Origin of the sequence: Kitasatospora sp. NPDC101183 (genome assembly GCF_044767945.1) — a bacterium.
In the GTDB taxonomy this organism is placed as follows: domain Bacteria; phylum Actinomycetota; class Actinomycetes; order Streptomycetales; family Streptomycetaceae; genus Kitasatospora.
The window spans coordinates 222,821-318,468 of the sequence record NZ_JBIWOW010000009.1; the positions used below are offsets into that span (position 1 = coordinate 222,821).

Consider the following 95,648-nt stretch of genomic DNA (forward strand, 5'->3'; position numbering starts at 1 on the left):
CGGCCGTCGTCCCGCCGCTGCCGAGGCCCAGGCCCCGGCTGCGGTCGAGGCTCCGGCTGCAGAGAACACCGGAACGGAGGCCTGACCCCAATGCTGATCCCCCGCAGGGTCAAGCACCGCAAGCAGCACCACCCGAAGCGCCGCGGCGCTGCGAAGGGTGGCACCGAGCTGGCGTTCGGCCAGTACGGCATCCAGGCCGTGACCCCGGCCTACGTGACGAACCGACAGATCGAGTCCGCTCGTATCGCGATCACCCGTCACATCCGTCGTGGTGGCAAGGTCTGGATCAACATCTACCCGGACCGCCCGCTCACCAAGAAGCCGGCCGAGACCCGCATGGGTTCCGGTAAGGGTTCGCCGGAGTGGTGGATCGCGAACGTGCACCCGGGTCGGGTCATGTTCGAGCTGTCGTACCCGAACGAGAAGACTGCGCGCGAGGCGCTCACGCGTGCCGCGCACAAGCTTCCGATGAAGTGCCGGATCGTCCGGCGCGAGGACGGTGAAAGCTGATGTCGGCCGCTACCAAGGCTGCTGAGCTTCGTCAGCTGGACAACGAGGCCCTCGTTGCCAAGCTTCGCGAGGCCAAGGAGGAGCTGTTCAACCTCCGCTTCCAGGCGGCGACCGGGCAGCTCGACAACCACGGCCGGCTCAAGCTGGTCCGTAAGGACATCGCGCGGATCTACACCCTGATGCGCGAGCGCGAGCTGGGCATCGAGACGGTGGAGAACGCCTGATGACTGAGAACACCAACGAGACGCGCAGCTTCCGCAAGACCCGTGAGGGTCTCGTCGTCAGCGACAAGATGGACAAGACCGTCGTCGTCGCCGTCGAGGACCGCGTCAAGCACGCGCTGTACGGCAAGGTCATCCGCCGTACCAACAAGCTGAAGGCGCACGACGAGCAGAACGCGTGCGGTATCGGCGACCGTGTCCTCCTCATGGAGACCCGGCCGCTGTCCGCGACGAAGCGCTGGCGCGTCGTCGAGATCCTCGAGAAGGCCAAGTAACGAAGTTGATGCGGTACGGCCGTATGTGCACCAGGCTCCTTGCGAGCGCCGGTGTGAGCAGCGGCCGGCCCGTCAGCTCTCGTTGACGATCAGGAGAAAGCTGTGATCCAGCAGGAGTCGCGACTGCGCGTCGCCGACAACACGGGCGCGAAGGAAATCCTTTGCATCCGCGTTCTCGGTGGCTCCGGTCGCCGCTACGCCGGTATCGGGGACGTCATCGTCGCCACCGTCAAGGACGCGATCCCCGGCGGTTCGGTGAAGAAGGGTGACGTCGTCAAGTGCGTCGTCGTCCGTACCGTGAAGTCGCGCCGTCGTCCCGACGGTTCGTACATCCGGTTCGACGAGAACGCCGCCGTCGTCCTCAAGAACACCGAGGGCGACCCCCGCGGTACCCGCATCTTCGGCCCGGTGGGCCGCGAGCTGCGCGACAAGAAGTTCATGAAGATCATCTCGCTGGCGCCGGAGGTGCTCTAACTCATGGCGAACAGCATGAAGATCAAGAAGGGTGACCTGGTCCAGGTCATCACCGGCAAGGACAAGGGCAAGCAGGGCAAGGTCATCCAGGCCATCCCCGCTGAGAACAAGGTCCTGGTCGAGGGTGTCAACCGGGTCAAGAAGCACACCAAGCCGGGCCCGGGCACCCAGGGTGGCATTGTCACCGTCGAGGCCCCCGTGCACGTCTCCAACGTCCAGCTGGTCGTGGAGAAGGACGGCAAGAAGGTCGTCACCCGCGTTGGTTACCGCTTCGACGACGAGGGCAACAAGATCCGCGTTGCCAAGCGAACCGGTGAGGACATCTGATGTCTGAGACGTCTGTTGAGAAGGTGACCCCCCGTCTCAAGGAGCGTTACAACTCCGAGATCAAGGGTCAGCTGCAGGAGCAGTTCTCGTACGAGAACGTCATGCTGACGCCCGGCCTGGTCAAGGTCGTCGTCAACATGGGTGTCGGCGAGGCCGCCCGTGACAGCAAGCTGATCGAGGGCGCGATCCGCGACCTGACCGCGATCACCGGTCAGAAGCCGGCCGTGACCAAGGCTCGCAAGTCCATCGCGCAGTTCAAGCTGCGCGAGGGCCAGCCGATCGGCACCCACGTCACCCTCCGTGGTGACCGCATGTGGGAGTTCCTGGACCGTCTGGTGTCGCTGGCCCTGCCGCGTATCCGTGACTTCCGTGGCCTCTCCCCGAAGCAGTTCGACGGCCGTGGCAACTACACCTTCGGTCTGACCGAGCAGGTTATGTTCCACGAGATCGACCAGGACAAGGTCGACCGTCAGCGCGGTATGGACATCACCGTCGTGACCACCGCTCAGACCGACGACGAGGGCCGGGCGCTCCTGCGCGCTCTGGGCTTCCCGTTCAAGGAGGCGTGAGCCAATGGCGAAGAAGTCCCTCATCGCGAAGTCCGAGCGCAAGCCGAAGTTCGGCGTCCGGGCCTACACCCGGTGCCAGCGCTGCGGCCGTCCGCACTCGGTGTACCGCAAGTTCGGCCTGTGCCGTGTGTGCCTCCGTGAGATGGCGCACCGCGGCGAGCTGCCGGGCGTGACCAAGAGCTCCTGGTAGTCCTCTCCCCGTAGAGGGCCCAGGCTCCAGGTACACAGTCAGCGACGCAGAGGTGCCCGATCCCACATGGCCCGTTTTTGGGCTGCCGTACGGATTCCCGTAAGGTAGTGGGGTCGGGCCCCCTGCCACGGCTTCCCCATGGACGCCGGTGGCCCTCTTCGGAGAGGGCTCGCACCCAGTCTTACGACGCCGCAGGTCCCCTGCGTCTGTGCCCCCGCCGCACTCCTCGGAGTGCGGCGGGGGGACCTGGCGCGGAGAAACCACGGCGAGAGAGGCCTGAGGCCATCATGACCATGACCGACCCCATCGCAGACATGCTCACGCGTCTGCGTAACGCGAACTCGGCGTACCACGACTCCGTGGCGATGCCGGCCAGCAAGATCAAGGCGCACGTCGCCCAGATCCTGCAGCAGGAGGGTTACATCTCCTCCTACAAGGTTGAGGAGCCCGCTGAGGGCGAGGTCGGCAAGAAGCTGACCATCGAGCTCAAGTTCGGCCCCAACCGTGAGCGCTCCATCGCCGGCATCAAGCGCATCAGCAAGCCGGGTCTGCGCGTTTACGCAAAGTCCACCAACCTGCCGAAGGTTCTCGGCGGCCTGGGCGTGGCGATCATCTCCACGTCCTCCGGCCTCCTGACCGACAAGCAGGCCGCCAAGAAGGGCGTAGGCGGAGAAGTTCTCGCCTACGTCTGGTAATTCGGGAAACGGAGGTACAGCAATGTCGCGCATTGGACGGCTGCCCATCCAGGTCCCCGCTGGCGTGGACGTCACCATCGATGGCCAGGCGGTCTCGGTGAAGGGCCCGAAGGGCTCCCTCACCCACGTCGTCGCCGCGCCGATCGAGATCGGTAAGGGCGAGGACGGCACGCTGCTCGTCACCCGCCCCAACGACGAGCGTATGTCGAAGGCCCTGCACGGCCTTTCCCGCACGCTGGTGGCGAACATGATCACCGGCGTGACCGCGGGCTACCGCAAGTCGCTGGAGATCAGCGGTGTCGGCTACCGAGTTCTGGCGAAGGGCTCCAACATGGAGTTCCAGCTGGGCTACAGCCACCCGATCCTCGTCGAGGCCCCCGAGGGCATCTCCTTCGTCGTCGAGTCGGCCACCAAGTTCCACGTGGACGGCATCGACAAGCAGAAGGTCGGCGAGGTCGCTGCGAAGATCCGCAAGCTGCGCAAGCCCGACCCGTACAAGGCCAAGGGCGTCAAGTACGCGGGCGAGGTCATCCGCCGCAAGGTCGGAAAGAGTGGTAAGTAAGCGATGAGTGTCTCTGTCAAGATCGGCAAGGGCAACGCCTACAAGAGCGCCGCTCGCAAGCGCCGCGCGATCCGCGTTCGCAAGCGCGTCGTCGGCACCGAGGTGCGTCCGCGCCTCGTCGTGACGCGTTCGAACCGTCACATGGTCGCCCAGGTCATCGACGACGCCAAGGGTCACACCCTGGCGTCGGCGTCCACCCTCGACGTGTCCATCAAGGGCGCCGAGGGCGACAAGACCGAGCTGGCCAAGAAGGTCGGGAGCCTGGTCGCCGAGCGCGCCAAGGCCGCCGGCATCGAGTCGGTCGTCTTCGACCGCGCGGGCAACCGGTACGCCGGCCGCATCGCCGCCCTGGCGGACGCGGCTCGTGAGGCCGGGCTCGACTTCTAAGCCGCTCGTCGGCTCAGTCGACGGACGTAATCGAGAGAGGTAATTCCAATGGCTGGACCCCAGCGCCGCGGTAGCGGCGCCGGCGGCGGCACCGGCGGTGGCGAGCGGCGCGACCGTAAGCGGGACGACCGGGGCAACGCCCCCGCCGTCGAGAAGACCGCTTACGTCGAGCGTGTCGTCGCGATCAACCGTGTCGCGAAGGTTGTCAAGGGTGGTCGTCGTTTCAGCTTCACCGCGCTGGTCGTGGTGGGCGACGGTGACGGCACCGTAGGTGTCGGCTACGGGAAGGCGAAGGAGGTTCCGGCCGCCATCGCCAAGGGTGTTGAGGAGGCCAAGAAGAACTTCTTCAAGGTCCCCCGTATCCAGGGCACCATCCCGCACCCCATCCAGGGTGAGAAGGCCGCCGGCGTCGTGCTGCTGAAGCCCGCCGCCCCCGGTACCGGTGTTATCGCCGGTGGTCCGGTGCGCGCCGTCCTGGAGTGCGCCGGCATCCACGACATCCTGTCGAAGTCGCTCGGCTCGGACAACGCGATCAACATCGTGCACGCCACCGTGGTGGCTCTGAAGGGCCTCGTGCGCCCCGAGGAGATCGCCGCCCGTCGTGGCCTGCCGCTGGAGGACGTGGCCCCCGCCGCTCTGCTGCGGGCGCGTGCCGCTGGGGTGAGCGCCTGATGGCTCGCCTCAAGATCACGCAGACCAAGTCGTACATCGGCAGCAAGCAGAACCACCGTGACACCCTGCGTTCGCTCGGTCTCAAGCGCATGCACGACGTCGTGGTGAAGGAGGACCGTCCCGAGATCCGCGGGATGGCCCAGACGGTCCGTCACCTGGTGACGGTTGAGGAGGTGGACTGATCATGGGCGAGAACCCGATCAAGATCCACAACCTGCGTCCCGCCCCGGGTGCCAAGACCGAGAAGATCCGTGTGGGTCGCGGTGAGGGCTCCAAGGGTAAGACCGCTGGTCGTGGCACCAAGGGCACCAAGGCCCGCTACCAGGTTCCGCAGCGCTTCGAGGGTGGCCAGATGCCGCTCCACATGCGTCTGCCGAAGCTGAAGGGCTTCAAGAACCCGTTCAAGGTGACCTTCCAGGTCGTCAACCTCGACAAGCTGGCCGAGCTCTACCCGCAGGGTGGAGAGGTCACCGTCGAGGACCTGGTCGCCAAGGGCGCGGTTCGCAAGAACTCGCTCGTCAAGGTGCTCGGCACCGGCGACATCGCGGTTGCCCTGCAGGTGACGGTCGACGCCGTCTCCGGCTCGGCCGCCGAGAAGATCACCGCCGCCGGCGGTACGGTCACCGAGCTCATCTGAGCACGCTGACAACCGGCTTCGAGCCCCGCACCTCCTCCGGGAGGTGCGGGGCTCGGTCCGTTTCCGCCCCGTTTCCCCCGAGGCCGGAAACCCCGGGGCGCGGGCCGTCGTTCTTTTGTGTGGCAAACCCGGGCATCCCGTACCCCGTGAGTGGGGGAGTCCCGGCTCACGCTTCTTCGGAGCGGCCGCGCACTGTTAGAGTCCGTGGAGTTCCCTTGTAGGCTGCGCGTAGGCTCGCCTGTGCCGTCCGTACGGGAGCACCGAACCGCAAACTCCCCCCATTCAGGACCGACCCTCCCGCCGACGACGCGCGGGAGGCGCAGGAGGCACCGTGCTCAGTGCGTTCGCGCGGGCGTTCCAGACGCCCGACCTGCGCAAGAAGCTGCTGTTCACGCTGGGCATCATGGTGCTGTTCCGGCTGGGCTCGCACATCCCGATCCCCGGAGTCAACTTCGAGGCGGTCAACGTCTGTGTGAGTGACTCCAAGAAGAACGGCCTGTTCGGGCTCGTCAACCTCTTCAGCGGTGGCGCGCTGCTCCAGCTGACGATCTTCGCGCTCGGCATCATGCCGTACATCACGGCCAGCATCATCCTCCAGCTCCTCACCGTGGTGATCCCGCGGCTCGAGGCGCTGAAGAAGGAGGGGCAGGCCGGCACGGCGAAGATCACCCAGTACACCCGCTACCTGACCATCGCGCTCGCCATCCTCCAGGGGACCGGCATCGTCGCGACGGCCTCCAGCGGCGCGCTGTTCTCGGGCTGCCCGGTGGCCAACGAGATCGTGCCGAACACGAGCGTCTTCCGGATCGCCGTCATGGTCATCACGATGACCGCCGGCACCTCGGTCATCATGTGGCTGGGCGAGCTGATCACGGACCGCGGCATCGGCAACGGCATGTCGCTGCTGATCTTCACCTCGATCGCCGCGCAGTTCCCGTCCTCGCTGTGGAACATCAAGCAGTCGGGCACCATCGGCGGCGGCTGGGTCGAGTTCCTGTCGGTCATCGCGGTCGGCGTGATCGTTGTGATGCTCGTCATCTTCGTCGAACAGGCCCAGCGGCGGATTCCGGTGCAGTACGCCAAGCGCATGATCGGGCGTCGGGCGTTCGGCGGGACCTCGACCTACATCCCGCTCAAGGTGAACCAGGCCGGTGTCATCCCGGTCATCTTCGCGTCGTCGCTGCTGTACATCCCGGCCCTGGTGGTCCAGCTGACCAACAGCCAGTCCGGGTGGGCCGTGTGGGTCAGCCGCCACTTCGTCAAGGGCGACCACCCGATCTACATGGCCACGTACTTCCTGCTGATCGTCTTCTTCGCCTTCTTCTACGTCGCCATCTCCTTCAACCCCGAAGAAGTTGCCGACAATATGAAGAAGTATGGTGGGTTCATCCCGGGTATCCGGGCCGGCCGCCCGACGGCCGAGTACCTGAACTACGTGCTCACCCGCATCACGTGGCCGGGTTCGCTCTACCTGGGCCTGATCGCGTTGATCCCGATGATCGCCCTGGTCGCCTTCGGACAGCAGACCAACTTCCCGTTCGGCGGCACCAGCGTGCTCATCGTCGTCGGCGTCGGACTCGAAACTGTGAAGCAGATCGAGAGCCAGCTCCAGCAGCGCAATTACGAAGGGTTCCTCCGCTGATGCGTATCGTCCTCGTTGGTCCTCCCGGGGCCGGGAAGGGTACTCAGGCGCACCTGCTCGCCAAGACCCTGTCCATTCCCCACATCTCCACCGGAGACCTGTTCCGCGCCAACATCGGCCAGGGCACCCCTCTGGGGCTCGAGGCCAAGAGCTACATGGACGCGGGTCGCCTGGTGCCGGACGAGGTCACCATCGGGATGGCGAAGGACCGCATGCTCCAGGAGGACGCCGCCGGCGGCTTCCTGCTCGACGGCTTCCCCCGCAACCTGGGCCAGGCCGAGGCGCTGGACGAGTTCCTCGCCGAGCAGGGCATCAAGCTCGACGGCGTGCTGGACCTGGAGGTCCCCGAGGACGAGGTCGTGCGCCGCATCGCCGGTCGCCGGCTGTGCCGCAACGACGGCGGCCACGTGTACCACGTGGACTACAACCCGCCGAAGGTCGAGGGCGTCTGCGACGAGTGCGGCGGCGAGCTGTACCAGCGCTCGGACGACACCGAGGAGAAGGTGCGCACGCGCCTGGAGGTCTACCACACGGAGACCGAGCCGATCATCGAGTACTACGCCCAGCAGGGCCTGGTGGCGACGATCTCGGCGCTCGGCAAGGTGGACGAGGTCACCTCGCGCGCGATCGAGGCGCTGAAGCAGGACAACTGAGTTTTCCCGGCGTACCCGTACGGCCGCGCTCCCCGCTCGCGGGGCAGCGCGGCCGTACGGCGTCGTACGGTGGTAGGCAGTGGCAAAACGGAACGTGGAAGGCGTGACCAGATGGTGGAGATCAAGACCCCCGAGCAGATCGCGAAGATGCGAGCGGCCGGGCTGGTCGTCGCCGAGGCGCTCAAGGCCTGTCGTGAGGCGGTCGTCCCGGGGGTGACCACCCAGGAGCTCAACGACATCGCGGACAAGGTCATCACGGACCACGGCGCGACGTCGAACTTCCGGGCGCACCACGGCGGTCTGTGGTTCCCGGGCGTGATCTGCGCCTCGGTGAACAACGAGGTCGTGCACGGCATCCCGGGCGAGCGGGTGCTGCAGGAGGGCGACGTCATCTCGATCGACTGCGGTGCCATCCTGGACGGCTGGCACGGCGACTCGGCGATCACCGTGGCGGTCGGCGAGGTCCGCCCCGAGGTCGAGATGCTGAGCCGGGTGACCGAGGGCTCGATGTGGGCCGGCATCGCCCAGATGAAGAAGAACAACCGCCTCGTCGAGGTCTCCAAGGCGATCGAGGGCTACATCCGGCGCCAGCCGCTGCCGCCCAAGGGCAAGTGGGGCATCACCGAGGGCTACGGCGGCCACGGCATCGGCACCGCGATGCACATGGAGCCGCACGTGCTGAACTACGTGGAGCGCGGCCGCGGCAAGGGCCCGAAGCTCGTCCCCGGCACCGTGCTGGCGATCGAGCCGATGGTCTCGCTCGGCACCCCGCACACCGCCGTGCTGGAGGACGACTGGACGGTCGTCACCAACGACGGCACCTGGGCCTCGCACTGGGAGCACTCGGTGGCCGTCACGGAGGAGGGTCCGCTCGTGCTGACCGCCTTCGACGGCGGGAAGGCCGAACTCGCCAAGTTGGGCATCACCGCAGCTCCGGACCCCTTGGCGTAGTCCTGCGGGGGCTCAACTGCCCTGCCTGACAAGGGATCAGAGCCCTGGGGGTTTGGACCTCCAGGGCTTTTGTCCTATTTTTATCGGCTGGCAGAGGCAGTTCGAGTTCGCTAGCGAGCAGGAGAGAGTACGTGCTCAAGGGATTCCGCGACTTCATGATGCGCGGCAACGTGGTCGACATGGCCGTCGGTGTGGTCATCGGTGCCGCGTTCACCGCGGTGGTGACCGGCTTCGTGTCGGCCTTCCTCACCCCGCTGGTCGGTGTGGTGGTCGGTGCGGCCGGCGACTTCAGCTCGTACACGGCGGACATAGCCGGGGTGAAGTTCCCCTACGGCCAGTTCCTGAACGTGCTGATCGCCTTCTTCATGACCGCGGCGGTGCTGTACTTCTGCATCGTGCTGCCGATCACCAAGGCGACCGCGCGCTACATGCCGAAGAAGCCGGCCGCGCCCAAGCGTCCGTGCCCCGAGTGCCTGACCGAGATCCCCCAGGCCGCCCGCCGCTGCTCGGCCTGCACCGCGCACGTCGAGCCGCTGACGGTCCCCACCGGGGTCTGACCGGCCGGTGTGACGGCGGTCGCCTTCCGGGACCCGGTTTTGGTCCACCCGAACCACTGACGTAGGATGGACCGTCGGCTCACTCGTAGCGTGCTTCAGCGCGCCCTCTTTCCCTCGGGGGAGGGGTGAACCCAGGTTCGCACGAGCGTTCCGCATACGGTAGCCGGTCCCGGAAGGTGGATCTCGCAGTTCATGGCTAAGAAGCAAGGCGCCATTGAGATCGAGGGCACCGTGATCGAGTCTCTTCCGAACGCGATGTTCAAGGTCGAGCTGCAGAACGGTCACAAGGTCCTCGCGCACATCAGCGGCAAGATGCGCATGCACTACATCCGCATCCTGCCGGACGACCGGGTCGTCGTGGAGCTCAGCCCCTACGACCTCACGCGCGGCCGGATCGTCTACCGCTACAAGTAAGAACGTCAGATCTAGACCCGGAGAACCTGAACATGAAGGTCAAGCCGAGCGTCAAGAAGATCTGCGACAAGTGCAAGGTGATCCGCCGCCACGGCCGGGTCATGGTGATCTGCGACAACCTGCGCCACAAGCAGCGCCAGGGCTGATCGTCCCCCGCATTTCTCGTAGTACTTCGCGCGACGCGAAAACGTCATAAGCGGGCCATCCGATCCGTCCCATCCGGGGCGGACTGCCGCCCCCGGCGCAGAGGCCGGGGCTCCCTCATCGCGAGATGAAGGAGTAGGTGGCACGCCAGACCTCTGAAAGAACCACAGGAGCCATGAATGGCACGCCTCGCCGGCGTTGATCTCCCCCGTGAGAAGCGGATCGAGATCGCCCTCACCTACGTGTACGGCATCGGCCGTACCCGCGCCCAGCAGACCCTGGCCGAGACCGGTGTCAACCCGGATGTCCGCGTTCGCGACATCACCGAGGAAGACCTCGTCAAGCTGAGCCAGTACATCGACTCCAACTACACGGTCGAGGGTGACCTCCGCCGTGAGGTGGCCGCCGACATCCGCCGCAAGGTCGAGATCGGCTGCTACGAGGGTCTGCGTCACCGCCGCGGCCTGCCGGTCCGCGGTCAGCGCACCCACACCAACGCGCGTACCCGCAAGGGCCCGCGTCGCGCGATCGCCGGTAAGAAGAAGCCGGGCAAGAAGTAGTCCGTCCCGTAACCGGACATCCCTCCGGCCCGCGGGTCAGCGGACCGACCACCTCAGTAGGAGAACAGACTTATGCCCCCCAAGGGTCGTCAGGCTGCCGGCGCGAAGAAGATCCGCCGCAAGGAAAAGAAGAACGTCGCTCACGGCCACGCGCACATCAAGAGCACGTTCAACAACACCATCGTTTCGATCACCGACCCCGCGGGCAACGTGATCTCCTGGGCCTCCGCCGGCCACGTCGGCTTCAAGGGCTCGCGCAAGTCCACCCCGTTCGCCGCGCAGATGGCCGCCGAGGCCGCTGCCCGTCGCGCGCAGGAGCACGGCATGCGCAAGGTTGACGTCTTCGTGAAGGGTCCGGGCTCCGGCCGCGAGACCGCGATCCGCTCGCTCCAGGCCACCGGCCTGGAGGTCGGCTCGATCCAGGACGTCACCCCCACCCCGCACAACGGCTGCCGTCCGCCGAAGCGCCGCCGCGTCTGACGCAGCGCCTTCGGGCACGCGGGTCTTGCTTTAAACCTCGTACGGGCTCCTGTTTTCTGCGGGAGCCCGTACGCTTGGTCCTGTCGGCATCAAATAGTGGGTGCCGAAGACAACTGGAGGATTCACCCCCATGCTTATCGCTCAGCGCCCCTCGCTGACCGAAGAGGTCGTCGACGAGTTCCGCTCGCGGTTCGTGATCGAGCCGCTGGAGCCGGGCTTCGGCTACACCCTCGGCAACTCCCTGCGCCGCACGCTCCTGTCGTCGATCCCGGGTGCCGCTGTCACCAGCATCCGCATCGACGGCGTCCTGCACGAGTTCACCACCGTGCCGGGCGTCAAGGAGGACGTGACCGACCTCATCCTCAACATCAAGCAGCTGGTCGTCTCCTCGGAGCACGACGAGCCGGTCGTGATGTACCTGCGCAAGCAGGGCCCGGGTGTCGTCACCGCCGCCGACATCGCCCCGCCGGCGGGTGTCGAGGTGCACAACCCCGAGCTGGTCCTCGCCACGCTGAACGGCAAGGGCAAGCTGGAGATGGAGCTGACCGTCGAGCGCGGTCGCGGCTACGTCTCCGCCGTCCAGAACAAGGCCTCCGGCCAGGAGATCGGCCGCATCCCGGTCGACTCGATCTACAGCCCCGTGCTGAAGGTCACCTACAAGGTCGAGGCCACCCGTGTCGAGCAGCGGACCGACTTCGACAAGCTCATCGTCGACGTCGAGACCAAGCCCGCCATGCGTCCGCGCGACGCCATGGCCTCGGCCGGCAAGACCCTGGTGGAGCTGTTCGGCCTCGCCCGCGAGCTGAACATCGACGCCGAGGGCATCGACATGGGCCCGTCCCCGACGGACGCCGCCCTGGCCGCCGACCTGGCGCTGCCGATCGAGGAGCTGGAACTCACCGTCCGCTCCTACAACTGCCTCAAGCGCGAGGGCATCCACACCGTGGGTGAGCTCGTCGCCCGCTCCGAGGCCGACCTGCTCGACATCCGCAACTTCGGTGCGAAGTCGATCGACGAGGTCAAGGCGAAGCTGGCCGGCATGGGCCTGGCCCTCAAGGACAGCCCGCCCGGATTCGACCCGACCGCCGCCGCCGACGCCTTCGGCGCCGACGACCTGGACGACGCGGGTTACGCGGAGACCGAGCAGTACTGAGAGACTTGACCGCGGGGGCGGCCCTGAAAAGCCGCCTCCGCCGTCGTGAAAGTCGTGCGGGCACAGTGCCCGTACGCCCGTTGCGGTACCTGGTACGGCCGCAGTCGGAGATTCGAGGAGTAATTCCATGCCGCGTCCCACCAAGGGTGCCCGCCTCGGCGGCGGCCCGCACCACGAGCCGCTGCTGCTCGCCGGTCTGTGCCGGGAGCTGTTCCAGCACGGCCGCATCACCACGACCGAGGCCAAGGCCCGTCGGATGCGCCCGCTGGCGGAGAAGCTGATCACCAAGGCCAAGAAGGGCGACCTGCACAACCGTCGCCTGGTGCGCAAGACCATCACCGACGTGTCGGTCCTGCACACCCTCTTCACCGAGATCGCGCCGCGCTACGAGAACCGCCCGGGTGGTTACACCCGTATCACCAAGATCGGTGGCCGTCGTGGCGACAACGCCCCGATGGCCGTGATCGAGCTGGTCGAGGCGCTGACCGTCGCGCAGACCGCCGTCGGCGAGGCCGAGGGCGCCACCAAGCGCGCCGTCAAGGAGGCCGACGCCAAGGTCGAGGCCACCGAGACCGCCGAGGTCGAGGCTGCCGAGCAGGCCTGACACCGCTAGGTGCAGCACGGGCCCGCTCTCCCATCCGTGGGGGAGCGGGCCCGTTCCTTCTGTCCGGACCTCCTGGACCTCCTGGACCTCCTGGACCATCTGGACCTTCTGGACCTTCTGGAGTGGATTGTGGTCAACGATTGCGCCGAGCAGCCGCCCGTGAAGGACGGCCCGGCCGACGGGTACGTCCGGGTGCGGCTCGACCTCGCCTACCAGGGCGCCGAGTTCTCCGGCTGGGCCCGGCAGAAGGGCGGGCGCCGCACCGTCCAGGAGGAGATCGAGAGCGCGCTGCAGGTCGTCACCCGCAGCCAGGAGCTGTTCCCGCTGACGGTCGCCGGCCGCACCGACGCCGGGGTGCACGCCCGCGGCCAGGTCGCCCACGTCGACCTGCCGGCGGAGCTGTGGGAGGCCCACCGGGAGAAGCTGCTGCGGCGCCTCGCCGGCCGGCTCCCGGGGGACGTGCGGATCTACCGGGTCGGCGAGGCGCCGGCCGGGTTCGACGCCCGCTTCTCGGCGATCTGGCGCCGGTACGCCTACCGCGTCGCCGACCACCCCGGCGGCGTCGACCCGCTGCTGCGCGGGCACGTGCTCTGGCACGACCGGCCGCTGGACGTGGAGAGGATGAACGCCGCCGCGAAGCTGCTGCTCGGCGAGCACGACTTCGCCGCGTACTGCAAGAAGCGCGAGGGCGCCACCACCATCCGCACCCTGCTGGAGCTGCACTGGGACCGTGTCCCGGTGGACACCTACGCCAGTCAGGAGGGCTCGCTGGCCGTCGCCACCGTCCGGGCCGACGCCTTCTGCCACAACATGGTCCGCGCCCTGGTCGGCGCGATGCTGCTGGTCGGCGACGGCCACCGGCCGGTGGAGTTCCCCGGCGAGGTGCTGGCCGGAGGGGTCCGCAACTCCGCCGTCAACGTGATCCGGCCGTACGGGCTGACGCTGGAGGAGGTCGGCTACCCGCCGGACGACCAGCTGGCCGAGCGCAACCGCCAGGCCCGCCGGATGCGCACCCTGCCGGGGCAGCCGGCGCTCCCCGGGGCGGAGTCCCACATCAACCCCTAAATCGGTTTTGGTCCGGCGCGTCGGCTTGGGACAATCGTCCGCATGGGACACGTCGAGATTTCGCACCTTGAGTACCACCTGCCGGACGGGCGGGTGCTGTTCGACGACGCGTCCTTCCGGGTCGGCGAGGGCTCCGCGGTCGCCCTGGTCGGCGCGAACGGGGCGGGCAAGACCACCCTGCTGCGCATGATCGCGGGCGACATCCAGCCGCACGGCGGCTCAGTGACGATCAGCGGCGGGCTCGGCGTGATGCGCCAGTTCGTCGGCACCACCGGCCGCGAGGACCAGCAGAACACCCCGGGCGCGCTGCCGGCCGACGCCTCGGTCCGCGACCTGCTGGTCTCCGTCGCCCCCGAGCGGATCGCCGTCGCCGCCCGCGCGGTGGACGCGGCCGAGCTGGCCATGATCGCCCAGGACGACGAGAAGACGCAGATGGCGTACGCCCAGGCGCTCTCCGACTGGGCCGACGTCGGCGGCTACGACTACGAGACCGACTGGGACGTCTGCACCACCGCGGCCCTCGGCATGCCCTTCGACAAGGCCCAGTGGCGGGGCCTGAACACCCTCTCCGGCGGCGAGCAGAAGCGGCTCGTCCTGGAGGCGCTGCTGCGCGGCCCCGAAGAGGTCCTGCTGCTCGACGAGCCCGACAACTACCTGGACGTGCCGGCCAAGCGCTGGCTGGAGGAGGCGATCAAGGCCACCTCGAAGACCGTCCTGTTCATCTCGCACGACCGCGAGCTGCTGTCGAAGACGGCCGACAAGATCATCTCCGTCGAGTCCGGCGCGGCCGGCAGCAGCGTCTGGGTGCACGGCGGCGGCTTCGACTCCTTCCACGAGGCCCGCAAGGACCGCTTCGCCCGCTTCGAGGAGCTGGGCCGGCGCTGGGACGAGGAGCACGCCAAGCTCAAGAAGCTGGTCGTCACCCTGCGCCAGGCCGCGGCCGTCAGCCACGCCCTCGCGACCCGCTACGCCGCCGCCCAGACCCGCCTCAAGAAGTTCGAGGAGGCCGGGCGGCCGGAGGAGCCCCCGCGCGAGCAGAGCATCACCATGCGGCTCAAGGGCGGGCGCACCGGCGTACGGGCCTTCACCCTGGAGCAACTGGAGCTCACCGGCCTGATGCGGCCCTTCGACCTGGAGGTCTTCTACGGCGAGCGGGTCGCCGTGCTGGGCGCCAACGGCGCCGGCAAGTCGCACCTGCTGCGGCTGCTGGCCGGGGACGAGACGGTGGCGCACGGCGGGAACTGGAAGCTCGGCGCCCGCGTCGTCCCCGGGCACTTCCGGCAGACCCACGCGCACCCGGAGCTGTTCGGCCGGACGGTCCGCTCGATCATCGAGGAGGAGCACGCGCTCAGCCGCAGCGCCGCGATGGGCGCGCTGCGCCGGTACGAGCTGGACCGGCAGGAGGAGCAGAAGTTCGAGTCGCTCTCCGGCGGTCAGCAGGCCCGGCTGATGATCCTCAAGCTCGAACTCGACGGCGTGACGGCCCTGTTGCTCGACGAGCCGACCGACAACCTGGACCTGGAGAGCGCCGAGGCGCTGCAGACCGGTCTGGAGGCCTTCGAGGGCACCGTGCTGTGCGTCACCCACGACCGGTGGTTCGCGAAGACCTTCGACCGCTACCTGGTCTTCGGGGCCGACGGGAAGGTGTTCGAGTCCACCGAACCGGTCTGGGACGTCACCCGGGTCGAGCGCGAACGCTGAGTGACGAAGGGGGGTCGGTCCGGGGATTTTTGACCCACTCCGGCCCACCCGGTAATCTGGACGCTTGATGTGCGTATTGGCTCGCTCTATCTCACGTGAGAGGTCGGTACGCCGGAGACATCAGGTCGACGACCAGCGGTCCCCCTTGAATTGCGTCCAAGGGTGATCAGGCTGCTCTTCCGTCCGGGTGCTCCTGTCAGGACTCACTCACTGAAAAGCGAAGGCTACGACCGTGCGTACGTACAGCCCCAAGCCCGGCGACGTCCAGCGTCAGTGGCACGTCATCGACGCGAACGACGTCGTGCTCGGCCGCCTGGCCTCCCAGGCCGCCAACCTCCTCCGGGGTAAGCACAAGGCGATCTACGCGCCGCACGTTGACACTGGTGACTTCGTCATCATCATCAACGCCGACAAGGTGCACCTGTCCGGTAACAAGAAGACCCAGAAGCTGGCCTACCGCCACTCTGGCTTCCCGGGCGGTCTGCGGTCGGTGCGCTACGACGACCTGCTGGCGAACAACCCGGAGAAGGCCGTCGAGAAGGCCATCAAGGGCATGATCCCCAAGAACAGCCTGGGCCGTCAGATGCTCTCGAAGCTGAAGGTCTACTCGGGCGACCAGCACCCCCACGCTGCCCAGCAGCCGGTGCCGTTCGAGATCACCCAGGTCGCGCAGTAATTCGGCCACCAAGCCCCCCAACACTGAAAAGAGCTGAGGAACATCGTGGCCGAGACCACTGAAACCCTTGAGGTCGACTTCGACGAGGCCGTCGAGGCCGTCGAGGGCGAGTACACCTCCGAGGAGAGCTACACCTCCGAGTCGCTGGCCGGTCGCTTCGGCGAGGCCACCCCGGGCGCCGGCCTCGGCCGTCGCAAGGAGGCGATCGCCCGCGTGCGCATCGTCCCCGGCACCGGCGTGTGGAAGATCAACGGCCGCACCCTCGAGGGCTACTTCCCCAACAAGGTGCACCAGCAGACCGTGAACGAGCCCTTCAAGCTCCTTGAGCTTGACGGCCGTTACGACGTCGTCGCCCGCATCAGCGGTGGCGGCGTCTCCGGCCAGGCCTACGCGCTGCGCCTCGGCGTCGCCCGTGCCCTGAACGAGGCCGACGTGGACAACAACCGCGCCGCCCTCAAGAAGGCCGGCTTCCTGACCCGTGACGCCCGCGCCGTCGAGCGCAAGAAGGCCGGTCTCAAGAAGGCCCGCAAGGCGCCGCAGTACAGCAAGCGCTAATCGCGACCCCCGGGGGGTGCGTACCGCCCTGGTGGTCGCACCCCCTGGATGCGCGAAACCGTCGCCCCGGAGTACCCCGCGTACTCCGGGGCGACGTGTTCCCCGGCTATCGTGCGGCGGCCGGGTCAACGATCGGGTTCCGAGCATGGTGATGGAGGACGGCACAGTGGGACGACTCTTCGGTACGGACGGCGTTCGCGGCGTGGCCAACGAGGGCCTGACGGCCGAGCTGGCGCTCGGGCTGTCGGTCGCGGCCGCGCACGTGCTCGGCGAGGCCGGCGCCTTCGACGGCCACCGGCCGGTCGCGGTGGTCGGTCGCGATCCGCGTGCCTCGGGGGAGTTCCTGGAAGCCGCCGTCATCGCCGGCCTGGCGAGCGCCGGCGTCGACGTCCTGCGGGTCGGCGTGCTGCCCACCCCGGCCGTGGCGTACCTCACCGGCGCGCTCGGCGCCGACTTCGGCGTGATGCTCTCCGCCAGCCACAACGCCATGCCGGACAACGGCATCAAGTTCCTCGCCCGCGGCGGCCACAAGCTGGACGACCGCATCGAGGACGCCATCGAGGCGCACTACAGCAAGCACACCACCGGCGGCGAGGACTGGAACCGCCCGACCGGTGCGGCCGTCGGCCGGGTGCGCGAGTACACCGAGGGCTTCGACAAGTACGTCGCCCACCTGATCGGCGTGCTGCCCAACCGCCTGGACGGCATCAAGGTCGTCATCGACGGCGCCCACGGCGCCGCCGCGTACGTCGCCCCCGAGGCCTTCGCCCGGGCCGGCGCCGAGGTCGTCCACACCCTGGGCGCCGAGCCCACCGGCCTCAACATCAACGACGGCGTCGGCTCCACCCACCTGGACCGGCTGCGCGCCGCCATGAAGGAGCACCGGGCCGACCTCGGCATCGCCCTCGACGGCGACGCCGACCGCTGCCTGGCCGCCGACGCCGACGGCAACGAGGTGGACGGCGACCAGATCATCGCCATCCTCGCCGTCGCCATGAAGGAGGCCGCCACCCTGCGGCGCAACACCGTCGTGGCCACCGTCATGTCCAACCTCGGCTTCAAGCTGGCGATGCGCCGCGAGGGCGTCGAGCTGGTCGAGACGGCCGTCGGCGACCGGTACGTGCTGGAGTCGATGAAGGAGCACGGCTTCGCGCTCGGCGGCGAGCAGTCCGGCCACGTCATCCTGCTGGACCACGCGACCACCGGCGACGGCACGCTGACCGGCCTGATGCTCGGCGCCCGCCTGGCCGCCACCAAGCAGCCGCTGGCCGACCTGGCCGCCGTGATGACCCGGCTGCCGCAGGTGCTGATCAACGTCAAGGGCGTCGACAAGTCCCGGGTGAGGACCAGCGAGGAGCTGGCCGCCGCCGTCGCCTCCGCCGAGGCGGAGCTGGGCGACACCGGCCGGGTGCTGCTGCGCTCCTCCGGCACCGAGCCGCTGGTGCGGGTCATGGTCGAGGCCGCGGACGCCGCGCAGGCGGAGACCGTCGCGCAGGCGCTCGCCGAGGCCGTGCGGACGCACCTGGGCTGAGCCCCCGTACGTACGCCGAAGGGCCCCCGCTCCGTGCGGGGGCCCTTCGGCGTACGGTGCTCAGTGCTCAGAGCTTGCGCAGCAGCGCCCGGCGGACCTTGTGGTCCGCGCCCTTCTGCAGGATCAGCGTGGCCCGGCCGCGGGTCGGCAGGACGTTCTCCAGCAGGTTGGGCTTGTTGATGGTGCGCCAGACCTGGCGGCCGTACTCCATCGCCTCCTCCTCCGGCACCTCGGTGAAGCGGCGGAAGTAGGAGTTCGGGTCCTGGAAGGCCGTCCGGCGCAGCTTGCGGAAGCGGTCCAGGTACCAGTGCTCGATGTCGTCGGTGCGGGCGTCCACGTAGATCGAGAAGTCGAAGTAGTCGGCCACCGCGAGGCGGGTGCGCCCGTCCGTGCCGGGCAGGGCCGGCTGGAGGACGTTGAGGCCCTCGACGATCAGAATGTCCGGGCGCTCCACCGTCAGGCGCTGGTCCGGCACGATGTCGTACACCAGGTGCGAGTACACCGGCGCGGTGACGCGGTCCTTGCCCGCCTTCACGTCCGCGACGAAGCGCATCAGCGCCCGGCGGTCGTACGACTCGGGGAAGCCCTTGCGGGCCATCAGGCCGCGGCGGCGCAGCTCGGCGTTGGGCAGCAGGAAGCCGTCCGTGGTGACCAGCTCGACCCGGGGGTGCTCGGGCCAGCGGGCCAGCAGGGCCTGGAGGAGGCGGGCGGTGGTGGACTTGCCGACCGCGACGGAGCCGGCCACGCCGATGATGAACGGCGTCCGGGTGCGCTCGGTGTCCGGGGTGTCCAGGAAGGTGCCCAGGGCGCCGCGCAGGTCGTGGGTGGCGTGGATGTACAGGTTCAGCAGCCGGGACAGCGGCAGGTAGACGTCGCGGACCTCGTCCAGGTCGAGGGCGGTGCCGAGGCCACGGAGCCGTTCCACCTCCTCGGCGGTCAGCGGCAGCGGCGTACGCTCGCGCAGCGCGCTCCACTCGGCCCGGCTGAGGTCCACGTAGGGGGACGGGGACGGGCCGGGCGTGGCGGCGCCCCGCGTACAGAGTTCGGTCAGCACATGCTCCATTGTGAGCCGTAGCGCCGTTCACAGTGGCTGTGGTGTCGGTCACCCAGCGTTCCGGAGCGCCGGGAAAAGCGGCGCGAAACCGCCCTTATGCTGGCACGCATGTGCGGAATTGTTGGATACGTGGGCGCGCAGTCCGCCCTCGACGTCGTCATCGCAGGCTTGCAGCGACTGGAGTACCGAGGCTACGACTCGGCCGGTGTCGCGGTACAGGCGCAGGACCCCGACGGGCAGTGGGGTCTGGTCACCGACAAGCGGGCGGGCAAGCTCGCGAACCTGGAGAAGTCCCTCGCCGAGACCCCTCTTCCCGGCGGAACCACCGGCATCGGCCACACCCGTTGGGCCACCCACGGCGGCCCGACCGATGCCAACGCCCACCCCCACCTCGACGACCACCTCAAGGTCGCCGTGGTGCACAACGGCATCATCGAGAACTTCGCCCAGCTGCGCGCGGAGATCGCCGAGCGCGGCCACACCCTGCGCTCGGAGACCGACACCGAGGTCGTCGCCCACCTGCTCGGCGAGGCCTACGAGGGCGACCTCGCCGAGGCCATGCGGGTGGTCTGCCGCCGGCTGGACGGCGCCTTCACCCTCGTCGCCGTCCACGCGGACGCGCCCGGCGTCGTCGTCGGCGCCCGCCGCAACTCGCCGCTGGTGGTCGGGCGCGGTGAGGGCGAGAACTTCCTCGCCTCCGACGTCGCCGCGTTCATCGCGCACACCCGTGAGGCGATCGAGCTGGGCCAGGACCAGGTCGTCGAGCTGCGCGGCGAGGGGGTGACCGTCACCAACTTCGACGGCACGCCGGCCGAGGTGCGCGAGTACCACGTCGACTGGGACGCCTCCGCCGCCGAGAAGGGCGGCTACGACTACTTCATGCTCAAGGAGATCGCCGAGCAGCCGAAGGCCGTCGCCGACACCCTCCTCGGCCGGATCGGCACGGACGGGCGGCTCACCCTCGACGAGCTGCGCATCTCCGACGCCGAGCTGCGGTCGGTGGACAAGGTCGTCATCGTCGCCTGCGGCACGGCCTTCCACGCGGGCATGATCGCCAAGTACGCGATCGAGCACTGGACCCGCATCCCCTGCGAGGTCGAGGTCGCCTCGGAGTTCCGCTACCGCGACCCGATCATGGGCCCGGGCACGCTGGTCATCGCCATCTCGCAGTCCGGCGAGACCATGGACACCCTGATGGCGCTGCGGCACGCGCGCGAGCAGGGCGCCAAGGTGCTGGCGATCTGCAACACCAACGGCTCGACGATCCCGCGCGAGTCGGACGCGGTGCTGTACACCCACGCCGGGCCGGAGGTCGCGGTCGCGTCCACCAAGGCGTTCCTCACCCAGCTGGTGGCCTGCTACCTGGTCGCCCTGTACCTGGGGCAGGTGCGCGGCACCAAGTGGGGCGACGAGATCTTCGCGGTGATCCGCGAGCTCGGCGACGCGCCGAAGCAGGTCGAGCAGGTGCTGGAGACCATGGAGCCGGTGCGCGAGCTGGCCCGCTCCCTGGCCGACGCGCGCTCGGTGCTCTTCCTCGGCCGGCACGTCGGCTTCCCGGTGGCCCTGGAGGGCGCGCTCAAGCTCAAGGAGCTCGCCTACATGCACGCCGAGGGCTTCGCGGCGGGCGAGCTCAAGCACGGCCCGATCGCCCTCATCGAGGAGGGGCTGCCGGTCGTGGTGGTCGTGCCCTCGCCGCGCGGGCGGTCGATCCTGCACGACAAGATCGTCTCCAACATCCAGGAGATCCGCGCCCGGGGCGCCCGCACGATCGTGATCGCCGAGGAGGGCGACGAGGCCGTCGTCCCGTACGCCGACCACCTGATCCGCATCCCGGTCACCCCGACGCTGCTGCAGCCGCTGGTCTCCACGGTGCCGCTGCAGGTGTTCGCGTGTGAGCTGGCCACGGCCAAGGGGCACGAGGTCGACCAGCCGCGCAACCTGGCGAAGTCGGTCACCGTCGAGTAGTTCCGGCCCGGCGCCCCTGCCTCAGCGCAGGGGCGCCGTGTCGAGCGTGAAGGAGAACGGGGTGGGCAGGTCGATCGGCTTGCCGAAATCGGTCTGGGTTTGCGCCCTGTAGTCACCGTTCTCAGGTTCGGTGAACAGCGTGACCCTGCCCTGGCTGCGGTCGATGAGCAGGTAGCACGGGATGCCAGCAGCGGCATAGCCACGACGCTTCGGTTCGCGGTCCTTGTGCGGGTTGGTCGAGGTGATCTCGAACACGAGAAGGACGCCTGCCGCCGGTGCCCAGGATTCCAGGTGGTCGAAGTGGTCGTCCGGCACCACCGTGCCATCGGGGATGAACCGGCCGCCGGGAGTGATCAGGCCCTTGTTGCCTGCGATGTCCAATTCGATCGCGGCATTCCGAAAGAACTGCTTGGCGATCTTCGAGAACGCGCCTTCGTGCGGCCCGTCCGGCGGCGGCGTCACGACGATCTCCCCTTCGATGAGTTCAGCCTTGAAGCCCGGTGGTGTGTCCAGCTCCAGAAACGCCTGGAGGACGCTCTCCTGGCCCAGGGGACGCTCGACTGCCGGCATGGCGACCATGGCCCTTCTCCCTCCTGCTGGTCCGTGCCGAGCCACAAGGTAGGCATACGGACCGGTGCCGGTGGGGGATCGAAGTGGTTGTCACTCGAAAGTGTGCCGCAGCCGGGGCTTCGGCGGGCGTAGCGTCGGCGGGAGCCGACCGCTGAAGGAGCTTTCCCCATGCGTCATGCACACCCTGTGGAAACCGTTCGGGCCGCCGAGGCGGAGCTGATGGCGCGGCTGCCGGAGGGGGCGCTGATGCAGCGGGCGGCGGCGGGGTTGGCGGCGACGTGTGCGCGGCTGTTGAAGGGGCGGCGGGGGAGGGTGTACGGCGGGCGGGTGACGGTGCTGGCCGGCAGTGGGGACAACGGGGGTGACGCGCTGTACGCCGGGGCGGCGCTGGCGCGGCGCGGGGCGCGGGTGACGGCGGTGCTGCTGGCGCCCGGGAAGGCGCACGCGGGTGGGCTGGCGGCGCTGCGGGCGGCCGGGGGCCGGGTGACGGTGGAGCAGGAAGTCGGCCTGGCCGACTTCTCGCGCGCGGACCTGGTGCTGGACGGGATCATCGGCATCGGTGGCCGGGGCGGGCTGCGCCCCGCGGCCGTCCCGTACGCCGAGGCGCGGCGGCGCGGGGTGGTGGTGGCGGTGGACCTGCCCAGCGGGGTGGACGCGGACACCGGGGAGGCGCCGGGGGCGGTGCTGCGGGCGGACGTCACGGTCTGCTTCGGCACGTACAAGCCCGGGCTGCTCGTCGACCCGGGGGCCTCGTACGCGGGCGCGGTGCAGCTGGTGGACATCGGGCTGACGCTGCCGCATGCGGAGCTGACGGCCCTGCAGCACGCGGACGTGGCGGCCCTGCTGCCGCTGCCGCTGCCGGGCGCGGAGAGCGACAAGTACCGGCGCGGCGTGGTCGGAGTGGCGGCCGGCTCGGTGACGTACCCCGGGGCGGCGCTGCTGGCCGTCGCCGGGGCGCTGCGCGGCGGCGCGGGCGCCGTACGGTACGTCGGCACGGCGGCCGAGGAGGTGGTGCGGCGCTTCCCCGAGGCGCTGGTGACGGAGGGCGGGCCCGCCGGGGCCGGGCGGGTGCAGGCCTGGGTGGTCGGGCCGGGCGGCGGCGAGGGCGCCCGGCAGGCCCTGGCCGAGGCGCTGGCGAGCGACGTCCCGGTGCTGGTCGACGCGGACGGGCTGACGGAACTGGGCCGCCTCGGCCCCGCCGCGCTGGCCGGCCGCACCGCGCCCACCCTGCTCACCCCGCACACCGGCGAGGCGGCCCGGCTGCTCGCCGGCGCGGAGGGCACCGCCCCGCCCGCCGCCGCCGACCTGGCCGCCACCCGGCTGGCCACCGCGCGGCGCCTCGCGGCGGCGTACCGGGCGACGGTGCTGCTCAAGGGCTCCACCACCGTGATCGCCGACCCGGGCGGCGCCGTCCGGGTGAACCCCACCGGCACCTCCTGGCTCGCCACCGCCGGCAGCGGCGACGTCCTGGCGGGCCTCGCCGGCTCCCTCCTCGCCGCCGGACTCCCACCCCTGGACGCCGCCTCGGCGGCCGCCTACCTCCACGGCCTCGCCGGCCGCGAGGCCGCGGGAAGCCCGGGCGCCCCGGTGACGGCGATGGCGGTGGCGCAGGCCCTGCCCGCGGCCTGGCGCGCGGCGCGCGGGGCGTAGGGGAGGAGGCCGGACGACGGCCGAGCGCGTCCGCCGCGAGGGCGCCGGTGCCCCGGGCGCCTGGGGGAGGGGGCAGCGGGGCGGGGTGGTGGGGGAGTGTGTCGGCCTGCGCCGCCTTCGGGTCGGGCCGTGTGGTGTCTCGTGGAGCGCTGGTCGGCCGTGCGGGTGGAGAGGTGGGCCGTGCCCTTCGCCCGCTCGCGCGAGCGGGATGTGAGGGCGGGCCCGCGGGGCGCTCGCGGGGGCAACTCGGGCGGGCGGCGGCAGCCTGCGCCGGGCACCGCACGGGCGCCAGCCGGCTTCGGGGGCGGGCCCTGGGGCGCCGCGCGGAACCGGGGGGTCCGTTCCGGGCGTCAGGGGGAGGGTGGGCGAGTGTTTCGTCGCAGGTCGGTGGGGGTCTTCGGGGCGGGGGTCCGGGGCCCGGGCGTCGGGCCGTTCGGCGAGGACTCCGGGACGTCTGGGAGACTGACCCTGATGACAACAGCGAACACGACCGGCACAGCCACCCTCACCGAAGGCGTTCGGGCCGAGGCGACCATCGATCTCGCGGCCCTGCGCGGCAACCTCGACGCGGTGCGGGCGCGCGTCGGCGGCGCGGCGGTGATGCTCGCGGTCAAGGCGGACGCCTACGGCCACGGGGCGGTCGAGTGTGCCCGGGCGGCCGTCGCGCACGGGGTCGGCTGGCTGGGCTGCGCGACGCCGGAGGAGGCGTTGGCGCTGCGCGCCGCGGGCGTCCGCCCCGAGCAGGCGCGCATCCTGTGCTGGCTGTGGACGCCCGGCGGCCCGTGGCGCGAGGCGCTGCGCGCCGGGCTGGACATCTCCGTCAGCGGCCTGTGGGCGCTGGACGAACTGCTGCCGGCCGTCCGGGAGACGGGCATTCCCGCGCGGGTCCACCTGAAGGCCGACACCGGCCTGGGCCGCAACGGCTGCCAGCCGCACGACTGGCCGCGCCTGGTCGAGGCCGCCCGCCGTGCCGAGACGGACGGGCTGCTGACCGTCGTCGGCGTCTGGTCGCACTTCGCCGCCGCCGACGAGCCCGGCCACCCGTCCATCCAGGCGCAACTGGACTCGTACCGCGCCGCCCTGGCCGCCGCCGAGGCCGCCGGCCTGCGCCCCGAGGTGCGGCACCTCGCGAACTCCCCGGCCACTCTGCTGCTGCCGGAGGCGCACTTCGACCTGGTCCGCACCGGCCTGGCCGCGTACGGGCTCTCGCCGGTGCCGGAGGTCGGCTCACCGGCGGACTTCGGGCTGCGCCCGGTGATGGCGCTGACGGCCAGGCTGGCGCTGGTCAAGCAGGTGCCCGGCGGGCACGGGGTCAGCTACGGCCACCACTACACGACGCCCGGCCCCACGACCCTGGGCCTCGTCCCGGTCGGCTACGGGGACGGCATCCCGCGCCACGCGAGCGGTTCCGGCCCGGTGCAGGTCGGCGGCAAGTGGCGCGCGGTGGCCGGACGGGTCGCGATGGACCAGTTCGTGGTGGACCTCGGCGGCGACACCCCCGCGATCGGCGAGGAGGTGCTGCTGTTCGGCAACGGCGACCGCGGCGAGCCGACCGCCGAGGACTGGGCCCGCGCCGCCGGCACCATCGCGTACGAGATCGTCACCCGGATCGGCGCCCGGGTGCCCCGCCGCTACCTGGGCGGCCTCCACTCCGAGGGCCTGCCGGCGTGACCGGCACGCCCGCCGACGGCGGTCCGGTGGCGGCGGTGGCCAAGGCGGCCGACGTCGCGGGCGGGGTCAGCCGGGCGGGCGTGATCGGGATCTCGGTCGGCGTGCTGGCGGCCGGCGCGGCCGCCGGGGTGGCGATCGAACGGCTGACGGTCGGACGGGCGACGCGCCGCCGCGCCCGGGCGGAGCTGGACGCCGGCGCGCCGTACGGTTCGCTGCGCGGCCGCCCGCGGACGGTGACGGCCCCGGACGGCACCGAGCTGTACGTGGAGCTGGACGGCACCGGCTGGGAGGACGGGGACGACAACCGGCTGACGGTGGTGTTCTGCCACGGCTACTGCCTCAACCAGGACAGCTGGCACTTCCAGCGGGCCGCGCTGCGCGAGGGCCTGCGGCTGGTGTTCTGGGACCAGCGCAGCCACGGCCGCTCCGAGCGCTCCCGCTCGTACCTGGCGGGCGAGCCGGCGAGCATCGACCAGCTGGGCGGCGACCTCGGGGCGGTGCTGGACGCCGTCGCGCCGACCGGGCCGCTCGTCCTGGTGGGCCACTCGATGGGCGGCATGACGGTGATGGCGCTGGCCGGGCAGCGGCCGGAGCTGTTCCGCGAGCGTGTCGCCGGGGTCGCGCTGATCGGGACCCTGGCGGGGGACTGGAACGAGGTGAGCCTCGGTCTGCCGAAGGCCGGGGCGAAGCTGTTCAAGAAGGTCGCGCCCGGGGTGGTGAAGCTGCTGGGCCGTCAGGTCGAGCTGGTGGAGGCGACCAGGCGGCTGGGCTCGGACGTGGCGGCGGTCTTCTACCGGCGGTTCTCGTTCGGGGGCAAGGACGTGGACCCGGGCGTGGTGCGCTTCGCCGAGCAGCTGCTGGACGCCACGCCGATCGACGTGGTCGCCGAGTTCTACCCGGTGTTCGGCGCGCACGAGAAGTACACGGCGCTGGCCGCCATGCGGGCCCTGCCGACGTTGATCCTGGCCGGGACGAAGGACCTGCTCACCCCGGCGGCGCACAGCGAGGCGATGGCCGAGCGGCTGCCGGACGCGGAGCTGGTCCTGGTCGAGGGCGCCGGGCACCTGGTGATGCTGGAGCGGCCGGGGCTGGTCGACCACGAGCTGGCCGCGCTGCTCAAGCGCGCCGCGCGGTTCCGCGGGGCGGACGAGCCTCCGGCCTCCGTCCTCGACCTGGCCTGAGGAACGCCGGGGCCCGGCACCCCGAGGGGTACCGGGCCGTGGAGCGGCGGGGATCAGGCGCTCGCGCCGGCCTTGCGGCGACGCAGGAACACCAGGGTGCCGGCGCCGAGGGCGACGACGCCCGCACCGGTCAGGGCGATGGCGGTGGTGTTGCTGCCGCCACCGGTCTCGGCCAGGTTGCCGGCGCGGGAGCCGGCCTTGGACTTGGCCTTGGAGACGGCGTCGGGCTTGGCCTTGCCCTTCCCGGTCTTCTTGCTGTCGGGCAGGGTGACCGGGGTGCTGCCGCCGTTGTTGCTGCTGCCGCTGCCACCGGCGGCGACGAGCTGGAACTGGGCGATGTTGCTCACCGGGAAGCCCGGGCCCACCGCGGTTTCGCCGCGGCGCTCGTAGTAGAAGCCGGCCAGCTCGGCGGCGGCCTCGTCGCCCTGGGCGTCGGCCGTGAAGGACAGCTTGAGCTGGATCGTCAGCTTCTCGTCCTTGGACATGAAGAACGGCTCGTCGCCGAGGTCCAGGACGCGGGCCTCGAAGCCGGTGTTGGTCTCCGGCGTGGCGTTCTTCCAGGTCTTGGTGTCGGGGTCCAGGAACTGGAGCTTGACCTGGGAGTCCGTCAGCTTGTTGTGCGCCGTACCGATGACCAGGTACGGGAGGATGGCCGACTCCTTGCCGGAGGTGTTGGCGACCTCGGCGCTGAACTCGACGGCCGGGGCGCCCGCGACGATCTTGGCGGGGAAGCCCGTGAGGGTGAGCTTGGGCAGGACCACCTCGGTGGAGTCGGTCGGCTTGTCGGTGGGCGTGACGCTGGCGCTCGCGCTGGGCGAGGCGGTGGCGGTCGCGGCGGGCGAGGCGCTGGCGCTCGCGTTCGCGCTGGGCGAGGCGGTGGCGGTCGCGGCGGCGGCGGACGCGGTGGCACCGGCGGTGGCCGCCGCACTCGGCGTCTCGGTGGGCGCGGCGGCGGCTATCGGCGCGGCTGCGAGGACGGCGGCCGAGGCGATGACGGCGGCGGTCGGTATCGCGAATCCGCGGCGGAGCTTCATGGGATGGACCTCTGTGTGGCCGGCCTGGGCCTGTGGAGCCCGGGGCGATGGACCGGATCGGCACCGTCAAGAGCAGGCGCCGGTCCAGAAAAGGACAGGTAAAGAGGACCGTAGTCACACCATGAGAGTCCGATGAGAGCGGGGGGTCGTTCGTGAACGTCGAGCAGGGCGCAAACGTGATCACAATCGGATGAAATACCGCTCCGAGCGCGCACGGGCGGCGATGTGGCACGGTAGCGGTGGCGCCCGGCCGGCGGTGCGCAGGTACGGATCGAAGGACTGGACACCCATGGGCTCGCACGCCACTCTCACCGTCCCCACCCCGGAGCGGATGGGCCGGCTCGGCCGGGAGCTGGCCGCGCTGCTGCGGCCGGGGGACCTCGTGCTGCTCTCCGGGGAGCTGGGCGCGGGGAAGACGACGCTGACCCGGGGCCTGGGGGAGGGCCTGGGGGTGCGCGGGGCGGTGACCTCGCCGACCTTCGTGATCGCCCGGGTGCACCCGTCGCTGGTCGGGGGCCCGTCGCTGGTGCACGTGGACGCGTACCGGCTGGGCGGGGACCTGGACGAGATGGAGGACCTCGACCTGGACGTCTCGCTGCCGGAGTCGGTGGTCGTGGTCGAGTGGGGCGAGGGCAAGGTCGAGCGGCTCTCGGAGGACCGGCTGGAGGTGCGGATCGAGCGGGCCATCGGCGACGACGCCGGGGAGGACCACGACCCGCGCCGGGTGCTGCTGACCGGGATCGGCCCGCGCTGGGCGGACGTCGAGCTGGGGGCGCTCGCCTGAGCCGTACGGCGCGCGGCGCCCGGTGCGGGCGCTCGTAGCGGCCTGTACGCCGTTTTGCCGACAGGGTGTCGGCAAGGTGTTGCGGCCGGGGTGCCGGGCGTGGTGGGATGGTCGTTGCGGTTAGGTCTGCCTAACTAGGGAGGCGCCATGTCGAACCCCACCCCCGCCCCGGAGCGCGTCGAGCGCACCGCCGGGGCCGGAGAGTCCGTCCGCCGCGCCCCGGGGGAGCCGATGCGGGCGCTGCTGGCCGCCTGCGCGGCCGCCGAGGCGGTGTCCACCCCGCCCGAACCCGGGCCCCGGGCAGCGGAACGGCCCGAGGCGCAGGCGCCCCGGGCCGCGTAAGTCACACAAGGTCCGTCATCGCGCGGCGCCTCAGGCGACCACGATCACCTTGACGCCGTTGGTGGCGAAGTCCCAGAGCAGCTGGGCGTCTTGGCGGCTGCTGCGGATCCCGCCGGTCTTGGCGGTGGGGTCGACGGTCGGCGTGCTGCCGTCCACGGCCGCGCTGAAGCCGAACACCACGCCGTTCTGCTGCGCGAAGCGCACCACGTGCTCGATGGCCTTGTGGTCCGTCCCGGTGCCGGTCGCCGTGCGGCTGTACACCGAGTAGCTGCCGGGGGTCGGCTCGACAGAGCCCGGGGTGACGGAGAAGGCGGCCGCGATCTGGGGGTTCTTCTTGGGGTCGATCAGCCAGACGTAGTGGCCGCTCACCGAGTAGACCACCCGCAGGCCGGTGCCCGAGGAGGCCGGCAGGGCCGGGGCGGTCGGCGTCGGGGTGGCGGTGGGCGCCGCCGAGGTGGGGCCGCCGGAGGCAGTGGTGGTGACGGCGGGCTTGGCGCCGCCGGCCCTGTCCTGCGCGCCGTTGGCCTGGAAGGCCAGCAGGCTCACCACCGCCAGGGCCCCCAGGGTCAGCCCCGTGACCACCACTCCAGGACCCATCTTCGCCACCGTGCCGCTCCCGCCGCCGTCCCGTTACGTACCCGCCCCATCGTGCCAGGTCCGTCCGCGCCGGTGGCAGCGCCTCGGAAGTGTGTTCACGAGTGGCACACCTTGCCGATCGGCCGGTCGGAGCAACGTCGGTCTAACCTTGACCCCGTGCTGCTGCTCGCGTTCGACACCGCAACCCCCGCCGTCACCGCCGCCGTCCACGACGGCACGGCCGTCCTCGCCGAGACCCACCAGGTCGACGCCAGGCGCCACGGCGAACTGCTGCTGCCCGCCATCGACAAGGTGCTGAAGGCGGCCGGGGTGGACAAACACGAACTCACCGGCCTCGCGGTGGGCGTCGGCCCGGGCCCGTACACCGGTCTGCGGGTCGGCCTGGTGACGGCCGCCGCGCTGGGCCAGGCGCTCGGGCTGCCGGTGCACGGCGTCTGCACCCTGGACGCGATCGCCTTCCAGGCCCGCGCCGAGGGCCTGGCCGGGGAGCCCTTCGCCGTCGCGACCGACGCGCGCCGCAAGGAGGTCTACTGGGCCTCGTACGACGCCGAGGGCCGCCGCGTCGAGGGCCCTGCCGTGGACCGTCCGGGCGAGCTGGAGCCCGCGGTCCGCTCGGTCGGCGCCGGCGCGCTGCTCTACCCCGAGGCCTTCCCGGGCGCGCACGGCCCCGAGCACGTCTCGGCCGGCGCCCTGGCGGGCTTCGCGGCCGCCGAGCTGGCCGCCGGCCGCGAGCTGCTGCCGAACGTCCCGCTCTACCTGCGCCGCCCGGACGCCCAGGTACCCGTGGGCTACAAGGCGGTGCTCCCGGCGTGAGGCACGGCACCACCCTGCGCCCGATGCGCTGGTGGGACATCGAGCCGGTGATGGGCCTGGAGCTGGAGCTCTTCCCCGAGGACGCCTGGTCCCACGGGATGTACTGGTCCGAGCTGGCCGAGGCCCACCCCGGCGGGACCCGCCACTACACCGTCGCCACCACCGGGGACGGCGTGATCGTCGGCTACGCCGGGCTGATGGCGGTCGCCGGCGAGGGCGACGTCCAGACCATCGCCGTCGCCGAGGGCCACCAGGGCAACGGCCTCGGCGCGGCCCTGCTCGTCGACCTGATCCGGGAGGCCGCCCGGCGCGGCTGTGCCGAACTGCTGCTGGAGGTCCGGGTGGACAACCCGCGCGCCCAGCGGCTGTACGAGCGGTACGGCTTCCAGCCGGTGGGCATCCGGCGCGGCTACTACCAGCCCGCCAACGTCGACGCGCTGGTGATGCGCCTCGACCACCCGAGCACCGAACCGAAGGACATTGAGGACCTCCACCATGGCTGACGAACCACTCGTCCTCGGCATCGAGACCTCCTGCGACGAGACCGGCGTCGGCATCGTGCGCGGCACCACGCTGCTGGCCGACGCGGTCGCCTCCAGCGTCAACGACCACGCCCGCTTCGGCGGCGTCGTCCCGGAGATCGCCAGCCGGGCGCACCTGGAGGCGATGGTCCCGACCATCCAGCGCGCCCTGGACACCGCCGGGGTCAAGGCGAGCGACCTGGACGGCATCGCCGTGACGGCCGGGCCCGGCCTGGCCGGCGCGCTGCTGGTCGGCGTCAGCGCGGCGAAGGCGTACGCCTGGGCGCTGGACAAGCCGCTGTACGGGGTCAACCACCTCGCCTCGCACATCTGCGTGGACCAGCTGGAGCACGGCCGCCTGCCCTCCCCGACGATGGCCCTGCTGGTCTCCGGCGGGCACTCCTCGCTGCTGCTCAGCGAGGACATCACCACCGACATCCGCCCGCTCGGCGCGACCATCGACGACGCGGCCGGCGAGGCCTTCGACAAGGTCGCCCGGGTGCTCGGCCTCGGCTTCCCCGGCGGCCCGATCGTCGACCGGACGGCCCGCGAGGGGGACCCGAAGGCGATCCGCTTCCCGCGCGGGCTGAGCGGCAAGAACGACCCGGAGTACGACTTCTCGTTCTCCGGCCTCAAGACCGCCGTCGCCCGCTGGGTCGAGGCCAAGCGCCGGGCCGGCGAGGAGGTGCCCGTCGCCGACGTGGCCGCGTCCTTCCAGGAGGCCGTCACGGACGTGCTGACCCGCAAGGCCGTCAAGGCGTGCAAGGACAACGGCGTCGACCACCTGATGATCGGCGGCGGCGTCGCGGCCAACTCCCGGCTGCGGGAGATGGCCCAGCAGCGCTGCGACCGGGCCGGCATCCGGCTGCGGGTGCCCCGGCCGGGCCTGTGCACCGACAACGGCGCGATGGTGGCGGCGCTCGGCGCCGAGATGGTCTGGCGCGACCGGGCCCCGTCCTCCCTCGACCTGTCGGCGGACTCCTCGCTGCCCGTCACCGACGTGCACGTCCCGCACACCCACTTCCACGACCAGGCGTACGACGCCCTCGGCGGCGGCGCGGCATGACCGTCGCCGCGATGTGGGAGGCCCGGGCGGCCGACGGGCGCGGGCCCGAACTCGCCGCCTGGGCGCGGGAGTTCGCCCTGCCCGCGCTGCGCGGCGCGGCCGGGCTCGACCGGCTGGAGCTGTTCTCCGCCCCCGGCGGGCGCGTCCTGCTGATCACCTGGTGGAGCGGCGAGCCGACGCCCGTCGCCGACCCTCCGGCCGACCTGCTCGGCCGCCCGGTGCACCGCTGGTCCTTCACCAGCGAGCACGTCGAACAGCGGCTTTCGGGAACCGACACTCCGGCCGCTACCGTGCATAGCTGAGAGAAAGCTGGACGGAGCCGGGAGCGCGGTGCGGGTGAACAGGGACGGCAGGAACGGGCTGGGCAGGACCAGGGCGTACGCGGCGGGGGCGGTGGCCCTGATGGCCCTCGCCACCGCGTGCGGCAGCGGGGGCGGCGACGGCGGCAAGGCCCCGGCCGCGACCTCCGCGGGGGCGGCGGCGCCCCAGCCCGCCGGCACCGCCGCGCCGACCGGCGCCGCGACCACGCCGGGCGCCGCCCCGGGCGGGGCCGACGCCGCGGCCTGGGCGAAATGGAACCTCAAGCCGCTCGCCCCGGCGCCCGCGCCGCCCGCCGACAAGCCGATCAAGCTGGAGAAGTCCGGCCCCGTCCCGGTGTTCAGCGACGTGAAGACCAGCGACAAGGTCGTCTTCATCACCATCGACGACGGGGCCGAGAAGGACCCGAAGTTCGTCGAGATGCTGACCGACCTCAAGGTGCCGATCTCGATGTTCCTGACCCGGGACATCGTCAAGAACGACTACGGCTACTTCAAGCCCCTCCAGGCGCTGGGCAACCACGTCCAGAACCACACCGTGGACCACCCGGTGATGAGCAAGATCTCGCCGGAGAAGCAGAAGTCCGAGGTCTGCGACGCGCAGTCCGCGCTCGCCGAGCACTACGGCACCGCCCCGCTGCTGTTCCGCCCGCCGTTCGGCGACGGCGCCAACACACCGACGCTCAACAGCGCGGTGCAGCAGTGCGGCCCGCGCGCGGTCGTGCTGTGGCGCGAGTCGATGCAGATCCACGACATGCAGTACCAGTCGGGGGACAAGCTGAAGAACGGCGACATCATCCTGGCGCACTTCCGCGGCCCCAAGGAGCTCAAGGGCTCCACGATGACGCAGATGTTCGGCGAGCTGCTGGCCCGCATCCAGGAGCAGGGCTTCTCGGTGGCGCGGCTGGAGGACTACATCCAGGCGCCCTCGTAGCTACACCGGCTGACCGAGCATCATCAGCGGCCCGTTGTCGGTGCGGCTGAGGATCACCGTGACGGCGTTCGGCCCGGAGGGCTTGAGCAGGCGGCGCAGCTCCTCCGGGGTGATCGCCATCCCGCGCTTCTTGATCACCACCGTGCCGACGCCGCGCTCGCGCAGCAGGGCCTTGAGCCTCTTGACGTTGTACGGCAGCACGTCGGTCAGCTCGAAGGCGTGCGCGTACGGGGTGGGGACCAGCCGGTCCGAGGTGACGTAGGCGATCTTCGGGTCGATCAGCCGGCCCTCGACCATCCCGGCGACCTCGGCGACCAGGTGGGCCCGGATCACCGCGCCGTCCGGCTCGTACAGGTACCGCCCGACCGGGCCGGCCGGCGGGTCGGGCAGGTCGCCGCCGGTGAGGGTGGCGCCCTGGGGCAGCAGGGTGGCGCGGTGGGGGCTGGAGGCCTTGGTGCCGAACCAGAGCACGGCCTCCTTGACGTCCCCGTGGTCGGAGACCCACTCGGCCTCGGCGTCCTCGGGGACGGCCTCGTGGGGGATGCCGGGGGCGACCTTGAGCGCGCCGACGGGGGTGCGGCGGCCGGCCTCGATCGCCCAGGAGAGCGGCGGGGCGTACGCCTCCGGGTCGAACACCCGGCCGCGCGCGGTGCGCCGGGCCGGGTCGGTGAACACCGCGTCGTAGCCGGTGACGTCCACCTCGGCGACGTCCGCGCAGACCACCTCGACCAGGTCGGCCAGGCCCAGCGCGGCGGCGTTCGCGGCGGTGGCGGCGCAGGCGGCCGGGTCCTTGTCGACGGCCAGCACCTGGATGCCCGCCCGGGCCAGCGCCAGCACGTCCCCGCCGATGCCGCAGCAGAGGTCCGCGAGGCGCCGTACGCCCAGCTCGGTGAAGCGGCGGGCCCGCCACTCGGCGACCTCGCGCCGGGTGGACTGCTCGACGCCGTTGGGCGTGAAGTACATCAGGTCGGCGTCCGCCCCGAACTTCGCCCGCGCCCGCTGCCGCAGCCGGGCCTGCCCGAAGGCGGCGGACACCAGCTCCGCCGGGTGCTCGCGCCGCAGCCGGGTGGCGAGCGCCAGCTCCTCCTCGGGCGCGAACTCGCGCAGCTCGGCGAGCAGGGCCTGGCCCCGGGGGGTCAGGAGGGGCAGGAGGTTCTCGGTGTCCACGGGCTCATTCTCGCGGGTTCCGGGGCGAGGGCGTGGTCACCACAGGACGCCGGTGGAGAGCAGGGCCGGGGCGACGAAGGGTGCGATCCCGGCGGCGACGGGGAGGAGGCGGTAGCCGGTGCGGTGGCTGCGCACGGCGACGACGATGTCCACCACCAGGGCGACGAGCGGGCCGGCGATCATCCCGTACCCGAGGAAGGCCCACATGAGGCCGTCGCCGTCGTCCCCGTGGCCGGGGCCGGAGCCGAGGGCGCAGACGAGGGAGAAGACGGCGAACGGGAGCACGGCCCCCAGCAGGGGCAGCGACAGCAGGGAGAGGGAGGCGTCCTTCAACCGGGACGGGCCGATGCGGGCCGGGGTGTCGGTCATGGCACGAGTCTGGCCGCGGGTGCGGCGGCCGCACATGAGTACGGCTACTCAACCGGGGAGCGGGTTCCGGGGGCGCGTCGTTGGCACTCTGGTTGACTGAGTGCTAACACCGGCCTATGGTCGTCCTTGGCACTCCCCACTGGGGGAGTGCTAATGCGAAGACGTGTGTCTGACCCCCGCGACGGCAGGCACGCAGGTTCGCCCCTACCCGTTAGAAAACCCCGTAATCTCCGAAGGGGAGCTCGGACGTGACCACCAGCAGCAAGGTTGCCATCAAGCCGCTCGAGGACCGCATTGTGGTCCAGCCGCTCGACGCCGAGACCACCACGGCCTCCGGCCTGGTGATCCCGGACACCGCCAAGGAGAAGCCCCAGGAGGGCGTCGTCCTGGCTGTCGGCCCGGGCCGCTTCGAGGACGGCCAGCGTCTGCCGCTCGACGTCGCCGTGGGTGACATCGTCCTGTACTCGAAGTACGGCGGCACCGAGGTCAAGTACCAGGGCGAGGAGTACCTCGTCCTCTCGGCCCGCGACGTCCTCGCGATCATCGAGAAGTAAGACGTCCCACCCCCGCCCCGGATCCGTGTCCCTAGTGACAGGGGCCCGGGGCGTGGTCGTTGGTCCACCTAGTTCGGCGGCCCCGAACCGGCCGCAGCCCCGAGGGAATAGGGAACATGGCGAAGATCCTGCAGTTCGACGAGGACGCCCGCCGCTCGCTGGAGCGCGGTGTCAACAAGCTGGCCGACACCGTCAAGGTGACCATCGGCCCCAAGGGCCGCAACGTCGTCATCGACAAGAAGTTCGGCGCCCCGACCATCACCAACGACGGCGTGACCATCGCCCGTGAGGTCGAGCTCGACGACCCGTACGAGAACCTTGGCGCGCAGCTCGTCAAGGAGGTCGCCACCAAGACCAACGACGTCGCGGGCGACGGCACCACCACCGCCACCGTGCTGGCCCAGGCCCTGGTCAACGAGGGTCTGCGCAACGTCGCCGCCGGTGCCGGCCCGGCCGCCCTGAAGAAGGGCATCGACAAGGCCGTCGCCGCCGTCTCCGAGCACCTGCTGTCCGTCGCCCGCGAGATCGAGGGCAAGGACGACGTCGCCGCCGTCGCGTCCCTCTCCGCGCAGGACACCCAGGTCGGCGAGCTGATCGCCGAGGCGATCGACAAGGTCGGCAAGGACGGTGTCATCACCGTCGAGGAGTCGAACACCTTCGGCGTGGAGCTGGACTTCACCGAGGGCATGCAGTTCGACAAGGGCTACCTGTCGCCGTACTTCGTCACGGACGCCGAGCGTCAGGAAGCGGTCCTCGAGGACCCGTACATCCTGATCAACCAGGGCAAGATCTCCTCCATCCAGGAGCTGCTGCCGCTGCTGGAGAAGATCCTGCAGGGCGGTGCCTCCAAGCCGCTGCTGATCATCGCCGAGGACGTCGACGGCGAGGCGCTGTCGACCCTGGTCGTGAACAAGATCCGCGGCACCTTCAACGCCGTCGCCGTCAAGGCCCCGGGCTTCGGCGACCGCCGCAAGGCGATCCTCGGCGACCTGGCCGTCCTGACCGGTGGCCAGGTCATCTCCGAGGAGGTCGGCCTCAAGCTCGACCAGGTCGGCCTGGACGTGCTGGGCACCGCCCGCCGCGTGACCATCACCAAGGACGAGACCACCGTCGTCGACGGCGCCGGTGACACCGAGGCCGTCGCCGGCCGCGTCGCCCAGATCAAGGGCGAGATCGCCGCGACCGACTCGGACTGGGACCGCGAGAAGCTGCAGGAGCGCCTGGCCAAGCTGGCCGGCGGCGTCTGCGTCATCAAGGTCGGCGCCGCCACCGAGGTGGAGCTCAAGGAGCGCAAGCACCGCCTGGAGGACGCCATCTCGGCGACCCGCGCCGCGGTCGAGGAGGGCATCGTCGCCGGTGGCGGCGCCTCCCTCGTCCACGCCGCCAAGGTGCTGGACGGCGGCCTGGGCCTGTCGGGTGACGAGGCCACCGGTGTCTCCGTCGTCCGCAAGGCGCTGCACGAGCCGCTGCGCTGGATCGCCCAGAACGCCGGCCTCGAGGGCTACGTCATCACCCACAAGGTCGCCGAGCTGGAGGCGGGCTTCGGCTACAACGCCGCCACCGGCGAGTACGGCGACCTGGTGAAGGCCGGCGTCATCGACCCGGTCAAGGTCACCCGCTCCGCCCTGGAGAACGCCGCCTCGATCGCCTCCCTGCTGCTCACCACCGAGACCCTCGTGGTGGAGAAGAAGGAGGAGGAGCCGGAGGCCGGCCACTCGCACGGCGGCCACGGCCACTCCCACTGAGGCCATGAGCTGAAGGTCTGACGGTCTGATGACCTGAACGGCTGACCGGAGGCCCGGTCCGCTCCCCGCGAGGGGCGCGGCCGGGCCTCCGGCGTTTCCCGGTACGATCCGTTTGAAGCCTCAACTATCAGAGGAATTTTGCTCTCAGCAAAGATTGCCTTATAACTGAGGCATGATCGAGGCCCGCCATCTGCGCGTTCTGCGTGCCGTCGCCCGCACCGGCTCCTTCTCCGCCGCCGCCCGCGAGCTGGGGTGCACGCAGCCTGCCATCAGCCAGCAGATGAAGGCCCTGGAGAAGTCGGTGGACACCCCGCTGGTGGTCCGCTCGGGCCGGGGGATGCAGCTCAGCGAGGCCGGGAAGGTCCTGCTCAAGCACGCCACCGGCATCCTGGCGGGGCTCTCGGCCGCCGAGGAGGAGGTGGCCGCGATCGCCGGGCTGCGGGCCGGGCGGGTGCGGCTGGTCTCCTTTCCGACCGCCAGCTCCACCCTGGTGCCGCCGGCCGTCGCCCGGTTGCGGGACGGCCACCCGGGGGTGCGGGTGTCGCTGGTCGAGGCGGAGCCGCCGGAGTCGCTGGCGATGCTGCGCGGCGGGGAGTGCGAGATCGCGCTGGCCTTCCGCTACCCGCAGTCGGACGGGGTGGCGGCCCCGGCACCGTCCGCCGGGCACGGCACGCCGCGCGAGGCGCGGGCCGAGGCCAATCTGGAGGCGCAGCAGCTCAGCGCCGGGACCGACTGGTCCGACCTGGTGGTCACCCCGCTGCTGGACGACCCGCTGGTGGGCCTGCTGCCCGCCGGGCACCCGCTGGCCGGGCGCGAGGGGCCGGTGGAGCTGGCCGAGCTGGCGGGGGAGCAGTGGATCGCCGGCTGCCCGCAGTGCCGGGGGCACCTGGTGGAGCTGTGTGCCGGAGCGGGCTTCGAGCCCCGGATCGACTTCGCGACCGACGACTACCCGGCGGTGGTCGGCCTGGTGGCGGCCGGTCTGGGGGTGGCGGTGCTGCCCCGGCTGGCGCTGCAGTCGGTGCGTCCTGACGGCGTGTCGACGGTGCCGGTGCGGACGGCCTCGGGGGCTCCCGCGGTGCGTCGGGTGGTGGCGCTGACCCTGCCGGACCTCGCCGAGGTCCCGGCGGTGGCGCTGATGCTGGAGCGGCTGGCGGGGGCGGCGGCCGACCGCTGACGGTCGGCGGCGGGCTTTGGGGCCGTTCGGGTCCTGCGGCGCCGCGAAGGAACGTTTCTTCACGGCGCGACGTGACGGCCGGTGCTAACGCTGGGCGATCGCCGGCGGGGTCAGCGGGACCTCCACCAGCCGGTGCCGCGAGCGGCCCAGCATCTCCTCGCGCTCGTCCTCGGTCATCCCGCCCCAGACCCCGTACGGCTCACGGACCGCCAGCGCGTGCGCCGCGCACTCGGCGATCACCGGGCAGCGCATGCAGACCTCCTTGGCGCTGGCCTCGCGCGAACTGCGCGCCGCCCCGCGCTCGCCCTCGGGGTGGAAGAAGAGCGAGCTGTCCACGCCGCGGCAGGCCGCCGAGAGCTGCCAGTCCCAGAGGTCCGCGTTGGGGCCGGGGAGGCGGGAGAAATCTGCCATGGCTCATTCCCTTCAGAGGCTCTTCCGCCCGGACCGGACGCTCGGCGGGGTTGCCGCCGGGCGGCACGGTGGGCCGTTGATGTACCGGTGTGGACACCTGGAAATATGACTTAAGGCAACTCCATGGACAAGTCACCCACAGACTGGCACAACAGTCAATGACCATACGAAAGCTATAAAAACGGGCAAAGGGGGCAAGGGTTTCGCCGGGCGCGGGCGTGGCAATCGGGTGGCCGACCGGCGCACGACGCTCCGCATGGGTGTGCGGGTCGCACGCCCACCGCGCGCGAGCTGCGGAAAAGTGCGGCGTGTGCACCGCGATGCGGCTGATCGGTAATGGGTTGGCCACGTACAGTGGTGGAGATGGCCCTGAAGGCCGTAACTCATTCGAGTGACGGTCGTTGGAAGTGCGGAGGCGGTTAGCGGGCGCCGGACGTCGGGAACGATCGCGGTCAGTCGGGGCGATCAGGACGGAGTCCGACGCCGATCGGCCGTGTCGGAGAGGTTCGTACCAGCCAGGAGGCTCAACGTGACGCGGATCAGCTGCGGAGGACGACGGTCATGACTTCCGTTCTCGTTTGCGACGATTCCCCGCTCGCCCGCGAGGCGCTTCGCCGCGCCGTCGCGACCGTACCCGGCGTCGACCGGGTCACCACCGCGACGAACGGGGAGGAGGTCCTGCGCCGCTGGGTGGCCGACCGCTCCGATCTCGTCCTGATGGACGTCCGGATGCCCGGCCTCGGCGGGGTGGAGACGGTTCGACGGCTGCTGTCCGCCGACCCGGGCGCGCGGATCATCATGCTCACCGTCGCGGAGGACCTCGACGGCGTGGCGCTCGCGGTGGCCGCCGGCGCCCGCGGGTACCTGCACAAGGACGCCTCGCGCGCCGAACTGCGGGCCACCGTCACCCAGGCCCTCGCCGACCCGACGTGGCGGCTCGCCCCGCGTCGGCTGCGCAGCCCCGACATGGGCGCGGCACCGACCCTGACGGCGCGTGAGATCCAGGTGCTCGAAGGCATGAGCCACGGCCGCAGCAACGCCGAGATCGGCCGCGAGCTGTTCCTCTCCGAGGACACCGTCAAGACCCATGCCCGACGGCTGTTCAAGAAGCTCGGGGCCTCGGACCGCGCGCACGCGGTGGCGCTGGGCTTCCGGTGGGGCCTGGTCCGCTGACCGCCGCCGGCGCCGCCGGATGCGGCGCGCCGCCGTCGATTCCCGGTGCGGGTACCGCACGGGCGTGTGACGTCACGGCCCCGAGGTTGCACCATGGAGGAGTGGAGCACCTCGGGGACCAGCGGACAGGCACTGCGGCGAACCACGCAGCCGCAGGACACTCGGCGGACGGCGCGACGGACAAGGCCGCCCACGACGGCGGGGCGGGAGGCGGCACGGTGCAGGAGGGGCCGGTGGTGCGCGGCGCGGCGCCGTACGGGGCCGCAGCGCATAACGTTCCGGTGCACAACTCCGGACGCGGTGCCGCGTTTTCCCGGTCGACCAGGCACCATGGACCGATGCGCGACGACGTCGCCGGCGTGGCCGGCCAGGCGGACGCGGTGGAGGGGGAGCCCTCGGGGCCGGGTCACGATCCGTCGTACGCGGACCCGGGTGAGGCTCCGGCGACCGTCGGCCCCAGCCGTCCGCCGGTGATCGGCTCCGGCGGCTCGCCGCTGGTGGTCGAGCTGGTCGCGGCCGCCGTCCGCGGCGAGGGCCCGGCGATCGACGCGCTCCTCGCCTACGTCCACCCTCTCGCCCTGCGGTACTGCCGGGCGAAGCTGACCAGGCTGCCCGGCGGGGCCCGGCACCACGTGGACGACGTGGCGCAGGAGGTGTGCGTCGCGGTGCTGTGCGCGCTGCCCCGGTACAAGGACCAGGGGCGGCCGTTCGAGGCCTTCGTCTACGGGATCGCCGCGCACAAGATCGCCGACCTGCAGCGGGCCGCGATGCGCGGGCCCGGCTCCACCGTCGTGCCGCAGGACGACCTGCCGGAGGTGCCGGACGAGGCGCTCGGCCCGGAGGAGCAGGCGCTGCTGAGCAGCGACGCGGCCTGGGCGAAGGAACTGCTCTCCAACCTGCCGGCCCGGCAGCGCGAACTGGTGCTGCTGCGGGTGGCCGCCGGGCTGTCCGCCGAGGAGACCGGCGAGGTGCTCGGGATGTCGCCCGGCGCCGTCCGGGTGGCGCAGCACCGGGCGCTGAGCCGGCTGCGGGCGCTCGCCGAGGAGTCCTCCTAGCCGCCCCGTGATCCGGAATGGCTCACGGGGGTCGGTTGTTGTCAAGGGCACACGAGGACCCATTCGCGGTGCCAGTACCATGGGGTATCGGCGCCTGGGCGGGTCGCCAAAGATTCGCGGGTGTGGACGGGATTCCCCTGGAGGTTCCTCCAAACCACCCGGCTTTCGGCGGTCTGCGCGAGTGAGCGATGAGCGCGCCCCCACCCTCGGGCGTGAGCGGATCAAGGCCGGCCACGGAAGGTACCCCCCAAATGTCTTACAACGCCGCAGGCGTACCCGAGAAGTTCGCGATGCTCGGGCTCACGTTCGACGACGTCCTGCTGCTGCCCGGGGCCTCCGCGGTGCTGCCGAACGAGGTCGACACCTCCTCGCGGGTCTCCCGCAACGTCCGCGTCAACATCCCGCTGCTGTCCGCGGCGATGGACAAGGTCACCGAGGCCCGGATGGCCATCGCCATGGCCCGCCAGGGCGGCGTCGGCGTGCTGCACCGCAACCTGTCGGTCGAGGACCAGGCCAACCAGGTCGACCTGGTGAAGCGCTCCGAGTCCGGCATGGTCACCGACCCGATCACCGTCGGCCCGGACACCACGCTCGCCGAGGCCGACGCGCTCTGTGCCAAGTTCCGCATCTCCGGCGTCCCGATCGCCGACGAGTCGGGCAAGCTGCTCGGCATCGTCACCAACCGTGACATGGCCTTCGAGTCGGACCGCAGCCGCCGGGTCCGCGAGATCATGACCCCGATGCCGCTGATCACCGGCAAGGTCGGCATCTCGGGCGAGGACGCGATGGCGCTCCTGCGCCGCCACAAGATCGAGAAGCTGCCGCTGGTCGACGACGAGGGCCGGATCAAGGGCCTCATCACCGTCAAGGACTTCGTCAAGGCCGAGCAGTACCCGAACGCCGCCAAGGACGCCGAGGGCCGGCTGCTGGTCGGCGCCGCCGTGGGCGCCAGCGCCGAGGCGTTCGACCGGGCCCAGGCCCTGGTCGAGGCCGGCGCGGACTTCCTCGTCGTCGACACCTCGCACGGGCACAGCCACAACGCGCTGGCCTGGATCGGGAAGATCAAGTCGGCCGTCAAGATCGACGTCGTCGGCGGCAACGTCGCCACCCGGGACGGCGCCCAGGCGCTGATCGACGCCGGCGTGGACGGCGTCAAGGTCGGCGTCGGCCCCGGCTCCATCTGCACCACCCGCGTCGTCGCCGGCATCGGCGTTCCGCAGATCACCGCCATCTACGAGGCCGCGGTGGCCTGCCAGGCCGCCGGCGTGCCGGTCATCGGCGACGGCGGCCTCCAGTACTCGGGCGACATCGGCAAGGCGCTGGCCGCCGGCGCCGACACCGTGATGCTCGGCTCGCTGCTGGCCGGCTGCGAGGAGTCCCCGGGCGAGCTGATGTTCATCAACGGCAAGCAGTTCAAGTCCTACCGGGGCATGGGCTCGCTGGGCGCCATGCAGTCGCGCGGCCAGGGCCGCTCGTACTCCAAGGACCGCTACTTCCAGGCCGAGGTCGCCTCGGACGACAAGCTCGTGCCCGAGGGCATCGAGGGCCAGGTGCCGTACCGCGGCCCGCTGTCCGCCGTGCTGCACCAGCTCGTCGGCGGCCTGCGCCAGACCATGGGCTACGTGGGCGCCGCCACCATCGCCGAGATGGAGAGCAAGGGCCGGTTCGTCCGGATCACCTCGGCGGGTCTCAAGGAGAGCCACCCGCACGACATCCAGATGACCGTCGAGGCGCCGAACTACTCGACGCGCTGACGCACCGCCGGCGAGAAGGGCCCGCTCCGGCGGGCCCTTCCGCGCGTCCGGGGGCCGGGACCGGCGTGTCCGGGGGCCGGGCCGTTCGGGCGGCCGTGTCGTGCGTACGGGATACTGGGGTGCGGCCGGGGTGACCCGGCGAGCACAGCAACACATCAGAAGGGCTCGAACGAAGTGACTGAGATCGAGATCGGGCGAGGCAAGCGCGGCCGCCGGGCGTACTCCTTCGACGACATCGCCGTCGTCCCCAGCCGTCGTACGCGGGACCCGAAGGAGGTCTCGATCGCCTGGCAGATCGACGCCTACCGCTTCGAGCTGCCGTTCCTCGCGGCCCCGATGGACAGCGTGGTCTCGCCGCAGCAGGCCATCGCCATCGGTCGGCTCGGCGGTCTCGGCGTCCTGAACCTCGAAGGCCTCTGGACCCGCTACGAGGACCCGCAGCCGCTGCTCGACGAGATCGCCCAGATCTCCGACGCGGCCACCGCGACCCGCCGCCTCCAGGAGATCTACGCGGCGCCGATCCGCGCCGAGCTGATCAAGCAGCGCATCCAGGAGGTGCGCGACTCCGGCGTCGTCACCGCCGCCGCCCTGTCGCCGCAGCGCACCGCCGAGTTCTCCAAGGCCGTCGTGGACGCGGGCGTCGACGTCTTCGTCATCCGCGGCACCACCGTCTCGGCCGAGCACGTCTCCAGCGCCGCCGAGCCGCTCAACCTCAAGCAGTTCATCTACGAGCTCGACGTCCCGGTGATCGTCGGCGGCTGCGCCACGTACACCGCCGCGCTGCACCTGATGCGGACCGGCGCGGCCGGCGTCCTCGTCGGCTTCGGCGGCGGCGCGGCGCACACCACCCGCAACGTCCTGGGCATCCAGGTGCCGATGGCCACGGCCGTCGCGGACGTGGCGGCGGCGCGGCGCGACTACATGGACGAGTCCGGCGGCCGCTACGTGCACGTGATCGCGGACGGCGGCGTGGGCTACAGCGGCGACATCCCGAAGGCCGTCGCCTGCGGCGCGGACGCGGTGATGATCGGCGCGGCGCTGGCCCGGGCGACGGACGCCCCGGGCAAGGGCTTCCACTGGGGCATGGAGGCCGTGCACGACGAGCTGCCGCGCGGCAAGCGGGTGGACCTCGGCACGGTCGGCACCACGGAGGAGATCCTCACCGGGCCGTCGCACACCCCTGATGGCACCATGAACCTCTTCGGCGCGCTGCGCCGGGCGATGGCGACCACCGGGTACACGGAGCTCAAGGAGTTCCAGCGCGTCGAGGTGACGGTCAACCCGGCCCTCAACCACCGCTGAGCGCTGCGCTAGCCCGCACGGAGGCCCCCGCCGTTCACGGCGGGGGCCTCCGGCGTGTCCGGGGGTGCGTGGGAAGTCGGCGGGGCCGACTTCCTGTGCTGGGGGGGTGATGGGTGGGTGGGGCGCCCGATGGGCGGCGGGGGGAGGCGCCCGCAGCGGGGCGGACGGGTGACCGCGTGGCGCGGGGGAGCGCGCGCTGAGGCCTGCGGGCAGCCGTTGGCCCCGGGGAATGGTGGGGCGCGCGCAGGAAGTCGGGCCTGCCGACTTTCTGCGCTGTGGGACGGAGCGGTGGCGGGCGCTCCAGCGCCTGGGGGCGTGGGGGCGCAGGGGAAAGGGAACTGCTCCGGCGCGGAGGTGGCGGATACGGGTGCCGCCGGGGGAGCGCTTTTGCTGCATGGGAAGTCGGGCGCGCCGACTTCCTGCGCGGCGGGCCGGAGTGGCGGCTGTAGCTGGGCGCTCCGGCGTCTGAGGGCGAGGGCGGCGCTGGGGGAAGGGGCCGCTCCGGCGCGGAGGTGGCGGATACGGATGCCGCCCGAAGGAGCGCGTTGGTTGCGTGGGAAGTCGGACCGGCCGACTTTCTGCGTGGGTGGGGCCAGTCAGGGGTGGGGGGTGGTGCGGTGGGTGAGGAGGTGGCCGCCGATGAGGGCGATGGCGTAGAACGCGGCGTCGAGGGGGCGGAGGGTGGTGTGCCAGGCGGTGAGGGTGTCGCGGAGGAGGCCGCGGGGGCCGGGGCCGTCGGCGTGGATCTGGCGGAGGTGCTGGGTGAGTTGGCCGAGGAGGAGGGAGGAGGCGGCCAGCAGGGCGCCGAGGGGCGGGAGTAAGCGGGCGGGGCCGCCGAGGCGGCCGAGGGGGAGGGCGACCAGGCCGGCCAGGGCGATGGCGAACCAGCCGAGGCTGTCGGCGGCGCGCAGCGGGGCGAAGCCGTACGCCAGTCCGCCGAGGAGGGCGGCGAGCAGGGCGGAGCCGATCGCGAGGGTGAGGCGGCGGCGTGGAGCGGCCGGGCCTGTGGGGGAAACCGGGTCGTACCCGGTGACGGGGGCGCCGGGCATTCCGGGGGCGACGTACCCCTCGGGGGAGGCCTGGGCGGCCGCCACCGAGTAGTGCTGGGCGGTGAGCGGCCGGGCCGACTGGCCGTCAGCGCCCGGTATGGGTGCGGTCATGGAAGTCCGATCCCCCCGGAAAGACGATGAGCTGCCGAACGGTAGCAGCGCGTCGGGCAGTTCCCGGCGAGTTTTCGATCACAGATCGGGCACGGAACGCCGCGAGCGCGGTGGTTCGTCCCGGCCCGGTTCGGGGGGTGGGTGGTCTCGACCGGCGGGGACAGGGGATGATGGAGGCTTGGGCGTCGGGCCGACGCGCCGTCACCACGACCGCCAGCAGCACATGGGGGAACGTTCCGAATGACCCAGGCGCAGGGTTCCACCGGCGGCCGCCTCCTGGCGGGCCGCTACCGGCTGAACGGGGTGCTCGGGCGCGGCGGTATGGGCACCGTCTGGCGCGCCGAGGACGAGATGCTGGGCCGGACCGTCGCGGTCAAGGAACTGCGGATGAACGCCAGCGTCGACGAGGAGGAGAAGCACCGCCTCATCGTCCGGACGCTGCGCGAGGCCAAGGCGACCGCGCGCATCCGGCACGCCTCGGCGGTGACCGTCTTCGACGTGGTCGAGGAGGACGACCGGCCGTGGATCGTCATGGAGCTGGTCGAGTCCCGCTCCCTGGCCGACGTCGTCCGCGAGGACGGGCCGCTGGCGCCCGCCCGGGCCGCCGAGATCGCGCTGGACGTGCTCGGGGTGCTGACCGCCGCGCACGCGCTGGGCATCCTGCACCGGGACGTGAAGCCCTCCAACGTGCTGATCGGCGAGGACGGCCGGGTCGTGCTCACGGACTTCGGCATCGCCAGCGTGGAGGGGGACGCGTCCGTCACCTCCACCGGGATGCTGGTCGGCGCGCCCTCGTACATATCCCCGGAGCGGGCGCGCGGGCAGAAGCCCGGGCCGCCGGCCGACCTGTGGTCGCTGGGCGGGACGCTGTACGCGATGGTCGAGGGGCGCCCGCCGTACGACCGGGGCTCGGCGCTGGCCACGCTCACGGCGGTGATGACGGAGGAGCTGACCGCGCCGGAGAACGCGGGGCCGCTGCGGCCGGTGATCGAGGGGCTGCTGGAGAAGGACCCGGCCGAGCGGCTGGACGCCTCGCAGACCCGGTCGATGCTCAAGCGGGTGGTCGCGGAGGCCACCGCCAAGGCGGAGTCGACGACGGAGTCGGCCGTGCCGGTGGCGGCGGCCGAGGCCGTCGCGCCCGTCGCGCCCGTCGAGGCCGTCGAGTCCGCCGAGTCCGCCGAGGAGAAGGAGAAGGACGCGAAGGCCGCTCCGGAGCGGCGGCGCGGTGTGGGCGGGCTGTTGGGGACCGTCCGGGTGGGCAGCAGGGCGAAGGACGCCGAGCCGGCGGCCGAGGCCGTCGAGCCCGCGGAGCCTGCGGAGCCCGAGGCGGCGGAGCCGGGGGCCGATCCGATCCAGCCGGTGACCAGCGCGTGGAACACGGGCGCGACGCAGGCGGCCGGTGCGGACCCGCGCAAGGGCCGGCGGCGGCTGGCGGTGGTCACCGTGGTGCTCGTGCTGCTGCTGATCGCCGGGGTGGTCGCGGTCGTCCGGGCGGTCGGCAACGACGGCGGGGACGACGGGAGCACGGACGGCGCCGGGGCGAGCCCGGCGGTGGTCGCGACGACGACGGGCACGCCCGGGCCCGAGGCGGCCGCGACGACCCCGGTGGGCGAGCCCGCCGCGACGCCGCCGCCCCCGGCGGCCACGCCGGCGACCACGCCGCCGCCCGGCACCGGAACGGAGGCCGCGCCGCCCCCCGCCGCGCCCCCGGCGGCGCAGCCGCAGCCCCAGGCGCCGGCCGTGCCCGCCGGGTTCCACGAGTACAAGGACCCGAGCGGCTTCTCCGTCCTCCTGCCGGACTGGCTGCAGCCCTCCGACTCGAACGCCAACCGGCGGATCTTCAAGAACGCGACGGACGGCAGCCAGCTGCGGATCGAGTGGACGACCTCGCCGGGCGCGAGCGCCCTCGCCGACTGGCAGGACTCCGAGTCCGGCGTGCGCGGGCAGGTCACCAACTACCAGCGGCTGAACCTGGCCGCGGTCACGTACCGGGACTGGACGAACGCGGCGGACTGGGAGTGGACCAACGGGACACCGAAGACGCACTCGCTCAACCGGGGCTTCGTCACGGGGAACCCGGCCAAGTACGGCTACTCGATCTACTGGATCGTCCCGGACGCGCAGTGGGCCGCCCAGGCCCCGGCCCGGGACACGGTGTTCGCCAGCTTCCAGCCCGCGCCGTAGCACGTCGTACGGCGAGGGCGCGCCGCGAACTCCCGCGACGCGCCCGGGGGCTGGGGTGCCTCAGCCGATGAGGCGCTGCTTGGCCCGGGTGAACTCCTCCTCGGTGAGGGCCCCGGAGGCGCGCAGGGCGGCCAACCGCTCCAGTTGGCCGATGAGTTGCTCGCCGGCCGAGAGTTCGGCGGGTGCGGCGTCGGCCGGGGCGGGAGCCGGGGCCGGGGCGGTGCGGGCGCGGCCGGCGGTCGTGCGGACCTGCTCGGCGAAGACGTCGGCCTTGACCACGTCCTCGAAGCGGTGCGAGCCGGTGATCGCGACGACCGTCAGCACGTCGCCGTTGAGCTTGGTGCGGGTGACGGTGGCGTCGGTGACGGCCGGAAGCGGAACCGGGACCGGCGGTTTTCCGTCCTTCAGGAAGAGCAGCCGGTGGGTGGTGAGCAGCAGCACGCCCTTGCGGAAGTGGTCGGGGTGGCGCCCGGCGGTGGAGGCGACCGGCAGTTCGCCGTCGATGACGGCCGCCTCGACCGTACGGACGGCCTCCGTCCGGTTGGCTTGGCTGTTGTTTCCGGCGACGCTGAAGGCGGTGTCGATCAGATCGGTCCAGTCCATGGGATCGAGCGTAGAGGAACCGCTCAGTAGGCTGCTCGGTGAGCGAGAGGAACTGGCATGCGAGGCGGCGCCGGGCAGTTGTTGGCGGGGCGGTACCAGGTGACGGACCGTCCCGAGCCGCTGCGCGCCCTCGCGGTGGACGAGGGGACGGGCGAGTCGGTGCTGATGCGTGCGCTGGAGCTGCCCGCGCTGCTGACCACCGCTCAGGTCCTGGACGATCCGGCGCCCGAGCAGGCCGACCGGCTGGTGCGCCGGGTCGCGAAGGCGGGTTCGGTGGCGCCGACCTGGCACCCCCGGCTGCTGCGCGGGGTCGGGGCCTTCGCCGAGGGCGAGCTGCTGTGGACGGTGGAGGAGCGCCCGGCCGGGCGCACGCTCGCGGAACTGCTCTCCGCCGGGCCCGTACCGCCGTACCGGGCGGCCGAGTTGGCGGCGGACCTGGCCGGGGCGCTGCGCGCGCTGCACGAGGCCGGGCTGAGCCACGGGAACCTCACCGCCGAGACGGTGCTGGTCTGCGAGGACGGTGCGGCGATGCTCGGCGGGCTGCTGTCCGGGGTCGCCGAGGAGGCGATGGCCGAGGACCTCGGCGGCCCGGGCGGGCGGCGGCGCTACGACGTGCGGGCCGCGCTGGTCGGCCCGGTGGCCGAGCGCTGGCCGCTGGACGGCGGCCCGGCGGGGGACTGCTGGGCGCTCGGGGTGCTGGTGCAGCGGATGGTCACCGGCCGCTCGCCGTTTCCGGAGGGCGGGATCCCGGAGCTGGTGACGGCCGTACGGGACGGGCGGCGCGAGCCGGCCGCCGTGTGCGGGCCGCTGGCGCCGCTGGTCGAGCGGCTGCTGCAGCCCGACCCGGGGCGGCGGCCGGGGGCCGAGGACGTGCAGAGGGAGTTGGCGGCGCTGCTGGCGGGGGCGCCGGAGCCGGCGGACGGGGAGGGGCCGCCGAGGGACGTGGTGCTCAAGCGGCCCGCGCCCCCGGTGCCGGTGCGCCCGCGCGGGCGGGGGCCGGGACGGGCTCCGGCGGAGGGCGGCGGGCGGGAGCCGCGGCCGCCCCGGATACCGGCGGCCCTCCTGGGGCCGCTGCTGGTGGGGGGAGTGTTCGTGCTGCTGGGGCTGGCGGTGGCCGCGGTGGTGATGTTCGCAGGCTGACGGCCCGGGCGTGAGCCGTTCGGGGGGTTCGGGCCGTGGACGTGATTACCCGGCCCGGCAAGGTACGCCTAATGTGTGCGGGGGACCTGTTCGAACAGTGGTCTGCACCGGACCTCCCCGTCCTGGTGACGACAGGCGGATGAGAGGGGGCGTGGTCGCCGATGGGCGTGCAGGACCGGCCGGAGGCGGTCGAGGCGGAGCGGCTGCTGGCCGGACGGTACGAGCTCGGCGACCGGCTCGGCCGGGGCGGGATGGGTACGGTCTGGCGGGCCTGGGACCGGATGCTGGACCGCGAGGTCGCGGTCAAGGAGCTGACGGTCAACCACCTGCCCGAGGAGGAGCTCCAGATCCTGCACGCGCGGATGAAGCGCGAGGCCAGCGCGGCCGCCCGGATCAAGCACCCCGGTGTGATCACCGTGCACGACGTCCTGGAGCAGGACGGCCGGCCCTGGATCGTGATGGAGCTGGTCGACGGCCGCTCGCTGGCCGACGTGATCAGCCAGGACGGCACCCTGCAGCCGCGCGCCGCCGCCGATGTCGGCAGCCAGGTGCTCGCCGCGCTGCACCGGGGCCACCAACTGGGCGTGCTGCACCGGGACGTGAAGCCGGCCAACGTGCTGCTGGAGCGCGGCACCGGGCGGGTGGTGCTGCTGGACTTCGGCATCGCGACGTACGAGGGCTCGACCGAGCTGACCAGACCGGGGGACCTGGTCGGCTCCCCGGACTACCTGGCGCCCGAGCGCGCCCAGGGCGAGCGGCCCGGTCCGGCCTCCGACCTGTGGGGCCTGGGGGCGACGCTGTGGGCGGCGGTCGAGGGCCGCTCGCCGTTCCGCCGGGACTCGCCGATCACCACGCTGGCCGCCGTCGTCGACGAGCCGCTGCCGGAGTCGCGCCGGGCCGGGCCGCTGGGGCCCGTCCTGGCCGCGCTGATGGCCAAGGCCCCGGAGGACCGGCCCTCCGCCGACGAGGCGGCGCGGATGCTGGCCGAGGTGCGGGCCGGGCACACCCTGGGCCTCAAGACGCTCGGGCCGTCGGGGGCGCCGATGCGCATGCCCACCCAGTCGGTGCCGGTGGTGGACCGGGGCGAGCGCCCGGAGGCGTCGGAGCCCTCGGCCTCGGCCTCGGCCTCGGCGGAGGAGGGGACGACGGAGCAGCGGCCGCCCGCCGTACCGACCGTCGCGGACACCGACGGGGGCGCACTCGCCTCGGCGCAGGCGCACACCGCGCCCGTCGCGCCGGTGGTTCACCCCATCGCGCCCGCGCGCGGACCGGCCCGGCGCCGCAACGCGCTGAAGCTCGCCGCGATCGGGCTGGCCGTGGGAGTCCTGGCCGCCGGAGCCACCTACCTCCTCACCCGGCACGCGGACGGACCGGGCCTCGCCGACCCCGTCCCCACCACGGCCGTCGACCGGCCGGACCCGACCACCTCCCCGGGCCCGCTGGAGACCCTGCCGAGCGGCTACCGCTGGGCGGACGACCCGGCCGGGTTCCGCTTCCCGCTGCCGACTGCGACCCCGACCTGGGCGCGGGCCACCTCGCCGGACGGCAACCAGATCTTCTACACCCCGGACAACAGGGTCCACTACCTGCAGTTCGCCGTCACCGTCGGGCAGTCGGTCAAGCCGATGGAGCACATGAAGCAACTGGAGGCGGACGTCTCCAAGTCCCTCAAGGACTACAAGCAGCACCGGCTGGCGAGCGCGGGCGTGCACGGGCACGAGGCCGCCGTCTGGGAGTTCAGCTACCTCGCCAAGGAGGGCGGGCGCCGGCGCGCGATCGAGGCCGAGTTCATCGACGAGCACGGCACGGGCTACGCGATCTACTCCTCCAGCCCGGACAAGGGCAACGAGTGGAACGAGGCGTACCAGCGGTTCACCATCGTGCTCAACGGGTTCACCGCGACGCGCTGAGCACGGCCCGTTCGCCGGGTTCGCCCCGACTGCGGCAGATTCTTGTTACCCATGGGTACCGAACCGGATCCCGAGCGCCTAGGCTGCGCCGTATGTCGGACCTCTCAGCAGACGCAGCGGCCCCCGAACAGCCCGGCACCGCCCCCGCGGGCGGCAATCCGGCCGCCCCGGGCGGAGGCCGCACCGTCACCGCGGCCGTCCCGCCGTCCCTCGTCGCCAGGCTGGCCGCCGGGATCACCGCCACCGGCGAGCCGGACCTGGTGGAGACCCTCGCCCCGCTGACCGGCGAGCGCCTGGCGGGCCTGCCGCAGTCCAGCACGGCGGACGTCGAGGTGGCCTACGAGCTGGCCCGCCGCGCCCAGCCGGCCTGGGCCGCGCTGCCGGTGCGCCGCCGGGCCGCCGTGCTGCTGCGCTTCCACGACCTGCTGCTCAAGCGCCAGGACGAGGTGCTCGACCTCGTCCAGGCGGAGACCGGCAAGGCCCGGCTGCACGCCTTCGAGGAGGTGCTGGCCGTCGCCATGGCCGCCCGGCACTACGGGCGCGCCGCGCACGGCTACCTCCGGGACAAGCGGCGCGGCGGCGCGCTGCCCGTGCTCACCCACGCCGTCGAGGCCCGCCGCCCCAAGGGCGTGATCGGCCACATCTCGCCGTGGAACTACCCGCTGGAGCTGTCCGTCGGCGACGCCCTGCCCGCCTTCGTGGCCGGCAACGCCGTCGTCAACAAGCCCGACACCCAGACGGCGCTGACCGCGCTGTGGGCCCGCGAGCTGCTGATCGAGGCCGGGCTGCCGGCCGACCTGTGGCAGATCGTGATCGGCGACGGTCCGGTGGTCGGCCCGGCCGTGGTCGAGCACGCCGACTATGTCTCCTTCACCGGCTCCACCCGCACCGGCCGCGACGTCGCCCAGCGCGCCGCCGCCCGGCTGGTCGGCGCCTCGCTCGAACTCGGCGGCAAGAACGCCATGCTGGTGCTCTCCGACGCCGACCTGGACGCGGCCGCCGCCGGTGCCGTCCGGGCCTGCTTCTCCTCCGCCGGGCAGCTGTGCATCTCCATCGAGCGGCTGCTGGTGCACCGCTCGGTGGCCGACGACTTCCTCGAGCGCTTCGCCGCCCGCACCCGGGCGCTGCGCCTGGGCGGCGGGCTCGCGTACGGCGCCGACATGGGATCGCTGGTCTCCGTACGGCAGTTGGACACCACCACCCGGCACGTGGAGGAGGCCGTCAAGGCCGGTGCCACCGTCCTCGCGGGCGGCCGGGCCCGGCCCGACCTCGGCCCGTACTTCTTCGAGCCGACCATCCTCGACGGGGTCACCCCGGAGATGGCCGTCTGCGCCGAGGAGACCTTCGGCCCGGTGGTCTCCGTCTACCGCTTCGACACCGAGGACGAGGCGGTGGCCGCCGCCAACTCCACGCCGTACGGCCTGAACTCCAGCGTCTGGACGCGGGACCTGCGGCGCGGCCGGTCGGTCGCGGCGCGGCTGCGCACCGGCACCGTCAACGTCAACGAGGCGTACGCGGCCACCTACGGCTCGGTCGGCGCGCCGATGGGCGGCATGGGCGACTCCGGGCTCGGCCGGCGCCACGGCGCCGAGGGCATCCTGCGCTTCACCGAGGCGCAGACCATCGCGACCCAGCGGCTGATGCCGATCGCGCCCGCCTTCGGGCTGGACGACGAGAAGTTCGCCGCCGTGATGACCAGCGGGCTGCGGGTGCTCAAGGCGCTGCGCTTCACGTAGGGCCGCCGTCCGGGCTTGCCGGGCAGAGGGCTCTCACGCGGGGCGGTGCGCGCGCCCGCGGCAGGCAGGTACGACCTCGAAGGGGCAGGGCAGATGGTGGAGTCCGGCGGTGCGGCGGCGGAGTTCGACTACGACGTGGTCGTGGTCGGCTCGGGCTTCGGCGGTTCGGTGGCCGCCCTGCGGCTGACCGAGAAGGGGTACCGGGTCGCCGTCCTGGAGGCCGGCCGCCGCTTCGAGCGCGGCGAACTGCCGCGCGACTCCTGGGACCTGCAGAACTACCTGTGGGCGCCCAAGCTGGGCCTGTACGGCATCCAGCGCATCCACCTGCTGGCCAACGTGCTGATCCTGGCCGGCGCCGGGGTCGGCGGCGGCTCGCTGAACTACGCCAACACCCTGTACGTGCCGCCGAAGGCGTTCTTCGAGGACCGCCAGTGGCGCCACATCACCGACTGGCAGGAGGAGTTGGCGCCCTTCTACGACCAGGCGCAGCGGATGCTCGGCGTCCGGCTCAACCCGACGCTCACCCCCTCCGACGTCCACCTCAAGGCGGCCGCCGAGACGATGGGCGTCGGCGACACCTTCCACCCGGCGCCGGTCGGGGTGTTCTTCGGGGACGGCGAGGACAGCGACGGGGAGGCGAAGGCGGCCCCCGGCGGCGAGGTCGCGGACCCGTACTTCGGCGGCGCGGGCCCGGCCCGCAAGGCCTGCGTGGAGTGCGGGGAGTGCATGACGGGCTGCCGGCACGGCGCCAAGAACATGCTCACCGAGAACTACCTGTACCTGGCCGAGAAGGGCGGCGCCGAGATCCACCCGCTGACCACCGTGGCCCGGATCAGGGAGTTCGACGGCGCCCACGGGAATCAGGGCTACGCCGTGGACGTGCGCCGCACCGACTCGCGTTCGAAGACCGACCGGGTCAAGGCCGGAGCGCGGACGATCACCGCGGCCAGGGTCGTCGTCGCGGCCGGCACCTACGGCACCCAGTCGCTGCTGCACCGGATGCGCGACGCCGGCCACCTGCCCCGGATCTCGGCCCGGCTCGGCGAGCTGACCCGCACCAACTCCGAGGCCCTGGTCGGCGCCCAGACCACCGACCGCCGCTACGGGACGAAGGCGGACTTCACCAAGGGCGTCGCGATCACCTCCTCGATCCACCCGGACGCCAACACCCACATCGAGCCGGTCCGCTACGGCAAGGGCTCCAACGCGATGGGCGCGCTGTCGATCGCCCAGGTCCGCGGCGGCGGCCGGGCGCCGCGCTGGCTGCGCTACCTGGGCAACTCGGCGCTGCACCCGGTGACGTTCGCACGCTCGATGAACCAGCACCGGTGGTCCGAGAAGACGATCATCGGCCTGGTGATGCAGTCCCTGGACAACTCCATCACCGTCTCGCTCAAGAAGGGCCCGCTCGGCAAGCCCCGGCTCACCTCCGCCCAGGGCCACGGCGAGCCCAACCCCACCTGGATCCCGGCCGCCGAGAAGGGCGCCCAGGCGCTGGCCGACGAGATCAACGGCTTCCCCGGCAGCACCGTCGGCGAGATCTTCGACATCCCGATGACCGCCCACTTCCTCGGCGGCTGCGCGATCGGCGACTCCCCGGAGACCGGCGTCGTCGACCCGTACCACCGGCTGTACGGCCACCCCGGGATCAGCGTGGTGGACGGCTCCGCCGTCTCCGCCAACCTCGGGGTCAACCCCTCGCTGACGATCACCGCGCAGGCCGAGCGCGCCCTGTCGATGTGGCCCAACAAGGGCGAGGCCGATCCGCGCCCCGCGCAGGGCGAGGAGTACCGGCGCGTCGCCGGGGTCGAACCGCTCGACCCGGCCGTGCCGAAGGACGCCTTCGGAGCCCTGCGACTGCCGCTCCTCCCGGTGCCGACCGTCCCCCCGAAGCAGGCCTGAGAACCCCGCCGCGACGGCCCTGGGCAGGCCAAACCTCCTGCCGTCGTTCTCGGTTGACATCGGTTCTGGTCCGGTGGGATAAACGGGCTCCCTGGGGGGACCAGGGACTCGTCGAGCGGGGGGAAAGCGGTCCATGACCAATTGCGCATGGTGCGGCGCGGCTTCGGTGGAGGGAGCGCCGGTCTGCGCGGCCTGCGGTCGGCCCGCCGCCCCGCCGCCGCCCGTACCGCCGCAGGCGCCCCCGTACGGGACCCCGCCGCCCGGCGCGCCCGGCTACCCGCCGCCGCCACCCGGCGCGGGCTACCCGCCGCCCCCGCCCGGCTACGGCCCGTACGAGCAGCCCCGGGGTCCGTGGGGGGCAGGGCAGCCGTACCGGCCCGCGTACGAGCGCTCGCCCCTGCAGCGCTGGCTGGGCGGGGACTGGCGCCCGGCGCTCAAGGCGGCCGTCGCCCCGGCCGCGCTGCTGCTCCTGGTGGCGCTGGCCCTCGCGATCCCCACCGAGAACACGGCCGGGGGCGCGTACGGCGGCCGCGTCGACTCGCCCGGCTTCGGCGACCGCTTCACCGCCGGGCTCGCCCTGGCCCTCAACGCGCTCGGCGCGCCGCTGCGGATCGGCAGCCGGGGCCTCCAGGGCCTCACCGAGAGCGCGGAGTACGAGGTCACGGCCGTGCCGCTGACCGTCACCGTGCTCTGGCTGCTCGCGCTCTGGCTCGGCCTGCGCCTCGGCGCGCGCCGCCTCAAGGGCGACGGCGGGCAGCTGACCCGGGGCCAGGCCGCCGGGGAGGCGCTGCGCGCCGCCGTGGTGACGGCGGCGGTGACGCTGGTCCTCGGGCTGGTCTCCGGGACGACCTGGGCCCCGGCCGTGAACCGCCGCGTCACCCCCGACATCTACGGCAGCTTCGGCTCCGGGGGCTACGGCTCGGGAGCCCTCGGCTCCGCCAAGTCCTCCGGGGTCGAGGTCTTCGCGGAGTCCGGCTGGGCGCAGGCGATCGGCTGGGCGTCCCTGTTCACCTTCCTGGTGGCCTTCGCGGTCTACGGCACCGACGCGCTGCGCTGGGCGGCCTGGCGCAGCCGGGCCGTGCGCGGCTGGGCGGTGGCGGCCCTGACGGCGGGCCAGGCGCTCGCCCTGACCTGGGCGCTGGCCTCGGTGGCCGGCCTCGTCCTGGCCGCCTCCCACAGCGACAACGGCTGGCAGGTCGTGGCGGCCTTCGCCTTCATGCCCAACATGGGCCTGCTGCTGCTCGGCTTCGGCTCGGGGGCGACGCTCCAGGGCTTCGCCGTCAGCAGCAGCGGCGGAGGCTCCAGCTCCTGGCGGGACCCGTACTCGCACACCATCGAGTACTCCTTCTTCGACCTGCGCGACCTCAGCGCGGACTGGCGCTGGACGGGCGTGGCGGCGATCGTCTCGGCGGTCGCGCTCGGCTGGGCGGCGCACCGGCGGCGGCTGGACCTGACGGACCGGTTGCGGCTGGCCGGCATCCACGCGGTGGCGGTCACGGCGCTGACGGCGGCGGCGGGCGTGGCGATGACCACCTCGACGAGCATGACCGGGTGGACCTCGGCGGTGCGCTCCTCGATCTCGCAGGAGATGTCCTTCGGCCTGACCTTCGCGACCGTGCTGTTGGCCAGCGCGGTCTGGGCGGCGGCCGGCGCGCTGCTGATCCCCCCGCTGCTGGGGGCGGGCCGAGGCGGAGGCGCGCCGTACGGGGCCGAGCCGTACGGGGCCGTGCCTCACGGGGCCGAGCCGTACGGGCCCGGGGCGACGTACGCCGGGCAGCCGGTGCCGCCGCAGGCGCCGTACCCGACCGCCCCGGCGTACGGGTTCCCGGCGCAGGCGGCCGGGGCGCAGGACGTCACCCCGCAGCCGCCTGCGGCTCCGGTGCCGCCGCAGGCCGCTCCGGCGGCCGGGGCCGGGGACGTGCTCGGCTCGCACGACCCGGCGCCCGCGCCCGCGCCCGGGCCGGTTCCGGCGCCCGCGCGGCCGGCCGAGGAGCCGGTCGACCCGGAGGTGTGGCGCGACCACCCCTGATCCGACGGCACCCTGATCCGACGGCACCCCCGCGCCGGGGCCGGTCCGAGCGACCGGTCCCGGCGCGGTCGTGTGCGGCGGCTGTCCGAGGAGGTCCGAGGAGGTCCGGGAAAAGGGCAAAGGGCCCCGCGGGGGAACGGGGCCCTTTGTCACTCAGCACTCGGCGACAGGGCCGCGCCGGGTGCTGTGGTGACGGCGCCGGGGGAGGAGCGCCGTCGTGTCGGTCGGTCTCGGGCCCCTGCGCGGGCTCCGGCGTGGGTGGCCGGGGCGCGGGGCGTGCGCGCTCACGCGCGGGCGGTCGGTGCGCCGGTTCGCGCCCGTCCGCCACTCACGGAGCGTGAGGTGATCGACGGCGTCCGCCTCCGTGGGCGACGGCGTCGGTCCGGTCGTTCCGAAGGCCGTCCGGCCTTTCGGGTGAACCGTTCACATGCAGCATCGTGCTGGACGGAGGCCTTGCTCTGCAACCGATTCGGCACAGTTCGCCGCAGTTCGTTTGCCGCGGGGTCACCCGGGACGTCCTCGCCGGACCCTCGCCGGGCGCTGCGGACGGCCCCGGGGGGTGGGCACGGATGATCACGGTGCGTAGTGGATCGAACGGTCACGGCGCACGGGGACGCGCGTAGCGGCGCCAAGGGCGGCCGCGGACGTGCGCCAGGAGTGCGCCGGGGTGCGACGGTCGGCCCCGGGCGTCCCCGGCGCCGGCCGTCCCACCTCTGGGCCCAGTCGCGGCCGGGGTCGCTGTCCCCTGCTGGCCGGCCGCGGCACCCGCGCACGGTCCCACGGCGCCGACCTCCCCGGCGGGCCGGGGCGTCGGCGCCACATGCGCCGGTGGACTGGGGTGAAGCTCCACGCGTGGTCCTGCAGCCCGCACGGCGGCGCCCCCGGCCGGGGGCTTGGGGCGGCGCGCCTGGCGGGCGCGGCGCGGCCGTGCGGTCGTAGGAAGCAACGAACCTCGGCCCCGCCCGGTCACGGCCGGTTGGACGGGCAGACGAGTGAAACCGGACAGCCCGGTAGAATCGGTGTCCAGACACCCCACACCCGTCCGCCGCCGCAGCCCCCCGCCGGGGAGGCGGTCCGGTGCGACACCTCGATACCGCTGCCGGAAGGCCGTCTGTGTCCTCTGCAATTCCCAGCCAGTCCGTGCCGGACAACGACCCCGTCCTGGTGGTCGACTTCGGCGCCCAGTACGCCCAGCTCATCGCCCGTCGGGTGCGTGAGGCCCGGGTCTACAGCGAGATCGTGCCGAGCAGCATGCCGGTGGCGGAGATGCTCGCCAAGAACCCGAAGGCGATCATCCTGTCCGGTGGCCCGTCCTCGGTCTACGAGGAGGGCGCGCCGCAGCTCGACCGCGCGATCTTCGAGGCCGGTGTCCCGGTCTTCGGCATGTGCTACGGCTTCCAGCTGATGGCCAAGACCCTCGGCGGCACCGTCGACAACAACGGCGCCCGCGAGTACGGCCGCACCCCGCTGACGGTCTCGCGCTCCGGCTCCACGCTGTTCGAGGGCGTCCCGGCGCAGCACTCGGTGTGGATGTCGCACGGCGACGCCTGCTCGGCGGCCCCGGAGGGCTTCAGCGTCACCGCCTCCACCGACCTCGTCCCGGTCGCGGCCTTCGAGAACGACGAGGCCCGGCTGTACGGCGTGCAGTACCACCCCGAGGTGCTGCACTCCGACCACGGCCAGCAGATCCTGGAGCACTTCCTCTACCGCGGCGCCGGCATCGCCCCCACCTGGACCACCGGCAGCGTGGTCGAGGAGCAGGTCGCGCTGATCCGCGCGCAGGTCGGCGACAAGCGCGCCATCTGCGGCCTGTCCGGCGGCGTGGACTCCGCCGTCGCCGCGGCCCTGGTCAACCGTGCCATCGGCGACCAGCTGACCTGCGTCTACGTCGACCACGGCCTGATGCGCAAGGGCGAGACCGAGCAGGTCGAGAAGGACTTCGTGGCCGCCACCGGCGTCCAGCTGAAGGTCGTCGACGCCTCCGAGCGCTTCCTGAACGCGCTCAAGGGGGTCACCGACCCCGAGGAGAAGCGCAAGATCATCGGCCGCGAGTTCATCCGCGTGTTCGAGCAGGCGCAGGCCGAGATCATCGCCGAGGCCGGCGAGAGCGGCCAGTCGGTCGACTTCCTCGTCCAGGGCACCCTGTACCCGGACGTGGTGGAGTCGGGCGGCGGCACCGGCACCGCCAACATCAAGTCCCACCACAACGTGGGCGGCCTGCCGGAGGACCTCCAGTTCCAGCTGGTGGAGCCGCTGCGCAAGCTGTTCAAGGACGAGGTCCGGATGGTCGGCCAGGAGCTGGGCCTGCCGGAGGAGATCGTCCAGCGCCAGCCGTTCCCGGGCCCGGGCCTGGGCATCCGGATCGTCGGCGAGGTCACCAGGGAGCGCCTGGACCTGCTCCGCGAGGCCGACGCGATCGCCCGCGAGGAGCTGACCGCAGCCGGTCTGGACCGCGAGATCTGGCAGTGCCCGGTGGTGCTGCTCGCCGACGTCCGCAGCGTGGGCGTGCAGGGTGACGGCCGCACCTACGGTCACCCGATCGTGCTGCGCCCGGTCTCGTCCGAGGACGCCATGACCGCGGACTGGTCGCGCCTGCCGTACGACGTGCTGGCGAAGATCTCCACCCGCATCACCAACGAGGTCCGCGACGTGAACCGCGTCGTCGTCGACGTCACCAGCAAGCCGCCGGGCACCATCGAGTGGGAGTGAGCACTCCCCGCGAAGCCTGAACGGCCGCGCCGTCGTTCCCGTACCAGGGGACGGCGGCGCGGTCGTGCGTCGGCCCCCGCTCCCGGGGACGGGCCCCGCTGGGACGTCCCACCGAAAACGTTCAGGAGCGGGCAGAATGCGGACCGGACCTGTCAGGTGCTGGCGGGCCGTGAGGGAAGGTGTGAGCGATGTCGGAGGCCAGCAACTCCCGGCCGGTCGACGGGGGAGCGGCCGGACGGGCCCAACAGGCGGCGCAGCGGCGGGCGTTCGCGTCGAGGTACGCGCTGCTGCCCCTGCGGCTCTTCCTCGGCGTCACGTTCGTCTACGCCTCGCTCGACAAGCTCTCCGACGCGCACTACCTGGGCGGCGCGGCCGACCCGGCGTCGTTCGTCTCGCAGACCCAGGCGGCCAAGGCCGGCGGCAGCCCGATCTCCTTCCTGCTCGGCCCCGCCATCGACCACCCGACCCTGTTCGCGCTGGCCATCGCCTTCGGCGAGCTGGCGGTCGGCCTCGGCACCCTGGTGGGCCTGTGGGGCCGGATCGCGGCGCTCGGCGGCGCGCTGCTCAACCTCAGCCTCTGGCTGACCGTCAGCTGGAGCGTCTCGCCGTACTACCTCGGCAACGACCTGATCTACCTGCTGGCCTGGACGCCGCTGCTGCTGGCCGGGACGCCGTACCTGTCGGTGGACGGCTACCTCGCCCGGCGGGCCGGGCGGGACCGCGCGCGCGGGCTGGGCGACGAGCACGTGAAGCGGCGGGCGCTGGTGGACGGCGGCATCGCGGCCGTGGCGATCGGCGGCGCCGGGCTGCTCGCCGGCTCGCTGACCCGGACGTACGGGCGGGACGACAAGGCGGCGCCCAAGCAGTCCGCCGCGCCCGCCCCCACCGCCCAGGCCGAGGCCCCCTCGGTGGCGGCGGCGAGCGTGCCGGTGGGCGGATCGGCCCAGGTCAAGGACCCGGCCACCGGGGACGCCGTCTTCATCGTGCAGCCCAAGGCCGGCCAGTACTGCGGGCTCTCCTCGGTCTGCACCCACTCCGGCTGCGCGGTGGACGCCCCGAAGAACGGGCAGCTCTACTGCCCCTGCCACGGGTCCCGCTTCGACGCCGCGACCGGCGCGGTGGTCAACGGGCCGGCGAAGAAGCCGCTGCCGAAGTACGCCGTGACCAAGGACGGCGACAAGCTCACCCTCGGGCCGCTGCAGAGCTGAGCCTCAGGGGGAAGCCTCAGCCCCGGTCTCAGCCCCGGTCCCGGTCCCGGTCCCGGTCCCGGTTGCGGCGCGAGACCGCGACCACGGCCCCGGCCAGGCCGCCGGCGCCCAGGACGATGAAGGCGACCGGGATGACGACCCGCCCGTTCACCGACTGGTCGTTGAGCGCCGCGACGAGGTAGACGAGGGCGATCACGGTGAACAGCGCCCCCGCGATCAGCGAGAACAGGTCGAGCTGGTGCTTCCTCACTGCTGGACCACCTTGATGTTGCCCAGCCCGACACCGAGCTGGAGTGTGAAGGTGCCCTTCGAGGCTTGAGCGCCCCTCGGGTCGAGCTGGTAGGTGTGCTTGCCGGTGCCGTCGTGGCGGCCGTCCGGGAGCGAGACGTTGCCGAGGCCGACGGTGGCCGTCAGGTTCACCGTGACGTCCGCCGGCACGGTGACGGTCACCTGGCCGGCGCCGACCTCGACCTTGGTGGTGAGCGTGGCGCCCGCCGGGTCGAGGGCGGAGAGGTCGAGGCGGATCGACCCGGCCGCGAGGTTGTAGCGGTCGCGCAGGTCGCCCGCCGTGGCCACCGACCAGGAGCGGTCGCCGACGGCGTTGTCCATCGAGTGCGGCGTGCGGCCGACGACGGTCAGGGCGAGGGTCATCAGCAGGCCGATCGCGGCGAGCTTGCGGGCCTTGCCGACCTTCGCGGCGAGCAGCAGGGTCAGGCCGACCACCAGCAGGCCGGCGGCCAGCATCACCGTGGTCAGCTTGGTCGGGTCGGTGTGGCCGTAGCCGACCGACCAGACGGAGGCGCCGGCGCCGATCGCCAGCAGGAAGCCGAAGAAGCCGAGCGGCGAGCGCTCCCTGGGGTGGCGGACCACGGCCGGCTCGCGGCGGCGCGGCGGGCGCGGGGCCCTCGGCGGGCGGCGGGCGCCCTCCTTGCGCAGAGGGTCCCCCTCGGGCAGGTCGGCCCGCTGCCACCAGGGCTGGGCCGGGGGGACGGGCGGCGGCGTGGCCGAGCCGCCGTACGGGTTGCGCTCGGGGTGGCGCGGGTCCCACAGGTAGCCGCTGGGGCCGGGCGCCGGGGAGTCGGCCGGGACGGTGCCGGCGGCGCGCTCGGCGGCGTGCCGGGCGCGGGCCTCCTCGCCGTCGTCCGGGCGGGGCCACTGGTACGGCCCGCCCTCCGGGTACAGCCGGTCGTACGGTCCTCCGCGGCGCCCGCGACGGCGTCCGCGGCGGCGCTCGGGGTCGTAGCGCACCGCGAGGAAGACCAGCCCGGCGAGGAGCAGCAGCGGGAACATCTGGTCGCCGTTGCCCATCGAGGAGAAGAACACCCCGGTGCCGATCACCGTCAGCAGGACCGCGCCGATCGACTGGCCGTCGACCCGGCCGGTGAGCACCCGCTGGAGTTCGGTGCGCCCGCCGCGGCCCTGCCCGTCGGTGCTGCCCTCGAGCGGGACGACAAGCCAGGCCAGGCCGTACAGGAACAGCCCGAGGCCGCCGGAGAGGCAGAGCACCACGGTGACCACCCGGAAGACCACCGGATCGATGTCCAGGTGCCGGCCCAGGCCGCCGCAGACGCCGGCCACCACGCGGTGGCGCTCGGCCCTGGTGAGCGGCGGGCGCTCCGCCTCCGGCGGGGCGGCGGGCCCGGTCTCCTCGATGCGCTGGTCCTCGGTCATGGGGACCATCCTTCCGGCTGGGCCCGGCCCGGCCCAACCGGGTGCGTCCCTGTCCGTACCCTGACTTGTCCCTGATAAGGGGTAGGGCGCCACCCTGATGCGCCCGCGACCGCCCGCGTGGAACCATCGTGGCGTGGCAGCACCCGGTACCGATCCCCGCACCCTCGCCCCCGACCCCGCCTCGGGCGGCGCCGACTCCTCCGCGCCCGACGAGGGCCGCCCGCCCTACCGCCGGTTGTACCGCAGCCCGCACGGGCGGATGCTCGGCGGCGTCGCGCACGGGCTGGCGGTGCACCTCGGGCTGCCGGTGCGCTGGGTCCGGCTGGCGTTCGTGCTGCTGTTCTTCGCGCAGGGGATCGGCGCGCTGCTGTACGCCGCGTTCTGGTTCGTGGTGCCGATCGGCATCGGCGAGCCGGCGCAGCGCGGCGCCGCGCAGTGGGTGTACGTCAACGGGGTCTTCGTCCCGGCCGTCGGCCGCCCGCAGGGCGGCGCCGTCACCAAGGGCCGTACGGGGGGCGGTGGTTGGGTCGGGCGGATGCGTGAACTGCTCCAGCACACGCTCCAGGGTGAGCCGTCCGCGCCCGCCGCGCCGGTGGAGGCGGCGGAGGGGGAGACCGCCCCCGCGACGAGGAGCGGGCAGGGGGGCCTCGGCCAGCTCGCCGCCCTGGTGCTCACCGTCATCGGCCTGATCGCCCTGCTCAACCTGCTCGGCTGGCAGACCGCCAAGCCGTACACCTGGCCGCTGCTGGCGATCGGCGTCGGCGTCGCGCTGGTGTGGCGCCAGGCCGACGACTCGCGCTGGCAGCGCTGGTTCGGCCTGGAGGAGGGCGAGAAGCGGCGCGGCGCCTACACCCGGGTCGGTGGCGGCGTACTGCTCGTCGTCGTCGGCACCATCGCGCTGCTCGCCATGCAGGGCAACGGCTCCGGGCTCGGCTCGGTGGTCGAGGCCTCCCTCGCGGTGCTCGCCGGGGTGCTGGTGCTGCTGGGCCCGTACGGCCTGCGGCTGTGGCAGGACCTCGGCGCCGAGCGCACCGCCCGCATCCGCGCCCAGGAGCGGGCCGAGATCGCCGCGCACATCCACGACTCGGTGCTGCACACCCTGACCCTGATCCAGCGCCGGGCCGAGGACCCCAAGGAGGTGCAGCGGCTGGCCCGCTCGCAGGAGCGCGAGCTGCGGCTGTGGCTGTACCGACCGGAGGCCGTCGCCGAGGCCGCGCCGGACACCATGGCGGAGAGCCTGCGCGCCGCCGTCGCCGAGGTGGAGGACCGCCACGGCGTCCCGGTCGAGCTCGTCATCGTGGGCGACTGCCCGATGGACGACAGGATCGCGGCACAGATGCAGGCCGCGAGGGAGGCGACCGTCAACGCGGCCAAGTACGGTGGCGGGGGACCGGTCCAGGTCTACGCCGAGGTGGAGGGGAAGAAGGTGTCGGTGTTCGTGCGCGACCACGGCCCCGGCTTCGACCCCGACACGGTGCCCGAGGACCGGATGGGCGTACGGGAGTCGATCATCGGCCGGATGAAGCGCAACGGCGGCACCGCCCGGGTGCGGCCGGCGGCGGGCGGCGGCACCGAGGTCGAGCTGGAGATGGAGAGAACGCATGACTGAGGAAGCTCCGGAGCGTGTGGCGAGGGTCGTCCTGGTCGACGACCACCGGATGTTCCGGACGGGGGTCAGGGCCGAGATCGGCCGCACCGAGGTGACCGGCATCGACGTGGTCGGCGAGGCCGACGACGTCGACTCGGCGGTCCGCGTCGTCGCCGAGACCAGGCCGGACGTGGTGCTGCTCGACGTCCACCTGCCCGGCGGGGGCGGCGTCGAGGTGCTGCGCCGCTCGGCCGGGCTGATGGGCGAGCAGGGAGGGGTCAAGTTCCTGGCGCTGTCCGTCTCGGACGCGGCCGAGGACGTCATCGGCGTGATCCGCGGCGGCGCGCGCGGCTACGTCACCAAGACCATCACGGGCACCGACCTGGTCGACGCGATCTTCCGGATCGGGGACGGCGACGCGGTGTTCTCCCCGCGTCTGGCCGGCTTCGTGCTGGACGCCTTCGCCGCCACCGACACCCCGCCGGTGGACGAGGACCTCGACCGGCTGACCCAGCGCGAGCGCGAGGTGCTGCGGCTGATCGCGCGCGGCTACGCGTACAAGGAGATCGCCAAGCAGCTGTTCATCTCGGTGAAGACGGTGGAGAGCCACGTCTCCGCCGTGCTGCGCAAGCTCCAGCTCAGCAACCGCCACGAGCTGACCCGCTGGGCCACCGCGCGCCGCCTGGTCTGAACCCGGTCCGCGCCCCGTTCGTCAAGCCCGCCCGCCGGATTTCCTTCGGTCGGGCGGGCTTGTCGGCGGGTGGCCATAGACTCGGCAGTGCCATGAGTAGCCTCTTTGACGACCTCCCGCTCCCCGGTTTCGAGGCCCCCGCCGCCGGGTCGAAGCAGCCCGCAGCAGCGGCCCCGCCGGCCGAGGAACCCCCGCCGTACGAGGACGACCAGCCGTACGACGCGTACGAGGAGGCGATCCCGGACGGGTTGTTCCAGACCGACCACGCCGCCGAGGCGGAGCGCGACGCCTGGCACCGCAACGGCTCCGCCCGTACGGTCGTCGACCCGGCGCAGCTGCTGGAGGGCATGAACGACCCGCAGCGCGAGGCCGTGCTGCACGCCGGCTCGCCGCTGCTGATCGTCGCCGGCGCCGGCTCCGGCAAGACCCGGGTGCTGACCCACCGCATCGCCTACCTGCTGGGCGCGCGCGGGGTGCAGCCGGGCGAGATCCTGGCGATCACCTTCACCAACAAGGCCGCCGGCGAGATGCGCGAGCGCGTCGAGGCGCTGGTGGGCCCGCGCGCCCGGGCGATGTGGGTGTCGACCTTCCACAGCGCCTGCGTGCGCATCCTGCGCCGCGAGTCCAAGCAGCTGGGCTTCACCTCCAGCTTCTCGATCTACGACTCGGCCGACTCGCAGCGGCTGATGTCGCTGGTCTGCCGAGACCTCGACCTGGACCCGAAGCAGTTCCCGCCGAAGTCCTTCACCGCGAAGGTCAGCAACCTCAAGAACGAGCTGATCGACGAGGAGACCTTCGCCGACCAGGCCGCCAACCCGATGGAGAAGAAGCTCGCCGAGGCGTACGCGCTGTACCAGCGGCGCCTGCGCGAGGCCAACGCGCTGGACTTCGACGACATCATCATGACGACGGTGAACCTGCTCCAGGCCTTCCCCGACGTCGCCGAGCACTACCGGCGCCGGTTCCGGCACATCCTGGTCGACGAGTACCAGGACACCAACCACGCCCAGTACACCCTCGTGCGCGAGCTGACCGGCGGCTCGGTGGCCGACGCCCCCAAGCGCACCGTGGACGGGGACTTCGTGAACCCGGCCGCCGGGCGCCTGTCCGAGGTGCCGCCGGCCGAGCTGTGCGTGGTCGGCGACGCGGACCAGTCGATCTACGCCTTCCGCGGCGCGACGATCCGCAACATCCTCCAGTTCGAGGAGGACTACCCGAACGCGACCACGATCCTGCTGGAGCAGAACTACCGCTCCACGCAGACCATCCTGAGCGCCGCCAACGCCGTCATCGAGCGCAACGCCAACCGCCGCGAGAAGAAGCTGTGGACGGCCGGCGAGCACGGCGAGAAGGTCATCGGCTACGTCGCGGACGACGAGCACGGCGAGGCCCAGTTCATCGCCGACGAGATCGACCGGCTCACCGACAAGGCCGAGGCCAAGCCCGGCGACGTCGCGATCTTCTACCGGACCAACGCCCAGTCCCGCGTCTTCGAGGAGGTGTTCATCCGCGTCGGCCTGCCGTACAAGGTCGTCGGCGGCGTGCGCTTCTACGAGCGCAAGGAGGTCCGGGACGTCCTGGCGTACCTGCGGGTGCTCTCCAACCCGGAGGACACCGTGCCGCTGCGGCGCATCCTCAACGTGCCCAAGCGGGGCATCGGGGAGCGCGCCGAGGCGATGGTCGACGCGCTGGCCGCGCGGGAGCGGATCTCCTTCGCCCAGGCGCTGCTGCGGGTCGACGAGGCGTACGGGATGGCCGCGCGCTCGGCCAACGCCGTCAAGAAGTTCAACGTGCTGATGGCCGGGCTGCGGCAGGTCGTCGAGTCGGGGGCGGGCCCGGCGGCGGTGCTGGAGGCCGTCCTGGAGGAGACGGGGTACCTGGCCGAGCTCCAGTCCTCCACCGACCCGCAGGACGAGACGCGGGTGGAGAACCTCCAGGAGCTCGCCTCCGTCGCCCTGGAGTACGAGCAGGACCCGGGGGAGCGGCCGGACGCGGGCGAGGACGGCGCGCCGCCCGTCGGCTCGCTGGCCGACTTCCTGGAGCGGGTCGCGCTGGTCGCCGACTCCGATCAGATCCCGGACGAGGACGAGGAGGGGCGGGGCGTCATCACGATGATGACCCTGCACACGGCCAAGGGCCTGGAGTTCCCCGTCGTCTTCCTGACCGGCATGGAGGACGGGATCTTCCCGCACATGCGGGCGCTCAACCAGGTCAAGGAGCTGGAGGAGGAGCGCCGGCTCGCGTACGTGGGGCTGACCCGTGCGCGTGAGCGGCTGTACCTGACGCGCTCGGTGCTGCGCAGCGCCTGGGGGCAGCCGGCGTACAACCCGGCCTCGCGGTTCCTGGAGGAGATCCCGGAGACGCTGGTCGAGTGGAAGCGGACGGGGGCCGCGCAGGCGCCCGTGCAGCGGGGCTTCTCCTCGGGCTCGTCCTGGGGCAAGTCCTCGTCCGGGGGCGGGGGTTCGCGCTCCTCCTCGGGCGGCGCGGCGGCCTCGCCGAAGGCCGGGTGGGGGCAGTCGGTGCGGCGCGGCGGGAAGGTCGTGGAGCGCGAGGTCGCCTCGCTGGCCGTCGGCGACCGCGTCACGCACGACACCTTCGGGCTGGGCACGGTGGTGGGCGTCAGCGGCGTCGGCGACAACGCCCAGGCCGAGGTGGACTTCGGCTCGGGCGGGCGCAAGCGGCTCGTCCTGCGCTACGCGCCGGTCGAGAAGCTGTAGTTACCGGGGGTCCAGGCCGTTCTGGAGGAACCACGGCAGCGGGTCGACCGGCCCGCTGCCGTCCGCCGGGCGGATCTCGAAGTGCAGGTGCGGGCCGGTGCTGTTGCCGCTGCTGCCGACGAAGGCGATCACGTCGCCCTGCTTCACCGGTCCCTTGCGGATCTTGTACGCCCGCAGGTGGCACATCCAGGCCTCGGTGCCGTCCGACATCTTGAGTATCGACATGTAGCCGTAGAACGGGTTCCACTGCGTGCGGATGGTGCCGTCCTGCACGGCGTAGACCTCGGAGCCGCCGTCCACCGGGAAGTCGATGCCGGTGTGCTTGCGCATCCAGTGCTCGCCGGAGGCGCCGAACAGCTCGCCCAGGCCGTGCCGGGCGACCGGCATGACCACCTTCGGCGCGGCCGGCTGGGCGGGGGCGGGCTGTGCGGTGGTGTCGACGGCGGGCTGGGCGCCGGCCAGCGGCTTGCGGGCGTCGCCGCGCGAGGCCTGCTCCGGGGCGCCCGTCGCGGCGGCCTGGGCGGCCTTCGCGGCGGCGGTGCGGTCCGGGGCTCCGGCGGCCGAGGCCTGCGCGGGGACGCCTCCGTCCTGCTGCACCACCGTCATCGCCGCGGCCCCCGCCACGCCCAGGGCGGCCACCGAGGGCACGGCGACGCGGAACAGCGCGGCCCGGGTGGCGGCCTTGGCGGCGCCCCGGCGCTGGGCACGGGACTGCTCGCGGGCCGCGACACGCAGCTCCGCACGGGTCGGGCGGGCTGCTTCGGGAGCCATCGGGGGCTGCCTCCTCGGTGAAGCCTCTGGGTGCGTTTTCGGGCGAGGGGAAAACAGCCGTGACTGTAGCCGCAAGGTCGACACCCCGGAAAAATCCCCGCTTGTCAAGAGGTCGTGCGGGTACGCGGGAAGCGCCCTACCCGCCGGTAGCAAGGGCTCTGGGCTGTGATTTCGCCCTCCTCTTGGCGGGCGGCCGGGTCAACCGGGCCGGGTGGCGCTAACCTCCCCTCAGGTTGGTTATCAGCCGTTAACCGCGCCGCTGGCCCACGAGGTCCGGTCGGATGGTGGACGACGAGGTCCAGGAGGCAGTGATGAGTGTGTCGGGGCCGATCCGTGTGGTGGTCGCCAAGCCGGGGCTCGACGGTCACGACCGTGGCGCCAAGGTCATCGCGCGTGCCCTGCGCGACGCCGGTATGGAGGTCATCTACACCGGGCTGCACCAGACGCCCGAGCAGGTCGTCGACACCGCGATCCAGGAGGACGCGGACGGCATCGGGCTGTCGATCCTCTCCGGCGCGCACATGACGCTCTGCGCCCGGGTGCTGGAACTGCTCAAGGAGCGCGACGCGGAGGACATCAAGGTGTTCTGCGGCGGGATCATCCCGGACGAGGACGTCGCCGAGCTGAAGGCGATGGGCGTCGCGGACATCTTCACCCCGGGCACGCCCACCCGGGACGTGGTGGCCTGGGTCGAGGCCAACCTGCGCGTGGGCTGAGGCCCTTCGACGTACGTACGGCAGTGGGCCGGCCCTCCTCGTCGGAAGGCCGGCCCGCTGCCGTCAGTTCTGGGCGCCGAGCTCGGCGAGCATCGCCGCCCGGAAGCGCAGGGTCCCGGCCAGCCGGGAGAAGGTCTCCGCCCAGGCCGAGTCCGGGGCCGCGCCCGCCGCCAACTCCTCGACGGCGGAGGCCGATTCGGGGGCGAGCGCGCGTTCCGTCATGCCGAGCACCCCGCTGTGGCTCCACGGGTACGCGCCGGAGGCGGCGGCCCGGGCCAGGGCCGCCACCACGGCCGTGGACAGCGGCGGCGTCCACGGCGCGGCGCAGGCGCCCAGCAACTGGAAGGCCTCGCCCAGGCCGTGCACCTCGATGAACGCCGCCGTCCACGCGGCCCGCTCCTCGGGCGGCAGGACGGCCAGCAGCTTGGCCGGGGCGCCCGTGGTGCGCGGGGCGCGGGCCCGTCCGGCGCCCCGGGCGGGCGGGGCGGGGGCCGGGCCGAGCAGCGCCCGGGCCCAGCTGGCGTCCTGCTGGCGCACGGCGGCGCGCGCCCAGGCCTCCCGCAGGTCGTCGGCCCAGCTGCTGCTGGTCTCGTCGATGCTGTCGCCCACCCGCAGGGCGAGCAGCCGCTCGGGCGTCAGCCCGGTGCTCTGCGGCCAGGCCGACAGCGGCGCGGCGGCCACCACCTCGCCGAACCACCAGGCCCGTTCGCCGCGCCCGGTGGGGGACTTGGGGGCGATGCCGTCGCGCTGCATGGACGCGTCGCACTCGGCGGGCGGGGTGACCAGCAGGTGGGTGCCGGCCTCGGCGAGGCGGACGGCGGTGCGGGCGCGCTCGGCCATCCGGGCGGCCAGGGCGGAGCCCGGCAGGGTGGAGAGCAGCTCGGCGGCCGTGGCGCGGACGTTCTTGCTGCGGTCGCCGAGGGAGGCCTCCAGGAAGGGCTCGTCGGCGGTGGAGAGGCCGTCCTGGAGGGCGTCCAGGAACAGCAGGCGGTCCTCGGCGCGCTCGGTGGCCCAGGTGGAGCGCAGCAGCTCCAGGCCGGCGGCCGGATCGCGGCGGCGCAGCAGGGTCAGGTGGGTGACGCGCTCCGCGAACAGGCCCTCGTGCCAGGGCTGGTGGTCCTCCACCGGCGCGGCGGGCTCGGCCTGCTCGGTGACGGTGCGCAGCACGAACCGCCAGTCCGGGTTCTGCTCGGCCAGCCAGCGGCCCAGCGGCCCGGCCAGCGCGACGGCGTCGGGGCGCAGTTCGCTGCGGGCCCGGGCGGCGTCGAGCAGCCCGGGTACCAGCGCGGCGGGCGGGCGCAGGCCGCGCGCCCGGGCGGTGGTGAGCCACTGCGGCAGCAGCTCCGCCAGGTTGGCCAGCGTGCCCGCGCTGCCGCCGCCCCGGCCGGTGAGCAGCACGGCGAGCCGGCGGGCGGCCGCGGCGGGCAGTTCCGGGCGGTCGTCCTCGGCCGCGGCCGGGCCGGGCGGCTCGGCGGCGGGCACGGGCAGGGCGCCCGCCCGGCGGCGGACGGCGGCGAGGGCGGCCAGCTCCAGCAGCGTGGTGGCCGGGTCGGAGCCGTCCAGGGCGTCGGCGAGCGGCAGTCCGGTGGCCGGGAGCGGGCGGCGGTCGGTGCCGAGCAGCGCGGTGGTGTGCAGGGTCTCCCACGGGTCCTGGGTGAGGGTCATCTCTGGTGCTCCTAGAGGTTCGTGAGGCCGACCGGGCGGTGGTCGGCGGCCCAGGCCGTGACCGGGGCGAAGCCCTGGTGGCCGTACTCGCCGAAGACGGTCAGCGGGCGGCCGGTGGAGACGGCGGCCAGCCTCCACAGCGCCGCCTCCGGGACGGCCGAGGCGCGGACGGGCACGGTGTGGTGCCCGTCCGTCAGGTGCCAGCCGTCGGGGGCGCGGACGGGGACGACCTCGGAGAGGACGGTGGGCCGGCTCTCCAACCACGGGTCCTCCGCGACGGCCGTGCCGTACCCGGCGACCGCCTCGGCGACCGCCAGCCCGGCGGGCGCCCCGGCCGGGCCGGGCTCGGGCGCGCCGTAGCGGGTGCCGAGCGCGGCGCGCAACGGGTGGGCGCCGGGGTGGAAGGCGAGGTCGGCCTCCAGCAGGTGGCCGGTGGGCAGGGCGAGTTCGGGGGCCTGGCCGGGGCGGCCGAAGGCGAGCAGGAGGGCGTGGCGGCCGGTCTTGGCGCCGCGCAGCCAGAGGCGGCGGGTGGTGAGCCGCTCGTCCGAGCTGTCGCGCGAGCCGAGGACGAGCCAGCGGTCCCGTACGGTCAGGCCGGCGAGCACCTCGGAGGCGTCCAGGGTGTAGCCGACGCGGCTGCGGACGGTGGCGGCCAGCTCCGCCGGGAGCTCGTCCACGCGGGTGGCGGCGGTGGCGAGCAGGTGCAGCATGGCGTACTCCTCCAGCAGCCGCTCCTGCGGCAGTGCGTCCAACTCCCGTACGCGGGTGGCCAGTCCGGGGGCCTGCGCGTCGACCATCCGGGCGGCCACCTCCTCCCAGGGGCCGGCCGTGGCCTGGTCGGCCAGGCCGTGCCGGACGCGGTCGGCCAGGCGCAGCCGCAGCTCGGCGGCCCCGGCCGCGACCCGGGCGCCGCGCCGGGCGGCCCGGCGGCGGGCGGCCTCGGGGTCGGCCGGCTCGGCGGAGGCGCGCTTCTCCGCGGCCTTCTCGGCGCGCTCGGTGCGGGCCTGCAGCCAGTCGGCGGCCCAGTCGGCCGCCTCGGCGGCCTCGGGGACGGCCTCCGGGGTGCCGCTCCACAGCAGGAGCAGTCCGAGGGCGTGCTTGCACGGGAACTTCCGGCTGGGGCAGCTGCACTGGTAGGCGGGCGTGGCCAGCTCGATCACAGTGCGGTACGGCGTGCTGCCGCTGCCCTTGCACTCGCCCCAGAGCGCGGTGCCGTCGGTGCCCGTACCGGACCACGGCGCGGACGAGGAGAGCTTGCCCGCCGCCTTCTGCGACGAGGTGTCAGGGGCCAGGGACAGGACGTGTTCGGTGCTCCAGCGTTCCTCCATGCGACCGACCGTAGGGGGAGCCACTGACAGCCGCGGACAGCCGCCGACGGCCCGCCCGCCCCCGTACGGCGTTGTCAGTGCCGGGGTGCAGGCTGGTTCCCAACAAGCCCCGACGCCCTGTCACCCGGGCATTCCCATGCCCGCCGGCCGACCCGAAGGAGCCCGAGATGACCGACGTTCTGCGGCAGCACGCCGAGGACGCCTTCGCCGGTGAACTGGCCGCGCTGGCCGCCCAGGACGACCGCCCCCGCCCCGCGCGCTGGAGGCTCTCGCCCTGGGCCGTGGCCACGTACCTGCTCGGCGGCGAGCTGCCGGACGGCACCGCGATCAGCCCCAAGTACATCGGCCCGCGCCGCGTCGTCGAGGTCGCCGTCACCACCCTGGCCACCGACCGCGCGCTGCTGCTGCTCGGCGTGCCCGGCACCGCGAAGACCTGGGTGTCCGAGCACCTGGCCGCGGCGATCAGCGGAGACTCCACCCTGCTGGTGCAGGGCACCGCCGGCACGCCCGAGGAGGCCGTCCGCTACGGCTGGAACTACGCCCAGCTGCTCGCCCACGGCCCCAGCCGGGACGCCCTGGTGCCCTCGCCGCTGATGCGGGCGATGGCGGACGGCAAGATCGCCCGCGTCGAGGAGCTGACCCGCATCCCCGCCGACGTGCAGGACAGCCTGATCACCATCCTGTCCGAGAAGACGCTCCCCGTACCGGAGTTGGGCGGCGAGACGCAGGCCGTACGCGGCTTCAACGTGATCGCCACCGCCAACGACCGCGACCGCGGCGTCAATGAGCTCTCCAGCGCGCTGCGCCGCCGCTTCAACACCGTGGTGCTGCCGCTGCCGGGCTCGCTGGACGAGGAGGTCGACATCGTCACCCGCCGGGTCAACCAGCTCGGCCGCTCCCTCGACCTGCCCGAACTGCCGGGCGGCGCCGAGGAGATCAGGCGCGTGGTCACCGTCTTCCGCGAGTTGCGCGCGGGCCTGACCGTGGACGGCCGGACGAAGGTCAAGACGCCGAGCGGCACCCTCTCCACCGCCGAGGCGATCTCCGTGGTCACCAACGGCCTCGCCCTGGCCACCCACTTCGGGGACGGCGTGCTGCGCGCCGGCGACGTCACGGCCGGCATCCTCGGCGCCGTCGTCCGCGACCCGGTCGCCGACCAGGCGGTGTGGCGCGAGTACGTCGAAGGGGTGGTGCGCGAGCGCGACGGCTGGAAGGACTTCTACCGCGCCGCCCGAGAGGTGACGGCATGACGGACGTGGCTCTGCTGGGCATCCGCCACCACGGGCCCGGCTCGGCCCGGGCGGTGGCGGCGGCCCTGGCGCACTGGCGGCCGGACGCGGTGCTGATCGAGGGCCCGCCGGAGGCGGACGCGATCGTCCACCTCGCCGCCGAGAAGGACCTCGTGCCGCCGGTCGCCCTGCTCGCCCACGCGGTGGACGATCCGGCGAAGGCCGCCTTCTGGCCGTACGCCGAGTTCTCCCCGGAGTGGGTGGCGATCCGGTACGGCGTCGAGCACGACCTGCCGGTGCGCTTCATCGACCTGCCCGCCGCGTACGGCTTCGCGGCCTCGTCGGACGACCCTGGCGAGGAGCCCTCCGAGGCGCCCGCCGACCCGCTGGCCCTGCTCGCCGAGGCCGCCGGGCACGACGACCCGGAGCGCTGGTGGGAGGACGTGGTCGAGCACCGCACCCCCGGCGCCGACCCGCTCGCGCCCTTCGCCGCCGTCGCCGAGGCCATGGGCGCCCTGCGCGCCGAGGGCCTCGGCGAGTCCCGCCGCGACCTGCGCCGCGAGGCGCACATGCGCCAGCAGATCCGGGCCGCCCGCCGCTCCGGCTTCGCGCGGATCGCCGTCGTCTGCGGCGCCTTCCACGTCCCCGCGCTGGAGACGATGCCGACCGTCGCCCACGACAGGGCGCTGCTGGCCGAACTGCCGAAGAAGGTGCGGACGGACGTCACCTGGGTCCCGTGGACGCACCGCCGCCTCGCCCAGTCCTCCGGCTACGGCGCCGGCGTCCCCTCGCCCGGCTGGTACCACCACCTGTTCGCCACCGAGGGCGACCCGGTGCCCCGCTGGCTCACCCGGGCCGCCGCACTGCTGCGCGCCGAGGACCACCCCGTCTCCTCCGCCCACGTCATCGAGGCCGTCCGCCTCGCCGAGACCCTCGCCGTGATGCGCGGCCGCCCGCTCGCCGGCCTGACCGAGACGCTGGACGCCGTACGGGCGGTGCTCTGCGACGGCTCCGACCTCGCCCTGGAACTCGTCCGGGACGGCCTGGTCATCGGCGACGCGCTGGGCGAGGTCCCGGACTCCGCACCGGCGGTGCCGCTGCAGCGCGACCTCTCCCGCCTCCAGCGCACCCTGCGGATCAAGCCCGAGGCCGCGCCCAGGGACCTCGACCTCGACCTGCGCAAGGACACCGACGCGGCCCGCTCCCGGCTGCTGCACCGGCTGCGGCTGCTCGGCGTCGACTGGGGCGTGCCCGCCCGCTCCTCCGTCACCTCCACCGGCACCTTCCGCGAGACCTGGCGGCTGTGCTGGCAGCCCGAGTTCGCCGTCCGGATCGCCGAGGCCGCCCAGTGGGGCACCACGGTCGAGGAGGCGGCCGTCAACAAGGCCGTCGGCACCGCCCGCGCGGCCGTCGAACTCGCCGAGCTGACGGGCCTGGTGGAGACCTGCCTGCTGGCGCACCTGTCCGGCGCGCTGCCCGCCGTCATGCGGGTGCTCGCCGACTGCGCCGCGCTGGACACCGACGTCGCCCACCTGGCGGGCGCGCTGCCCGCGCTCGTCCGGGCGCTGCGCTACGGCGACGTGCGCGGTACCGACCACGGCGCCCTCGCCGAGGCCGCCACCGGCCTGGCCGACCGGGTCTGCGTCGGCCTGCCGCCCGCCTGCGTCGGGCTGGACGCCGACAGCGCCGCCGCCATGCGCGCCCGGCTGGACGAGGTGCACGGCGCCATCGGCCTGCTGAGCCCGAACGAGGCGGAGGAGGACGACGGCCTCGCGGACCGCTGGGCCGCCACCCTGCGCTCCCTCGCCCGCCGCGAACCCACCGCCGGCCCGGCCACCGGCGCCCCCGGCCTGCTGCGCGGCCGCGCCGTCCGGCTGCTCCTGGACGACGGCCGCCTCGACTCCGAGGAGGCCGCCCGCCGCCTGCGGCTCGTCCTGTCCGCCGCCAACTCCCCGTCCGACGCGGCCGGTTGGATCGAGGGCTTCCTCACCGGCGGCGGCGCCCTGCTGCTGCACGACCCCCGGCTGCTCGCCCTGCTCGACGAGTGGCTGACGGGCGTCGGCGGCGAGGTCTTCACCGACGTCCTGCCGCTGCTGCGCCGCACCTTCGCCGCCCTGGAGACCGGGGTGCGCACCACCATCGGCTCCCGCGTCGCCGCCGGCCCGCTCGGCGGGGCCCCGGCGGCGCCCGCCGCCTCCGGCGAGCTCGACCGGGCCCGCGCGGACGCCGCCCTGCCCGTCCTGGCCCTGCTGCTCGGGGTCGCCCGCCCGACCGTCCCGCGCCAGGCCGCGGGCCGGGACACCTGAGACCCGAGGAGATGTCGATGACGACCACCACGACCACCGACGACGAACGCCTGCGCCGCTGGCGCCTGGTCCTCGGCGGCGAGGCGGACGGGACCGGCTGCACCCTGCGCGGCCGCGACGCCGCGATGGACGGCGCCCTCGCCGCCCTCTACCGCTCGGGCCCCGGCGAGCCCGGCAGCGGTGGCCGCTCCGGCCGACGCAGCGCCGGGCTCGGCGGCTCGGCCCCGCAGGTCGCCCGCTGGCTGGGCGACATCCGCGAGTACTTCCCGTCCACCGTCGTCCAGTTGATGCAGCAGGACGCGATCTCCCGGCTCGGCCTGGACCGGCTGCTGCTGGAGCCGGAGATGCTGGAGGCCGTCGAGCCCGACGTCCACCTGGTCGGCACCCTGCTCTCGCTCAAGCACGCGCTGCCCGAGACCACCCGGGAGAGCGCCCGCGCCGTCGTCGGCAAGGTCGTCGCCGACCTGGAGCGCCGCCTCGCCGACCGTACGCGGGCCACCCTCGGCGGGGCCCTCGACCGCAGCGCCAAGGTCAACCGCCCCCGGCACCGCGACATCGACTGGGACCGCACCATCCGGGCCAACCTCAAGAACTACCTGCCCGAGCACGGCACCGTCGTGCCCGAGCGGCTGATCGGCTACGCCCGCGCCCAGCGCGCGGTCAAGAAGGACGTCATCCTCTGCATCGACCAGTCCGGCTCGATGGCGCCCTCGGTCGTCCACTCGGCCGTCTTCGGCGCGGTGCTCGCCTCGATGCGGACCCTGGACACGCGGCTGGTCGTCTTCGACACCTCGGTGGTCGACCTCACCGAACAGCTGACCGACCCGGTGGACGTCCTGTTCGCCACCCAGCTCGGCGGCGGCACCGACATCAACCGCGCGCTGGCCTACTGCCAGTCGAAGATCACCCGGCCCTCCGAGACGATCGTCGTCCTGATCAGCGACCTGTACGAGGGCGGCATCCGCGACGGCATGCTCAAGCGGGTCGCCGCGATGAAGGCGGCCGGCGTGCAGTTCATCGCCCTGCTCGCGCTCTCCGACGAGGGCGCCCCCGCGTACGACCACGCCCACGCCGCCGCCCTGGCCTCGCTCGGCGCACCGGCCTTCGCCTGCACCCCGGACGCCTTCCCGGAGATCATGGCGGCCGCGATCGAGAAGCGGCCGATCCCGCAGCCGCACTAGGAGGGGCCCGACGACGGGCGGTGATCGTTCACCCCCACGTGCTAATTCACCCGATCGGTGGACAAGGCGTCCATCACGCGCTTCCACCCCGGCTGTGACGGTTCTCACCCACAACGGGAAGGCCCCGGGCGGAACACGCCCGTCCCACGGGGATAACCTGCCAGACGGACGTGACGCGCGTGTTGATTGACGTGTGCGCCCGTGGCTGTGTGGGCCGCAAGGCCGTACCTCTGCGTACCCGCACAAGCCCCGACGACCCGCAGCGAAGATCCTGCCGTGGCACGCTCGTAGAGACACAATCCGCGACCACGAACAAGGACAAACACGTGGACCTGTTCGAGTACCAGGCGAGGGACCTCTTCGCCAAGCACGGCGTGCCCGTGCTTGACGGCGATGTCATCGAGACCGCCGCAGACGCTGCCGCCATCGCGGAGCGCTTCGGCGGCCGCGCCGTCGTCAAGGCTCAGGTGAAGGTGGGTGGCCGAGGCAAGGCCGGTGGCGTGAAGCTCGCCGCCGACCCGGCCGACGCCGTGGCCAAGGCCGAGCAGATCCTCGGCATGGACATCAAGGGCCACACCGTTCACAAGGTGATGCTCGCCCAGACCGCCGACATCAAGGACGAGTACTACGTCTCGTTCCTGCTCGACCGCACCAACCGCACCTTCCTGGCCATGGCCAGCGTCGAGGGCGGCGTGGAGATCGAGGTCGTCGCCGAGGAGAACCCCGACGCGCTCGCCAAGATCCCGGTCGACGCCAACGAGGGCTGCACCCCGGAGAAGGCCGCCGAGATCGTCGCCGCGGCGAAGTTCCCGGCCGAGATCGCCGACCAGGTCGCCGATGTCCTGCAGAAGCTGTGGACCGTCTTCATCAAGGAGGACGCCCTCCTCGTCGAGGTCAACCCGCTGATCAAGTCCGGCGAGGGCAAGATCATCGCGCTCGACGGCAAGGTCTCCCTGGACGAGAACGCCGAGTTCCGCCAGCCGGAGCACGAGGCGCTCGAGGACAAGGCCGCGGCCAACCCGCTCGAGGCGGCCGCCAAGGCCAAGGGCCTGAACTACGTCAAGCTCGAGGGCCAGGTCGGCATCATCGGCAACGGCGCGGGCCTCGTCATGAGCACCCTCGACGTGGTCGCGTACGCCGGTGAGAACCACGGCGGCGTCAAGCCCGCCAACTTCCTCGACATCGGCGGCGGCGCCTCGGCCGAGGTCATGGCGAACGGCCTGGAGATCATCCTGGGCGACCCCGACGTCAAGTCGGTCTTCGTCAACGTCTTCGGCGGCATCACCGCGTGCGACGCGGTCGCCAACGGCATCGTGCAGGCCCTGGAGCTCCTCGCGAGCAAGGGCGAGAACGTCACGAAGCCGCTCGTCGTCCGCCTGGACGGCAACAACGCGGAGCTGGGTCGCAAGATCCTCGACGACGCCAACCACCCGCTGGTCCAGCGCGTGGACACCATGGACGGCGCCGCTGACCGCGCCGCCGAGCTGGCCAACAAGTAAGGAAGGGACTCAACACCATGGCTATCTTCCTTACCAAGGACAGCAAGGTCATCGTCCAGGGCATGACCGGCTCCGAGGGCATGAAGCACACCCGCCGCATGCTCGCCTCCGGCACCCAGATCGTCGGCGGTGTCAACCCGCGCAAGGCCGGCACCACCGTTGACGTCGACGGCACCGAGGTGCCCGTCTTCGGCTCCGTCGCCGAGGCGATGAAGGAGACCGGCGCCGACGTCTCCGTCCTCTTCGTGCCGCCGGCCTTCACCAAGGCCGCCGTCATCGAGGCCATCGACGCCGAGATCCCGCTGGCGATCGTCATCACCGAGGGCGTCCCGGTGCACGACACCGCCGCCTTCTGGGCCTACGCCGGCTCCAAGGGCAACAAGACCCGGATCATCGGCCCGAACTGCCCCGGCCTGATCAGCCCCGGCCAGTCGAACGCGGGCATCATCCCGGCCGACATCACCAGCTCCGGCAAGATCGGCCTGGTCTCGAAGTCGGGCACCCTGACCTACCAGCTCATGTACGAGCTGCGCGACATCGGCTTCTCCTCGGCCGTGGGCATCGGCGGTGACCCGGTCATCGGGACCACCCACATCGACGCCCTCAAGGCCTTCCAGGAGGACCCGGAGACCGAGGTCATCGTCATGATCGGCGAGATCGGCGGCGACGCCGAGGAGCGTGCCGCGGCCTACATCGCCGAGCACGTCACCAAGCCGGTCGTCGGCTACGTCGCGGGCTTCACCGCCCCCGAGGGCAAGACCATGGGCCACGCCGGCGCCATCGTCTCCGGCTCCTCGGGCACCGCCCAGGCCAAGAAGGAGGCCCTCGAGGCCGCCGGTGTCAAGGTCGGCAAGACGCCGTCCGAGACCGCCCGCCTGGCGCGCGAGATCATCGCCGGCTGACCCTCCCCAGCCGCGCACCGAGCGCCCCCGCCCCTCCCGAGGGGGCGGGGGCGCTCGCGTCTCACCGCCCGGACGGCCCGTGGGTGCACGGCCGCGCCACCAGAAGCGGGCAGGCCGCAGGGCCCGCCGCCGGGGGCGGGGCACCCCGGCCCACCTGCGGCGCCGTGCCCCAGCGCCCCGCCTGCGCCTTCGCCGTCGGCTCCACCACCACCGCCTCCAGCCCCGGAGCCGGGCTGCACCACAGGCTCCGTACGCCGATCGGCTCGCCGCCCGGCAGCACCGGCACCCCCGGCTCCTCCACCTCCGCGCCCGGCGCCGCCACGCACATCGACGGGGCCGGCGGGTCCGGCGGCCGCATCAGCACCGCCGGGCGCATCCCCGCGAGCGTCGCCAGCGTCGCCCCGCCCACCGCCACCGTCAGCAGCGCCGCCGCGCCCGTCCGGCTCGCCGTCCACAACCGGTGGCGCGCCCGCAGCACCGGCACCGCCGCCCGGTGCGGCTGCGGGCAGCCGCGCACCGCCGCCCGGTGCAGCAGCCCGCTCAGCCCGTCCGCGAACCCCGGCGCCCCCGGATCCGGGCCCACCAGATCCGGCACCCACCCCGCCAGCGCCTCCCGCGCCGACCACACCCGCGCCTCCGCCGCCGCCCGCGTCGACTCCACCTCCCGCGCGACGGCCTCGGCCGGCAGCCCCAACCCGTCGTGCAGCACCAGCGCGCGGCGCTGCGGGCGGGACAGCCGCTTCAGCGCCTTCAGCAGCGCCCGGTCCCGGTCCGTCAGCCGGTCGTGGTCCGGCAGTACGGCCTGGGTCTCGTCCGCCGGCCGCACCCGGATCCGCCGCCGCGGCCACGACCACACGTGCGCCCGCCTCGGCCCGCCCCGGTGCCACGGCGACAACGCCAACTCGCTCGCCCGCGCCCGCACCCACCCCTCCGGGTCCCCCGACACCCCCACCCACTCCCACCCCCGCCGCGCCTCCCCGAACGCCAGCCGCACACAGTGCACGGCGCGGTGACGGCAGGCGGTCAGCAGGAACACCTGCTGCACGAGGCGGGTGTGGGCGCCCTCGTAGAGCAGGTCGAAGCCCCCGGTTCCTACGACGTGCACCTCCTGCGCGGCGGCGGGCTCCCCGCCGCCGCGCTCACGCAGAGCCCCGGACGTTCCCCTCACGGCGGCTGCCACCTCGCTGCCCTCCTCGGCGCCGGGCTTCCTGCTGGTCGGCTTCGCTCTGCTGCTCGCGGCCCGCTCGCCACGGGCCGCCGCAGCGGGCTTTCCCCGGGCGGCCCGTCCGCCGGGGGGCTCCGTCTCGGCGTGGCCTGCCGCGGCGGAGGCGATCTCCGACGGCCGGTCGCTCAGCCCCTGGGCAGCGCTGGGCCTCCCTCCGGCCTGCCCACGCCGCTCCCGCGTGGCGTCGGTGGCCCCCTCGGACGCCCGGGCCGGAGCGCGGCCCACCACACCCTCCCCGGCTGTCGTCGTCCTGCCGCCGAGCCTTCGCCCGACGTCGGGCTTCTTGGCGGCCTGCTTCGCATCGCCGCCGTTGGCCCGGCGGCCCCGAGCCTCCTTCCTGCCGGACTCCGCAGCGGCTGCCTCCCTGGCGGACCGGCTGCCGTTCAGCTTCTCCACGGCAGGCTTCTCGTCGCCTCGCTTCGCGGCTGCGGTGTCCGGCGCGGCGGCCGGGCTGTCTGCCCGCCTGCCGCGTGTGCTCGCCGTGTCGGGCACTCCGTCGGAGAGGCCGTCGTGCTGTCCCGCCCCGCCCTCGCGAGTCGTGGCGGCCTGGTGGCCCTGAGCCTTCGCACCGGCCTCGCGCTGGTTCTGCGTCAGCGCGGCCGATGCGTCTCCGTGGCGCGGGCTCCCGGTGTCGGCCGACTGCGGCGCCGTGTCGGCGGACACGGCGCCACGCCGCGCCGACGAGGCGTCGGCGGGCTGACTGCCGCGCGTCTGCTCGGAGCCGTCGCCGCGTTGCGGGGCCCCCGCATCGAGCGAGTTGCCACCCCGCGCCTTCGCCCAGGCCCCGTGCGGCACGTGCGCCGTGTCACCGACTTCTGCGCCTGGGCTGGTGTTGTGCGTCGGCAGCGGCCCTGCGGGTGCTGCGTGGGAGGCCTCGTCGCCACGTCGGCCCGCTGGGCCATTGGCAGGTGTGGCGTCGGGCCGGGCTTTCGCCGCCGGGTCGCCGGGCCGCGTGGCGGCGCGGCCGCCACGGGGCCGACCCGCCGTGTCGCCGGGCTTCTTCGCCACAGTGCTGTTCCGCGACGCCTCGTCGGCCGCCTGCGGGGCAGTCGGCCGACGAAGCTCGTCCGCAGCCGCAGCCGCAGCCGCAGCCTCCGCCGACGATCCGTTGCGGCCGGGAACCGCCTGCCCGCCGTGCTGTTCGTGTGCTCGGTCGGCCCACGTGCTCGCCGGGTTGGCGGATGTGTCGCGGGCGTTTGCGCTCGGGCGGTCGTTGCGCGCCGACAGTGGCCCGGCGGGCGAGGCGTCAGGATGCGCCGCAGCGGTGCCGGGTTGGTTCGCCATCCCGTCGGCAGGTGCGGCGCCGGGCCGCGTGGCGGCGCGGCCGCCACGCGGCTCGGGTGTGGGCCCGCCCGCCGTGGTGCTGATCCGCGCTGCCTCGTCGGCCACGGCCTCTGCGTCCGCCCGCCCGGCGTCGCGGGTCAGGGCGATGGCGGCGGCCTCCGTGGGGGCGCCGAGTTTGCGCATGGCGCGGTGGAGGTAGCTGCGGGCGGTGGTCGGGGTCACGCCGAGGGTGGCGGCGATGTGGTCGAGGTCGTGGCCGGCGGAGAGGTGGGCGAGGGTCTGGGCCTCACGGGGGGTCAGCTTTCGCAGCAGGTGGGCGAGCTCGCGCTCGCGGGGGCGCCGCTTCGGGGTGGGGTGAGGGGTGGGTGGCGTGGTCATCAGACGCTCCGGGCCGGGACGCCGGCGGCTTGGGGGCAGGGTCTGAAAATGCGCATAAGCCAATAATCTGGGACACGGCGGCGGTTTGCCGCTTCACGGAGCATGGCGAGTCGCCTTGGCACCATGAGGCGCATGACGCAGCTGACGGGTCGTCCGATCATGGGGGTGCCGGGCGAACTGGGCGGACGCCCGGTGCCCGCCGACCTGTTGACGGGGGTGCGGACGGCGCTGGTCGGCCTCGCGGCGGTCGGAGTGCCCGTTCTCGGGCTCTGGGTGATCACCCCTTACGCGGACGACGGCGCCGCCGGTGCCACCCGTCTGGCGGCGGCCCTGTGGCTGCTGGGCCACGGCGCGCCGGTGCTCCGAGGCCCCTCGGAGGCGCCGTTGTCGGTGACGCCCCTGCTGCTGGGCGTGCTCGCGGTGGTGCGTCTGTACCGCGCGGGCGCCGCGTTGGAGCGGCGGCGCGGGCTGCGCTCGCGGTGGGGCGGGCCGGTGGCGCTCTGGTCGGGGTACTGCGCGGTGGCGGTCGGCGTGGCGCTGCACTGCGCGGGGGCCGGGCTGTTCCGCAGCCGGCTGCTGCTGGACGTGCCGGTGGTGGCCGTGGTCGCGGGGGCGGCGGTCGCCGCGGGCGTGCGCTCGGCGGACCGGGACGCCCGCGCCCACCCCGTCCTCGACGCGCTGTTCGACCGCCTGCCCCCGCCGTACCGCCCGGTCGGCGGCGCGGCGGCGGTGCGGGCCGCCGCGCTGGCGGCCGGGGCCGGGCTGGTGGCGGCGGGCGGGGTGCTGGTGGCGGTGTCGGCGGTGCTCGCGGCGGCGGCCGGGGGAGGCCGGGGCGCGGCGCTGCTGGGCGGCGGCCCGGCGGCGGTGGCGGGGCTGGTGCTGCTCGCGGTGGCGCTGCTGCCGAACGCGGTGGTGTGGGGCGCGGCGTACGCGCTGGGCACGGGGTTCGCGGTGGGGAGCGGTACGGCGGTGGCCCCGGCGGGTACGGCCCTGGGCCCGCTGCCGGAGTTCCCGCTGCTGGCCCTGCTGCCGGCCGAGGGGCCCGGGGGCTGGCGGTGGGCGGCGCTGCTGCTGCCGGTGCTGGCGGGGGTGGTGCCGACGCTGCTGCTGGGGCGGGCGGCGCTGCGCGCCGAGGAGCCCTGGCCGCCCGCCGCGACGGCGGTCGCGGGGCTGGCGGCGGCGCTGCTGACGGGGGCGGGTGCGGCGGCGCTGGGCTGGCTGTCGGGCGGTGCGCTGGCGGCCGAGCGGATGGCCCGGCTGGGGCCGGTGCCCTGGTGGACGGGCCTGGCGGCCGCGGGCTGGGTCGCGCTGACGGCCGTGCCGGGGGTGCTGCTGGTCCGCCACCTGGCCCAGGGGGCGCCGGACCTCGCGGGGCTCGCACGCCGGAGCGCGCTCAGGCTGCGCGCCGGTGCGTACGCTGCCGTCCTACGCCTGTCCGGCCACCGCGCGCCCGTCGACCGAACCGACGGAGCCGACGGAGCCGACGGAGCCGACCGAACGGACCGAGCCGATGTCGGCTGAGCGGCGGGCGGCTACTCGGCGTTGCCCGTGAAGTCCACGTACCACTTCGGCGCGTACCGGTCGCAGTTCTGGGCGCCGACGGAGGTCAGGGAGTCCTTCACACAGGTCGCGTACTCGTTGTAGTAGAGCCCGAGCCCGATCACCGAGGTCGTGACCACGACCGTCATCGCGCCCGTCAGGATGCCCGCGAGCGCGGCCGGGGTCAGCGGGTTCGGCGCCGGCGCCTCGTACGGCGTGCCGCCGGTGCGGCCGTCCGCCGGCTTGGGGGAGCGCAGCGCACTGACGCCCCAGACGATGCCGAGCAGGCCGACGAGCAGGGCGGCCCAGTGGAAGCCCAGGAACAGGCAGACCAGTGCGAGCGGCCCGGCGAGGGCGGCGTTGCGGGCGCGGCGGTGGGCGGGGTTGGCCGGGTCGAGGCGGGGCGGCTGCGGGGCCGGGGGCCGCTGGCCGGGGCGGCCGTCGCCGAGGCCGGCGCCCCACGGCGGCGGGAACGGCGGACGCTCACCGGAGCCGGAGCCGGAGCCGAAACCCGAGCCGGAATCCGAGCCCGAGCCGGAACCCGTCCCGCCCTCGCCGGACGGGCCCTGGACGCCGCCCTCGCCGGGCCGGGGACCGCGCGGCTGCCACGGCTGGTCCGGGGCATCCGCCGGCGGCGGCGCGAAGGGGTTGCGCTCGCCGGTGTCGTCGCCGCTGCTCATGGTTCGGCCATTCCTTCTGGGTCGGTGGCTCGGTCCGTCGGTCGGCCGGAGCGTCGCCCCGACGCCCTCTATGATCCCGCAGCCGTTCACCGCTCCACCGGCGACCCGTCCCCCCGCGGCCGGGGGCGCCGCCGCGCGGCCGGCAACTCCCGTACGGGGAGGGCGAGGAGATCCCCGTCTCAACTACGCGCGTAGCGCCGCCGAGGGCGTGTGGAGGCCGTCCGACCAGCCGTTATCGTGGTGACGGTCAGCAGCTCACCACGGTTCCCCGGGGCCCGCGTCGCGGCGGGTTCTCCTGGTGTTCCCCCTCGCTCGACCTGCCGTTCGTAGTGGCCCCACCGCCGGTGGACGTACCAGCGGGCGGCGCCCGACCTACGGAGAATCGCGCAGTGGCCGCCGCCCCCGCCCAGCTCTTCCCGCCCCGCACGCCCGGACCGGCCCGTCTGGTGGTGCTGGTCTCCGGCTCCGGAACCAATCTGCAGGCGCTGATCGACGCCGTCGCCGACCCGGCCTACGGCGCCGAGATCCTCGCCGTCGGCGCCGACCGGGACGGGATCGCCGGCCTGGAGCGCGCGGAGAAGGCGGGCGTGGCCACGTTCGTCCACCGGGTGAAGGACTTCGCGGACCGTGCCGCCTGGGACCGCGCGCTGACCGCCTCCGTCGCCGCCCACGAGCCGGACCTGGTCGTCACGGCCGGCTTCATGAAGATCCTCGGCCCGGAGTTCGTCGCGGCCTTCGCCGGGCGGATCGTCAACACCCACCCCGCACTGCTGCCCGCCTTCCCCGGCGCCCACGGCGTCACCGACGCCCTCGCGTACGGGGTGAAGGTCACCGGCTGCACCGTTCACCTGGTCGACGCCGGTGTGGACACCGGGCCGATCATCGCGCAGGGCGTCGTCGAGGTCGTCGACGCCGACCACGCCGATGGCGGCGACGCGCTGCACGAGCGCATCAAGACTGTCGAGCGCAAGCTGCTCGTCGACGTCGTGGGCCGGCTGGCCCGCGAAGGTCACCGCATCGAGGACCGAAAGGTATGGATTCCGGCATGAGTGCCAGCTCCACCACCACGCCCGTTTCGGAGAACGTCCGTCCGATCCGTCGCGCGCTGATCAGCGTGTACGACAAGACCGGTCTGGAGGAGCTGGCCCAGGGCCTGCACGCCGCCGGGGTCGCCATCGTCTCCACCGGCTCCACCGCCGGGCGCATCGCCGCCGCCGGCGTCCCGGTGACCGAGGTCTCCGAGCTGACCGGCTTCCCGGAGTGCCTGGACGGGCGCGTGAAGACGCTGCACCCCCGCGTGCACGCCGGCGTGCTCGCCGACCTGCGCCTGGAGTCGCACCGCGCGCAGCTGGCCGAGCTGGGCGTCGAGCCCTTCGACCTGGTCGTCGTGAACCTCTACCCGTTCAAGGCCACCGTCGCCTCCGGCGCCACCCCGGACGAGTGCGTCGAGCAGATCGACATCGGCGGCCCGAGCATGGTCCGCGCCGCCGCCAAGAACCACCCCTCGGTCGCCGTCGTGGTCGACCCGGCCCGCTACGAGGACGTGCTCACCGCCGTCCGCGAGGGCGGCTTCGACCTGGCCACCCGCAAGCGCCTGGCCGGTGCCGCGTTCGCCCACACCGCCGCCTACGACGTGGCCGTCGCCTCCTGGTTCGAGGCCGGCTACGCCCCCGGCGACGCGGACTTCCCCGCGTTCCTCGGCGCCACCTGGGAGCGCCAGAACGTGCTGCGCTACGGCGAGAACCCGCACCAGGGCGCCGCGCTCTACAGCGACGGCACGGGCGGCCTGGCCGGCGCCGAGCAGCTGCACGGCAAGGAGATGTCCTACAACAACTACGTGGACACCGACGCCGCCCGCCGCGCCGCCTACGACCACGCCGAGCCGGCCGTCGCGATCATCAAGCACGCCAACCCGTGCGGCATCGCCACCGGCGCCGACGTCGCCGAGGCGCACCGCAAGGCCCACGAGTGCGACCCGGTCTCCGCGTACGGCGGCGTGATCGCCGTCAACCGCCCGGTCACCGTCGCGCTGGCCGAGCAGATCGCCCCGATCTTCACCGAGGTCGTCGTGGCCCCGGGCTACGAGGACGGCGCCCTCGAGGTGCTGACCAAGAAGAAGAACCTGCGCGTGCTGCTCGCCGACGGCGCCCCGGCCAACCGCCAGGAGGTGCGCCCCGTCTCCGGCGGCGTGCTGCTCCAGGACGCCGACCGGGTGCACGCCGAGGGCGACGACCCGGCGAACTGGACGCTGGCCACCGGCGAGGCGCTCTCCGAGGCCGAGCTGACCGAGCTGGCCTTCGCCTGGCGGGCCTGCCGGGCCGTCAAGTCCAACGCGATCCTGCTGGCCAAGGACGGCGCCTCGGTCGGCGTCGGCATGGGCCAGGTCAACCGCGTCGACTCCTGCAAGCTCGCGGTCGAGCGGGCCGGCGAGCGGGCCAAGGGCTCGTACGCCGCCTCGGACGCCTTCTTCCCGTTCCCGGACGGCCCGGAGATCCTGATCGCCGCCGGTGTCAGGGCGATCGTCCAGCCCGGCGGTTCGATCCGTGACGAGCAGGTCGTCGAGGCCGCGCAGAAGGCTGGCGTGACGATGTACTTCACCGGCGCGCGCCACTTCTTCCACTGAGCCTGACGGCGCAGCAGAGCGGCCCGGCCCCCTCCGAGGAGGGGGCCGGGCCGCTCTGCGTCCACCGCGTCAGGGATCAGTAGCGGGGCCGGTTGAACCAGGCCACGCCGTCGCGGGTGCTCATGGCGACGATCCACAGGATGCAGATGCCGCACCAGAGCCCGCCGAAGACGATGCCGAACCCGGCGCTGCCCGGCGTCTGGGAGCTGCCGGCGATGCCGCTGATCATCACGAAGGCGCCGATCAGCAGGAAGATCGAGGCGTAGACGATCGTGGTGACACGGGTCGCCGGGCCGCCGCTGCCGAACTTCACACCGAGCGTGATCGAGAGGATCGCCGCGAGCAGGTACAGCACCGCGAAGACGAGCAGGATGCCCGCCGCCATGTTGCCGAACGCCGTGGTGGTGGAGCTGGAGCTGTGCTGGTTGGCCACCGACTTCGCCCCGGCGGCCCCGATGAACAGCGCGCCCATGATGAGGACCTGCACGCCGCCGATCACGAACAGCAGCACCCGGGTGGTCATCACCAGGCCCGGCATGGACTGCGGCTGGGCCACCGGCGGGTAGCCGTAGCCGGCCGCCTGGGGGTAGCCGTACGCCGCCTGCTGGGGCTGCTGCGGGTACCCGTACGCGGCCGGCTGCGGCTGGGGCTGCTGCTGCGGGTAGCCGTACCCCTGGGGCTGCGGCTGCGGCGGGCCGTACGGGTTGTTCGGGTCGGGCGGGTAACTCATGGATGCCTCCGGGCAGTTGCGGGGACGCGGGGACGGGACGGCGGAGGACCCGGGTGCGGCCGGCGGGTCGGGGTCACCGACCGGGACGGGACGGTGGTCGAGCGCACCGACGCGCCGTCGACGGTGACGGCGGTCCCGGGCTCAGTGCCGCGACGAGCGGGCGCCCGGAACGGCCCTGCGCGGGCGCGCGGCGAAGGGCCGCGCGCATGGGCGGTCGGGCTGCTCGGTCTGCTGCGGTCGGCTCACGTCTTCCCCCGGGTACGCCCCGCCGCGGTGTCCGGCGGCCCGTCACGGGGCCGGTCGCGGCAGGGTATGCCAGGCCATCGTCAACCGGACGGCAGGGCCCTGTCCAGCCGGTTCCCGGGCACGGCGCGAGACTGTGGCGCAACCGCAACGTCGGCCGGACGCCGGGTGGGTGCCGCCCCTGGTTCGGGGGCGTTCCGCGATCCGGGAGAATGGGTTCATGACTGCCCAGATTCTCGATGGCAAGGCCACCGCCGCCGCGATCAAGTCCGAACTCGCCGCCCGCGTGGCGGCCCTCAAGGCGAAGGGCGTCACGCCCGGCCTCGGCACCGTCCTGGTCGGCGACGACCCGGGCAGCCGCTGGTACGTCAACGGCAAGCACAAGGACTGCGCGGAGGTCGGCATCGCCTCCATCCAGCGCGAGCTGCCCGCCACCGCGAGCCAGGAGGACGTCGAGAACGTCGTCCGCGAGCTCAACGCCGACCCGACCTGCACCGGCTACATCGTCCAGCTGCCGCTGCCCAAGGGCCTGGACCAGAACCCCGTCCTCGAGCTCATGGACCCGGACAAGGACGCGGACGGCCTGCACCCGACCTCGCTCGGCCGCCTCGCCCTGGGCATCGAGGGCCCGCTGCCGTGCACCCCGCTGGGCATCGTCGAGCTGCTCCGCCGCCACGACGTCACGATCGACGGCGCCGAGGTGGTCGTCGTCGGCCGCGGCATCACCGTCGGCCGCTCGATCGGCCTGCTGCTGACCCGCCGCAGCGAGAACGCCACCGTCACCCTGTGCCACACCGGCACCCGGGACCTGGCCTACCACCTGCGCAAGGCCGACATCATCGTGGCCGCCGCCGGCGTGCCGCACCTGATCAAGCCGGAGGACGTCAAGCCGGGCGTCGCGGTGCTGGACGTGGGCGTCAGCCGCAGCGAGGGCAAGATCGTCGGCGACGTGCACCCGGGGGTGGCCGAGGTCGCAGGCTGGATCTCCCCGAACCCGGGCGGCGTGGGCCCGATGACCCGCGCGATGCTGCTGAACAACATCGTCGTGGCGGCCGAGCGCCGCGCCGGCGTCTGACACCCCAGGGAGACGGCGAGCATGTCTGAACCGCGACCGGCGCGGTCCCGGCGCAGGCCGGTCAAGACCACCGGCACCCTGCCGCCCGAGGGCTCGCGCGCGGCCCTCGGCTCCGGCCACGCCCTGCCGGTGCGGCAGTGGCCGATAACCCTGGTCCTGTCGGTGGTCGGGGCCGGCCTCGCGGTCACCTGGTTCGCCGACTTCAAGGACGGGTTCAAGTACGGGCTGCTGATCCTCGGCTGCGGCGTGCTGCTGGGCGCCGTGCTGCGGCTCGTCATGCCGGAGGTCGGCATGCTGGCGGTGCGCAGCCGCTTCACCGACGTGATCGTGATGGGCTTCCTGGGCGCCTCGATCGTGCTGCTGACGCTGGTCGCGCAGCCGAACCCGTGGCTGGAGATGCCCTGGCTGGACAACATCGGGCAGCTCATCGGCAGGCCCAAGCACTGACCTGCGGGTCCGCGTCGGCCCCCGCCCCGGGAACACCGGGCGGGGGCCGACGCCGCGCTGTGACGCATCAGCCACGACCGTGCGCCCGGCACGCGCGTCGCTTTGCGGTAATCTGACGCCGGTCTCTCGATGTCGAGAGACCATCCCTGGCTCCAGCGCCGGTGTGCCTGGGGCACCTGGCGATCTGCTGGAGAAGGTAGAAATGACTCGCACCCCCGTCAACGTCACCATCACCGGAGCGGCCGGCCAGATCGGCTACGCGCTGCTCTTCCGCATCGCCTCGGGCCACCTGCTCGGTGCCGACGTGCCGGTGAACCTGCGCCTCCTCGAGATCCCGCAGGGCCTCAAGGCCGCCGAGGGCACCGCCATGGAGCTCGTCGACTGCGCCTTCCCGCTGCTGCGCGACATCAAGATCACCGACAACCCGAACGAGGCCTTCGACGGCGCCAACGTCGCCCTGCTGGTCGGCGCCCGCCCGCGCACCGCCGGCATGGAGCGCGGCGACCTGCTGTCGGCCAACGGCGGCATCTTCGGCCCGCAGGGCAAGGCCATCAACGACAACGCCGCGGACGACATCAAGGTCCTGGTCGTCGGCAACCCGGCCAACACCAACGCCCTGATCGCCCAGCGCAACGCCCCGGACGTCCCGGCCGAGCGCTTCACCGCGATGACCCGCCTGGACCACAACCGCGCCGTCGGCCAGCTGTCCGCCAAGACCGGCGCCCTGGTCTCCGACATCAAGCGCGTCACCATCTGGGGCAACCACTCCGCCACCCAGTACCCGGACATCTTCCAGGCCGAGGTCGCCGGCAAGCCGGCCTTCGAGGCCGTCGGCAGCGACCTGGCCTGGCTGGAGGGCGACTTCATCCCGACCGTCGCCAAGCGCGGCGCCGCCATCATCGACGCCCGCGGCGCCTCCTCGGCCGCCTCGGCCGCCAACGCCGCCATCGACCACGTGCACACCTGGGTCAACGGCACCGCCGAGGGCGACTGGACCTCCATGGGCGTCGTCTCCGACGGCTCCTACGGCGTCCCGGCCGGCCTGATCTCCTCCTTCCCCGTCACCACCAAGGACGGCGCGTTCGAGATCGTCCAGGGCCTGGAGATCTCCGACTTCTCCCGCGCCCGCATCGACGCCTCGGTCAACGAGCTGGTCGAGGAGCGCGACGCGGTCCAGGAGCTGGGCCTCATCTGAGCCCGCGATCCGCGTACGGCCCGTCTCCCCGTCCAGGGGCGGCGGGCCGTCGGCGTCGAATGGCGGTCCTACACTGACCGGCTGTGAACGAAACCATCGGCGACGCCGCGCTCGTCCTCGTCTTCATCCTGCTGGGCGGGCTGTTCAACGTCGCCGAGATCTCGCTGATCTCGCTGCGCGAGGGCCAGATCCGGACGCTGGAGGCGCGCGGGACCCGGCGCTCGGCCCGCGCCGCGCACCTGGCCGCCGACCCCAACCGCTTCCTGGCCGCCGTCCAGGTCGGCGTGACCTGCATGGGCTTCCTCTCCGCCGCCTTCGGCGCGGACACCCTGGCCGGCAAGGTCGCCCCGCTGTTCGTGGAGGCCGGGCTCTCCCCGGGGATGGCCGACGCCCTCGCCCTGGTCGGCCTCACCCTGGTGATCAGCTACGTCTCGCTGGTGCTCGGCGAGCTCACCCCCAAGCGCATCGGCCTCCAGCGCGCCGAGTCCATCGCCGTGGCCTCCGCCCCCGTGGTGGACGTCATGTCGGTGGTGCTGCGCCCGGTGATCTGGCTGCTCGGCCACTCCACCAACCTGATGGTCCGCCTCCTCGGCGGGGACCCGGCCGCCGGCCGCGGCTCGATGAGCTCCGAGGAGCTGCGCGGGCTCGTCGCCGCCAACACCGAACTCGGCAGCGACGAGAGGACGTTGATCGCGGACGTGTTCTCCGCGGGGGAGCGCCAGCTGCGCGAGGTGATGGTCCCGCGCACCGAGGTGACCTTCCTGGACGCCGAGCGGCCGCTCGCCGCCGTGCGCCACCAGTCCGAGACGGCCCCGCACTCGCGCTACCCCGTGGTCGAGGGCAGCGCCGACGCCGTCGTCGGCTTCGTCCACGTCCGGGACCTCTACGGCGCCCGCGGCGAGCAGGCCGCCAAGGTCCGCGACCTCGCCCGGCCCGTCAAGCTGCTGCCCGGCACCAAGCGGGTGCTGGAGGCGATGGGGGAGATGCGCCGCGAGGGCCACCACCTGGCCATCGTCGTCGACGAGTACGGCGGCACGGCCGGCATCGTCACCCTGGAGGACCTCGTCGAGGAGGTCGTCGGCGAGATCCGCGACGAGTACGACCGTCCCGAGACCGCCACCACCCGCCGCCTCGCCGGCGGCGGCGTGGAGCTGGACGGCCTGCTCAACCTCGGCGACTTCGAGGAGGAGACCGGCGTGGTGCTGCCCGAGGGCCCGTACGAGACGGTGGCCGGCTGCCTGGTCGCCTCCCTCGGCCACCTGCCCCGGCAGGGGGACCAGGCGCGGATCGTCGCCGAGAACGGCCAGGGCGTGCTGCTGACGGTCGCCAAGCTGGAGGGCCGTCGGATCGCCCGGGTCGGGGTGAGTGCCGTCACACCGCCGGAACCCGATGCTCCGGAGGTTTCCTGACCGGGCGGGGGAACTGGAACAATGGCCCGCATGGTCAACGCAGCGGTCGCCACCGGTCCGGTCAAGGACCGTCCCCGGGTGCTCTCCGGCATCCAGCCCACCTCGGGCTCGTTCCACCTCGGCAACTACCTGGGCGCGGTGCGCCAGTGGGTCGACCTGCAGGAGGAGAACGACGCCTTCTACATGGTGGTCGACCTGCACGCCATCACCGTTCCGCAGGACCCGGCCGTCCTGCGCGAGAACACCCGCGTCTCCGCCGCCCAGCTCCTCGGCGCGGGCCTCGACCCCGAGCACTGCACCCTGTTCGTCCAGTCGCACGTGCCCGAGCACGCGCAGCTCGCCTGGGTGATGAACTGCCTCACCGGCTTCGGCGAGGCCTCCCGGATGACCCAGTTCAAGGACAAGTCCTCCCGGTACGGCGCCGAGGGCACCACCGTCGGCCTGTTCACCTACCCGATCCTGCAGATCGCGGACATCCTGCTCTACCAGGCGGACGCCGTCCCGGTCGGCGAGGACCAGCGCCAGCACGTGGAGATCACCCGCGACATCGCCGAGCGCTTCAACTCGCGCTACGAGCCGACCTTCAACGTCCCCAAGGCCTACATCCTCAAGGAGACGGCCAAGATCCAGGACCTCCAGGACCCGGGGATCAAGATGAGCAAGTCGGCCTCCTCGCCCAAGGGCCTGGTCAGCCTGCTGGACGAGCCGAAGGTCAGCGCCAAGAAGTTCAAGAGCGCCGTCACCGACACCGGCACCGTCGTCTCGTACGACGAGGAGCAGAAGCCCGGCGTCTCCAACCTGCTGCGCATCCACTCCGCGCTCAGCGGCCAGTCCGTCGAGCAGCTGGTCGCGCACTTCGAGGGCAAGATGTACGGCGCCCTCAAGACCGAGCTGGCCGAGCTGTTCACCGAGTGGGTCACCCCCTTCCAGGAGCGCACCCGCAGCTTCCTGGACGACCCGGCGGAGCTGGACCGGGTGCTCGCGATCGGCGCGGAGAAGGCCCGTGCGGTGGCCTCCCTGACCCTGGAGACGGTCTACGACCGGATCGGCTTCCTCCCGGCCGCCAAGCGGTGACTCCGCTCACACAACTGCCCGATGGTGAGCGGCTCCCGGAGCTGCTCACCATCGGCGTGTCCGTGACCGTCCCGGAGCCGTACGCCGCGCAGATCCAGGACGCCCGGGCCGCGAACGGCGACCCGCAGGCCCGGTCGATACCGACCCACGTCACCCTGCTGCCGCCGACCGACGTGCCCGCCGAGGCCCTGCCCAAGATCGAGGAGCACCTCGCGGCGGTGGCGGCCGCGCACCGGCCGTTCCGGATGCTGCTGCGCGGCGGCGGCACCTTCCGCCCCGTCTCCCCGGTGGTGTACGTCCGGGTCGAGGAGGGCGCGCAGGAGTGCCGGCTGCTCCAGGCGGACGTCCGCTCGGGCCCGCTGGCCCGGGAGCTGGCCTTCCCGTACCACCCGCACGTGACGGTCGCGCACGGCCTGCCCGAGGAGGCGCTCGACCAGGCCTACGAGCAGGCGCGCGGCTACCGGGCGGCCTTCAGGGTGCCGGGGTTCTCGCTCTCCCGGTTCGACGCGGACGAGGTCTGGCGCCCCTGGCGGGACTACGTCTTCTCCTGAACGCCTTCTCCCGAACCGCTTCTCCTGAACCGCTTCTCCTGAACTGCGCGAACTACGCTTCCCTGCGCCCGAGTTCGAGCATCCGGTCGACCACCCGCCGGGCCGCTCCGCCGTCGTCCAGGGCGCAGTGCTCGGCCCGGAAGCGGCGGTAGCGCGCGGCGTAGCCGTGCGGCAGGTCGGCCCCGCCGTCCGCGAGTTCGCGCAGCGCGCCGAGCAGCTCGGCGGAGGTCGGCACCAGCGGGCCCGGGGCGTCCTCCTCGAAGTCGAAGTAGAAGCCGCGCAGGGTGTCGCGGTAGTGCTCCAGGTCGTACGTGAAGAAGTAGATCGGGCGGCCGGTGATCGCGAAGTCGAACATGATCGACGAGTAGTCCGTCACCAGCACGTCCGCGACGAGCAGCAGCTCCTGCGGGTCCGGGTAGTCCCCGCAGTCGTACAGGAAGCCGTCGCCCGCCGAGGGCAGCGGCTCGCGCACGTGCGAGTGCGGGCGGATCAGCAGCACGTGGTCCTCGCCGAGCAGGCGCCGCGCGTGCTCCACGTCCAGCTTCAGGTCGAGCCGGAAGCCGTCGCCGTCCCCGCGCTGCTGGTCCTCGCGCCAGGTCGGCGCGTACAGCACGATCCGCTTGCCGTCCGGGACGCCGAGCTTGCGGCGCACGGCCTCGGCGGTGCGCGCGTCCGGCGCGGCGAGCACGTCGCCCCGGGGGTAGCCGGACTCCAGCACCTCGCCCTCGTAGTGGAAGGCGCGCTGGAGGATCGGGGTGGCGAAGGGGCTGGGGGAGAGCAGCAGGCTCCACTGCGGGGTCTCGCGGTCGAGCGCGTCCAGGTAACCGTGGTCGGAGAGCCAGGAGTTCTCGACGTCGTGGGCGATCCGCTTGAGCAGCGAGCCGTGCCAGGTCTGCACGACGACCTGGCCGGGGCGGCGCTCCAGGAAGTCGGGGAAGTGCGTGTTGCCGACGAGGTAGCGGCAGGTGGCCAGCGCGCGGTACCACTCCGGGCTCCAGATCCGCACGGCGCTGACCCCGGGCGGCAGCTCGGCCTGGGCGTCGTCGACGACCCACAGGTGCTCCAACGGCTCGCCGCGGCGGGCGAGTTCGGCGTGCACCGCGCGCGGCGAGTCCGCGTACCCGCGGCCGCCGAACACGTCGTACAGCACCGCCTCGCGCACGGGCTCCCGGCGGGCGGCCGGGTAGTGCCCGGTGCGCTGGCGCTGCTGGGTGAAGGCGCTGCGCTCGGCGGGGTCCAGCACCGGGGTGGAGTCCACCAGCAGGGTGTCGGCCCAGCGGCGCTGGAGCAGGACGCGCTTGCCGCCGGCCGTGGTGGTGGCGGGCAGCGAGGGCAGTACGGCGGGGGCGGCGAGCAGCGGGCGGCCGGGGCCGGAGCGGTCGGCGGGCTCCAGGGTGACGCCCCAGACGCCCTTGCGCAGCGGCAGCGCGACGCCGTCCGAGCCGGTGCGGGTCGCGGGCACCCGGGCGAGGAAGCGGCCGTCGCCGGTGGTGGCTATCGGGGTGCGGACCTCGTCGGCGAGGGCGTCGTGCCGCAGGACGAGTTCCAGGCCGTCCTCGGCCGCGCCCGGGCAGTGGCCGGACAGCTCGAAGCCGCCGGCGTGCCCGGTGATCCGGTCGACGAACCCGGCCGGGGGCTGGACGCAGACCTGGAGGCGGCCGTCCGCGAGGTGCTTGAGGTAGAGCACCCGGTCCGGGGCGTCCGGCAGCCGGTGCTGGCCGGCCACCGGGCCGCCGCGCTCGTCCAGGCAGAGCTGCTCGGTGCCGCCGTCGGGGTACAGCAGTTCGGCGTCCCAGTGCTCCAGGTCGCGGGTGCCGCGGCCGTCCTCGGTGAACGGCCGGTAGGGCAGGTGGACGGTGAAGGTGTTGCCGGTGCGGGCGAGGGGGCGCTCGACCACGGCCTCGCTCTCGCGGTGGCGCAGCCGCAGCACGGTGCCGGACGGGCAGGAGTCGGCGGCGCCGCGCAGGTCGAGGCCGTCCCCGGCGGGGGAGGCCCCGGTGAGCCGGGCGTTGGGGCGCTCCAGGCGCAGGGTGAGGCGGCCGTCCTCGAAGAACGGCTGGAGGCGGACGTCGCGGTCCACCCAGCGCGCCGGCGGGTACTCGCCGGAGCCGCACCAGTGCGGGGCGAGCGCGCCGTAGCGGCGCCGCAGCCGGGCGGGGCGGGGGCGGGTGAACAGGGTGGTCTCGATCCGCCAGTCGCCCAGCAGCCAGCGGCCGTCGCGGCGCAGCCGGGAGGGCTCGACGACGGCGGTGAAGCCGGACCAGTCGTGGTTGAACTCGGGCTGGGCGCTGTCGTCCGTGACCTCGGGCATCCGTCTCGGGCGCGAGCGCAGGTGGACGGGCGGGCGCGAGGCGTCCCGGTGGCGCAGGGTCAGCCAGGTCCAGGCGGAGCCGGGGCGGCCGGTGTCGAGGTCCAGGGGGCGGGAGAAGCCGGTGAGCTCCAGGCCCCGGGCGTGCCAGCGGGCGCGCAGCAGGCCGAAGACCACGTCCTCGTCGGCGGCGCTGCGGGCGGCGGTCACACGGGGGGCGGCGTGGGGGAGGACGAACCGTGTGAGCGCTGGCATGGCGGGATGGGCCCTTCAAGGAACGGGACTCCCGGGCATGGCGGTGTACCGGGAGCGCGGCCGGCGGTCCGCGCCGAGGGGGGCGGGTCGAGGGCCGATTTCACATCCCATACCGGGGCGACGCCCCTGGTCAACTGTACGGAGCGGCGAATTTCCTCGGAAATTCGCGCGCCAATCACCAGGCCGAGCGCAAAGCGGACTCAAATGGTCGTAAACGACGTGTTGTTTCTCTCAGGTGATTCCCAGGAATCCCCGGGGCGGGCGGCCCCCCCCCCGGGGGGGGGCCCCGGGGGGGGCGGGGGAAAACCGGGGCGCAAGGCGCCGCCCCCCCCGGGCGCGGGCGCTTAGGGGTGCCGGGAAGCGGACGCCAGCCGGCCCG

Annotated in this window: 91 protein-coding genes and 1 pseudogene (1 of these 92 cut by a window edge); 74 read left to right on the top strand and 18 right to left on the bottom strand. The window is 73.0% G+C overall.

Going from position 1 to position 95,648, the window contains the following annotated elements; all coding sequences use genetic code 11:
* The 29 genes from rpsC to glmM form a co-directional block, all read left to right on the top strand.
* Positions 1–85, top strand: the 3' portion of a protein-coding gene (gene rpsC / locus ACIRRS_RS15300; RefSeq protein WP_031063045.1) for a 30S ribosomal protein S3. It extends 740 nt beyond the left edge of the window; the window shows 85 of its 825 coding nt (coding positions 741–825); its start codon lies beyond the left edge, outside the window; the stop codon is at positions 83–85.
* Between the two features lie 5 nt (positions 86–90).
* Positions 91–510 carry a 50S ribosomal protein L16 gene (gene rplP, locus ACIRRS_RS15305; protein ID WP_031063043.1) on the top strand — a complete coding sequence of 140 codons (420 nt, stop codon included), beginning with the start codon at positions 91–93 and terminating at the stop codon, positions 508–510.
* The gene (rpmC, locus tag ACIRRS_RS15310) at positions 510–734 is read left to right on the top strand and encodes a 50S ribosomal protein L29 (RefSeq protein WP_031063040.1); all 225 of its coding nucleotides are present in this window, start codon (positions 510–512) and stop codon (positions 732–734) included. Before rplP ends, rpmC begins: the two co-directional genes overlap by 1 nt.
* Positions 734–1,006 carry a 30S ribosomal protein S17 gene (gene rpsQ / locus ACIRRS_RS15315; protein ID WP_402970259.1) on the top strand — a complete coding sequence of 91 codons (273 nt, stop codon included), beginning with the start codon at positions 734–736 and terminating at the stop codon, positions 1,004–1,006. The genes rpmC and rpsQ overlap by 1 nt, the downstream gene beginning before the upstream one ends.
* A gap of 102 nt (positions 1,007–1,108) precedes the next feature.
* On the top strand, positions 1,109–1,480 hold the full coding sequence (rplN, locus tag ACIRRS_RS15320) for a 50S ribosomal protein L14 (RefSeq protein WP_030055827.1): 372 nt from the start codon (positions 1,109–1,111) through the stop codon (positions 1,478–1,480).
* A gap of 15 nt (positions 1,481–1,495) precedes the next feature.
* On the top strand, positions 1,496–1,807 hold the full coding sequence (gene rplX, locus ACIRRS_RS15325; RefSeq protein WP_345286354.1) for a 50S ribosomal protein L24: 312 nt from the start codon (positions 1,496–1,498) through the stop codon (positions 1,805–1,807).
* On the top strand, positions 1,807–2,376 hold the full coding sequence (gene rplE, locus ACIRRS_RS15330) for a 50S ribosomal protein L5 (RefSeq protein WP_030300393.1): 570 nt from the start codon (positions 1,807–1,809) through the stop codon (positions 2,374–2,376). Before rplX ends, rplE begins: the two co-directional genes overlap by 1 nt.
* 4 nt (positions 2,377–2,380) lie before the next feature.
* Positions 2,381–2,566: a type Z 30S ribosomal protein S14 gene (locus ACIRRS_RS15335; protein ID WP_030055830.1), complete on the top strand. Its 186-nt coding sequence runs from the start codon at positions 2,381–2,383 to the stop codon at positions 2,564–2,566.
* A gap of 287 nt (positions 2,567–2,853) precedes the next feature.
* Positions 2,854–3,261, top strand: coding sequence for a 30S ribosomal protein S8 (rpsH, locus tag ACIRRS_RS15340; RefSeq protein ID WP_030280781.1), 408 nt, complete (start codon positions 2,854–2,856; stop codon positions 3,259–3,261).
* A 22-nt stretch (positions 3,262–3,283) separates the two neighbouring features.
* Positions 3,284–3,823, top strand: a complete 540-nt coding sequence (gene rplF / locus ACIRRS_RS15345) for a 50S ribosomal protein L6 (protein ID WP_402970261.1) — start codon at positions 3,284–3,286, stop codon at positions 3,821–3,823.
* A gap of 3 nt (positions 3,824–3,826) precedes the next feature.
* Entirely contained in the window at positions 3,827–4,210 is a 384-nt protein-coding gene (gene rplR, locus ACIRRS_RS15350; protein WP_030280785.1) for a 50S ribosomal protein L18, read from the top strand.
* Positions 4,211–4,258: 48 nt separating this feature from the next.
* Positions 4,259–4,882 (top strand): 30S ribosomal protein S5, encoded by a 624-nt coding sequence (rpsE, locus tag ACIRRS_RS15355; RefSeq protein WP_402970264.1) that lies wholly within the window; start codon positions 4,259–4,261, stop codon positions 4,880–4,882.
* Positions 4,882–5,064, top strand: a complete 183-nt coding sequence (gene rpmD / locus ACIRRS_RS15360; RefSeq protein WP_030251557.1) for a 50S ribosomal protein L30 — start codon at positions 4,882–4,884, stop codon at positions 5,062–5,064. The genes rpsE and rpmD overlap by 1 nt, the downstream gene beginning before the upstream one ends.
* Before the next feature lie 2 nt (positions 5,065–5,066).
* Entirely contained in the window at positions 5,067–5,519 is a 453-nt protein-coding gene (gene rplO, locus ACIRRS_RS15365; protein WP_402970266.1) for a 50S ribosomal protein L15, read from the top strand.
* A gap of 331 nt (positions 5,520–5,850) precedes the next feature.
* The gene (secY, locus tag ACIRRS_RS15370; RefSeq protein ID WP_402970269.1) at positions 5,851–7,161 is read left to right on the top strand and encodes a preprotein translocase subunit SecY; all 1,311 of its coding nucleotides are present in this window, start codon (positions 5,851–5,853) and stop codon (positions 7,159–7,161) included.
* Positions 7,161–7,814, top strand: coding sequence for an adenylate kinase (locus tag ACIRRS_RS15375; RefSeq protein ID WP_402970272.1), 654 nt, complete (start codon positions 7,161–7,163; stop codon positions 7,812–7,814). The genes secY and ACIRRS_RS15375 overlap by 1 nt, the downstream gene beginning before the upstream one ends.
* A 111-nt stretch (positions 7,815–7,925) precedes the next feature.
* Positions 7,926–8,765: a type I methionyl aminopeptidase gene (map, locus tag ACIRRS_RS15380; RefSeq protein WP_402970275.1), complete on the top strand. Its 840-nt coding sequence runs from the start codon at positions 7,926–7,928 to the stop codon at positions 8,763–8,765.
* Positions 8,766–8,896: 131 nt separating this feature from the next.
* Positions 8,897–9,322: a large conductance mechanosensitive channel protein MscL gene (gene mscL, locus ACIRRS_RS15385; RefSeq protein ID WP_402970278.1), complete on the top strand. Its 426-nt coding sequence runs from the start codon at positions 8,897–8,899 to the stop codon at positions 9,320–9,322.
* Between the two features lie 192 nt (positions 9,323–9,514).
* The gene (gene infA / locus ACIRRS_RS15390; protein WP_003956442.1) at positions 9,515–9,736 is read left to right on the top strand and encodes a translation initiation factor IF-1; all 222 of its coding nucleotides are present in this window, start codon (positions 9,515–9,517) and stop codon (positions 9,734–9,736) included.
* 32 nt (positions 9,737–9,768) lie between these two features.
* Positions 9,769–9,882 carry a 50S ribosomal protein L36 gene (gene rpmJ / locus ACIRRS_RS15395; protein WP_003956441.1) on the top strand — a complete coding sequence of 38 codons (114 nt, stop codon included), beginning with the start codon at positions 9,769–9,771 and terminating at the stop codon, positions 9,880–9,882.
* Positions 9,883–10,059: 177 nt separating this feature from the next.
* Positions 10,060–10,440 (top strand): 30S ribosomal protein S13, encoded by a 381-nt coding sequence (gene rpsM / locus ACIRRS_RS15400; protein ID WP_189916072.1) that lies wholly within the window; start codon positions 10,060–10,062, stop codon positions 10,438–10,440.
* Between the two features lie 72 nt (positions 10,441–10,512).
* Positions 10,513–10,920 (top strand): 30S ribosomal protein S11, encoded by a 408-nt coding sequence (gene rpsK, locus ACIRRS_RS15405; protein ID WP_030232513.1) that lies wholly within the window; start codon positions 10,513–10,515, stop codon positions 10,918–10,920.
* Between the two features lie 130 nt (positions 10,921–11,050).
* Positions 11,051–12,073, top strand: coding sequence for a DNA-directed RNA polymerase subunit alpha (locus ACIRRS_RS15410; protein ID WP_030055844.1), 1,023 nt, complete (start codon positions 11,051–11,053; stop codon positions 12,071–12,073).
* 127 nt (positions 12,074–12,200) lie between these two features.
* Positions 12,201–12,677, top strand: a complete 477-nt coding sequence (gene rplQ, locus ACIRRS_RS15415; RefSeq protein WP_402970282.1) for a 50S ribosomal protein L17 — start codon at positions 12,201–12,203, stop codon at positions 12,675–12,677.
* Positions 12,678–12,806: 129 nt separating this feature from the next.
* A complete protein-coding gene (gene truA / locus ACIRRS_RS15420) occupies positions 12,807–13,742 on the top strand; it encodes a tRNA pseudouridine(38-40) synthase TruA (protein WP_402970285.1) in 936 nt (311 codons plus the stop codon).
* A gap of 42 nt (positions 13,743–13,784) precedes the next feature.
* Positions 13,785–15,443, top strand: a complete 1,659-nt coding sequence (locus ACIRRS_RS15425) for an ABC-F family ATP-binding cassette domain-containing protein (protein ID WP_402970288.1) — start codon at positions 13,785–13,787, stop codon at positions 15,441–15,443.
* A gap of 232 nt (positions 15,444–15,675) precedes the next feature.
* Entirely contained in the window at positions 15,676–16,119 is a 444-nt protein-coding gene (gene rplM / locus ACIRRS_RS15430; RefSeq protein WP_063348980.1) for a 50S ribosomal protein L13, read from the top strand.
* A 45-nt stretch (positions 16,120–16,164) separates the two neighbouring features.
* Positions 16,165–16,674: a 30S ribosomal protein S9 gene (gene rpsI, locus ACIRRS_RS15435; protein ID WP_396282741.1), complete on the top strand. Its 510-nt coding sequence runs from the start codon at positions 16,165–16,167 to the stop codon at positions 16,672–16,674.
* A 166-nt stretch (positions 16,675–16,840) separates the two neighbouring features.
* The gene (gene glmM, locus ACIRRS_RS15440; protein ID WP_402970293.1) at positions 16,841–18,205 is read left to right on the top strand and encodes a phosphoglucosamine mutase; all 1,365 of its coding nucleotides are present in this window, start codon (positions 16,841–16,843) and stop codon (positions 18,203–18,205) included.
* Positions 18,206–18,272: 67 nt separating this feature from the next.
* On the opposite strand, the gene coaA is transcribed toward glmM, so the two are convergent.
* A complete protein-coding gene (gene coaA / locus ACIRRS_RS15445) occupies positions 18,273–19,268 on the bottom strand; it encodes a type I pantothenate kinase (protein WP_402970296.1) in 996 nt (331 codons plus the stop codon).
* 99 nt (positions 19,269–19,367) lie between these two features.
* Between coaA and glmS the strand changes: the two genes are divergently transcribed.
* Positions 19,368–21,224 carry a glutamine--fructose-6-phosphate transaminase (isomerizing) gene (glmS, locus tag ACIRRS_RS15450; RefSeq protein WP_402970298.1) on the top strand — a complete coding sequence of 619 codons (1,857 nt, stop codon included), beginning with the start codon at positions 19,368–19,370 and terminating at the stop codon, positions 21,222–21,224.
* 21 nt (positions 21,225–21,245) lie between these two features.
* Here the strand turns inward: glmS and ACIRRS_RS15455 are convergent, their stop codons facing one another.
* Complete coding sequence (locus ACIRRS_RS15455; RefSeq protein ID WP_402970300.1) at positions 21,246–21,803, bottom strand: Uma2 family endonuclease; 558 nt, start codon at positions 21,801–21,803, stop codon at positions 21,246–21,248.
* Positions 21,804–21,962: 159 nt separating this feature from the next.
* Here ACIRRS_RS15455 and ACIRRS_RS15460 point away from each other — a divergent pair, with 159 nt between their 5' ends.
* From ACIRRS_RS15460 to ACIRRS_RS15470, 3 genes are all read left to right on the top strand, one after another.
* Positions 21,963–23,444, top strand: coding sequence for an NAD(P)H-hydrate dehydratase (locus ACIRRS_RS15460; protein WP_402970302.1), 1,482 nt, complete (start codon positions 21,963–21,965; stop codon positions 23,442–23,444).
* A 471-nt stretch (positions 23,445–23,915) separates the two neighbouring features.
* Positions 23,916–25,115: an alanine racemase gene (alr, locus tag ACIRRS_RS15465; RefSeq protein WP_402970304.1), complete on the top strand. Its 1,200-nt coding sequence runs from the start codon at positions 23,916–23,918 to the stop codon at positions 25,113–25,115.
* Positions 25,112–26,296 (top strand): alpha/beta fold hydrolase, encoded by a 1,185-nt coding sequence (locus ACIRRS_RS15470; protein WP_402970306.1) that lies wholly within the window; start codon positions 25,112–25,114, stop codon positions 26,294–26,296. The genes alr and ACIRRS_RS15470 overlap by 4 nt, the downstream gene beginning before the upstream one ends.
* 53 nt (positions 26,297–26,349) lie before the next feature.
* On the opposite strand, the gene ACIRRS_RS15475 is transcribed toward ACIRRS_RS15470, so the two are convergent.
* Positions 26,350–27,330 (bottom strand): LAETG motif-containing sortase-dependent surface protein, encoded by a 981-nt coding sequence (locus ACIRRS_RS15475; RefSeq protein ID WP_402970308.1) that lies wholly within the window; start codon positions 27,328–27,330, stop codon positions 26,350–26,352.
* 289 nt (positions 27,331–27,619) lie between these two features.
* On the opposite strand from ACIRRS_RS15475, the gene tsaE reads away from it, so the two are divergent.
* Positions 27,620–28,114, top strand: coding sequence for a tRNA (adenosine(37)-N6)-threonylcarbamoyltransferase complex ATPase subunit type 1 TsaE (tsaE, locus tag ACIRRS_RS15480; protein WP_402970310.1), 495 nt, complete (start codon positions 27,620–27,622; stop codon positions 28,112–28,114).
* 147 nt (positions 28,115–28,261) lie between these two features.
* Positions 28,262–28,456 (top strand): hypothetical protein, encoded by a 195-nt coding sequence (locus tag ACIRRS_RS15485; protein WP_402970313.1) that lies wholly within the window; start codon positions 28,262–28,264, stop codon positions 28,454–28,456.
* 30 nt (positions 28,457–28,486) lie between these two features.
* On the opposite strand, the gene ACIRRS_RS15490 is transcribed toward ACIRRS_RS15485, so the two are convergent.
* Positions 28,487–29,053 carry a hypothetical protein gene (locus ACIRRS_RS15490; protein WP_402970316.1) on the bottom strand — a complete coding sequence of 189 codons (567 nt, stop codon included), beginning with the start codon at positions 29,051–29,053 and terminating at the stop codon, positions 28,487–28,489.
* 156 nt (positions 29,054–29,209) lie between these two features.
* Here ACIRRS_RS15490 and tsaB point away from each other — a divergent pair, with 156 nt between their 5' ends.
* Genes tsaB through ACIRRS_RS15515 form a run of 5 tightly spaced genes read left to right on the top strand, consistent with a single transcriptional unit; the run spans position 29,210 to position 32,704 of the window.
* Positions 29,210–29,866 (top strand): tRNA (adenosine(37)-N6)-threonylcarbamoyltransferase complex dimerization subunit type 1 TsaB, encoded by a 657-nt coding sequence (gene tsaB / locus ACIRRS_RS15495; protein ID WP_402970317.1) that lies wholly within the window; start codon positions 29,210–29,212, stop codon positions 29,864–29,866.
* Between the two features lie 23 nt (positions 29,867–29,889).
* Entirely contained in the window at positions 29,890–30,369 is a 480-nt protein-coding gene (gene rimI / locus ACIRRS_RS15500) for a ribosomal protein S18-alanine N-acetyltransferase (RefSeq protein ID WP_402970471.1), read from the top strand.
* Complete coding sequence (gene tsaD, locus ACIRRS_RS15505; protein ID WP_402970320.1) at positions 30,362–31,453, top strand: tRNA (adenosine(37)-N6)-threonylcarbamoyltransferase complex transferase subunit TsaD; 1,092 nt, start codon at positions 30,362–30,364, stop codon at positions 31,451–31,453. The genes rimI and tsaD overlap by 8 nt, the downstream gene beginning before the upstream one ends.
* Positions 31,450–31,755 carry a hypothetical protein gene (locus ACIRRS_RS15510; protein WP_402970323.1) on the top strand — a complete coding sequence of 102 codons (306 nt, stop codon included), beginning with the start codon at positions 31,450–31,452 and terminating at the stop codon, positions 31,753–31,755. The genes tsaD and ACIRRS_RS15510 overlap by 4 nt, the downstream gene beginning before the upstream one ends.
* Before the next feature lie 34 nt (positions 31,756–31,789).
* Complete coding sequence (locus ACIRRS_RS15515) at positions 31,790–32,704, top strand: polysaccharide deacetylase family protein (RefSeq protein ID WP_402970326.1); 915 nt, start codon at positions 31,790–31,792, stop codon at positions 32,702–32,704.
* Here ACIRRS_RS15515 and ACIRRS_RS15520 read toward each other — a convergent pair whose 3' ends face one another.
* A complete protein-coding gene (locus tag ACIRRS_RS15520; RefSeq protein WP_402970329.1) occupies positions 32,705–33,871 on the bottom strand; it encodes a methyltransferase domain-containing protein in 1,167 nt (388 codons plus the stop codon).
* 36 nt (positions 33,872–33,907) lie between these two features.
* Positions 33,908–34,240 carry a hypothetical protein gene (locus ACIRRS_RS15525; protein WP_402970332.1) on the bottom strand — a complete coding sequence of 111 codons (333 nt, stop codon included), beginning with the start codon at positions 34,238–34,240 and terminating at the stop codon, positions 33,908–33,910.
* A 248-nt stretch (positions 34,241–34,488) separates the two neighbouring features.
* Between ACIRRS_RS15525 and groES the strand changes: the two genes are divergently transcribed.
* From groES to ACIRRS_RS15540, 3 genes are all read left to right on the top strand, one after another.
* Positions 34,489–34,794 (top strand): co-chaperone GroES, encoded by a 306-nt coding sequence (gene groES / locus ACIRRS_RS15530; RefSeq protein WP_014136232.1) that lies wholly within the window; start codon positions 34,489–34,491, stop codon positions 34,792–34,794.
* Between the two features lie 116 nt (positions 34,795–34,910).
* On the top strand, positions 34,911–36,539 hold the full coding sequence (gene groL, locus ACIRRS_RS15535; protein WP_402970335.1) for a chaperonin GroEL: 1,629 nt from the start codon (positions 34,911–34,913) through the stop codon (positions 36,537–36,539).
* Between the two features lie 172 nt (positions 36,540–36,711).
* Positions 36,712–37,713 carry a LysR family transcriptional regulator gene (locus tag ACIRRS_RS15540; RefSeq protein WP_402970338.1) on the top strand — a complete coding sequence of 334 codons (1,002 nt, stop codon included), beginning with the start codon at positions 36,712–36,714 and terminating at the stop codon, positions 37,711–37,713.
* Positions 37,714–37,797: 84 nt separating this feature from the next.
* On the opposite strand, the gene ACIRRS_RS15545 is transcribed toward ACIRRS_RS15540, so the two are convergent.
* A complete protein-coding gene (locus ACIRRS_RS15545; protein ID WP_402970341.1) occupies positions 37,798–38,124 on the bottom strand; it encodes a WhiB family transcriptional regulator in 327 nt (108 codons plus the stop codon).
* Positions 38,125–38,685: 561 nt separating this feature from the next.
* Here ACIRRS_RS15545 and ACIRRS_RS15550 point away from each other — a divergent pair.
* The 4 genes from ACIRRS_RS15550 to ACIRRS_RS15565 all read left to right on the top strand — a co-directional run bounded on the left by ACIRRS_RS15550 (position 38,686) and on the right by ACIRRS_RS15565 (position 43,408).
* On the top strand, positions 38,686–39,297 hold the full coding sequence (locus ACIRRS_RS15550; protein ID WP_014136228.1) for a response regulator transcription factor: 612 nt from the start codon (positions 38,686–38,688) through the stop codon (positions 39,295–39,297).
* Positions 39,298–39,635: 338 nt separating this feature from the next.
* Entirely contained in the window at positions 39,636–40,352 is a 717-nt protein-coding gene (gene shbA / locus ACIRRS_RS15555; protein WP_402970344.1) for an RNA polymerase sigma factor ShbA, read from the top strand.
* A gap of 251 nt (positions 40,353–40,603) precedes the next feature.
* The gene (guaB, locus tag ACIRRS_RS15560) at positions 40,604–42,106 is read left to right on the top strand and encodes an IMP dehydrogenase (protein ID WP_402970347.1); all 1,503 of its coding nucleotides are present in this window, start codon (positions 40,604–40,606) and stop codon (positions 42,104–42,106) included.
* A gap of 174 nt (positions 42,107–42,280) precedes the next feature.
* Complete coding sequence (locus tag ACIRRS_RS15565; protein ID WP_402970350.1) at positions 42,281–43,408, top strand: GuaB3 family IMP dehydrogenase-related protein; 1,128 nt, start codon at positions 42,281–42,283, stop codon at positions 43,406–43,408.
* Positions 43,409–44,004: 596 nt separating this feature from the next.
* Here ACIRRS_RS15565 and ACIRRS_RS15570 read toward each other — a convergent pair.
* Complete coding sequence (locus ACIRRS_RS15570; protein ID WP_402970353.1) at positions 44,005–44,568, bottom strand: hypothetical protein; 564 nt, start codon at positions 44,566–44,568, stop codon at positions 44,005–44,007.
* Positions 44,569–44,808: 240 nt separating this feature from the next.
* Between ACIRRS_RS15570 and ACIRRS_RS15575 the strand changes: the two genes are divergently transcribed.
* Positions 44,809–46,752, top strand: coding sequence for a serine/threonine-protein kinase (locus tag ACIRRS_RS15575; protein WP_402970356.1), 1,944 nt, complete (start codon positions 44,809–44,811; stop codon positions 46,750–46,752).
* Between the two features lie 60 nt (positions 46,753–46,812).
* Here ACIRRS_RS15575 and ACIRRS_RS15580 read toward each other — a convergent pair whose 3' ends face one another.
* Entirely contained in the window at positions 46,813–47,355 is a 543-nt protein-coding gene (locus ACIRRS_RS15580; RefSeq protein WP_402970359.1) for an SHOCT domain-containing protein, read from the bottom strand.
* Between the two features lie 57 nt (positions 47,356–47,412).
* On the opposite strand from ACIRRS_RS15580, the gene ACIRRS_RS15585 reads away from it, so the two are divergent.
* The 8 genes and pseudogenes from ACIRRS_RS15585 (at position 47,413) to ACIRRS_RS15620 (ending at position 59,989) form a co-directional block, all read left to right on the top strand.
* Positions 47,413–48,495, top strand: coding sequence for a protein kinase (locus ACIRRS_RS15585; protein ID WP_402970362.1), 1,083 nt, complete (start codon positions 47,413–47,415; stop codon positions 48,493–48,495).
* Positions 48,496–48,656: 161 nt separating this feature from the next.
* Positions 48,657–50,405, top strand: coding sequence for a protein kinase (locus ACIRRS_RS15590; protein WP_402970365.1), 1,749 nt, complete (start codon positions 48,657–48,659; stop codon positions 50,403–50,405).
* A gap of 92 nt (positions 50,406–50,497) precedes the next feature.
* Positions 50,498–52,141 carry a succinic semialdehyde dehydrogenase gene (locus tag ACIRRS_RS15595; protein ID WP_402970368.1) on the top strand — a complete coding sequence of 548 codons (1,644 nt, stop codon included), beginning with the start codon at positions 50,498–50,500 and terminating at the stop codon, positions 52,139–52,141.
* A 93-nt stretch (positions 52,142–52,234) separates the two neighbouring features.
* Positions 52,235–54,043, top strand: coding sequence for a GMC oxidoreductase (locus ACIRRS_RS15600; RefSeq protein ID WP_402970371.1), 1,809 nt, complete (start codon positions 52,235–52,237; stop codon positions 54,041–54,043).
* 133 nt (positions 54,044–54,176) lie between these two features.
* Positions 54,177–56,072, top strand: coding sequence for a hypothetical protein (locus tag ACIRRS_RS15605; protein ID WP_402970374.1), 1,896 nt, complete (start codon positions 54,177–54,179; stop codon positions 56,070–56,072).
* A gap of 1,113 nt (positions 56,073–57,185) precedes the next feature.
* Complete coding sequence (gene guaA, locus ACIRRS_RS15610; protein ID WP_402970377.1) at positions 57,186–58,781, top strand: glutamine-hydrolyzing GMP synthase; 1,596 nt, start codon at positions 57,186–57,188, stop codon at positions 58,779–58,781.
* A gap of 188 nt (positions 58,782–58,969) precedes the next feature.
* A pseudogene (locus tag ACIRRS_RS15615) lies at positions 58,970–59,503 on the top strand (DoxX family protein); the annotation flags it as partial.
* 207 nt (positions 59,504–59,710) lie between these two features.
* Positions 59,711–59,989 (top strand): ubiquinol-cytochrome c reductase iron-sulfur subunit, encoded by a 279-nt coding sequence (locus ACIRRS_RS15620; protein WP_402970474.1) that lies wholly within the window; start codon positions 59,711–59,713, stop codon positions 59,987–59,989.
* Between the two features lie 28 nt (positions 59,990–60,017).
* On the opposite strand, the gene ACIRRS_RS15625 is transcribed toward ACIRRS_RS15620, so the two are convergent.
* Positions 60,018–60,239 (bottom strand): hypothetical protein, encoded by a 222-nt coding sequence (locus ACIRRS_RS15625; RefSeq protein ID WP_402970380.1) that lies wholly within the window; start codon positions 60,237–60,239, stop codon positions 60,018–60,020.
* Complete coding sequence (locus ACIRRS_RS15630; RefSeq protein WP_402970383.1) at positions 60,236–61,660, bottom strand: PspC domain-containing protein; 1,425 nt, start codon at positions 61,658–61,660, stop codon at positions 60,236–60,238. The genes ACIRRS_RS15625 and ACIRRS_RS15630 overlap by 4 nt, the downstream gene beginning before the upstream one ends.
* A gap of 259 nt (positions 61,661–61,919) precedes the next feature.
* Between ACIRRS_RS15630 and ACIRRS_RS15635 the strand changes: the two genes are divergently transcribed.
* The 3 genes from ACIRRS_RS15635 to pcrA all read left to right on the top strand — a co-directional run bounded on the left by ACIRRS_RS15635 (position 61,920) and on the right by pcrA (position 66,656).
* On the top strand, positions 61,920–63,269 hold the full coding sequence (locus ACIRRS_RS15635; RefSeq protein ID WP_402970477.1) for a PspC domain-containing protein: 1,350 nt from the start codon (positions 61,920–61,922) through the stop codon (positions 63,267–63,269).
* Complete coding sequence (locus tag ACIRRS_RS15640; protein WP_402970386.1) at positions 63,262–63,939, top strand: LuxR C-terminal-related transcriptional regulator; 678 nt, start codon at positions 63,262–63,264, stop codon at positions 63,937–63,939. The genes ACIRRS_RS15635 and ACIRRS_RS15640 overlap by 8 nt, the downstream gene beginning before the upstream one ends.
* Before the next feature lie 92 nt (positions 63,940–64,031).
* Positions 64,032–66,656: a DNA helicase PcrA gene (pcrA, locus tag ACIRRS_RS15645; protein WP_402970389.1), complete on the top strand. Its 2,625-nt coding sequence runs from the start codon at positions 64,032–64,034 to the stop codon at positions 66,654–66,656.
* Here pcrA and ACIRRS_RS15650 read toward each other — a convergent pair whose 3' ends face one another.
* A complete protein-coding gene (locus ACIRRS_RS15650) occupies positions 66,657–67,427 on the bottom strand; it encodes a M23 family metallopeptidase (RefSeq protein WP_402970392.1) in 771 nt (256 codons plus the stop codon).
* Between the two features lie 311 nt (positions 67,428–67,738).
* On the opposite strand from ACIRRS_RS15650, the gene ACIRRS_RS15655 reads away from it, so the two are divergent.
* On the top strand, positions 67,739–68,143 hold the full coding sequence (locus ACIRRS_RS15655; RefSeq protein WP_402970394.1) for a cobalamin B12-binding domain-containing protein: 405 nt from the start codon (positions 67,739–67,741) through the stop codon (positions 68,141–68,143).
* A gap of 63 nt (positions 68,144–68,206) precedes the next feature.
* Here the strand turns inward: ACIRRS_RS15655 and ACIRRS_RS15660 are convergent, their stop codons facing one another.
* Both ACIRRS_RS15660 and ACIRRS_RS15665 read right to left on the bottom strand, forming a co-directional pair.
* Entirely contained in the window at positions 68,207–69,808 is a 1,602-nt protein-coding gene (locus ACIRRS_RS15660; protein ID WP_402970397.1) for a DUF5691 domain-containing protein, read from the bottom strand.
* An 11-nt stretch (positions 69,809–69,819) separates the two neighbouring features.
* The gene (locus tag ACIRRS_RS15665; RefSeq protein ID WP_402970400.1) at positions 69,820–71,136 is read right to left on the bottom strand and encodes an SWIM zinc finger family protein; all 1,317 of its coding nucleotides are present in this window, start codon (positions 71,134–71,136) and stop codon (positions 69,820–69,822) included.
* Positions 71,137–71,303: 167 nt separating this feature from the next.
* Between ACIRRS_RS15665 and ACIRRS_RS15670 the strand changes: the two genes are divergently transcribed.
* From ACIRRS_RS15670 to sucD, 5 genes are all read left to right on the top strand, one after another.
* Positions 71,304–72,386, top strand: coding sequence for an AAA family ATPase (locus tag ACIRRS_RS15670; RefSeq protein WP_402970403.1), 1,083 nt, complete (start codon positions 71,304–71,306; stop codon positions 72,384–72,386).
* Entirely contained in the window at positions 72,383–74,671 is a 2,289-nt protein-coding gene (locus tag ACIRRS_RS15675) for a DUF5682 family protein (RefSeq protein ID WP_402970406.1), read from the top strand. Before ACIRRS_RS15670 ends, ACIRRS_RS15675 begins: the two co-directional genes overlap by 4 nt.
* Before the next feature lie 17 nt (positions 74,672–74,688).
* Positions 74,689–75,852, top strand: a complete 1,164-nt coding sequence (locus ACIRRS_RS15680) for a VWA domain-containing protein (protein ID WP_402970409.1) — start codon at positions 74,689–74,691, stop codon at positions 75,850–75,852.
* A gap of 326 nt (positions 75,853–76,178) precedes the next feature.
* The gene (gene sucC, locus ACIRRS_RS15685; protein WP_402970411.1) at positions 76,179–77,351 is read left to right on the top strand and encodes an ADP-forming succinate--CoA ligase subunit beta; all 1,173 of its coding nucleotides are present in this window, start codon (positions 76,179–76,181) and stop codon (positions 77,349–77,351) included.
* Positions 77,352–77,368: 17 nt separating this feature from the next.
* Complete coding sequence (gene sucD, locus ACIRRS_RS15690) at positions 77,369–78,253, top strand: succinate--CoA ligase subunit alpha (protein ID WP_402970414.1); 885 nt, start codon at positions 77,369–77,371, stop codon at positions 78,251–78,253.
* Between the two features lie 61 nt (positions 78,254–78,314).
* On the opposite strand, the gene ACIRRS_RS15695 is transcribed toward sucD, so the two are convergent.
* A complete protein-coding gene (locus tag ACIRRS_RS15695; protein WP_402970417.1) occupies positions 78,315–81,140 on the bottom strand; it encodes a sigma factor-like helix-turn-helix DNA-binding protein in 2,826 nt (941 codons plus the stop codon).
* A gap of 132 nt (positions 81,141–81,272) precedes the next feature.
* Here ACIRRS_RS15695 and ACIRRS_RS15700 point away from each other — a divergent pair, with 132 nt between their 5' ends.
* Positions 81,273–82,661, top strand: a complete 1,389-nt coding sequence (locus ACIRRS_RS15700) for a DUF6350 family protein (protein WP_402970420.1) — start codon at positions 81,273–81,275, stop codon at positions 82,659–82,661.
* 11 nt (positions 82,662–82,672) lie between these two features.
* Here the strand turns inward: ACIRRS_RS15700 and ACIRRS_RS15705 are convergent, their stop codons facing one another.
* A complete protein-coding gene (locus tag ACIRRS_RS15705; protein WP_402970422.1) occupies positions 82,673–83,359 on the bottom strand; it encodes a hypothetical protein in 687 nt (228 codons plus the stop codon).
* Positions 83,360–83,748: 389 nt separating this feature from the next.
* On the opposite strand from ACIRRS_RS15705, the gene purN reads away from it, so the two are divergent.
* Both purN and purH read left to right on the top strand, forming a co-directional pair.
* Positions 83,749–84,408 carry a phosphoribosylglycinamide formyltransferase gene (gene purN, locus ACIRRS_RS15710; RefSeq protein WP_402970424.1) on the top strand — a complete coding sequence of 220 codons (660 nt, stop codon included), beginning with the start codon at positions 83,749–83,751 and terminating at the stop codon, positions 84,406–84,408.
* Positions 84,405–85,982, top strand: a complete 1,578-nt coding sequence (purH, locus tag ACIRRS_RS15715) for a bifunctional phosphoribosylaminoimidazolecarboxamide formyltransferase/IMP cyclohydrolase (RefSeq protein WP_402970426.1) — start codon at positions 84,405–84,407, stop codon at positions 85,980–85,982. Before purN ends, purH begins: the two co-directional genes overlap by 4 nt.
* Before the next feature lie 76 nt (positions 85,983–86,058).
* On the opposite strand, the gene ACIRRS_RS15720 is transcribed toward purH, so the two are convergent.
* Entirely contained in the window at positions 86,059–86,712 is a 654-nt protein-coding gene (locus tag ACIRRS_RS15720) for a hypothetical protein (RefSeq protein ID WP_402970428.1), read from the bottom strand.
* A 463-nt stretch (positions 86,713–87,175) separates the two neighbouring features.
* Here ACIRRS_RS15720 and ACIRRS_RS15725 point away from each other — a divergent pair, with 463 nt between their 5' ends.
* The 6 genes from ACIRRS_RS15725 (at position 87,176) to ACIRRS_RS15750 (ending at position 92,706) form a co-directional block, all read left to right on the top strand.
* A complete protein-coding gene (locus tag ACIRRS_RS15725; RefSeq protein ID WP_402970431.1) occupies positions 87,176–88,030 on the top strand; it encodes a bifunctional methylenetetrahydrofolate dehydrogenase/methenyltetrahydrofolate cyclohydrolase in 855 nt (284 codons plus the stop codon).
* A 21-nt stretch (positions 88,031–88,051) separates the two neighbouring features.
* The gene (locus ACIRRS_RS15730; protein WP_402970434.1) at positions 88,052–88,477 is read left to right on the top strand and encodes a DUF3017 domain-containing protein; all 426 of its coding nucleotides are present in this window, start codon (positions 88,052–88,054) and stop codon (positions 88,475–88,477) included.
* Between the two features lie 202 nt (positions 88,478–88,679).
* Positions 88,680–89,672 (top strand): malate dehydrogenase, encoded by a 993-nt coding sequence (locus ACIRRS_RS15735; RefSeq protein WP_402970437.1) that lies wholly within the window; start codon positions 88,680–88,682, stop codon positions 89,670–89,672.
* Positions 89,673–89,755: 83 nt separating this feature from the next.
* Positions 89,756–91,081 carry a hemolysin family protein gene (locus ACIRRS_RS15740; protein ID WP_402970439.1) on the top strand — a complete coding sequence of 442 codons (1,326 nt, stop codon included), beginning with the start codon at positions 89,756–89,758 and terminating at the stop codon, positions 91,079–91,081.
* 30 nt (positions 91,082–91,111) lie between these two features.
* Positions 91,112–92,155 carry a tryptophan--tRNA ligase gene (gene trpS, locus ACIRRS_RS15745; protein WP_402970442.1) on the top strand — a complete coding sequence of 348 codons (1,044 nt, stop codon included), beginning with the start codon at positions 91,112–91,114 and terminating at the stop codon, positions 92,153–92,155.
* Positions 92,152–92,706 carry a 2'-5' RNA ligase family protein gene (locus tag ACIRRS_RS15750; RefSeq protein WP_402970445.1) on the top strand — a complete coding sequence of 185 codons (555 nt, stop codon included), beginning with the start codon at positions 92,152–92,154 and terminating at the stop codon, positions 92,704–92,706. The genes trpS and ACIRRS_RS15750 overlap by 4 nt, the downstream gene beginning before the upstream one ends.
* A gap of 52 nt (positions 92,707–92,758) precedes the next feature.
* Here the strand turns inward: ACIRRS_RS15750 and ACIRRS_RS15755 are convergent, their stop codons facing one another.
* Positions 92,759–95,269: a CDP-glycerol glycerophosphotransferase family protein gene (locus ACIRRS_RS15755; RefSeq protein ID WP_402970448.1), complete on the bottom strand. Its 2,511-nt coding sequence runs from the start codon at positions 95,267–95,269 to the stop codon at positions 92,759–92,761.
* Positions 95,270–95,648: the final 379 nt, after the last annotated feature.

What these genes read in the sequence shown, in the direction of transcription:
- rpsE (WP_402970264.1), top strand. Translation starts at nt 4,259, where the DNA reads ATGGCTGGACCCCAGCGCCGCGGTAGCGGCGCCGGCGGCGGCACCGGC.
- purH (WP_402970426.1), top strand. Translation starts at nt 84,405, where the DNA reads ATGAGTGCCAGCTCCACCACCACGCCCGTTTCGGAGAACGTCCGTCCG.
- rplQ (WP_402970282.1), top strand. Translation starts at nt 12,201, where the DNA reads ATGCCGCGTCCCACCAAGGGTGCCCGCCTCGGCGGCGGCCCGCACCAC.
- rplE (WP_030300393.1), top strand. Translation starts at nt 1,807, where the DNA reads ATGTCTGAGACGTCTGTTGAGAAGGTGACCCCCCGTCTCAAGGAGCGT.
- ACIRRS_RS15575 (WP_402970356.1), top strand. Translation starts at nt 44,809, where the DNA reads ATGACCCAGGCGCAGGGTTCCACCGGCGGCCGCCTCCTGGCGGGCCGC.
- ACIRRS_RS15485 (WP_402970313.1), top strand. Translation starts at nt 28,262, where the DNA reads ATGTCGAACCCCACCCCCGCCCCGGAGCGCGTCGAGCGCACCGCCGGG.
- alr (WP_402970304.1), top strand. Translation starts at nt 23,916, where the DNA reads ATGACAACAGCGAACACGACCGGCACAGCCACCCTCACCGAAGGCGTT.
- ACIRRS_RS15540 (WP_402970338.1), top strand. Translation starts at nt 36,712, where the DNA reads ATGATCGAGGCCCGCCATCTGCGCGTTCTGCGTGCCGTCGCCCGCACC.
- ACIRRS_RS15650 (WP_402970392.1), bottom strand. Translation starts at nt 67,427, where the DNA reads ATGGCTCCCGAAGCAGCCCGCCCGACCCGTGCGGAGCTGCGTGTCGCG.
- ACIRRS_RS15640 (WP_402970386.1), top strand. Translation starts at nt 63,262, where the DNA reads ATGACTGAGGAAGCTCCGGAGCGTGTGGCGAGGGTCGTCCTGGTCGAC.
- ACIRRS_RS15660 (WP_402970397.1), bottom strand. Translation starts at nt 69,808, where the DNA reads ATGACCCTCACCCAGGACCCGTGGGAGACCCTGCACACCACCGCGCTG.
- ACIRRS_RS15545 (WP_402970341.1), bottom strand. Translation starts at nt 38,124, where the DNA reads ATGGCAGATTTCTCCCGCCTCCCCGGCCCCAACGCGGACCTCTGGGAC.
- ACIRRS_RS15695 (WP_402970417.1), bottom strand. Translation starts at nt 81,140, where the DNA reads ATGACCACGCCACCCACCCCTCACCCCACCCCGAAGCGGCGCCCCCGC.
- ACIRRS_RS15705 (WP_402970422.1), bottom strand. Translation starts at nt 83,359, where the DNA reads ATGAGCAGCGGCGACGACACCGGCGAGCGCAACCCCTTCGCGCCGCCG.
- tsaE (WP_402970310.1), top strand. Translation starts at nt 27,620, where the DNA reads ATGGGCTCGCACGCCACTCTCACCGTCCCCACCCCGGAGCGGATGGGC.
- ACIRRS_RS15630 (WP_402970383.1), bottom strand. Translation starts at nt 61,660, where the DNA reads ATGACCGAGGACCAGCGCATCGAGGAGACCGGGCCCGCCGCCCCGCCG.
- map (WP_402970275.1), top strand. Translation starts at nt 7,926, where the DNA reads ATGGTGGAGATCAAGACCCCCGAGCAGATCGCGAAGATGCGAGCGGCC.
- rpsQ (WP_402970259.1), top strand. Translation starts at nt 734, where the DNA reads ATGACTGAGAACACCAACGAGACGCGCAGCTTCCGCAAGACCCGTGAG.
- rpsH (WP_030280781.1), top strand. Translation starts at nt 2,854, where the DNA reads ATGACCATGACCGACCCCATCGCAGACATGCTCACGCGTCTGCGTAAC.
- ACIRRS_RS15425 (WP_402970288.1), top strand. Translation starts at nt 13,785, where the DNA reads ATGGGACACGTCGAGATTTCGCACCTTGAGTACCACCTGCCGGACGGG.
- ACIRRS_RS15635 (WP_402970477.1), top strand. Translation starts at nt 61,920, where the DNA reads ATGCTCGGCGGCGTCGCGCACGGGCTGGCGGTGCACCTCGGGCTGCCG.
- ACIRRS_RS15590 (WP_402970365.1), top strand. Translation starts at nt 48,657, where the DNA reads ATGGGCGTGCAGGACCGGCCGGAGGCGGTCGAGGCGGAGCGGCTGCTG.
- rplO (WP_402970266.1), top strand. Translation starts at nt 5,067, where the DNA reads ATGGGCGAGAACCCGATCAAGATCCACAACCTGCGTCCCGCCCCGGGT.
- rpmC (WP_031063040.1), top strand. Translation starts at nt 510, where the DNA reads ATGTCGGCCGCTACCAAGGCTGCTGAGCTTCGTCAGCTGGACAACGAG.
- rplR (WP_030280785.1), top strand. Translation starts at nt 3,827, where the DNA reads ATGAGTGTCTCTGTCAAGATCGGCAAGGGCAACGCCTACAAGAGCGCC.
- ACIRRS_RS15605 (WP_402970374.1), top strand. Translation starts at nt 54,177, where the DNA reads ATGACCAATTGCGCATGGTGCGGCGCGGCTTCGGTGGAGGGAGCGCCG.
- sucD (WP_402970414.1), top strand. Translation starts at nt 77,369, where the DNA reads ATGGCTATCTTCCTTACCAAGGACAGCAAGGTCATCGTCCAGGGCATG.
- ACIRRS_RS15680 (WP_402970409.1), top strand. Translation starts at nt 74,689, where the DNA reads ATGACGACCACCACGACCACCGACGACGAACGCCTGCGCCGCTGGCGC.
- ACIRRS_RS15550 (WP_014136228.1), top strand. Translation starts at nt 38,686, where the DNA reads ATGACTTCCGTTCTCGTTTGCGACGATTCCCCGCTCGCCCGCGAGGCG.
- ACIRRS_RS15410 (WP_030055844.1), top strand. Translation starts at nt 11,051, where the DNA reads ATGCTTATCGCTCAGCGCCCCTCGCTGACCGAAGAGGTCGTCGACGAG.
- rplF (WP_402970261.1), top strand. Translation starts at nt 3,284, where the DNA reads ATGTCGCGCATTGGACGGCTGCCCATCCAGGTCCCCGCTGGCGTGGAC.
- rplX (WP_345286354.1), top strand. Translation starts at nt 1,496, where the DNA reads ATGAAGATCAAGAAGGGTGACCTGGTCCAGGTCATCACCGGCAAGGAC.
- ACIRRS_RS15375 (WP_402970272.1), top strand. Translation starts at nt 7,161, where the DNA reads ATGCGTATCGTCCTCGTTGGTCCTCCCGGGGCCGGGAAGGGTACTCAG.
- coaA (WP_402970296.1), bottom strand. Translation starts at nt 19,268, where the DNA reads ATGGAGCATGTGCTGACCGAACTCTGTACGCGGGGCGCCGCCACGCCC.
- ACIRRS_RS15720 (WP_402970428.1), bottom strand. Translation starts at nt 86,712, where the DNA reads ATGAGTTACCCGCCCGACCCGAACAACCCGTACGGCCCGCCGCAGCCG.
- ACIRRS_RS15455 (WP_402970300.1), bottom strand. Translation starts at nt 21,803, where the DNA reads ATGGTCGCCATGCCGGCAGTCGAGCGTCCCCTGGGCCAGGAGAGCGTC.
- ACIRRS_RS15595 (WP_402970368.1), top strand. Translation starts at nt 50,498, where the DNA reads ATGTCGGACCTCTCAGCAGACGCAGCGGCCCCCGAACAGCCCGGCACC.
- ACIRRS_RS15570 (WP_402970353.1), bottom strand. Translation starts at nt 44,568, where the DNA reads ATGACCGCACCCATACCGGGCGCTGACGGCCAGTCGGCCCGGCCGCTC.
- ACIRRS_RS15510 (WP_402970323.1), top strand. Translation starts at nt 31,450, where the DNA reads ATGACCGTCGCCGCGATGTGGGAGGCCCGGGCGGCCGACGGGCGCGGG.
- ACIRRS_RS15700 (WP_402970420.1), top strand. Translation starts at nt 81,273, where the DNA reads ATGACGCAGCTGACGGGTCGTCCGATCATGGGGGTGCCGGGCGAACTG.
- rimI (WP_402970471.1), top strand. Translation starts at nt 29,890, where the DNA reads ATGCGCTGGTGGGACATCGAGCCGGTGATGGGCCTGGAGCTGGAGCTC.
- ACIRRS_RS15525 (WP_402970332.1), bottom strand. Translation starts at nt 34,240, where the DNA reads ATGACCGACACCCCGGCCCGCATCGGCCCGTCCCGGTTGAAGGACGCC.
- ACIRRS_RS15665 (WP_402970400.1), bottom strand. Translation starts at nt 71,136, where the DNA reads ATGGAGGAACGCTGGAGCACCGAACACGTCCTGTCCCTGGCCCCTGAC.
- ACIRRS_RS15580 (WP_402970359.1), bottom strand. Translation starts at nt 47,355, where the DNA reads ATGGACTGGACCGATCTGATCGACACCGCCTTCAGCGTCGCCGGAAAC.
- ACIRRS_RS15600 (WP_402970371.1), top strand. Translation starts at nt 52,235, where the DNA reads ATGGTGGAGTCCGGCGGTGCGGCGGCGGAGTTCGACTACGACGTGGTC.
- ACIRRS_RS15335 (WP_030055830.1), top strand. Translation starts at nt 2,381, where the DNA reads ATGGCGAAGAAGTCCCTCATCGCGAAGTCCGAGCGCAAGCCGAAGTTC.
- ACIRRS_RS15655 (WP_402970394.1), top strand. Translation starts at nt 67,739, where the DNA reads ATGAGTGTGTCGGGGCCGATCCGTGTGGTGGTCGCCAAGCCGGGGCTC.
- tsaD (WP_402970320.1), top strand. Translation starts at nt 30,362, where the DNA reads ATGGCTGACGAACCACTCGTCCTCGGCATCGAGACCTCCTGCGACGAG.
- ACIRRS_RS15585 (WP_402970362.1), top strand. Translation starts at nt 47,413, where the DNA reads ATGCGAGGCGGCGCCGGGCAGTTGTTGGCGGGGCGGTACCAGGTGACG.
- ACIRRS_RS15755 (WP_402970448.1), bottom strand. Translation starts at nt 95,269, where the DNA reads ATGCCAGCGCTCACACGGTTCGTCCTCCCCCACGCCGCCCCCCGTGTG.
- ACIRRS_RS15735 (WP_402970437.1), top strand. Translation starts at nt 88,680, where the DNA reads ATGACTCGCACCCCCGTCAACGTCACCATCACCGGAGCGGCCGGCCAG.
- ACIRRS_RS15675 (WP_402970406.1), top strand. Translation starts at nt 72,383, where the DNA reads ATGACGGACGTGGCTCTGCTGGGCATCCGCCACCACGGGCCCGGCTCG.
- rpsM (WP_189916072.1), top strand. Translation starts at nt 10,060, where the DNA reads ATGGCACGCCTCGCCGGCGTTGATCTCCCCCGTGAGAAGCGGATCGAG.
- ACIRRS_RS15490 (WP_402970316.1), bottom strand. Translation starts at nt 29,053, where the DNA reads ATGGGTCCTGGAGTGGTGGTCACGGGGCTGACCCTGGGGGCCCTGGCG.
- rplP (WP_031063043.1), top strand. Translation starts at nt 91, where the DNA reads ATGCTGATCCCCCGCAGGGTCAAGCACCGCAAGCAGCACCACCCGAAG.
- rpmJ (WP_003956441.1), top strand. Translation starts at nt 9,769, where the DNA reads ATGAAGGTCAAGCCGAGCGTCAAGAAGATCTGCGACAAGTGCAAGGTG.
- ACIRRS_RS15730 (WP_402970434.1), top strand. Translation starts at nt 88,052, where the DNA reads ATGTCTGAACCGCGACCGGCGCGGTCCCGGCGCAGGCCGGTCAAGACC.
- ACIRRS_RS15725 (WP_402970431.1), top strand. Translation starts at nt 87,176, where the DNA reads ATGACTGCCCAGATTCTCGATGGCAAGGCCACCGCCGCCGCGATCAAG.
- ACIRRS_RS15670 (WP_402970403.1), top strand. Translation starts at nt 71,304, where the DNA reads ATGACCGACGTTCTGCGGCAGCACGCCGAGGACGCCTTCGCCGGTGAA.
- shbA (WP_402970344.1), top strand. Translation starts at nt 39,636, where the DNA reads ATGCGCGACGACGTCGCCGGCGTGGCCGGCCAGGCGGACGCGGTGGAG.
- ACIRRS_RS15460 (WP_402970302.1), top strand. Translation starts at nt 21,963, where the DNA reads ATGCGTCATGCACACCCTGTGGAAACCGTTCGGGCCGCCGAGGCGGAG.
- pcrA (WP_402970389.1), top strand. Translation starts at nt 64,032, where the DNA reads ATGAGTAGCCTCTTTGACGACCTCCCGCTCCCCGGTTTCGAGGCCCCC.
- ACIRRS_RS15475 (WP_402970308.1), bottom strand. Translation starts at nt 27,330, where the DNA reads ATGAAGCTCCGCCGCGGATTCGCGATACCGACCGCCGCCGTCATCGCC.
- guaB (WP_402970347.1), top strand. Translation starts at nt 40,604, where the DNA reads ATGTCTTACAACGCCGCAGGCGTACCCGAGAAGTTCGCGATGCTCGGG.
- glmS (WP_402970298.1), top strand. Translation starts at nt 19,368, where the DNA reads ATGTGCGGAATTGTTGGATACGTGGGCGCGCAGTCCGCCCTCGACGTC.
- groL (WP_402970335.1), top strand. Translation starts at nt 34,911, where the DNA reads ATGGCGAAGATCCTGCAGTTCGACGAGGACGCCCGCCGCTCGCTGGAG.
- infA (WP_003956442.1), top strand. Translation starts at nt 9,515, where the DNA reads ATGGCTAAGAAGCAAGGCGCCATTGAGATCGAGGGCACCGTGATCGAG.
- rpsK (WP_030232513.1), top strand. Translation starts at nt 10,513, where the DNA reads ATGCCCCCCAAGGGTCGTCAGGCTGCCGGCGCGAAGAAGATCCGCCGC.
- trpS (WP_402970442.1), top strand. Translation starts at nt 91,112, where the DNA reads ATGGTCAACGCAGCGGTCGCCACCGGTCCGGTCAAGGACCGTCCCCGG.
- rpmD (WP_030251557.1), top strand. Translation starts at nt 4,882, where the DNA reads ATGGCTCGCCTCAAGATCACGCAGACCAAGTCGTACATCGGCAGCAAG.